Origin of the sequence: Curtobacterium flaccumfaciens (genome assembly GCF_018598405.1) — a bacterium.
Taxonomy (GTDB): Bacteria; Actinomycetota; Actinomycetes; order Actinomycetales; family Microbacteriaceae; genus Curtobacterium; species Curtobacterium aurantiacum.
Map to the genome: position 1 here is coordinate 1 of NZ_JAHEWS010000014.1, position 96,880 is coordinate 96,880.

84 protein-coding genes and 1 other RNA gene are annotated in these 96,880 nt (G+C 70.6%); 31 read left to right on the forward strand and 54 right to left on the reverse strand.

Features of this window, described 5'->3' with window-relative positions:
- Positions 1-118: 118 nt before the first annotated feature.
- Positions 119-1,084, forward strand: coding sequence for a putative endonuclease domain-containing protein (locus KK097_RS10305; RefSeq protein WP_214544648.1), 966 nt, complete (start codon positions 119-121; stop codon positions 1,082-1,084).
- Positions 1,085-1,098: 14 nt separating this feature from the next.
- Here KK097_RS10305 and KK097_RS10310 read toward each other — a convergent pair whose 3' ends face one another.
- Positions 1,099-1,731: an acyl-ACP--UDP-N-acetylglucosamine O-acyltransferase family protein gene (locus KK097_RS10310; RefSeq protein ID WP_214544650.1), complete on the reverse strand. Its 633-nt coding sequence runs from the start codon at positions 1,729-1,731 to the stop codon at positions 1,099-1,101.
- A gap of 38 nt (positions 1,732-1,769) precedes the next feature.
- Here KK097_RS10310 and KK097_RS10315 point away from each other — a divergent pair, with 38 nt between their 5' ends.
- Positions 1,770-2,642, forward strand: coding sequence for a hypothetical protein (locus KK097_RS10315; RefSeq protein WP_214544651.1), 873 nt, complete (start codon positions 1,770-1,772; stop codon positions 2,640-2,642).
- A gap of 207 nt (positions 2,643-2,849) precedes the next feature.
- Here KK097_RS10315 and KK097_RS10320 read toward each other — a convergent pair whose 3' ends face one another.
- Both KK097_RS10320 and KK097_RS10325 read right to left on the reverse strand, forming a co-directional pair.
- Positions 2,850-3,818 carry a beta-ketoacyl-ACP synthase III gene (locus KK097_RS10320; RefSeq protein ID WP_214544652.1) on the reverse strand — a complete coding sequence of 323 codons (969 nt, stop codon included), beginning with the start codon at positions 3,816-3,818 and terminating at the stop codon, positions 2,850-2,852.
- A 67-nt stretch (positions 3,819-3,885) separates the two neighbouring features.
- Positions 3,886-4,299 (reverse strand): ChaB family protein, encoded by a 414-nt coding sequence (locus KK097_RS10325; protein WP_214544653.1) that lies wholly within the window; start codon positions 4,297-4,299, stop codon positions 3,886-3,888.
- A 123-nt stretch (positions 4,300-4,422) separates the two neighbouring features.
- On the opposite strand from KK097_RS10325, the gene KK097_RS10330 reads away from it, so the two are divergent.
- Complete coding sequence (locus tag KK097_RS10330) at positions 4,423-5,394, forward strand: aldo/keto reductase (RefSeq protein ID WP_214544654.1); 972 nt, start codon at positions 4,423-4,425, stop codon at positions 5,392-5,394.
- Between the two features lie 119 nt (positions 5,395-5,513).
- Here KK097_RS10330 and KK097_RS10335 read toward each other — a convergent pair whose 3' ends face one another.
- The 15 genes from KK097_RS10335 to zapE form a co-directional block, all read right to left on the reverse strand.
- Entirely contained in the window at positions 5,514-6,170 is a 657-nt protein-coding gene (locus KK097_RS10335; RefSeq protein WP_214530510.1) for a tyrosine-protein phosphatase, read from the reverse strand.
- Between the two features lie 35 nt (positions 6,171-6,205).
- Complete coding sequence (locus tag KK097_RS10340; protein WP_214530509.1) at positions 6,206-6,355, reverse strand: hypothetical protein; 150 nt, start codon at positions 6,353-6,355, stop codon at positions 6,206-6,208.
- 139 nt (positions 6,356-6,494) lie between these two features.
- Positions 6,495-6,971, reverse strand: a complete 477-nt coding sequence (locus tag KK097_RS10345) for a hypothetical protein (RefSeq protein WP_214544655.1) — start codon at positions 6,969-6,971, stop codon at positions 6,495-6,497.
- Positions 6,938-7,333, reverse strand: a complete 396-nt coding sequence (locus KK097_RS10350; RefSeq protein WP_214530507.1) for a hypothetical protein — start codon at positions 7,331-7,333, stop codon at positions 6,938-6,940. The genes KK097_RS10345 and KK097_RS10350 overlap by 34 nt, the downstream gene beginning before the upstream one ends.
- 194 nt (positions 7,334-7,527) lie before the next feature.
- Positions 7,528-8,352 (reverse strand): hypothetical protein, encoded by an 825-nt coding sequence (locus tag KK097_RS10355; RefSeq protein ID WP_214544656.1) that lies wholly within the window; start codon positions 8,350-8,352, stop codon positions 7,528-7,530.
- Between the two features lie 283 nt (positions 8,353-8,635).
- Positions 8,636-8,983, reverse strand: coding sequence for a hypothetical protein (locus KK097_RS10360; protein WP_214530505.1), 348 nt, complete (start codon positions 8,981-8,983; stop codon positions 8,636-8,638).
- A 57-nt stretch (positions 8,984-9,040) separates the two neighbouring features.
- Positions 9,041-9,379: a hypothetical protein gene (locus KK097_RS10365; protein ID WP_176708745.1), complete on the reverse strand. Its 339-nt coding sequence runs from the start codon at positions 9,377-9,379 to the stop codon at positions 9,041-9,043.
- Positions 9,380-9,384: 5 nt separating this feature from the next.
- Entirely contained in the window at positions 9,385-10,032 is a 648-nt protein-coding gene (locus KK097_RS10370; RefSeq protein WP_214530504.1) for a hypothetical protein, read from the reverse strand.
- Between the two features lie 194 nt (positions 10,033-10,226).
- On the reverse strand, positions 10,227-10,976 hold the full coding sequence (locus KK097_RS10375) for a hypothetical protein (RefSeq protein ID WP_214544658.1): 750 nt from the start codon (positions 10,974-10,976) through the stop codon (positions 10,227-10,229).
- A 16-nt stretch (positions 10,977-10,992) separates the two neighbouring features.
- A complete protein-coding gene (locus KK097_RS10380; RefSeq protein ID WP_214544660.1) occupies positions 10,993-12,993 on the reverse strand; it encodes a hypothetical protein in 2,001 nt (666 codons plus the stop codon).
- The gene (locus KK097_RS10385; protein WP_214544661.1) at positions 12,990-13,349 is read right to left on the reverse strand and encodes a DUF6507 family protein; all 360 of its coding nucleotides are present in this window, start codon (positions 13,347-13,349) and stop codon (positions 12,990-12,992) included. Before KK097_RS10385 ends, KK097_RS10380 begins: the two co-directional genes overlap by 4 nt.
- 45 nt (positions 13,350-13,394) lie before the next feature.
- Positions 13,395-13,751 carry a hypothetical protein gene (locus KK097_RS10390; RefSeq protein ID WP_214544662.1) on the reverse strand — a complete coding sequence of 119 codons (357 nt, stop codon included), beginning with the start codon at positions 13,749-13,751 and terminating at the stop codon, positions 13,395-13,397.
- Complete coding sequence (locus tag KK097_RS18690) at positions 13,748-14,866, reverse strand: DUF6177 family protein (RefSeq protein ID WP_214530499.1); 1,119 nt, start codon at positions 14,864-14,866, stop codon at positions 13,748-13,750. The genes KK097_RS10390 and KK097_RS18690 overlap by 4 nt, the downstream gene beginning before the upstream one ends.
- Positions 14,867-14,963: 97 nt before the next feature.
- Positions 14,964-16,238: an ammonium transporter gene (locus tag KK097_RS10400; RefSeq protein ID WP_214544663.1), complete on the reverse strand. Its 1,275-nt coding sequence runs from the start codon at positions 16,236-16,238 to the stop codon at positions 14,964-14,966.
- Positions 16,239-16,447: 209 nt separating this feature from the next.
- Complete coding sequence (gene zapE, locus KK097_RS10405; protein ID WP_250893229.1) at positions 16,448-17,398, reverse strand: cell division protein ZapE; 951 nt, start codon at positions 17,396-17,398, stop codon at positions 16,448-16,450.
- A 210-nt stretch (positions 17,399-17,608) separates the two neighbouring features.
- Between zapE and KK097_RS10410 the strand changes: the two genes are divergently transcribed.
- The 6 genes from KK097_RS10410 to KK097_RS10435 all read left to right on the forward strand — a co-directional run bounded on the left by KK097_RS10410 (position 17,609) and on the right by KK097_RS10435 (position 26,206).
- Positions 17,609-18,520, forward strand: a complete 912-nt coding sequence (locus KK097_RS10410) for a sulfurtransferase (protein ID WP_214544664.1) — start codon at positions 17,609-17,611, stop codon at positions 18,518-18,520.
- Positions 18,517-18,975: a SufE family protein gene (locus tag KK097_RS10415; protein WP_027465483.1), complete on the forward strand. Its 459-nt coding sequence runs from the start codon at positions 18,517-18,519 to the stop codon at positions 18,973-18,975. The genes KK097_RS10410 and KK097_RS10415 overlap by 4 nt, the downstream gene beginning before the upstream one ends.
- A 147-nt stretch (positions 18,976-19,122) precedes the next feature.
- Positions 19,123-24,498 carry a DUF6531 domain-containing protein gene (locus KK097_RS10420; protein WP_214544665.1) on the forward strand — a complete coding sequence of 1,792 codons (5,376 nt, stop codon included), beginning with the start codon at positions 19,123-19,125 and terminating at the stop codon, positions 24,496-24,498.
- Positions 24,486-24,905 carry a DUF6188 family protein gene (locus KK097_RS10425; protein ID WP_214530495.1) on the forward strand — a complete coding sequence of 140 codons (420 nt, stop codon included), beginning with the start codon at positions 24,486-24,488 and terminating at the stop codon, positions 24,903-24,905. The genes KK097_RS10420 and KK097_RS10425 overlap by 13 nt, the downstream gene beginning before the upstream one ends.
- Before the next feature lie 150 nt (positions 24,906-25,055).
- Positions 25,056-25,718: a hypothetical protein gene (locus KK097_RS10430; RefSeq protein WP_214530494.1), complete on the forward strand. Its 663-nt coding sequence runs from the start codon at positions 25,056-25,058 to the stop codon at positions 25,716-25,718.
- Entirely contained in the window at positions 25,715-26,206 is a 492-nt protein-coding gene (locus KK097_RS10435) for a hypothetical protein (protein ID WP_214544666.1), read from the forward strand. The genes KK097_RS10430 and KK097_RS10435 overlap by 4 nt, the downstream gene beginning before the upstream one ends.
- Here the strand turns inward: KK097_RS10435 and KK097_RS10440 are convergent.
- A complete protein-coding gene (locus KK097_RS10440) occupies positions 26,203-26,544 on the reverse strand; it encodes a ribonuclease E inhibitor RraB (protein WP_214544667.1) in 342 nt (113 codons plus the stop codon). The genes KK097_RS10435 and KK097_RS10440 overlap by 4 nt on opposite strands.
- A gap of 384 nt (positions 26,545-26,928) precedes the next feature.
- Between KK097_RS10440 and KK097_RS10445 the strand changes: the two genes are divergently transcribed.
- Positions 26,929-27,300: a hypothetical protein gene (locus KK097_RS10445; RefSeq protein WP_214544668.1), complete on the forward strand. Its 372-nt coding sequence runs from the start codon at positions 26,929-26,931 to the stop codon at positions 27,298-27,300.
- A gap of 355 nt (positions 27,301-27,655) precedes the next feature.
- Here the strand turns inward: KK097_RS10445 and KK097_RS10450 are convergent, their stop codons facing one another.
- On the reverse strand, positions 27,656-28,879 hold the full coding sequence (locus tag KK097_RS10450) for an alpha/beta fold hydrolase (RefSeq protein WP_214544669.1): 1,224 nt from the start codon (positions 28,877-28,879) through the stop codon (positions 27,656-27,658).
- Between the two features lie 23 nt (positions 28,880-28,902).
- Between KK097_RS10450 and KK097_RS10455 the strand changes: the two genes are divergently transcribed.
- From KK097_RS10455 to KK097_RS10470, 4 genes are all read left to right on the forward strand, one after another.
- Positions 28,903-29,484, forward strand: coding sequence for a DUF3000 domain-containing protein (locus tag KK097_RS10455; RefSeq protein WP_017886108.1), 582 nt, complete (start codon positions 28,903-28,905; stop codon positions 29,482-29,484).
- On the forward strand, positions 29,481-30,818 hold the full coding sequence (locus KK097_RS10460) for an HRDC domain-containing protein (RefSeq protein ID WP_307858386.1): 1,338 nt from the start codon (positions 29,481-29,483) through the stop codon (positions 30,816-30,818). Before KK097_RS10455 ends, KK097_RS10460 begins: the two co-directional genes overlap by 4 nt.
- Positions 30,819-30,946: 128 nt before the next feature.
- Positions 30,947-32,164 carry a thiolase family protein gene (locus tag KK097_RS10465; protein WP_214544671.1) on the forward strand — a complete coding sequence of 406 codons (1,218 nt, stop codon included), beginning with the start codon at positions 30,947-30,949 and terminating at the stop codon, positions 32,162-32,164.
- Positions 32,165-32,166: 2 nt separating this feature from the next.
- Entirely contained in the window at positions 32,167-34,305 is a 2,139-nt protein-coding gene (locus KK097_RS10470) for a 3-hydroxyacyl-CoA dehydrogenase NAD-binding domain-containing protein (protein ID WP_214544673.1), read from the forward strand.
- Between the two features lie 117 nt (positions 34,306-34,422).
- On the opposite strand, the gene dxs is transcribed toward KK097_RS10470, so the two are convergent.
- From dxs to dut, 5 genes are all read right to left on the reverse strand, one after another.
- Complete coding sequence (gene dxs, locus KK097_RS10475) at positions 34,423-36,360, reverse strand: 1-deoxy-D-xylulose-5-phosphate synthase (protein WP_214530486.1); 1,938 nt, start codon at positions 36,358-36,360, stop codon at positions 34,423-34,425.
- Positions 36,361-36,492: 132 nt separating this feature from the next.
- Entirely contained in the window at positions 36,493-39,330 is a 2,838-nt protein-coding gene (locus KK097_RS10480; RefSeq protein ID WP_214544675.1) for an aconitate hydratase, read from the reverse strand.
- Positions 39,331-39,458: 128 nt separating this feature from the next.
- On the reverse strand, positions 39,459-40,238 hold the full coding sequence (locus KK097_RS10485) for a DUF3159 domain-containing protein (protein WP_214530484.1): 780 nt from the start codon (positions 40,236-40,238) through the stop codon (positions 39,459-39,461).
- A gap of 32 nt (positions 40,239-40,270) precedes the next feature.
- Positions 40,271-40,993, reverse strand: coding sequence for a DUF3710 domain-containing protein (locus tag KK097_RS10490; RefSeq protein ID WP_250896641.1), 723 nt, complete (start codon positions 40,991-40,993; stop codon positions 40,271-40,273).
- On the reverse strand, positions 40,990-41,481 hold the full coding sequence (dut, locus tag KK097_RS10495) for a dUTP diphosphatase (protein WP_214544677.1): 492 nt from the start codon (positions 41,479-41,481) through the stop codon (positions 40,990-40,992). Before dut ends, KK097_RS10490 begins: the two co-directional genes overlap by 4 nt.
- 63 nt (positions 41,482-41,544) lie before the next feature.
- On the opposite strand from dut, the gene KK097_RS10500 reads away from it, so the two are divergent.
- Entirely contained in the window at positions 41,545-41,976 is a 432-nt protein-coding gene (locus KK097_RS10500) for a DUF3093 domain-containing protein (protein ID WP_214530482.1), read from the forward strand.
- A 174-nt stretch (positions 41,977-42,150) separates the two neighbouring features.
- Here the strand turns inward: KK097_RS10500 and KK097_RS10505 are convergent, their stop codons facing one another.
- Positions 42,151-42,450 (reverse strand): DUF4193 domain-containing protein, encoded by a 300-nt coding sequence (locus tag KK097_RS10505; protein WP_017886098.1) that lies wholly within the window; start codon positions 42,448-42,450, stop codon positions 42,151-42,153.
- Between the two features lie 297 nt (positions 42,451-42,747).
- On the opposite strand from KK097_RS10505, the gene sepH reads away from it, so the two are divergent.
- The gene (sepH, locus tag KK097_RS10510; RefSeq protein ID WP_214544679.1) at positions 42,748-43,776 is read left to right on the forward strand and encodes a septation protein SepH; all 1,029 of its coding nucleotides are present in this window, start codon (positions 42,748-42,750) and stop codon (positions 43,774-43,776) included.
- A 34-nt stretch (positions 43,777-43,810) separates the two neighbouring features.
- Here sepH and KK097_RS10515 read toward each other — a convergent pair whose 3' ends face one another.
- Positions 43,811-44,977, reverse strand: a complete 1,167-nt coding sequence (locus KK097_RS10515; RefSeq protein ID WP_214544681.1) for an alkaline phosphatase family protein — start codon at positions 44,975-44,977, stop codon at positions 43,811-43,813.
- Between the two features lie 43 nt (positions 44,978-45,020).
- Between KK097_RS10515 and KK097_RS10520 the strand changes: the two genes are divergently transcribed.
- Positions 45,021-47,507: a DNA gyrase/topoisomerase IV subunit A gene (locus KK097_RS10520; protein WP_214530479.1), complete on the forward strand. Its 2,487-nt coding sequence runs from the start codon at positions 45,021-45,023 to the stop codon at positions 47,505-47,507.
- A 288-nt stretch (positions 47,508-47,795) separates the two neighbouring features.
- Here the strand turns inward: KK097_RS10520 and KK097_RS10525 are convergent, their stop codons facing one another.
- Positions 47,796-49,922, reverse strand: coding sequence for a DNA gyrase/topoisomerase IV subunit B (locus tag KK097_RS10525; protein WP_214530478.1), 2,127 nt, complete (start codon positions 49,920-49,922; stop codon positions 47,796-47,798).
- Between the two features lie 167 nt (positions 49,923-50,089).
- On the opposite strand from KK097_RS10525, the gene KK097_RS10530 reads away from it, so the two are divergent.
- Complete coding sequence (locus KK097_RS10530) at positions 50,090-50,314, forward strand: DUF7455 domain-containing protein (RefSeq protein WP_017886093.1); 225 nt, start codon at positions 50,090-50,092, stop codon at positions 50,312-50,314.
- 96 nt (positions 50,315-50,410) lie between these two features.
- Here the strand turns inward: KK097_RS10530 and KK097_RS10535 are convergent, their stop codons facing one another.
- The 5 genes from KK097_RS10535 to KK097_RS10555 all read right to left on the reverse strand — a co-directional run bounded on the left by KK097_RS10535 (position 50,411) and on the right by KK097_RS10555 (position 56,304).
- Positions 50,411-51,184, reverse strand: a complete 774-nt coding sequence (locus KK097_RS10535) for a type 1 glutamine amidotransferase (RefSeq protein ID WP_214544682.1) — start codon at positions 51,182-51,184, stop codon at positions 50,411-50,413.
- Positions 51,181-52,440, reverse strand: a complete 1,260-nt coding sequence (locus KK097_RS10540) for a MurT ligase domain-containing protein (RefSeq protein ID WP_214544683.1) — start codon at positions 52,438-52,440, stop codon at positions 51,181-51,183. Before KK097_RS10540 ends, KK097_RS10535 begins: the two co-directional genes overlap by 4 nt.
- A gap of 4 nt (positions 52,441-52,444) precedes the next feature.
- Positions 52,445-53,704: an RNA polymerase sigma factor gene (locus KK097_RS10545; RefSeq protein WP_027465462.1), complete on the reverse strand. Its 1,260-nt coding sequence runs from the start codon at positions 53,702-53,704 to the stop codon at positions 52,445-52,447.
- Between the two features lie 193 nt (positions 53,705-53,897).
- Entirely contained in the window at positions 53,898-55,217 is a 1,320-nt protein-coding gene (locus KK097_RS10550) for an MFS transporter (protein ID WP_214544684.1), read from the reverse strand.
- Between the two features lie 157 nt (positions 55,218-55,374).
- Complete coding sequence (locus tag KK097_RS10555) at positions 55,375-56,304, reverse strand: proteasome assembly chaperone family protein (RefSeq protein ID WP_214544685.1); 930 nt, start codon at positions 56,302-56,304, stop codon at positions 55,375-55,377.
- Positions 56,305-56,380: 76 nt separating this feature from the next.
- Between KK097_RS10555 and KK097_RS10560 the strand changes: the two genes are divergently transcribed.
- The 3 genes from KK097_RS10560 (at position 56,381) to sucB (ending at position 60,977) form a co-directional block, all read left to right on the forward strand.
- A complete protein-coding gene (locus tag KK097_RS10560; protein ID WP_214544686.1) occupies positions 56,381-57,871 on the forward strand; it encodes a leucyl aminopeptidase in 1,491 nt (496 codons plus the stop codon).
- A 153-nt stretch (positions 57,872-58,024) separates the two neighbouring features.
- Positions 58,025-59,398, forward strand: a complete 1,374-nt coding sequence (lpdA, locus tag KK097_RS10565) for a dihydrolipoyl dehydrogenase (protein ID WP_214544687.1) — start codon at positions 58,025-58,027, stop codon at positions 59,396-59,398.
- A gap of 73 nt (positions 59,399-59,471) precedes the next feature.
- On the forward strand, positions 59,472-60,977 hold the full coding sequence (gene sucB / locus KK097_RS10570; RefSeq protein ID WP_214530470.1) for a 2-oxoglutarate dehydrogenase, E2 component, dihydrolipoamide succinyltransferase: 1,506 nt from the start codon (positions 59,472-59,474) through the stop codon (positions 60,975-60,977).
- A gap of 74 nt (positions 60,978-61,051) precedes the next feature.
- On the opposite strand, the gene KK097_RS10575 is transcribed toward sucB, so the two are convergent.
- A complete protein-coding gene (locus tag KK097_RS10575; protein ID WP_214544688.1) occupies positions 61,052-61,852 on the reverse strand; it encodes a hypothetical protein in 801 nt (266 codons plus the stop codon).
- Positions 61,853-61,980: 128 nt separating this feature from the next.
- Between KK097_RS10575 and KK097_RS10580 the strand changes: the two genes are divergently transcribed.
- Positions 61,981-62,697, forward strand: a complete 717-nt coding sequence (locus KK097_RS10580; protein WP_214530468.1) for a DUF4191 domain-containing protein — start codon at positions 61,981-61,983, stop codon at positions 62,695-62,697.
- A 360-nt stretch (positions 62,698-63,057) separates the two neighbouring features.
- Here KK097_RS10580 and KK097_RS10585 read toward each other — a convergent pair whose 3' ends face one another.
- A complete protein-coding gene (locus KK097_RS10585; RefSeq protein ID WP_214530467.1) occupies positions 63,058-63,513 on the reverse strand; it encodes an RDD family protein in 456 nt (151 codons plus the stop codon).
- A 140-nt stretch (positions 63,514-63,653) separates the two neighbouring features.
- On the opposite strand from KK097_RS10585, the gene glnA (KK097_RS10590) reads away from it, so the two are divergent.
- Positions 63,654-65,078 (forward strand): type I glutamate--ammonia ligase, encoded by a 1,425-nt coding sequence (gene glnA, locus KK097_RS10590; RefSeq protein WP_017886082.1) that lies wholly within the window; start codon positions 63,654-63,656, stop codon positions 65,076-65,078.
- A 392-nt stretch (positions 65,079-65,470) separates the two neighbouring features.
- Here the strand turns inward: glnA (KK097_RS10590) and KK097_RS10595 are convergent, their stop codons facing one another.
- From KK097_RS10595 to KK097_RS10620, 6 genes are all read right to left on the reverse strand, one after another.
- Entirely contained in the window at positions 65,471-66,898 is a 1,428-nt protein-coding gene (locus tag KK097_RS10595) for a UDP-glucose dehydrogenase family protein (RefSeq protein ID WP_214530466.1), read from the reverse strand.
- Complete coding sequence (locus tag KK097_RS10600; RefSeq protein WP_214530465.1) at positions 66,895-68,457, reverse strand: glycoside hydrolase family 26 protein; 1,563 nt, start codon at positions 68,455-68,457, stop codon at positions 66,895-66,897. The genes KK097_RS10595 and KK097_RS10600 overlap by 4 nt, the downstream gene beginning before the upstream one ends.
- Positions 68,450-70,063, reverse strand: coding sequence for a glycosyltransferase family 2 protein (locus KK097_RS10605; protein ID WP_214530464.1), 1,614 nt, complete (start codon positions 70,061-70,063; stop codon positions 68,450-68,452). The genes KK097_RS10600 and KK097_RS10605 overlap by 8 nt, the downstream gene beginning before the upstream one ends.
- Positions 70,064-70,611: 548 nt before the next feature.
- Complete coding sequence (locus KK097_RS10610) at positions 70,612-73,563, reverse strand: bifunctional [glutamine synthetase] adenylyltransferase/[glutamine synthetase]-adenylyl-L-tyrosine phosphorylase (RefSeq protein WP_214544690.1); 2,952 nt, start codon at positions 73,561-73,563, stop codon at positions 70,612-70,614.
- 36 nt (positions 73,564-73,599) lie between these two features.
- On the reverse strand, positions 73,600-74,937 hold the full coding sequence (gene glnA, locus KK097_RS10615) for a type I glutamate--ammonia ligase (RefSeq protein WP_027465449.1): 1,338 nt from the start codon (positions 74,935-74,937) through the stop codon (positions 73,600-73,602).
- Positions 74,938-75,033: 96 nt separating this feature from the next.
- Positions 75,034-75,213, reverse strand: a complete 180-nt coding sequence (locus KK097_RS10620; protein ID WP_027465448.1) for an SPOR domain-containing protein — start codon at positions 75,211-75,213, stop codon at positions 75,034-75,036.
- A gap of 218 nt (positions 75,214-75,431) precedes the next feature.
- Between KK097_RS10620 and map the strand changes: the two genes are divergently transcribed.
- The 3 genes from map (at position 75,432) to rnpB (ending at position 77,638) form a co-directional block, all read left to right on the forward strand.
- Positions 75,432-76,295: a type I methionyl aminopeptidase gene (gene map, locus KK097_RS10625; protein ID WP_214544692.1), complete on the forward strand. Its 864-nt coding sequence runs from the start codon at positions 75,432-75,434 to the stop codon at positions 76,293-76,295.
- Positions 76,296-76,371: 76 nt separating this feature from the next.
- Positions 76,372-77,127, forward strand: coding sequence for a polyphosphate--glucose phosphotransferase (gene ppgK, locus KK097_RS10630; protein WP_214544694.1), 756 nt, complete (start codon positions 76,372-76,374; stop codon positions 77,125-77,127).
- A gap of 150 nt (positions 77,128-77,277) precedes the next feature.
- An RNA gene (gene rnpB, locus KK097_RS10635) (RNase P RNA component class A) lies at positions 77,278-77,638 on the forward strand.
- A gap of 405 nt (positions 77,639-78,043) precedes the next feature.
- On the opposite strand, the gene KK097_RS10640 is transcribed toward rnpB, so the two are convergent.
- The 9 genes from KK097_RS10640 to KK097_RS10680 all read right to left on the reverse strand — a co-directional run bounded on the left by KK097_RS10640 (position 78,044) and on the right by KK097_RS10680 (position 87,156).
- Positions 78,044-78,778 (reverse strand): zinc ribbon domain-containing protein, encoded by a 735-nt coding sequence (locus KK097_RS10640; RefSeq protein WP_214531685.1) that lies wholly within the window; start codon positions 78,776-78,778, stop codon positions 78,044-78,046.
- A gap of 2 nt (positions 78,779-78,780) precedes the next feature.
- Positions 78,781-79,626 carry a Nif3-like dinuclear metal center hexameric protein gene (locus KK097_RS10645; protein ID WP_214544695.1) on the reverse strand — a complete coding sequence of 282 codons (846 nt, stop codon included), beginning with the start codon at positions 79,624-79,626 and terminating at the stop codon, positions 78,781-78,783.
- A 78-nt stretch (positions 79,627-79,704) separates the two neighbouring features.
- Positions 79,705-80,742, reverse strand: a complete 1,038-nt coding sequence (locus KK097_RS10650; RefSeq protein WP_214544696.1) for a hypothetical protein — start codon at positions 80,740-80,742, stop codon at positions 79,705-79,707.
- Positions 80,743-80,849: 107 nt separating this feature from the next.
- Entirely contained in the window at positions 80,850-81,428 is a 579-nt protein-coding gene (locus KK097_RS10655; RefSeq protein ID WP_214544697.1) for an RBBP9/YdeN family alpha/beta hydrolase, read from the reverse strand.
- A gap of 46 nt (positions 81,429-81,474) precedes the next feature.
- Entirely contained in the window at positions 81,475-82,458 is a 984-nt protein-coding gene (locus tag KK097_RS10660; RefSeq protein ID WP_214544698.1) for a helix-turn-helix transcriptional regulator, read from the reverse strand.
- Positions 82,459-82,561: 103 nt separating this feature from the next.
- Positions 82,562-82,975: an ATP-binding protein gene (locus KK097_RS10665; protein WP_214544699.1), complete on the reverse strand. Its 414-nt coding sequence runs from the start codon at positions 82,973-82,975 to the stop codon at positions 82,562-82,564.
- Positions 82,975-83,310, reverse strand: a complete 336-nt coding sequence (locus tag KK097_RS10670; RefSeq protein ID WP_214531680.1) for an STAS domain-containing protein — start codon at positions 83,308-83,310, stop codon at positions 82,975-82,977. Before KK097_RS10670 ends, KK097_RS10665 begins: the two co-directional genes overlap by 1 nt.
- A 329-nt stretch (positions 83,311-83,639) precedes the next feature.
- A complete protein-coding gene (locus KK097_RS10675) occupies positions 83,640-86,294 on the reverse strand; it encodes a phosphoenolpyruvate carboxylase (RefSeq protein WP_214544700.1) in 2,655 nt (884 codons plus the stop codon).
- Between the two features lie 169 nt (positions 86,295-86,463).
- Complete coding sequence (locus KK097_RS10680; protein ID WP_214544702.1) at positions 86,464-87,156, reverse strand: biliverdin-producing heme oxygenase; 693 nt, start codon at positions 87,154-87,156, stop codon at positions 86,464-86,466.
- Between the two features lie 84 nt (positions 87,157-87,240).
- Between KK097_RS10680 and KK097_RS10685 the strand changes: the two genes are divergently transcribed.
- Together KK097_RS10685 and KK097_RS10690 are read left to right on the forward strand one after the other, a co-directional pair.
- Positions 87,241-88,086: a siderophore-interacting protein gene (locus tag KK097_RS10685; RefSeq protein WP_214544703.1), complete on the forward strand. Its 846-nt coding sequence runs from the start codon at positions 87,241-87,243 to the stop codon at positions 88,084-88,086.
- Positions 88,087-88,584: 498 nt separating this feature from the next.
- Positions 88,585-89,151 carry a GIY-YIG nuclease family protein gene (locus tag KK097_RS10690; RefSeq protein WP_214544704.1) on the forward strand — a complete coding sequence of 189 codons (567 nt, stop codon included), beginning with the start codon at positions 88,585-88,587 and terminating at the stop codon, positions 89,149-89,151.
- A gap of 49 nt (positions 89,152-89,200) precedes the next feature.
- Here the strand turns inward: KK097_RS10690 and KK097_RS10695 are convergent, their stop codons facing one another.
- From KK097_RS10695 to KK097_RS10710, 4 genes are all read right to left on the reverse strand, one after another.
- Positions 89,201-90,751, reverse strand: a complete 1,551-nt coding sequence (locus tag KK097_RS10695; RefSeq protein ID WP_214544705.1) for a GMC family oxidoreductase — start codon at positions 90,749-90,751, stop codon at positions 89,201-89,203.
- The gene (locus tag KK097_RS10700; protein ID WP_214544706.1) at positions 90,748-92,169 is read right to left on the reverse strand and encodes an alpha/beta fold hydrolase; all 1,422 of its coding nucleotides are present in this window, start codon (positions 92,167-92,169) and stop codon (positions 90,748-90,750) included. Before KK097_RS10700 ends, KK097_RS10695 begins: the two co-directional genes overlap by 4 nt.
- Positions 92,170-92,251: 82 nt before the next feature.
- A complete protein-coding gene (locus tag KK097_RS10705; protein ID WP_214544707.1) occupies positions 92,252-93,259 on the reverse strand; it encodes a putative endonuclease domain-containing protein in 1,008 nt (335 codons plus the stop codon).
- A 92-nt stretch (positions 93,260-93,351) separates the two neighbouring features.
- The gene (locus tag KK097_RS10710) at positions 93,352-93,603 is read right to left on the reverse strand and encodes a DUF4287 domain-containing protein (protein WP_214544708.1); all 252 of its coding nucleotides are present in this window, start codon (positions 93,601-93,603) and stop codon (positions 93,352-93,354) included.
- 153 nt (positions 93,604-93,756) lie between these two features.
- On the opposite strand from KK097_RS10710, the gene KK097_RS10715 reads away from it, so the two are divergent.
- From KK097_RS10715 to KK097_RS10725, 3 genes are read left to right on the forward strand one after another with little or no spacing between them, the layout of a single operon-like run.
- Positions 93,757-94,872 carry an amino acid ABC transporter permease gene (locus KK097_RS10715; RefSeq protein WP_214544709.1) on the forward strand — a complete coding sequence of 372 codons (1,116 nt, stop codon included), beginning with the start codon at positions 93,757-93,759 and terminating at the stop codon, positions 94,870-94,872.
- Entirely contained in the window at positions 94,872-95,645 is a 774-nt protein-coding gene (locus KK097_RS10720; protein ID WP_214544711.1) for an amino acid ABC transporter ATP-binding protein, read from the forward strand. The genes KK097_RS10715 and KK097_RS10720 overlap by 1 nt, the downstream gene beginning before the upstream one ends.
- Positions 95,646-95,685: 40 nt before the next feature.
- Positions 95,686-96,702 carry a transporter substrate-binding domain-containing protein gene (locus KK097_RS10725; RefSeq protein WP_214544713.1) on the forward strand — a complete coding sequence of 339 codons (1,017 nt, stop codon included), beginning with the start codon at positions 95,686-95,688 and terminating at the stop codon, positions 96,700-96,702.
- The last annotated feature ends 178 nt before the right edge of the window (positions 96,703-96,880 follow it).

A 96,880-nucleotide genomic window follows, 5' to 3' on the forward strand; every position in this document is an offset into this window, starting at 1 on the left:
TCGACATCGTCGCAAGTTGCGTCCGCCTCATCCCTCCACAGCCTGGAGGCCCGGCTCGTCATCCACAGATCGGCTCACCGTCGCCCCATGGTCGGTCCCGGCGATCGATGGTTGATCCATGGACGACCGCGCACGCACCATCCCCCTCATCCGCACGACCGGCAAGCCCAGCGCCGAACGCCGGTCCCTGCAACGCCGGGTCCGTCGGGGCGAGTTGATAGCGGTACGTCCGGGGGTCCTGGTCTCCCCGTCGTCGGTCGTCGGACTCCGGCCTGAGGACCACCTGTTGCTCCTGGTGCGCGCAACCGCGCCGATGATCCACGCGCCGAGAGCGTTCGCACGCTCGGCTGCGGCCGCCGTGCACGGGCTGCCCTTCGTCCATGCCCCTCCGACGAAGGTCGACGTGGTCGATCCGCGCCGCGAACGGGCCGACACGTCAGCACACCTCCGGCTCCACCCCGGACCGCTCGTCCGCTCGCCGACGACGGCCAGGCGGTGGGCTGGCCTGCCCGCGACCACCCCCGCGGACATCGACGGAGCGCCCGTCACGTCATTGGCACGGACCCTCGTCGACATCGCGGGTACGTCCACCCTCGAGTTCGCACTGCCGATGATCGACCAGGCGCTCCACGACCGGCATCTCCTGCCGGAGGTCCTGCTCGATGAGCTCGCCACGACGGCGCCCGCGGGCCACGACAAGGCGGGGATCGCCGTGGGGATGGGGTCGACGTTGTCGGGGTCACCGGCGGAGTCGGTGTGCCGGGTGCGCTTCCGCGAACTCGGGGTGCCTGACCCGGTGCAGCAGCACGTGTTCGCCCGGGCGGGAGCGAGCACGGCGGTCGTCGACTTCTGGTTCCCCGACCAGGGCGTCGTGGTCGAGGTCGACGGCCGCGCGAAGTACGAGGACCCGGTGCTGCTCGACGGGCGATCGACGGCGGACGTGCACTGGCGCGAGAAGCGGCGTGAGGACTTCATCCGGTCGTTCCCCGAGGTCCGTGTGGTCGTCCGGCTCTCGTGGGCCGACCTGATGCAGCCCGACCGGGTCCGCGCAGCCCTCCGGCGTGCGGGTGTGCCGTGCCGGTGACCGACGCCAGCCGGTCAGCGAGGGTGCCGCGGAGCGTCCGGGTGGTACGTCCGCTGGCGCTCGACCGTCGGCGGACCAGACGGTCCCGCACCGACGACCACCTCGCCGAGTCCCACGCGGACACCTCGCACCGGCCCCACCCCCTTGACGACGCCGCCCCGGTGGTCGGGGTCGGGCTCTCGGTGGTCCCCGCCGTCCGCCAGGTCGGCAGTTCGCAGCGAGACCGGACCGAGGACCTGCGCGCCGCGTCCGATGCGGACCGGTCCCTCGACGAGACACCCGCCGGTGAGACGTGCTCCACGGCCGATCACGACGTCGGACCCGTCCGCGATGACGGTCACGGGGCCCGGGCCGAGCTCGACGCCCGCGTCGACGTGCACGTGCGCTGCTGTGGCGACGACGGTCACCGGGCCGGGTCCGAGCAGTGCACCGGCGCCCACCGTGATGGTGCCGCCGTCGCGAGTCGCGAGCGTCGTCGACGGGTACAGCGCAGCGCCGGGGAAGACGGTCACGCCGGTGCCGAGCAGGACGGAAGCGGGGTCGAGCACGAGGACCTCTGGTGCGAGTGCGGCCACCGAGCGCATCGTCAGGAAGCCGGCTGCCAGGCGCACGTCGTCGAGGGGTCCCTGCTCCGGATCGGTGTCCACCCAGCGAGCCTCTCACGTGCCCGGCGTACGGTGAACCCATGGCCCGTGCCCCGAAGGACCAGTCGATCGTGCCCCTGCCGACCGCACCGGTCTCCCCCACCAACTCCGACCCCAGAGCACAGCAGGTCCAGCCCACCGGCTGGGCCAAGTGGCTCGATCGGGTCATCAGTGTGCAGCGTCCCGTCGTGGTCGCGCACGTCAACGCGATCCGTCGCCGCAAGCCCGACGCGACCCCCGCCGAGGTCATCCAGATCCTGGAGCGGCAGTACCTCACCGCCGTCACGACGGGTGGCGCCGCCGTCGGTGCGAGTGCGGTGATCCCCGGCGTGGGGATGGCAGCTGCGCTCGGACTCAGCGGTGCGGAGACGGTCGGGTTCCTCGAGACGACCGCGTTGTTCGCCCAGTCGGTGACCGAGGTGCACGGCATCGCGCTGGACGACCCGGAGCGGGCCCGCACGCTCGTGATGGCGATGATCCTCGGCGCGCCGGGCACGCAGCTCATCAAGCAGCTCGCCGGACAGGCCGCAGGCGGTCAGGCCCGGACGGCGTTCTGGGGCGAGATGGTGACGTCCTCGCTGCCGAAGCAGGTCGTCAACGGCATCGGCGGGCAGGTCCGCGACCAGTTCATCAAGCGTTTCGCCATCCGGCAGGGTGGTTCGGTCCTCGGTCGCGCGCTGCCCTTCGGGATCGGCGCGGCGGTCGGTGGGCTCGGCAACCACGCGCTCGGGCGGAAGGTGATCCAGGCGTCGCGCACGGGGTTCGGCATGCCGCCGGCGGAGTTCCCGATCGTGTTGACGGTCACGCCGGCGGCCGAGAAGACCCGACGCGCGCTGCCGTGGAAGCGCGGCGCGGGCAACGACCAGGACCTCTGGACCGAGCCGGGCCACGACGCCCCCCGCGCGAAGCGCTGACGCTCGGCACACAGCGCCGAACCGACGCACACAGCGCCGAACCAACGCACACAGCGCCGAACCAACGCACACAGCGCCGAACCAACGCACACAGCGCCGAACCAACGCACACAGCGCCGAACCAACGCACGCAGCGCTGGATCAACGCGTGCAGCCCTGACGACGAACGGCCCGGGCAGTCTGCCCGGGCCGTTCCTGCAGCCGCGCTTAGAAGGACCGCACCGGCGTCGTCACGACCTGCCCGGCGTGCGCGAACCCACCGCCGAAGCCGAACAACAGCGCCGGCACGCCCTCGGGCAGATCGCCACGCTCCCACGCCTTCGACAGCCCGAGCGGCACGCTGGCGGCCGAGGTGTTCCCGGACTCGACCACGTCGCGGATGACGAACTTGGACTCCCCGCCGAGCGCGGTCACGAGCGGCTCGATGATCCGCAGGTTCGCCTGGTGGAACGCGAACACCTCGATGTCGTCCATCGAGAGCCCGGCGGCCTCGACGACCTTTCGGGCGTGCCCCTCGGCCTCGGTGATGGCCCACCGGTAGATCGAGCGACCCTCCTGGTTGAAGCGCCCCGGCGACCCCTCGACACGGACGGCGTCGAGCAGGTGCGGCACGCTCCCCCACGACACCGGGCCGATCTCGGGCGTCTCGGCGACCCCGAGGACTGCGGCTCCGGCCCCGTCACCGACGAGGACGCACGTCGACCGGTCGGTCCAGTCGGCGATGCCGGAAAGCACCTCGGACCCGATGACGAGCGCGACGTCGGCCGAACCGGTGCGGATGGACTGGTCTGCGAGCCCGAGCGCGTACTCGAACCCGCTGCACGCGGTGTTGATGTCGATCGGCGCCGGGCCGTTCGTCATGCCGAGTGCGGCGGCGACCCGACCCGCCGTGTACGGCGCGCGATCCTGGTGGGTGGTGGAGGCGACGATGACGAGTCCGACGGCCGAGGGTGACACGCCGGCGTCGGCGAGGGCACGGCGTCCGGCCTCGATCGCCATCGACGTGACGGTGTCGTCGGGCCCGGCGATCCGACGCGTCTGGATCCCGGTTCGGGTGCGGATCCACTCGTCGTTCGTGTCGACCGTTGTCGAGAGCTCGTCGTTGGTCAGGACGCGTTCGGGCTGGTGGTGTCCGAACCCGAGGATCCGGCTGCCGCGAAGTGCTGGGATGTTCATCGTCGGCACGTTACCCCCTCACCCCACCGCCGCATGCCGGACGAGGAATGCACGGCACGCCACCGCGTCACTTGCGCGCCGCAGCGGTGGCGCGGTCGTTCGCCCTGCCGATCGCCTCGACCAGCTCGTCCTTGTTCATCTTCGACCGCCCGCTGACGTCGAGCCGCTTCGCGACGTCCATCAGGTGCGCCTTCGAGGCGTTGGCGTCGACGCCGCCCTGGGTCTTCCCCGAAGAACCCGAGCCCGACGAACCCGCACCCGAGCCGGCAGCGCCCGAGTCGGACGGCCCGGAGGACTCCTTCTCCTCCCAGTGGTCGCCGACCTTCTCGTACTCGTGCTTGACGGCGGCGAACGCGGTGCGGTGCGCACGCTCGCCCGGGCCGTAGGTCTCGTTCGCCGAGTCCAGGGTCTTCTCGAAGACCTCCTGCGCGTGCTCCGGTGACCGCTGCAGGGTGCTCGGGATCTCGTCCTTGGCTGGCATGACTGCTCCTCTCGATCGACACGTCCTGACTACTCGCCCGCGGCGCAACGAGCACCGAGACAGCCGGCCGACCGGTACTCCCAGGGCCTGGCACGTCCAGCGCGTCACGAGTAGACCCGTCTCATGGACTACACACACCTCGGACGGACAGGGCTGTCGGTCTCGCGCGCAGTGCTCGGCACCATGAACTTCGGACCGGAGACCAGCGAGGACGACTCGCACGCGATCATGGACCGGGCGCACGAGCTCGGCGTCAACTTCTTCGACACCGCCAACGGCTACGGGGGCTCGGTGGGCAAGGGCGCCACCGAGGAGATCATCGGCCGCTGGTTCGCCAAGGGTGGCGGTCGCCGCGAGAAGACGGTCCTCGCCACCAAGGTCTACGGCGAGATGACCGACTGGCCGAACGGCGGCAAGCTCTCGGCGTACAACATCCGCCAGTCGCTCGACGCCTCGCTGCGCCGCCTGCAGACCGATCACATCGACCTGTACCAGATGCACCACGTCGACCGGGACACCCCCTGGGACGAGATCTGGCAGGCCATGGAACTCGCGGTCGCGCAGGGCAAGGTGCTCTACGTCGGTTCGTCGAACTTCGCCGGCTGGCACATCGCCCAGGCGCAGGAAGCCGCGAAGCACCGCAACTTCCTCGGCCTCGTCAGCGAGCAGTCGATCTACAACCTCGTCGTCCGCGACGTCGAGCGCGAGGTCCTCCCCGCCGCCCGCCACTACGGCCTCGGCGTGATCCCGTGGTCCCCGCTGCAGGGCGGGCTCCTCGGCGGCGTCATCGAGAAGACCGAGAACGGCTCGCGTCGCCTCTCGGGCCGCAGCGCCGAGTACGTCGAGGCGCACCGTGACCAGCTCCAGGCCTACGAGTCCTTCGCGAAGGAGCTCGGTCACACCCCGGGCGAGCTCGCCCTCGCGTGGCTGCTGCACCAGCCCGGCGTCACCGCGCCGATCACCGGCCCGCGCACGATGGAGCAGTGGGAGTCCGCGGTCCGCGCCGTCGACATCCGCCTCGACCAGCGTGCGCTGGACCGGCTCGACGAGATCTTCCCGGGACACAAGACCTCGCCGGAGGACTACGCCTGGTGACGTCCCCGACGGAACCAGCGGGTCGCTGACGCGACCATCTGCCTGGAGGCGCGGTGCGGGTCGGACCCCCACCGCGCCTCCAGTGCGTGGTCACGTCCAGAACGCGACCAGCGTCGCGATCAGAGGCGCACGATCTCGTCGTCCTGCAGGCCGATCGCCCGCAGGTACGCATCAACCGAACCCCAGCGACGCTCGACGTGGTCGATGACCGTGGTCATGATCGCCGGAACGCACCGTTGCGCGATCGCGGGGGCCTCGGGGTCGGCGCTCGCTGCGCGTTCCCGCGCGAAGCGGTGGACGAGCCGCTCCGCACTCATGGCGTAGTCCTCGCCGATCGAGTCGATGTCCGCGCCCCAGTGCCGTGCGAGCAGCGCGCTGACGATCCCGGTGCGGTCCTTCCCGGCCGAGCAGCAGACCAGCACGTCGCCGTCGGTGGCAGCGACGGCGCGGAGTGCTTCGGCGATCCCGGTGCGGTGCCGGTCGAGCCAGTCGATGTACTGGTCCTCGAGGGCGATGGCCTCGGCTGCCGACTCCAGCCCCGACGACGGATCGAACATGGGGACACCTCGGTAGCCGGGCGACGCCGCGAGCGGATGCGGCACGGCGGCGGTCTCGTCGACCCGGCGGAGGTCGATCACCGCCGCGAGACCGGGCGGGTAGGCGTCCGGCCCCACCGGTTCGGTGTTCGCCCGGTACACGGTGCGGGGGTGGTCGGCCTGGAGGGCGGTACCGCCGACGGGGCGGAGATTGGTGAGGATGCTCGTCGTCGAGTTCACGCCTTCATCCTGCCGCGCGCGGACGCGGGAACCCGCTACGGGTGGTGGCTCACCCACGTCCAGCCACCGCCGAAGTCCGTTCGGAGCGCGCCCAGGAGTTCCGGGACGAGGTACCAACCGTTGCCCGACATGACGATCCCGAGCGGACTGACGACGATGCTCCCGGCCGTGTCGTGATCGCCCATCGGGGCAGTCTTCCCGCAGTTCCCGCAGGAGAGCGTCGGTTCGGGACCCTCGAGCCACGGGTTGAAGGCCTCCCAGAACGTGTCCTCCGGGAACGGCGTGCCACAGGAGCGACAATCGGAGTGGTCCCCGGAGCTCCTCTCAAGAGCTCACGACGTTGGCGATCTCCTGGTCCGCGAGCTGGTCGATGAGCGACAGCAGCACGACGACGTTGCGATGGAACGCTTGGTCGTTGCTGATCGCGTCTCGCGACGGGTTACCCTCGTCCGAATTCTGCTGCGCCGGGTCGTCGACCACACCAGCTGCCGCTGCATCTCGGAGTAGGCGCATCATCTGACTCACCCGTGTCGATGCGAGCAGTTCACTGTAAACCGCTTCCGTGATCACATCACGTTCCAGTACGGCATCTCGATCATCGCCGAGCAGCTGGATCGTGTCACGAACCATTTCCCGGACGATCGACCAGTTCGGGCTGCTCCCGAGCGGCTCGAGTCGGGCGTCCCACCTGTCGGAGAAGTGCAGCGGAGATGCGCCGAGACGTTCGACGAGCCATGGTGGTGTCGTAGACGCAGGCCGCGGATGCATCACCATGTCTTCTCGCAATTCCGAATTCTCCACCGGCAATGAGTCCACGAGCTGCCATCGATGTCGATCAACAGTGGCCATCGGGGCTCGTCGTCCCAGGAGAACTCGAACTGCTGAGCACCACGTGAATCGAGGCGCAGGAGCCCTGTGAACCAGGCACCCTGTTCTGGTTCGGCCATGACTTCGCGCAGTCGACTCCACGCCTCGAATTCCGCGAGGTCAGCGGGAGGGGTGTGGATGACTGCAACGCCAGTGTCGACGGCCCGCTCGATTCGCGCGGTCACGCCGAGACTGACGAAGACACTCGTCGAACGTTGCCACCCTGATCCCAGCCGGTCGAACGTGAGCATCGCGAGCGCATCCTGTTGGTCGATGACTTCAGCTGCAGAACTCAATCGGCGAGGCCTCCGGCCCTTGTTGCCGCCTCATGCGAGACGTGGCTCTCGACGCGGACTTGTTGCAGGTGCTCGACACCGTCCCGTCCCCAGTGGATCAAAATATCGACCCACGATCAGCGCGACCAACATGCTGTATCTCCCGGCTCAGGTACACCGAGGTGTTCAAATCTTCCCGCCGATGATCATGGTGTTCACCGCGCGTTGAGGAGTTCCTGCCCGGCAAGAGCTACTAGCGGAGCCATCAAGGCCTCGACATTGACCCGGAGGACCTCGTCATTGTCGAGCGCCGCGCTCGTTGACTCCGCTGCATCCGCAGTCGACCCCGGTCTGAACTCGATCAGTCCGCCCTCGGACGCCTCCCGGCAGAGGCGCAAGACCTGTCCGACGCGCGTCGAGCCGACGAGTTCGCTGGAGACGACCTCAGCAACCTGATTTGCTTCCACTGCGACGCTGGCGTCATCACTACCGGCCTGGATGGCGTCGCGTATCATGTCTCGAACGATCACCCAGTTCTCACTGTTTGCCAGCGGCGCGAGCGCTGGTTGCCACGCGTCCACGAAACGAAGCGGATTGGCTGCGAGGCGCTGGATGAGCCACTCCGGCGCGATCTCCGCATCCCGCGGGTACCGCTGCAGATCGTCGCGAAGCTGCTGGGTCTCGACGCGCTCAGACCGCACGATGTTGCCATCGAGGTCGACCTGGACCGGCCACTGCGGCTCAGTGTCCCAGTCGAAATCAAACCGATAGGCTCCCGAGCTCTCGACCTGGAGCCGCCCCGTGAACCAAGCGCCGTGGTTCGCGTCCGACATCAAGACTCGAAGATCCTTCCAAGCTTTCCACTCCGCCAGGTCGGCGGGAGGGCCAAGAGTCATCCCGCTCGCGGTGAGCACCGCCCGCTGCAGTCGCGACGAGACACCGACGTTCACGAAGACCGACGTCGCGCGCGACCAGCCGCTCGGCATGCTGTCGAAGGTCAAGATCGCAAGGCGATTTTGCAAGCCGTGCAGGTCCTCCACTGAGTTCAACCTTTCAGTCCTCCGGCTCGGGTCGACGTCTCGAAGGAGACGGGAATCTCGATGATCACTTGCTGCAGACTGTCTGCGCTTTGGCGCCGCAGCTGATCAAGAATACCGAGCGTTCCCACCCCGATCCCAGCAGGTCGAACGTGAGGATCGCAAGTGCATTCTGCTGGTCGATGACGTCAGATACAGGACTCGATCGGCGAGGCCTCTGGCCCTTGAATCGGCCCTGTGCCAAGAGCTCAATGAGTTGTCGTTACCGGTGCCTCGATGGATGTCGCTAGGCCGACGGCCGGAAAACGTGGGTTACGACTGCGCTCGCGAATTCCTCGAGGAACGCCCGTCCCCCCAATCCGGTGTGGGTCATCGGGTCGACGCTGGCGTTCAGCTTGAGGAGGAGAGCCGACACGGCTGCATCGTCCACATCGGTACTGAGTACTGATTCGATCTCCGCTCGTACACCGATGGCGGACTGCGCGGAAAATCCTTCCAGAGCATCATCGAATGCTTCAGACGCATCACGGTAGTCCATCTCCCAGGCGGGGTAGAAGATTGCAGGGAGAAGAGATGAAAGCGCGGGAAATGTTCGACGAAGTTCCACCGTACCCAGATCTTCGATCTCAGGCATGTATCACACCTCCGGAGGCGTTGGGAATGCGGTCTTGATGAAGAAGCCCGAGCAGGTTCAGTCGAAGGCCTTCGGAATCGCGCCGTTGGCGAGCTCGTCGACTCGCTGCCCCACTTCCCGCAACAACGCTCGACCTGACCCCGAACCGATGCGGTAGTTCGCGTTCATACGGCGAAGGAACGACTCCACCTCGCCGTCCTCTGCGCCATCCACACGTAACGAGACGAACTCCTTCCGCGTCTCCGCAAGCTCCTCCCCGCTGAATCCGGCGATGTAGAAGTCGATGTAGACGGCAACGGACGAGTAGTCGTCCCACCAACGCTGGTAGAGGTTCTCGAGGAAGCCCCCGAGGAGTGGGATTGTAGCTGAATAGTTCTCGTACCCGATCTCGGTCATGCCTGTCACGTCAGCCTCCGAGCTTCGTCGGGTGAGCGGTACGGACCACGAAGCCCCCCGGACTGTTCTAGTCCCACAACAACTGCATCCACATCTGCTTCTCGTCCGTGAAGACACCTTCGCTGAACCGCCGTCCGATCACTTGATCGAATTCGGCCTTTCGATCGTTCCGGTGTGGGAATCAGCCCCGCGGACGACTCGGCGCGGTGGGACCCACCGTCGACCCGGTCCGCCACCGAGTGCAACCAGTGCGACCCCGGATCCGGACGCCCCACCTCGATGTGCGGCCGCCCGACCCCGACGCCGAACCCGTCCGGCGTCGCCTTGGCGTGCTCGACGCTGACCTTCACGGTTGGGATGTTGTCCCCGAGCCGCCGGAGCGCATCCGCGAACACGCCGCGCCCCCGCGCCAGCAGGTCCGAGACCCCGGACAACGCCTTCCCCGGCAGCGCCGACAAGGCCCGACCGCCGACTCTGAAGTCGTCGACTGGATCGATGTTTGCGTTGAACCCCGAGATCAGCGAGAACACGCCCTCATCGCTGCTACCAGAATCGAGGATGTTCCGGATTTCGGATTGGATTGTGATCGCGGAAGCCTCCGAGAAGCCTTCGAGTGCGTCCCGCAGAGGGGCAGGCGCATCGTCGTAGTTCATCCCCACGACGGGTAGAACGCTGCTGGGAGCAGACCGCTCAGCGACGAGGAGGTGCGGCGGAGAGTCGCCGCATTCCAGGCGCGTGGGTCCGGGGTGATCATCGCCCGCGGCTCGCCGGCCGTTGTCCCTCGAAACACGATCTGCCGAATTGTCTGGCCTCCGCTACGCGCCGTCATGCGAGTCCACGACGGCGATCAAGAAGAGACGATGAGGCCGCCGGCATCCTCGATGACATCGGCGGTCGCCACGATGCTCGCCACTGTTGTCACCAAGTCGTCGGAGTCGTCATCGATCATGAGCCACGTGCCCCCGTCCGCGACCGTCGTCTTGGCTGCGGTCGGCAGGTCGATCGCGGACAAAACGGAACTGTGGTCTCCGCGGAAGAAGTTCGTCAGACCGATGAGGGTTGCAAATCGTTTCTGACTCCGGTTGGCGTCGCGCACCGAGACCTGCGCAAGATCGGCGTGCCAGAGTTCGACGAGTCTCCGGACGACTTCGGCCTGATGTTTTCCGAAGGAGTCCCGGAGGTCTACTGACGCTCCTGGTTCGAGCGCCCGAAGTGACACTGCAACTTCGTTCACGATGTGCCGAGTCGCCGACGCGCCGACATGCAGTCGCAAGGAGGCCCCGACACCCTCGGTCGGCATGCTCACCAACGTCACACCGTAACCGTCTTGCGGAAATGGCTGACCATCATGGTTACGCGCAACTCCTCGTTCGATGAGGAGCTCGACATCGGAGTCGGCGAGCTCGTCGACACGCGAGCCGTCCGCGTCCTGGGAGGAGGGGTCGAGGAGGGTCCAAGGGCCAGCGAATGGCGGTCCGCAGAGCGCCAACACCTTCAATGACTCTCGCAACGCCGCAATCACCCCAGTTGCGTCGAACGACCGGGTTCCCCACTGGACCCGGATCGAAGGCTGCTGTGTGGTCCAGATCGAGGTCAATTCTTTCCGTCCGTCGTCATGGCATCGACCGAATGATCACATCGACGTCGAGCCGTTGGTCGACGAGCGTGTCATCGAGGAGTTCGCCGAAGCGTCTGTCCGTCACGATGTATTCTAGTCGGCCGCCACCGACGTCCTCGATCGCTTGAAGCTGCCGGCGGATGCTCGAGACCACCTTGTCGATCTCAGCGCCGTCCTTCGCGAACAACTGCTCGGGCGTCCACTTCTTGAACGTGTACCAGAACGAGTGATCGCCCTTCGTGTCCACGAAGACGCGTTCACCGGCCTCCACTCGGAAGCCGTCCAGGGCTACCTTTCTCCCGTCGTCGGTCCGGATCACGAGTTCCGGCACAGTTCCGTCACCTGGTTGGTGGATCCCGGTGAAGTACTGCTGCTCGGCCATTCCGGCTTTGTTGCGCTTCAGCAGCTCCCACGTCGCGGTGGCGTGATCAGACTGGAGTTCCACGCGTCCGATGACCGGCTGGTCCCCCGGAGCGATCGCCGTGTGGGGGTCACGAGCAGGCGGTGCGGCTGGTTCGACGACCTGATCAGCCTGTCCACCCCTGTGTGTCCCCGACGGCTCAACGTGATCGGCCACCGAGTGCAACCAGTGCCCACCCGAACCCGGGTTCCCCACCTCGATGTGCGGCCGCCCGAGCCCCACTCCGAACCCGTCCGGCGTCGCCATGGCGTGCTCGACACTGACCTTCACGGTCGGGATCCTGTCCCCGAGCCCGCGGAGCGCATCCGCGAACCCGCCACGCCCCCGCGCCAGCAGGTCCGAGACCCCCGACAACGCCTTGCCCGGCAGGCTCGACAGCGCATCCCCGACGCGCACGATCGTGGTGCCGGCGGCCGCGACCTTCGAACCGATCGCCGCGAGCTTGCTGCCGTCGGCCCCGAGCACCGCGAGCCGCGACCCGAGCGCCGCCACCTTCGCGCCCGCGCCGATCTCGCCCGCGCCGGGGATGAACAGCGTGCCGATGTTGAACGCGGCACCACCGGCGGCGTGTGCGGGGTCGTCCCGCCAGTCCTCCGGCGACCCGACGAAGCCCTCGACGAGGGTCTTCTGCTTGTCCGTGATGTTCCGCGCGGTGTCACCGACGACATCAGGCAGGATGCCCTTCGGCAGCGCCGCGGCGATGAGGAGCGGCGGGCTGCCCAGCAACACGATCAGCCCGAGGGACTCCGCGAAGCCCTTCCAGGACTGCGCCGCCCAGTCGCCATCGCCCCACTCGCCGGTCTGCGAGTTGTACCCGATCAGTCCGCCGAGTCCCTCGACCGTGCCCTTCGCGGCGTCGTACACGCCGGAGTCGAACGATTCTTGGCACGACTGGTCACCGCGCCCGGTGCTCCCCCACGGCATCGGTTCGTTCGCCTTGACCGCAGCCGTGTAGTCGACGGCCTGCACCGGCGCCAGGCACATGTCGGTGCGCAGCCCGTTGATCGCGTTGACGCATTCCGCGGATGCGGCGGAGAGCTTCGTCTCCTGCTCGGCGACCTTGGTGAGCAGCTCGTTGTTCTCGTCGACGTACGGCGTGTACTGGTCCCACGGCAGGTGCACGTCGTCGAGCACCTCGCCGAAGTTCTGGACGAGCCCGACGATGCCCTGGTTGGCGGGGTGCTCCGGGTCCCACGGGCCGACGGTCTTGCCCTTCAGGGCCTTCTCGACGAACGTCTCGGCCTCGGCCTTCAGCTCGACGAGCCGCTTCGCGATCGGCGCGACCGCCGTCGCGTAGTCGCCGATGAAGGTCGACGCCTTCTGCAGGGTCGCGGCGAGTGCGGCGGTGTCGGTCTCGACGCCGTCCATGACCGCGAGCAGTTCGGTGGAGTCCGGCGTGGTGTAGCTGCTGCCGAGCTTCGCCCAGGCGGTCTTCACTTCGCCGCCGCGCGTCTCGACGTCGGTGGCTGACGTCGAGAACGCCGTTCCGGCGGTCTCGACCTTCGCCGCGTCGATGTTCGCGCCGGGGATCGCGTCCGGGTCGATCAGGCCGTCGGCGCGGCACTGGCTCGTCACTGGTCACCACCCAGGTCGAAGGCCGAGAAATCGCCCGTACTGGAGGCACGGATCGCGTTGGTCTGCGCCGTCGCGGCCATCTCCTCGTCACCGTGGTAGTAGGCGAGGGTCGCGGTGGCAGCGCCGGCCATACCGGCGGTGATGTGGTTGCCCACGCGGGTCAGGAGGGCCGAGTGACTCTCGATGAGCGCCGCGACGGCGCCCGCGACCGCCTGGTCGTCGCCGACCGCGGTCGTGAGCGCCGCGTGCGCGTCGGCGAGGCCGTCGAAAGCGGTCGAGAGGTTCGTCGCCGCGGTCTCGGTGTCGGTGAGCGTCGTCTGCACGCCCGCGGGCTCGATCTGCCAGCCGTTCCCCATGGCTCCCCCTGGTCGTCGTCCCGCTCGGTCAGAGCGATCGCGTGGTCACTGCACGGCTCGGGACGCAGCCGTTCCCCCGGCGGCGTCCGCGATGCTGTGCACGATCCGCTCGGCCGTCCCCCGGAACGGGGGTTGCGCGGCCGTGTGGATCTCGTTCCACCATAGCCGATCACCCGGCACCGACAAGGGTCCGGCGAGCAGCCGCTCTGCGTCGGTGACGCTGTCGAGCCGGCGGGACTGGAGGAGCGTGAGGAGCACCACCCCGTCGTCCGACACGAGCTGCAGCGCATGGCCCGCCCAGAGCTGACGGATGCCGATCGCCGGGTCGACCGCGGCCGCTCCGGTCAGCACGGCAGCGGCGTCCACGTGGTCTGCGCTGAGGATCGTCCACTCGGCGGTCATCGGTCCGCCCCGGATCCCAGCAGCTCGACGGCACGGGGGCCGAGCGCGGTGCCGAGCTCGGCCAGCCGCCGCCAGCGGGCCTCCACCTCGGCACCCCCGGTCAGATATGCCGGCGGCGAGAAGTCGAGCAGCAGCGACGGCACGCGCGGCGGCCCGACCGGCGTGGCCCCCACCGGCAAGGAACCGGCGTCGACGCCGAGGTCCCGCACGGCGGCGGCGCCCACGACCGCTCCGAGGGGGACGGGCATCCCGCGCTGCCGGGCGGCGAGGGTCGCGTCTGCGTGCCCTGCCGACCGCCACGCCGTTGCGAGCAGCACCCGCTGCCGGCGCGCGAGGTCGGCCAGGACGTCGACGACCGGACCGTCCACCGGCGGCGACTCGTTCCCGGGGACCGGCACCGTGCCTCTCCCCACCGGCACGGCCGGCCCGCCGCTGGCGCGTCGCCCCGGAACCGGCGGCGTGGGCCCTGGCCGTGGCAGTGCCAACCGTGTCTCCTCCGTGACGCCGGTGGCGGACCGCTCGATCCGGAGCTGCACCGCGGCGAACCCACCGTCGACCGGGGTGACGGCGACGAGCCGGGTCGGTCGGGGCGCGCGCCCACGGGCGAAGTCCGTGACGGCACCGACGCTCCACGCGAGCGTGGCCGGCTCGACCGTGCCCCAGGCGGTGGGCGCACTGCCGGCGAGTCCCTCGAGCAGGAGCTCAGCGGTGCGGCCGATGCCGGCCTGCTCCGTGGCGGGGTGGTGGACGGACACGATCAGCTCGACCCAGGGGACCTCGTCGGGGCCGAGCCGGGTGGTGCGCTCGGAGGCCTGCGGGGCGAGCATCGCGGTCGCGACGTCGTCGACGACCTCGGTGGAGCCGGCGGCGCGGTAGCGGTCGCCCTCGCGGACGACCCACGCGCTGCTCGTGCGCCGGAGCATCGCGAGCATCGCCGGGGTGACGCGGCTGGTGGGCGGTGTGAGCAGCACGAACGCGAGGTCGGCGGCCCGTGTCTCGAGCACGAGCCCCATCCGGGCGGAGGACAGCGACACGATCGCGGCGTCGGTCTCGGAGACGACGAAGCCGGGCCCGACCGCGTCGACGAGCGGGTGCGCGAGGGTGACGTCGTCCACGCCGGAACCCTACCGGCCGGGGGCGGTCCCGCAAACGACGACGGGCCCCGCGCTGCTGTGTGCGCGGGGCCCGTCGTCGTGCGGTGGTGGAGCGTGTCTAGCGGACGCTGACCGGGCTGTCGTCGCTCTGGTCGTAGAGGACGTAGCCCTCCTCGCCGTGGACGGCGGTGTCGATGCCGGCGACCTCGTCCTCGGTCTTGACGCGGAAGCCGATCGTCTTCTCGATCGCGAACCCGATGACCAGGGCGAGGACGAACGAGTAGGCGCCGACGGCCAGGGCCGCTGCGGCCTGCTTGCCGAGCTGCTCGAACGAGCCCGAGTAGATCAGGCCGGTGTCGTTGGCGAAGAAGCCGAGGAACAGCGTGCCGAAGATGCCGCCGACCAGGTGCACGCCGACCACGTCGAGCGAGTCGTCGAGGCCCAGGCGGTACTTCCAGTCGATGGCGAAGCAGCACACGACGCCGGCGAGGAAGCCGAGCACGAGGCCCCAGCCCGGGGTCAGGGCGGCGCAGGCCGGGGTGATCGCGACGAGGCCGCTGACGGCGCCCGATGCGGCACCGACGGACGTGGCCTTGCCGTCCTTGAGCTTCTCGATGAGCAGCCAGCCGAGGATGGCGGCGGCCGGGGCGGCGAGGGTGTTCACCCAGGCGATGGCGGCGATGCCGTCAGCGGCGCCCTCGGAACCGGCGTTGAAGCCGAACCAGCCGAACCACAGGATGGCGGCACCGAGCAGGACGAAGGGCGGGTTGTGCGGCTTGTGCGCACCCTTGGCGAAGCCGACGCGCTTGCCGAGCACGATCGCCAGGGCGAGACCCGCCGCACCGGCGTTGATGTGCACCGCGGTGCCACCGGCGAAGTCGATGACGCCCCACGTGGCGGCCCAGCCCGAGGTCAGGTTGAAGACCCACGAGGCGACGGGGAAGTAGACGACCGTGACCCAGACACCGGCGAAGATCATCCACGCGCCGAACTTGGCGCGGTCGGCGATGGCGCCCGAGATGAGCGCGACGGTGATGATCGCGAACGTCGCCTGGAACCCGACGAAGGCCATCGACGGGTACGCCGCCTGGATGTCCGACGACTTGGCCTCCTCGAAGGCCTGGCCGAGGCCGATCTGGTTCCAGTCGATGCTGAAGAACCCGACCACGCCGGAGACCGCCGTGCCGTCGCCGTGGTTGGCGAAGGCGATCGCGTAGCCGTAGAGCACCCAGAGGACGCTCACGAGCGCGATCGCGCCGAACGACATCATCATCATGGAGATGACGGACTTGGCCTTCACCAAGCCGCCGTAGAAGAAGGCCAGGCCTGGTGTCATGAACAACACCAGCGCAGCCATCACCAACACGAACGTCGTGTTGCCCTGATCAAGCATCTGCTCACCTCTCGATTGCACGAGCGGCTCTTGGACCGCCTCGGGTGTCACCGAGTCTGGCGAGGCGAGGTTTCACGAGGGAGCACGAACTGTTTCGCGGATGTAACGCGACCACGCCGTTTGTAAACGTCGTGTTTCCGTCGGCCCGATGTCCCCTGCGCAGGGGGCAGGAGACCGCCGTGGACAGATCGGTCCGCGGTCGGTACGCGTCAGGCGCGGGTGAGCGCCACGACGCGGGACGCCGCACGCAGGTACTTCTTGCGGTAGCCGCCCTCGAGCATGACGTCGGGGTACACCTGGTCGAGCGGGGTGCCCGACGCGACGATGCGCACCTGCGCGTCGTAGAGCCGGTCCACCAGGGCGACCCAGCGCAGCGCGTCGGTCTGGTCGGTGAACGCCCGGACGTCGGTGAGCCCGACGGCGTCGAGGTCCTCGACCAGGGCGACGTACTTCGACGGGTGCACGGAGCCCAGGTGGGCGACCACCGCGCCGAAGTCATCGAGCGTCACGGTGCCGGACGGCAGTGCGGCGGGCACGTCGGACACCACCTGTGCCGACTCGTCCACCGCTCGCCGCCGGTAGTCGAGGCCGTCGATCCGCATCGTGTCGAAGCGGTCCGACATCGCCTGGATCTCGCGCAGGAAGTCCTGGGCGGCGAAGCGTCCCTCGCCGAGCGCCCCGGGCGGGGTGTTCGAGGTCGCGGCGAAGCGGGTCCCGGTCTCGGTCAGTTCCTTGATGAGCCGGGTCATCACCATCGTGTCGCCCGGGTCGTCGAGCTCGAACTCGTCGATGCACACCAGCGCGGTCCCCCGCAGCAGGTCGACCGTGCCCTGGAACCCGAGCGCCCCCACGAGCGCGGTGTACTCGATGAAGGTGCCGAACGTCTTCCGCCCGGTGGCCGCGTGGTAGGCGGCCGCGAGCAGGTGGGTCTTGCCGACACCGAACCCGCCGTCCAGGTACACGCCGGACTTCGCCGCGGGCTCCGCCGACTGCTTCTTGCGCCCGAACAACCCGCGACGGGGTGCCTCGGTCGGGCCCGCCGCGACGAACGCGGCGACCGCGTCCCGCACCGACGCCTGCGAGTCGTAGTCGGGGTCCGGCCGGTACGAGTCGAACGACGCGTCCGTGAACTGGGGCGGCGGCACGAGCGCCGCAGCCATCTGCTGCGGGGTCACCCGGGGATCACGGTCGACGAGGTGAGCAGGCAATCGGGGACCCTTCCGGGAAGCATGTCGTGCGGTGTCACGTTGCGTCAGGGGCACGGTACGTCCGCGTACCGTTGCCCACAGGCGCCGACGCCCGATCCTAGTCCGGCGCCAGCAGCACGCTCCCCAGCACCACGCTCCCCCGCACCCCTGGAGGTACCCCCGATGACCGCACCGGTCGACCCGTCCGAGAAGTTCGCCGCCTACGCGCACCCGGAGCGCCTCGTGTCCACCGAGTGGCTGCAGGAGCAACTCGACGCCGGGGCCGGCGCGCCCGACCTGGTGGTCGTCGAGTCCGACGAGGACGTCCTGCTCTACGAGACGGGACACATCCCCGGTGCCGTGAAGATCGACTGGCACACCGACCTCAACGACCCGGTGCAGCGCGACTACATCGACGGCGCCGCCTTCGCCGAGCTCCTCGGTGGCAAGGGCATCGGTCGCGACACGACTGTCGTGATCTACGGCGACAAGAACAACTGGTGGGCCGCGTACGCCCTCTGGGTCTTCACGCTGTTCGGCCACGAGGACGTCCGTCTGCTGGACGGCGGTCGCGCCAAGTGGGTCGCCGAGGACCGCGCCCTGACCACCGACGAGACCCCGGTCACGCCGGTCGAGTACCCCGTCGTCGAGCGCCACGACGAGCCCGTCCGCGCCTTCAAGGACGACGTCCTCGCGCACCTCGGCAAGCCTCTGATCGACGTCCGCAGCGCCCCGGAGTACAGCGGTGAGCGCACGACCGCGCCCGACTACCCGGAAGAGGGCGCGCTGCGCGGCGGCCACGTCCCCACCGCCGTGAACATCCCCTGGGCGACGGCCGCCGCCCCCGACGGCACCTTCAAGTCGCGCGACGAGCTCGACGCCGTCTACCGCGACGGCGCCGGCATCGGGGACGCCGACGAGGTCATCGCCTACTGCCGCATCGGTGAGCGCTCGAGCCACACCTGGTTCGTCCTGCAGCACCTGCTCGGCTACGACAACGTCCGCAACTACGACGGCTCGTGGACCGAGTGGGGCAGCGCCGTCCGCGTCCCCATCGTGCAGGGATCCGAGCCGGGTACTGTTCCGAACCGATGAACGCCAGCACCGACGCACCACTCCCCGCCACCCTCGCCGAGATCCGCGACGACTTCCTCGCCCTGGGGCAGAAGGACCGCCTGCAGCTCCTGCTCGAGTTCTCGAACGAGTTGCCCGCGCTGCCCGAACGCCTGCAGGGGCACGAGGACGAGCTCGAACGCGTCGAGGAGTGCCAGTCCCCCGTCTTCATCACCGTGACGGTGGGCGAGGACGGCGACGCCCCGGACGTCGTCCGGATGCACGCCACTGCCCCGCGCGAGGCGCCGACGACGCGCGGCTTCGCCTCGATCCTGGCGCAGGGGTTGTCCGGCCTGACCGTCGAGCAGGTCCTCGCCGTCCCGACGGACTACCCGCTGACCATCGGGCTGTCCGAAGCGGTCAGCCCCCTGCGGATCCGCGGCATGGTGGGCATGCTCGGACGCGTCCAGCGGCAGGTGCAGGCGGCGGTCGCGTAGACGCGACCCACTGACGGACAGGAGGCGCGGTGCCAGCTGGCACCGCGCCTCCTGTCCGTTGCTCGTTTCGGATGAATGCGGTCCTCTGGCATTTCAGTCGCCGGCCGTGACAGGATGGGCCGGTCAGCACCATGGGGGGAATTGACGATGGCGAAGATCCACGGGAACGATCCGACCGGCTACTCGTACAGCGCGGCGGACACGCTCAAATCGGCTTCGACGGCGCTCGCGTCGTCGATCGGCGGCCAGTCCGGATCGCGGTCGTCGTCGGTGACGACCGCGAGTGCGGAGTTCCGGGGGTACTTCTCCGAGGTCTTCGCGGACAACGCCGACATCGGTGCGCGCAGCGCGACGAAGCTCGTCGAGTCGTTGCAGAGCCTGTCGGGCTTCGTGCAGGAACTCCGCGACGCCGCGAAGGACGAGGACGACCGGCGGAAGCAGGCGAAGGCGTGGGACGCCCGCAAGCGTGAACGCGAGGAGAACTTCTTCGTCGGCGCCGGACACGAGATCTCGACGTGGTTCGGCGGCGGTGACGACCCGAAGCCCCCGGAGCCGGAACCGGAGCCGCGTCTGCAGGCGGACGAGGTCAGCGTCAAGGGACGGGAGATCCCCGCGGGTGGTGGGACCAGCGGTGGGACGTCGTCGGCCGTCCCCGCAGACCTCCGCTCCTTCGAGGCGAACACCCGCACGCTCGACTCCGACCTGTCGGGTGCCGTCTCCACGTTCCGCAACGCCCTGAGCGACTACGAGGCCGAGTGCAACCCCTGCTGGGGCACCCTGAACGCCCAGTCGCTGCTGACCGCCGTCAACGACTGGCTCACCGCGAACGGGCAGGACGCCGACTGGGCGGGCACCGTCGCCGCGCAGTTCGAGGCCGCCGGTGGTGGTGCCGGGCCCGCAACGCTGTCGGACGCGGCGATCGCGGCGGCCCTGTCCGCGGCGGGCATCGACGCCGGACGTGACGACTTCACCATCGGACCGTTCTCGGCGATGGGGACGCCCCCGACGAACGGGTTCGCCGACGATCCCGTCAACACCGCCACGGGCAACTTCCTGGAGCCCGAGACCGACCTGTCGTTCGCCGGGCAGGCGGCGTCGCTCCGGCTCACCCGGATGTACAACTCGCTCGACGACCGTTCCGGGGCGTTCGGGCTCGGGTGGTCCTCGATCCTCGACACCCGGCTGGAGATCACCGACGACGCCGCGTCGGTCGTGCTCGACGACGGCCGGCAGGTCGACTTCCCGCGGCAGGGCGACGGCTGGGACCGGGCGGTCGGCGAAGACCTGTGGCTCCGGGCTGAGGATGACGCCCTCGTCGTCCACGACAACGCAGGCGGTCGCTGGGCGTTCACGCGGTCCGGACTGTGGTCGAGCTGCGGTCGCGGAGCCGGCACCACCGTGACCGTGCGGCGTGACGAGCAGGACCGCATCACGCGCCTGTCGCACGTGTTCGGACGGTTCATCGACGTCGAGTACGCGGGCGACCGCGTGGCGTCGACGACCGCCTCGGACGGACGCCGCGTGGAGTACCACTACGACGATGCTCGTCGACTCATCCGTGCGACGGACGCCGTCGGCAGTCGTCGGTACCGCTGGAACGACGGCGGGCTGATCGACCGCGTGACCGCTGCGACGGGTGTGGTCGAGTGCGAGAACACCTACGACGACCGCGGCCGCGTCGTCGAGCAGCGCACGCCGTTCGGGCGGCGCGTGCGGTTCGCGTACCTGCCGGGCCGCGTCACCTCGGTCTCCGACGTCGACGGGGACCACACGAACACGTGGATCGCCGACCGGAAGGGTCGGGTCGTCGGGATCATCGACACCGACGGGCAGCGCCAGTCGATGTCGTACGACCCGCACGGCAACCTCGTCTCGGTGACCGAGCGCGATGGTCAGGTGACCGTCCACGGGTACGACGAGCGGGGACGGCGCGTCCGGACCGTGACGCCGGAGGGCGCCGACCTGACCTTCGGGTACGACGAACAGGACCGCATGACCACGGTGGTCACCGCGAACGGCGGGGTCGTCGAGTACGAGTACGCGGGCGACGACCGGAACCCCTCCGTCGTCATCGACCCTGTCGGCGGTCGCACGCTGCTCGAGTGGCGGGACGGTCTGCTCGTGGGGACGACCGATCCGATGGGCGTCGTCGTCTCCTTCCACCACGATGCGTCCGGTGAGCTCATCGGGGTCGAGAACGCCGTCGGCGACACCGCGCAGTTGGTCCGCGACCCCGGCGGCAGGATCATCGAGGCGGTCACACCGCTCGGCAACCGGACCCGGTACCGCTACGACGCCGCCGGACTGCTCACCGCGCGTGAGGACCCGGACGGCGGGCTGTGGCGGTTCGAGCACGGCGACGGCGGTCGGGTCACGGCGACGATCGATCCGACCGGTGCCCGCACCGAGGTCACCTACGGCCAGCACGGCGAGATCGTGTCCACCACGGATCCCCTCGGTCGCGTCGTGACGAAGGACTTCGACGCCTTCGGCAACGTGTCGAGGATGACCCTGCCCGACGGTGCCGAGTGGGCGTTCGTGCACGACGCGCTCTCGCGGCTCGAAGCCGTGGTCGACCCGGCCGGCGGCACCTGGAAGCGGGAGTACGACGCGGTCGGAGCCCTCGGTGCCACGGTCGACCCGACCGGTGTCCGCACCGAGGTGCGTCGCTCGCGCGCGGACGGCGTCTCCACGGTTCGCGACGCCTTCGACGCCGTTTCCGTGACGACCGATGAGTTCGGGCGTCCGACCCGGCTCGAGCACGCGGACACGTCCGCCGAACTCACGACGTACGACGCCTGCGGCCGCCCGGTCGAGCTCGTCGACGCGGACGGAGGCCTCACCCGGATCGAACGTGACCTCGCCGGACGCGTCGTCGCCGTCACCACCCGAGCGGGCCGAACCACCCGGTACGAGTACGACGCGTGCGGTCGCCCGGTCAGCGCGATCGACCCGGCCGGCGCACGCACCACGCTGACCTACGACGCCGATTCGCGGGTCGTCGCGCGCACCCTGCCGACCGGCGAGGTCGCCCGGACCGAGTACGACCGACAGGGTCGGGTCGTCCACGCCGACGTCCCCGGAGTCGGCACCGCGCGGTACCGGTACGACCGCGTGGGTCGGGTCGTGTCGGCGCGCGACACCCGTTTCGGCCAGCGGACCTTCCGCTACGACGCCGCCGGACAACTCGTCGCCGCGGTGAACGGGCTCGGCGGCACCACCCGGTACGAGTACGACCAGCGTGGGCGCCTCGTCCGCACCGTCGATCCGCTGGGTGGGGTGACCGTCCGCACGTACACGCAGCTCGACAAGGTGGCCTCGTCCACGGATCAGCTCGGGCGCACGACGACGGCGACCTACGACGCGGCCGGGCGCCAGCGCACCCAGACGGACCCGGACGGCAGCGTCCTGCGGTGGGAGTACGACGCAGCCGGTCGGGAATCCGCGCAGTACGCCGGCGATCGGCTGATCGGCCGCATCGACCGCGATGTCCGCGCCCGCACCGTGACGATCACCGACGAGACCCGTCCGGACTCCCCCACCGCCCACGTCCTCGAGTTCAGCCGACTCGGGCAGCTCGTCCGCCGCTCAACCGGCGCGCGCGAAACGCGGTGGACCCACGATGCCGACGGGCTCCGCACCTCGGTGCAGTCTCCCGACCGGTCCACGACCCGGTACGAGCACGACGCCACCGGACGGGTCGTCCGCGTCGACCACTCGGTCTTCGGCGAGGTCCGGTACGAGCACGACGCGGCGGGGCGGCTCCTGCAGGCCCGCGCCGGCGATCAGCTGCAGACCTGGGAGTACGCGAACGGACACGTGGTCCGGCACGCGCGCATCGACGCGGACGGCACGCACGCCAGCACGATCGAACGCGACGCCGACGGGCGCATCACCCGGGTCGACGGACCCGGTGGGAGCACCACCTACGAGCACGACGATGCCGCGCAGCTGGTGGCGTCCGTCCAGGGCGCCCATCGCACGGACTGGGTCTACGACGCCGCTGGTCGTCTGGTCGAGGAACGCACGGACTCCTTCGCTCGACGGTTCCGGCACGACGCCGCCGGTCAGCTGATCCGCGTCGACGCCGCGGACGGGTCGCCCGAGGTGGAGTACGCGTACGACGGCGCCGGTCGTCGCATCCGGGCGGTCCGGCCCGGGAACGGCACGACCGGCTACGGCTGGAGCCCCCAGGGGCGCCTGACGAGCGTGACCGAGACCACCGCGGCAGGCAGCACCACGACCGACCTGCACGTCGACGCCCTCGGCGAACTCGCCGGTGTCGACGGCGTCCCGCTCGACTGGGACACCGCCGCGTTCGCACCGACGCTCCTGGCCGTCGGTGACGAGCCGGTGCTCCGCGCTCCCGGCGGCCTGATCGGGGTGGACGACCGCTGGATCGCCAGCGGTCGGCGCACCACGAGGGCAGCCGACGATGCCGACCCGTGGCAGACGCTCGTCGACCTCGGCGGCTCCGGCCTGCCGGGCGGGGTCGCCCTCGGCGCCGACGGTTCGCTGCAGGTCGCCGGCCTGGAGTGGATGGGTGCTCGCGCCTACGACTCGTCGACGCGCGGCTTCCTGTCCGTCGACCCGATCAGCGCGCCCGCCGGAGCAGCCTGGGCCGGCAACCCGTACTCGTTCGCCGGCAACGACCCACTGCACGCCATCGATCCGCTCGGTCTCGCGCCCGTCACCGACGCGGAGCTGGAGGCCTACGCGGCAGCCGAACAGGGTCCGCTCGCCCGGGCCGCTGCAGCCACCGGTGACTGGTTCGCGGACAACTGGGAGTACGTCGCCGGCGGTGCCATGGTCGTCGCGGGCGGGGTGCTCGTCGCCACCGGCGTCGGCGGTCCGGTCGGCATGATGCTCATCAGCGCCGGTGCCGACACCATCATCCAGAAGGCCACGACCGGCGAGGTGAACTGGGGCCAGGTCGCCGTCAGCGGGGCCTTCGGTGCGGTCGGCGGAGGTGCCGGTGCCCTGATCGGGAAGCACCTGCTCGGCAACGCCGCAGAGGGCGCGGTCGAGAACGTCGCCAACTACGCGGTGAGTGGCCAGCCGGTGACCCCCGGTGGCCTGCTCCGGAACGCTGCCGAGGGTGCGGCGACGTCGGCGGCCACCGGCGGCACGATGTCGAAGGTGCACCTGCCGACCGCGGTGAACAAGTTGGACGACCTCGCGCCGACCCCGCCTGTCAACGTCCTCCCATCGAGCGGGAAGACGTTCGTCGTGACGCCACAGGGGACGGCCTACGACATCCCTGCTGGTTGGGACATCGGACCGGCTCGGACCAACCGAGGGCTCGTTGCGCAAGATCCTGCTTCTGCAGCGAACCCGGGCATGCACGACGATGCCAACATGATCAGGGTGATGGATCCCACCGAACGGTATCCGAACGGCTACAGCCGTTACAGCAACGACTACGGGCAATGGCTCGATCCCCGAACGGGGAAGCCCGGCTCAAAGCCGGACAGCCATGTTCCCAGTGAGCACCAGGGAGAGTACCTCGGATGGCCGAACTGACCGCAGATGACGTTCACCTCGCACTCGTCGGCGAGACTGTCGACCTCATCTGGATCGACTTCAGGCTCACCCTCGCGTTCTCGAACCGGAGCATGGTCTCGTTCGAGACCACCTTCGCGATCAGGGATACGGATGGTGTGACGGTCTCGGTGGATCCGGAAGACAAGGATTCCCTGCTCCCCGCTCTCCATCTCCACACACAGAACGTCACGGGAGCTCGGATCGACGAAAGTGCGCTCGAAATCACATTCTCATCGGGAACGACTCTTCGAGCAGAACCGGACGACGATTACGAATCGTGGCATTACTCCGGCCCTGAGACGCCGCCGGTCAGAGCGACCGCTCTCGGAGGTGGCAACCTGTTCATCTCGATACCTGGTGACGGCACTCCGATCGAGCACGGTTGAGCTGAGCTGACGATGGCCGCGCAGCCAGATGCCTCGACCAGACGAGGTCCGGAACCGACACAACCCATCGTCGGCGGAGATCCGACGGTGACGGACGCGCCCCCGGACATCTCGGTCCACCATCTCCGAGCGGTCACCAACAGAACGACTGTGGACCTGCCAGACCGTGTCGTCGATGTCCTCGCCGCAGTGGGATCGGACGCGCAGGTGCTCGTCTCCGACGTGTCCGCACGCTCGTTCGCAGCGGTCATCCGGCGGACCTACTCGAAGCAGGAGCCGAACCTCGTACCGTTCGTCGACCCACTCGAAGCCCTCGGGGACGAGCTCGTCCTGATCTGTCAGGTCGAGCACGGCGATGAACTCGTGACGGTCGTGTTGCGCGCGACGGACCGAACGCTCGTGGCTGCCACGGCGATCGACCGCTCCGTCGGACTCGTCCACATCACCGTCCAGGAACTGTGCACGCGCCTGCGCGCATCAGACGCCCCGGGGGTGGAACTGGCGCTCGAGGTGGCATCGCAGTGTCCGGCCGAGGAACGGGTCCGCATCTTCGAACAGGGCGCCCTTTCGACGGCACGGACCTTCCTGACGAAGTACACGATGGCGGCCAAGAGTGGCTCCGACGTCCGCGGGCTCGACGAGTTCGCCCGTGTGCTCGCACCGCTCGGCGACGAGCAGCCGGGGCTCTCCACCGTGCAGGCTGACACCGCAGTCGCGATCATCGCGTTCACGCCGGGCAGGACCGACGTCCTCGCTGCCATGAGCGTGGGCGGCTTCTCGCCACAGGTCGAGACAACAGAGGAGACCGGATGACCACGACGTTGCCGAACGACCTGGGGATGGTCACCTACCGGATCCCCGCTGCTCGCATCGTGCTGCCCGATCTGGTGCAGTTCTTCTCAGAACTCGATTCACCCGAGCTCGTCTGGGTCCTCACGACCCTGTACGCCGTCACGTCCCCTGACAAGCCGGTCCAAGCGCTCCCACTCGAACGCCGCGTCGACGCGGCGGCGGAACCCGGGCTCATCCTGAGCCATGCCGAGGCGATGGAGATCGCTGACAGCATGCGGCAGCTCATCGACGGCGAGTTCCTCGGGTACCTTCCTGGCACGGACCTGACCGACGAGACGAACCTGGTCGTCCGCATCGACGCATTCGACAGCGGCGAATGGACGGTGACGGTCCGACCGCCGCTCACGACGATGAGCGATGCCTTCGACCGGGCGCACGGCCCAGCGCAGCCCGGCCGACCGGCGACCCGTCTCGAGGAGTTCGGGCGAGGCCAGCAAACGACGATCTAGATGCTCGCTTCGTAGCCGTCCCACTGCGCGCCGGAGGTCTCAGCGGTGATCCCTTCGAAGAACCGCACCGCCTCGCCGAGTCGGGTGTCGTCGACGAGCACGTTCTGCTGATCGGCGGCGACGTACCACTCCGCACCCGACGGCTTGACTGCGACGTTCCACCCGGTGGCGGCGATCCGCGCGGAGGCAGCCCTGGCGGACACTTCGTCCGGGAAGTACACGAAGTGCACCCAGTCGCGCGGCTCCGACAGGTCGCCGCCCCGCAGCACGATCTGCTGCAGCACGGGGTTCATCGGCAACGAGGGCTCGGACTCGGGGCGCTTGCGGAACGGCCACATGGGTCGAGTGTCGCAGACGGCACCACCGACAGACGGGAGGCGCGGTGCCAGCTGGCACCGCGCCTCCCGTCCGCTTTTCGGTCACGTCTACCGCGCGCTGGCCGCGCCGCGCCGCTGGACCACCTCGGTGAGCCACGCGAGGATCCGGGCGTCGTGTCTACGGCGGAGATGCTCAGGCGACCGGTGCCTCGTGGTCGCCCCCCTGGTTCTGTTGCCAACTACCGCGACGTCGCAGGACTACCGTCAGGGAAGACCGAGCCCGACTACAGCGTGAACTCGGGGCAGTTCCTGCTCGAAGGTACGTTGCGCGCCCCCTCCCGAACGGCATCGAGAAGGGCGCGATCCAGCTCGATCGCGTCAGCGGCATCAATCCGGAGTTCTGACATGCAAGAAGTCTTCTTTCTCTCGTCCATGGACAGCAAGCGGTTCTCGTCCGTCTTCCGGTGCGAAGTGGAACGACCGATCGAGCTCCCGAACGGTCACCATGCGCTGATGGTCAGCTGCGATCCGCCGCTGAACGGTCAGGAGCTCGGCCACCCGCTGGGCGTCGGGGAGCTGTTGCTCTGGAGTCGCTTCGAAGACGAAGACCTCTGGACCTTCCCCGCCTTCCCGCACTTCGTGCAGATCTGTCTCCCTGACGTCGATCTGCCTGTCCATGCCATGACTCCGAGCATCGCATGGGGCGAGATCTACAAGACCGAGGCAGACGCGCACGCCCACGAGATGAGCGCTCGCCCGCGCTCCTCGACGAAGTGATCGATCTGGACGGCAAGCTCCGGCAGACTCGCGAACCGCCCGACGAGGCAGCGGGAAGCGATCCGTGAGAGCGAGCACATGAAGACCGTGTCGTTCCGCAGGAGATCAGGCCGCCCGGCACTCAACCTCAGCCACGCCGAGGCGACGGACATCGCCGGCAGCATCTGGCAGCTCATCGACGACGAGTTCCTCGAACGGAACGATCGCCGGACCACCCGCTTCGTGAGCAGGAATGGTCGGGTGTCGGACGGCGACCCGACCATTTCTGCTCACCAAGCGACCGAACGGACGCATCGACAGACAGGAGGCGCGGTGCCAGCTGGCACCGCGCCTCCCGTCCGCCCTTCGGTCGCGTCTACCGCGCGCTGGTCGCGCCCCGCCGCTGGACCACCTCGGTCAGCCACGCGAGGATCCGGGCGTCGAACCAGTCGGCGTCGTGGTTCCAGAGCTTGGTGTGCCGGGCCGTGGTCTGGATCTCGAGCCGCACCAGGTCAGGCCGTGCGCGGGCGAGGTCGTGCGAGGCCGAGGACGGCACGAACCCGTCGTCGTCGCTGTGCAGCAGCAGGATCGGCACCGTGAGCTCGTCGGCGCGGGTGACCATGTCGAGCTCGCGCAGGTCGACGGGCCGCTGCAGCCCGGCCAACCGGTAGAGCACCGGCGTGCGGAGCAGGCGCTGTGCGACCTTGCGGACCGGACGGGGCAGGCGCAGGAGCTGGCTCTGCGACTTCAGCACCGCGTGCCAGTCGACCACCGGGGACTCGAGCACCACCCCGTCGACCAAGCCGGCGAAACGTGAACGGAGCAGGGTCTGCAGCACGACGGCACCGCCCATCGACCAGCCCATCAGCACGACGCTCTGGGCCCGGTGCGCCGTGAGCCAGCGGAGGACGGAGTCGACGTCCTCCCACTCGGTGCTGCCGAGGCCGTAGCGACCGTCGACGCTCGGCGGGGCGACGCCGTCGTTGCGCCACGAGGCGAGGACGACCGAGTACCCGGCGGCGCGGAAGACAGGGACGGCGCGGATGGTCTCGGCTCGGGTGACGCCTCGGCCGTGCACCAGGACGGCCCACGGGGCGTCCGGGTCGTCGGCGCGGACGACCCACGCGGGCGCCGGGCCGTTCGGGGTGGGGATGTCGACATCCTCGACGGGCACATCGAGTTCTCCGGGCGTCAGGTAGAACCAGCCACCCCAGCGTCCGCGACGAGCGGCGGTCGGGTCGCCGGCGTCGATCGCGATGATGCGGCGCGTGACGGTGGTGTCGGTGGTGCCGAGCACTTCGCCGACGCGCATGTGGCCGGTGCCGCCCCCGAACCAGAGCGAGTAGCGGCCCTGCAACTCGGTGTCGGCGGTGCGCTCGATCGTGACGGTCTTCCGGACCGGGTCGACGGCGTGGATCGGGACGCGTTCGTTGCGCTTGCGGTCGGGGGTGACGACGGCGCGGGCGACGGCGGCGACGAAGCCACCGATGACGGCCATCCCCACCGCGGCTGCTGCCAGACCGGCGCCGAGTGCGATGAACCCGGCCGATCGTGCGGTCTCCTGGACGACGTCCTCGGCGGGTCGCGCGGATCGGGACATGGCCCGGAGCCTAGTCTGCATGTGTGTCCGAAACCCGAGAGCCCGACGCCTTCGCGCGGCTCCGCGCGTTCGTGTCCGGCGGCAGCGGCCGTGCCGAGACCACCGTCACCGAGATCCCCTCGCCGACCCGGATCGCACCGTTCTCGATCGCCCTTGCGGCGGACGTGTCCGGCACCGCGCACGGCGTCGAGTCGGACCTGGGCACCGGCCGGTTCATCGCCCTGTACGACCCGGAAGAACCCGAGGGCTGGGGCGGCGCGTTCCGGGTCGTCTCGTTCGCGCAGGCGCCGCTCGAGCCGGAGATCGGTGTCGACGAGTTCGTCGCCGACGTGACCTGGAGCTGGCTCGTCGACGCGCTCGAGTCGCACGGTGCGACGTACGACCACGCCTCGGGCACGGCCACCAAGATCATCTCGCGCGGCTACGGCGACCTCGCTGCACAGGGCGACGGCGCCCAGCTCGAGCTCCGCGCATCGTGGACACCACGCGGCGACGACCTCACCGCACACGTCCGGGCCTGGCAGGACATCGTCGCCATGCTCGCCGGTCTGCCGCCCGCATCGGACGGCGTGACCCTGCTGGCCCCGAGGAGGCTCGCCAAGTGACCGACCCCGCTCCCCAGGCCGCCGCTGGATCGACCGGCCCGGCCGCGCCCGCAGCCACAGGTGCCGGCTCGACTGCTGCCGCTGCCGCTGCCGGCCCGACTGCTGCCGCCGCCAGCCCGGCCTTCGAGGCGTCGCACGACGCCGTCAAGGTCATCGACACCCGCGAGGACTACCTCGCGGCGGTCGCCGCGATCGCCGCCGGCCACGGCCCCGTCGCGGTCGACGCCGAACGCGCCAGCGGCTACCGGTACTCGCAGCGCGCCTACCTGATCCAGGTGTTCCGCCGCGGTGCCGGTGCGTTCCTGTTCGACCCGATCCCGATCGGCGACTTCTCCGAGCTGCAGGCGGCCATCGTCGACGAGGAGTGGCTGTTCCACGCCGCCTCGCAGGACCTGCCGTGCCTGCAGGAGGTCGGGCTCGTCCCGACCCGCATCTTCGACACCGAGCTCGGCGCCCGCATCGCCGGGTTCCCCCGTGTCGGCCTCGGCGCCGTCGTCGAGCAGCTGCTCGGCATCACGCTGGCGAAGGCGCACTCGGCCGCCGACTGGTCGACCCGTCCCCTGCCGCAGTCGTGGCTCGTCTACGCGTCGCTCGACGTCGAGCTGCTGCCCGACCTCCGCGACGCCCTCGCCGAGAAGCTCGACGAGGCGGGCAAGACCCGGATCGCCCAGGAGGAGTTCGACGCGGTCCTGCACCGCGCGCCGAAGCCCGCCCGTGCGGAGCCCTGGCGTCGACTGTCCGGCATGCACGCGCTCCGTGGTGCCCGGGCGCTGGCGATCGCCCGGTCGCTCTGGCTCGCCCGTGACGAGTACGCCCGACAGGCGGACATCGCCCCCGGGCGCACGATCCCCGACTCGGCGATCGTCGCCGCCGCGGCCGCCGCACCCGAGTCCCGCGCCGAACTCGGTGCGCTGAAGACCTTCACGGGCCGCGCCAGCCGTTCCGAGCTCGACCGCTGGTGGGCCGCCGTCGACGAAGGCCGCACCACCGAGGACCTCCCCCGTCTCCGCGGTGCCGGCGAGGCCACGCTGCCCCCGCCCCGCGCCTGGGCCGACCGCAACCCGGCTGCCGACCGCCGGTACAAGGCCGCGCGCGCAGCGGTGATGAAGCGTGCCGAGGAGCTCGACATCCCGCTCGAGAACCTGCTCACACCGGAGACGCTCCGGCTCGTGTCGTGGGCCCCGCCGTCGCCGCCGTCGACCGAGCTGGTCGGCGCCGCCCTCGCCGAGCACGACGCCCGCCCGTGGCAGGTCGAGGAACTCGCGTCGATCATCGCGTCCGCCTTTGTGGCTGCTGCACAGCGGCCCGCGGCGACGGGCGACGACGAGTCGTAGGAACTGCCCAACCGGCATGCGGCCGCCCAGGCTGGGGGCATAGCGTCGGGAGGGTCGCCGGGCGAGGCCCGGCCAGGCCGGAGCGACCTGCGTTCCGGCCCGATCGAAGAGGATCTGGGAGGCCCGGATTGCCAAAGGCATCAGACGTCGTGTTCGTGGACGGCGTTCGCACACCGTTCGGACGAGCCGGCGAGAAGGGGGTGTTCTGGAAGACCCGGTCCGACGACCTCGCGGTGCACGCGATGCGCGGACTGCTCGACCGGAACGCCTTCGACACCGCAGCCGTGGACGACGTCGCCGTCGCGGCGACCACGCAGCAGGGTGACCAGGGGCTGACGCTCGGCCGCACGGTCGGCATGCTCGCGGGTCTGCCGAAGTCGGTGCCCGGCTACGCGATCGACCGCATGTGCGCCGGTGCCATGACGAGCGTCACGACGCTCGCGGGTGCCATCGCCTTCGGCGCCGCCGACATCGCGATCGCCGGTGGCGTCGAGCACATGGGGCGTCACCCGATGGGCTTCAACGCCGACCCGAACCCGCGCTTCGTCGCGGAGCGCATGGTCTCGAGCGACGCCCTCGTCATGGGCGCCACCGCCGAGCGCCTGCACGACCGCTTCCCCGCGATCACGAAGGACCGCACGGACGCCTACGCCGTCCAGTCCCAGCAGCGCTACGCCGCCGCCTGGGCGAACGGCAAGCTCCAGCCCGACCTGATCCCGGTCGAGGTCAACAAGGGCGACGGCTGGGACGTCGTCAGCACCGACGAGCCGCCGCGGCCGGGGACCACCCTGGAGGCGCTGGCCGCGTTGAAGACGCCGTTCCGGCCCCACGGACGGGTCACCGCCGGCAACGCCGCCGGTCTGAACGACGGTGCCACCATGAGCCTGCTCGCGTCCGAGGACGGCGCGAAGCAGCACGGACTGTCGACGAAGATGCGCATGGTCTCGTTCGCCTTCGCCGGCGTCGAGCCCGAGGTCATGGGCGTCGGCCCCGTCCCCGCCACCGACAAGGCCCTGTCGAAGGCAGGCCTGTCGATCGACGACATCGGCCTGTTCGAGATCAACGAGGCGTTCGGCGTCCAGGTGCTCGCGTTCCTCGACAACTACGGCATCGCCCAGGACTCCCCGAACGTGAACGCGTGGGGCGGCGCGATCGCCGTCGGCCACCCGCTGGCGTCGAGCGGCGTCCGCCTGATGAACCAGCTCGCCGCGCAGTTCGCGGAGCGCCCGGACGTCAAGTACGGCATCACCACGATGTGCATCGGGCTCGGCCAGGGCGGCACCGTCATCTGGGAGAACCCGCACCACAGCAAGTCGGCCGAGCGTTCGGCTCGGAAGGGGGCGTGACCATGACCATCGTCGACAACGACCGACTGGCCGAACTCAGCGAGGACGAGGTCGTCACGCACTCGTTCGTCAAGCACGTCACGATGCCCTCCGGTGGCACGCTGGCGCTCATCACGCTCGACAACGGCAAGGACTACAAGCGGCCGAACACCCTCGGGCCCCGCACGCTCCGGGAGCTGGCCGGCGTGCTCGACACCCTGAAGACCGAGGCGTCCGCCGGCACGATCCAGGGCGTGGCGATCACCGGCAAGGAGTACTGCTTCGCCGCCGGGGCCGACCTGTCCCAGGCCGCCGCGGTGCCCTCGCGCGAGGCCGCGCACGACCTCGCCGCCCTCGGGCACGCCACGCTCCGCAAGTTCGCCGACCTCGGGGTGCCGTCGTTCGCGTTCGTGAACACCCTGGCGCTCGGCGGTGGGCTCGAGATCGCCCTGCACTGCACCTACCGGGCGTTCTCGTCCGCCGCGCAGGGCATCGGGCTCCCCGAGGTGTTCCTCGGCATCATCCCCGGCTGGGGCGGCGCGACGCTGCTCCCCCGCCTGATCGGGCCGGAGCGCGCGCTCCGCGTCATCGTCGAGAACCCGCTCAAGAACAACCGCCTGATGGACGGCCCGGCCGCGGTCGAGATCGGCATCGGTGACGTCCTCGTCCCGTCGGTGACGTTCCTGCCCTCCGCGGTCGCCTGGGCCGACGGCGTCATCACCGGTGCGACCAAGGTGGTGCGGAAGAACGAGCCGGGCATGCTCGAGAAGGCCGCCTGGGGCACCGTCGTCAAGGTCGCCCGCGGACAGGTCGCGTCGAAGATCGGCACCGTGCCGAAGTCGCCGTTCCGCGCGCTCGACCTCGTCGCCGCCGCCAAGTCGGGTTCGCTCGACGAACGCTTCGCCGACGAGGACGAGGCCCTCGCCGACCTCATCTCGGGTGACCAGTTCGCCGCGTCGATGTACGCGTTCGACCTCGTGCAGAAGCGTGCGAAGAAGCCCGTCGGCGCTCCCGAGGGCGTCGACGCGAAGAAGATCACGAAGGTCGGCGTCCTCGGCGCCGGGCTGATGGCGTCGCAGTTCGCGCTGCTCTTCGCCCGGCGCCTCGGGGTCCCCGTCGTCATCACCGACGTCGACCAGTCCCGCGTCGACGCCGGCGTCGAACGGATCCGCGGCGAGGTCGCGAAGCTGCTCGACAAGGGCCGGATCTCCCCCGACGACGCGAACCGCATCACCGCGCTCGTCAGCGGGTCGGTGTCCTACGACGCCTTCGCCGACGCGGACTGGGTGATCGAGGCCGTCTTCGAGGAGATGACCGTCAAACAAGAGGTCTTCCGGAAGATCGAGCAGGTCATCGCCCCGGACGCCATCCTCGCCACGAACACGTCGTCGCTCTCCGTCGACGAGATGGCGTCGGTCCTCACCAACCCGGAGCGACTCGTCGGCTTCCACTTCTTCAACCCGGTCGCGGTGATGCCGTTGCTCGAGGTGGTGCGCGCGGCGAAGACCTCGGACGAGGCCCTCGTCACCGCACTCGCCGTCGCGAAGACCCTGAAGAAGACCGCGATCATCACCGCGGACCAGCCGGGCTTCGTCGTGAACCGCGTGCTCGCACGGGTGCTCGGCGAGGCGATGCGCGGCGTCGAGGAAGGGACCTCGTTCGACACCGTCGCACAGGGTGCCGCGCCCCTCGGACTGCCGATGTCGCCGTTCGAGCTGCTGGAGCTCGTCGGCCTGCCGGTCGGCGCGCACGTGCTCGACTCGCACCACGCGGCCTGGCCGGAGCGCTTCTACCCCGGCGACGGGCTCAAGAAGATCGCCGAGCACGGGACGATCCTGACCCGCGACAAGAAGGGCAACGCGACCGGGTACGACCCCGCGGCCGTGAAGCTCGTCGCGCCGTCCAAGAAGGACGCGAAGCCGGTCGACGCCGCCGAGATGCAGCGCCGGTTCGAGGACGCCCTGGCCGACGAGCTGCACCGCATGCTCGAGGACAAGGTGGTCGAGCACGTCGAGGAGATCGACCTCGGGCTCATCCTCGGTGCGGGCTACCCGTTCCAGGCGGGTGGGATCAGCCCGTACCTCGACCGCAGTGGCGCTTCCGAGCGTGTCTTCGGCGCGACGTTCCACGCCCCGCGGATCGTCGGCCCCGCTTCCCGCTAGAGCGCAGTACGCAAAACACCGGTGTTCGCGCACCGAACACCCGCAAACCGCGGTGTGGAGCGCGAACACCGGTGTTTTGCTGACCGAACCCGACCGAAGCGGCCGAGCGCGGCGCGACTAGCGGTCCGAGGCGGCGGACTCACGGGAGCGGGCGGGCTTCGCCTGCGGCAGCTTCGTCCCGACGACCTGGTCGATGACGTCGCGGGCGATGGCCTGCGCCGTCAACCCGGCATCGGCGAGGATCTGCGACCGGGTCGCGTGGTCGATGAACGCGTCGGGCAGCCCGAGCTCGTTCACCCCGGTGTCGACCCCGGCGGCGCGCAGGTCCTGCCGCAGCCGGGTCCCGACGCCGCCGACCCGCACACCGTCCTCGATGGTGATCACGAGCCGGTGCGTCCGCGACAGCTCGATGAGCGACACCGGGATCGGCACCACCCAGCGCGGGTCCACGACGGTGACGCCGATGCCCTGCGCCTCGAGCAGCGCCGCGGCCTCGAGTGCCACCGGCACCATCGACCCGACGGCGACGAAGAGCACGTCCTCGACGTCGTCCGTGGCGGCGTGCAGCACGTCCACACCGTCGGAGAGACGACGGACCGCGGGGATGTCCGGTCCGACCTGCCCCTTCGACCACCGCAGCACGGTCGGGGCGTCGTCGACGGCGATCGCCTCGCGGAACTCCTCGCGCAGCGTCGCAGCATCGCGGGGCGCGGCGATCCGGATCCCCGGCACGACCTGCAGCAGCGCGAGGTCCCACATGCCGTGGTGCGAGGGGCCGTCCGGGCCGGTGATCCCGGCACGGTCGAGCACGAACGTCACGCCGGCCCGGTGCAGGGCGACGTCCATCAGCACCTGGTCGAACGCACGGTTCAGGAACGTCGCGTAGAGCGCCACGACCGGGTGGAGCCCGCCGTACGCCAGGCCCGCGGCGGTCGTCACGGCGTGCTGCTCGGCGATGCCGACGTCGTACACGCGGTCGGGGTGCTGCTCCTGGAACAGGTGGAGCCCGGTCGGCCGGAGCATCGCCGCCGTGATGGCGACGATCCGAGGGTCCGAGGCGCCGGCATCGGCCAGGGAAGACGCGAACACCGAGGTCCACGACGGGCCGGACGCGGCGTCGAGCGACTCCCCCGTCTCCGGGTCGATGTGCCCGACGGCGTGGAACTGGTCAGCCTGGTCGCGCAGGGCCGGCTCGAAGCCGTGGCCCTTCTCCGTGATGACGTGCACGATCACGGGAGCGCCGTACTCCTTGGCCTGCCGGAGCGCCGCTTCCATCGCCTGCTGGTCGTGCCCGTTCACCGGGCCGATGTACTTGATGTCGAGGTTCGAGTACAGCGCCTCGTTGTTGGTCAGCCGCGACAGGAAGCCGTGCAGGCCCCCGCGCATGCCCCGGTACACCGCACGACCCGGAGCACCGAACCGCGCCGCCACGGCCTGCGTGCCCTCGTACAGGGCCCGGTACTCGCGGCGTGTCCGCACGGAACTCAGGAACCGCGCCATGCCACCGATGGTCGGCGCGTACGAGCGGCCGTTGTCGTTCACGACGATGACCAGGCGCCGGTCGTTGTCGTCGGAGATGTTGTTGAGCGCCTCCCACGTCATCCCGCCGGTGAGCGCACCGTCACCGACGACCGCGACGACGGTGCGGTCGGTCTGCCCGGTCTGCCCGAACGCGCGGGAGATGCCGTCCGCCCAGGACAGCGACGACGACGCGTGCGAGGACTCGACGATGTCGTGCTCGGATTCGCTCCGCTGTGGGTAGCCGGCGATGCCGCCGCGTTCGCGCAGCTTCGAGAAGTCCTGGCGCCCGGTGACGAGCTTGTGCACGTACGACTGGTGTCCCGTGTCGAAGACGAACGGGTCCTTCGGCGAGTCGAACACGCGGTGCATCGCGAGCGTCAGCTCCACGACGCCCAGGTTCGGCCCGAGGTGCCCCCCGGTCTTCGCGACCTCGGCGACCAGGAAACGTCGGATCTCGGCGGCGAGGTCGGTCATCTGCGCGTCGGAGAGACGCTTCAGGTCGCGCGGCGACGTGATGCTGCTGAGCAGGCTCACGGGCGCTCCTTTCGTGGGGCTGTCGGCCCACTCTATTCTCGGGACCCGACAACCGACGGGAGGCCCGTGGCGGGTTCGCCACGGGCCTCCGGTCCGATCTGTAGTCGCGTCAGCGACCCGTGCGCACCTCGCTCAGACGAGCGAACGGAGCACGTACTGCAGGATGCCGCCGTTGCGGTAGTAGTCGGCTTCGCCCGGGGTGTCGATTCGGACGACCGCGTCGAACTCGATCGGCTGCTTGCCGGCGGGCGAGTGCTCGCTCGGCGTCGCGGTGACGTGCACGGTCTTCGGGGTGCGGCCCTCGTTCAGCTCGGTCAGCCCGGAGATCGAGACGACCTCGGTGCCGTCGAGGCCGAGGGACTCGACCGTCTCGCCCACCGGGAACTGCAGCGGGACGACACCCATGCCGATGAGGTTCGAGCGGTGGATCCGCTCGAAGCTCTCGGTGATGACCGCACGGACGCCGAGCAGGTTCGTGCCCTTGGCCGCCCAGTCACGCGACGAACCGGAGCCGTACTCCTTGCCACCGAAGATGACGAGCGGGATGCCCTGCTCCTGGTAGTGCTGCGAGGCGTCGTAGATGAACGACTGCTCGCCGTCCGGCGTCGTGAAGTCGCGGGTGTACCCGCCTTCGACGCCGTCGAGCAGCTGGTTGCGCAGGCGGATGTTCGCGAACGTGCCGCGGATCATGACCTCGTGGTTGCCGCGACGCGAGCCGTAGGAGTTGAAGTCCTTGCGGTCGACGCCGTGCTCGGCGAGGTACTGGCCGGCGGGGCTGTCGGCCTTGATCGAACCGGCCGGCGAGATGTGGTCGGTCGTGACCGAGTCGCCGAGCTTCGCGAGCACGCGGGCACCGGAGATGTCCGAGACCGCGTCGGGCTGCATCGTCATGCCCTCGAAGTACGGGGGCTTCCGGACGTAGGTCGACTCCTGGTCCCACTCGAAGGTGTCACCGGTCGGGGTCGGCAGGTTCTTCCAGCGGTCGTCACCCTCGAACACGGAGCCGTACTCGTGGGTGAACATCTCGGTGTCGATGGAGGTGTCGATGACCTGCTGCACCTCGGCCGCGTCGGGCCAGATGTCGGTCAGGTAGACGTCGTTGCCGTCCTGGTCCGTGCCCAGTGCGTCCTTGTCGAAGTCGAAGTGCATCGACCCGGCCAGGGCGTAGGCGATGACCAGCGGCGGCGACGCCAGGTAGTTCATCTTCACGTCGGGGTTGATGCGCCCCTCGAAGTTGCGGTTGCCGGAGAGCACCGCGGTGACGGCGAGGTCGTTGTCCTGCACGGCCTGCGAGATCTCCTCGGGCAGCGGGCCCGAGTTGCCGATGCAGGTGGTGCAGCCGTAGCCGACCGTGTAGAAGCCGAGCTGCTCGAGGTAGGTGGTGAGACCGGCCTTCTCGTAGTAGTCCGTGACGACCTTCGACCCGGGCGCGAGGGTGGTCTTCACCCAGGGCTTCGCGGTGAGGCCCTTCTGCGCGGCGTTCCGGGCGAGGATGCCGGCGGCCATCATGACCGACGGGTTCGACGTGTTGGTGCAGGACGTGATCGCGGCGATCGCGACGGCGCCGTGGTCGATCGTGAAGGGGTCACCGTCGGCGATGGCGACCGAGGTCGGCTTCGAGACGGTCCCGGGGGCGCTCGAGGCGTGCACGGGGACCTCGGAGCCGGGGGCGTCCTGCAGGTCGTCCACCGCGTGCTCGTCACCGGGGGCAGCGGCCACCGGGTCGGACGCCGGGAACGTGTCCGCGACGGCCTTGTCCTCTTCGCTGTGGTCGATGCTCGCGTAGTTGGCGAGGTCGACCTCGAACTGGCTCTTGGCGTTCGTCAGCTCGATGCGGTCCTGCGGACGCTTCGGGCCGGAGATCGACGGCACGACCGTGGACAGGTCGAGTTCCATGTACTCGGAGTAGTTCGGCTCGACCGAGGCGTCGTGCCACAGGCCCTGCGCCTTGGAGTACGCCTCCACCAGGGCGATCTGCGCCTCGTCGCGTCCGGTCAGGCGGAGGTAGTCGAGGGTGACGTCGTCGACCGGGAAGATCGCCGCCGTGGAGCCGAACTCCGGCGACATGTTGCCGATCGTGGCGCGGTTCGCGAGCGGGACGGCGCTGACGCCCTCGCCGTAGAACTCGACGAACTTGCCGACGACGCCGTGCTTGCGGAGCTCCTGGGTGATGGTGAGCACCACGTCGGTCGCGGTCACGCCGGCCGGGATCTCCCCGGAGAGCTTGAAGCCGACGACCTTCGGGATGAGCATCGAGACGGGCTGACCGAGCATCGCGGCCTCGGCCTCGATGCCGCCGACGCCCCAGCCGAGCACGCCGAGCCCGTTCACCATCGTGGTGTGCGAGTCCGTGCCGACCAGGGTGTCCGGGTACGCGTAGGTCTCGCCGTCGAAGTCACGCGTGTAGGTGACCTTCGCCAGGTACTCGATGTTGACCTGGTGGACGATGCCGGTGCCCGGCGGGACGACCTTGAAGTCCTCGAACGCGGTCTGGCCCCAGCGGAGGAACTGGTAGCGCTCACCGTTCCGCTCGTACTCGAGGTCGGTGTTGCGCTGGAGGGCGTCCGTGCTGCCGAACAGGTCGGCGATGACGGAGTGGTCGATGACCATCTCGGCCGGGGACAGCGGGTTGATCTTGTTCGGGTCGCCGCCGATGTCCGCCATGGCCTCGCGCATGGTGGCGAGGTCGACGATGCACGGCACACCCGTGAAGTCCTGCATGACGACGCGCGCCGGCGAGAACTGGATCTCGGTGTCGGGCTCCGCGTCGGGCTTCCAGGAGCCGAGCGCCCGGATCTGCCCCTCGGTGACGTTCTTGCCGTCCTCGGTGCGGAGGAGGTTCTCGAGCAGCACCTTCAGGCTGTAGGGCAACTTCTCGTGCCCGGGAACCGAGTCGATCCGGTGGATCGCGTAGTCGACACCCCCAACCGACAGTGTGTCCTTCGAGCCTAAGCTATTGACTGCAGCCACCGTGCCGCCTCCCTACTGATCGGTTTGCCCTCATCCTCGCGGGCCGTGGACCGTCCCACCAGCAAGGCAAACCTAATCCCGCGAGCACGAACGCGCCCGGCGAGAACTATCTCGATGTCGAGACAACTCTACACCGCGGGGACGTCGTCCCGTCGCACGAACACGGTGCGGACCAGCAGCCAGGTCACCCAGAGCACCGCAGCGTAGAGCGGGACACCGAGGACCAGCTTCACCGCGGCGAGGAGCTCGACCTGGGCCGTCACGTAGAGCGGGACCTCCACCGCGAGCCGGAGCGCGAACAGCCCGACCCAGATCCACGTGGCGACCGTCAGCACCCGGCGCTTCGCCGGGTCGGCCCGCCAGTCCACGTGCGAGCCGTCCTCGTTCGCCGGCAGCAGGAACCCGACGACGACGCCGATGAGCGGCCAGCGGATCGCCAGTGTGACGAGCAGCCCGACGAGCCAGACGGAGTTGATCACGATGCCGGGGATGAAGTTGCTCTCCGCCTTGCCCGTGATGAGCGCGAGGCCGGCCGAGACCGCAACACCGAGGATCCCCGCGAACGACATCGTCACCGACTGCCGTTGCACCAGGCGCAGCACCACGAAGACGAGACCGACGGCGACGGGGATCACGACGCTCGGCACGAGCTCCTTCGTGATCGCGTAGACCACCAGGAACGCCAGGCCGGGCAGCACCGACTCGGCGAGTCCGCGCACGCCGCCGACGGCACCGAGCAGGGCCCGGCCGGACGGCGCCTCGCCGGGCGCGACACGCGCGATGCCGGCGTTCTGCACGGCGTCGCGGAACTGCGCGGAGAACGACGGCGCCGCCGTCGGCTCAGCCGACGGCGTGACGGGGTCGGACCCGACCGTCTCGTGTCGTGGGGTGTCGTCGTGGTCCGGCATCGTGCCTCCAGGCGGGGTTGGTCGTCAGTCCGTCAGATCGCGGTCTGCGTCGACTTGGGCATGTGCAGCGGGATGAGGTCGCGCGGCGGCATCGGCGTCGTGCCGCGCACGACGACCACACTGCGGAACAGTTCCTCGATCTCGCTCGCGTCGTCGGGCTGCTCGGCGGCCTTGCCGGCGATGACACCGCGCAGGAACCAGCGCGGGCCGTCGACCCCGACGAAGCGGGCCGGACGGGAGCCGGCCGTACCGCCGTCGCCGTCCACGGCGACCGGGACGGACGCGCGGAGCTCGGGGCCGAACGGGCCGTCGACCTCGGTCACGACGCCACCCTGGCGCTCGATCTGCTCGGCGATCTGGGCGCGGATCTCGTGCCACAGGCCGGTGGACCGGGGCGCCGCGAACGGCTGGACCTGCAGCGTGGACTCGTCGTAGTCGAGCCCGACCGCGACGACGCGCTGCGAGCCCTCCTCGACCTCGAGGCGGAGGTGCAGGCCCTCGCGCGGGAGCACCTTCACCCCGCCCAGGTCGACGTACGGGCGGACCAGGTTCGCCTCGGTCTCGTCGTGGGGGCCGTTCTCGGCCCGGTCCTCCGGTGCGGACTTGTCCGTCGGGGCGACCGCGTCGACCTCGTCGAGGTCCGCGTCGGCGTCCGTCGCGATGTCGACCTCGGGGGACGTGTCCGCGACCTCGATGTCGTCGGCGACGGCGTCCGCCACCTCGACCTCGTCCTGCTTGCGTCGGCCGAACTTCATGCGCGCGTCCCTTCCTGAGCGTCTGCGGCGGCACCGGTCACGGCGTCGCTCCGGTCACCGTAGCCCGACGAGCCGAACCCGCCCTGTCCGCGGACGCTGTCCGGCAGCTCGTCGACACGGGTGTAGGTCACCTGCGGCACCGGCATCACGATCAGCTGTGCGATGCGGTCGCCGACGTGCACCTCGTACGGTTCCGTCTGGTCGGTGTTGAGCAGCGCGACCTTGATCTCACCGCGGTAGCCGGAGTCGACCGTGCCCGGGCTGTTCACGATCGTGATGCCGTGCTTCGCCGCCAGGCCGCTCCGCGGGACCACGAACGCGGCGTACCCCTCCGGCAGCGCGATCCGCAGCCCCGTCCCGGCCAGGCGTCGCTCGCCCGGCTGCAGCACGAAGGCCTCGGTGGAGACGAGATCGGCACCCGCGTCACCGGGGTGGGCGTGGCCGGGAGCGTGCTCCCCGGTCCAGAGGACGTCGACTGGTTCGGTCACGTGACGAGGGTAGTGCAGCCGTGACCGTTCCGTGACCTCGCTCGCTCGTGATCGAATGGACCCGTGACCCTGTACCGCGAACGACTCTGGGCCCCGCCCGCCCTCTACCTGGCGACGGCGCTCGTCATCCCCGCCACCCTGCTCGTCTTCCTCCCCATCAGCGTCCTGGCCGGCGTCCTCGTGGCGATCGGGATGGAGCTCGGGGTCCTGGTCCTCCTGTGGGCACTCGCACCCACCATCGAGGTCACCGACACGGAGTTCCGCGCGGGCAAGGCGCACCTCCCCCGCTCGCTCGTCGGCACGACCGAGGCGTTCGAGGGTGCGGCCGCCACCGAGCAGCGCGGCCCGGCGCTCGACGCCCGCGCCTGGACCCTCTTCCGCGGCTACGTCCGCGGGGTCGTCAAGGTCGAGGTGCGCGACGACGCCGACCCGACGCCCTACTGGCTGGTCAGCGTCCGGCACCCGGGCAAGGTCGTCGAGGCGCTGCGGTCCTGACGGACCACGACGGGCGGTCTGGAGGCCCGGCTCGCCCCCGCCCCGCCGCACACGACGAAGGCCCCGCATCCCTGGAGGATGCGGGGCCTTCGCTGATCGTTGCGTCGAGAGCGAAGCGGCTGTGCCCGCGAGAGCGAAGCGGCTGCGCCCGCGAGAGCGAAGCGGCTGTGCCTGCTAGAGCGAAGCGCACTCCGCGCAGACCGGTCCGAGCTTCGACTCGTGGTCGAGCTGGGAGCGGTGCTTCACGAGGAAGCACTCGACGCAGGTGAACTCATCGACCTGCGGGGGCAGCACCACGACGTCGAGGTCGACGTCGCTGAGGTCCTGCCCGGCGAGTTCGAAACTGCCGGGGTTGTCGGAATCATCGTCGACGACCCCCGACATCTTGTCGGGAACGCGCTCCTTGAGGGCCTCGATCGACTCCGAGTCGGAGTTGTCGTCGGTCTTCCGGGGGGCGTCGTAATCGGTGGCCATGCCCATCCATTTCTCGTATCGAGAGGTCGTCGCCGGGTGATCGGCGGCGACAGTTTGCACCACGCCCCGCCAGAGCGCAAACCGAGTGCTGCGGCGGGTCGTGCTGGCGGTGCAACCCGTGACCTGGACCGGACATTCCCGACACCCGTTGCCGGGGCGTCCGGGTCAAGAGATCGCCCTCCGGATGTCCGCGGCACGCCCGTGCGCCTCCGCGGAAACGGTCCGTCCTCCCTGCATACTCACGGGGTACGACAGCAGGACCGTACGCGACGCTGGGAAGGCGGAACCATGCAAGACGTGAGAGTCATCGGAGTCGAGTCCGGCGCACTCATCCTGGCGACCGACGGCGGCACCGAGTTCCGGTTGCCCGTCTCGTCGTCGCTGGCGGGTCAGGTGCGCCAGGCGAACCCGGACGCCGGTCCGCAGAAGCGGGTCTCCCCCAAGGACGTGCAGGCACGGATCCGCGGTGGCGCCGACGCCGCCGACGTGGCCGCCGCGCTCGACGTCGACGTCGAGTACGTCCGCCGCTTCGAGGGCCCGGTCCTCGCCGAGCGCGCCTTCATCCTCGACGCCTCGCACCGCGTCCCCGTCACCCCGGTCGACGACGAGTCCCCCGACACCTTCGGCCCCGCGATCTCCGCGAAGCTCGAGGCCGGCGAGGCCACCGCGATCTCGTGGGGCTCCTGGAAGCACCCGGAGAGCGGCTGGCAGGTCCGCGTCCGCTACACCGCGGGCGAGGTCGAGCACGACGCCCAGTGGCGCTTCGACCCGAAGACCTCGACCCTCGCGCCGGACAACGGTGACGCGCACCGTCTGTCGCACACCGACGACGAGGGCATCGCCCCGCGCCTGCGTGCGGTCGAGTTCGAGCAGCAGGACGACGACGGTACCCGCTTCGACTCCGGCGCCTTCCGCGTCGACGAGCCCGAGCAGCCGGCCGCCGACCCCGAGCCCTCCCAGCACGCACCCCTCCGTGCCCCGCTGCCCCGGATCGGCCAGGCCGCCGTGGAGGAACGCGCCCCCGGCAACGAGACCGCCGACCTGCTCGAAGCGCTGCGCCGTCGCCGCGGTGAGCGCGAAGCAGCGTCGTTCGGCGAACAGCGCGACGAGCCCGCCCGCGGCACCTCGATCAGTGTCGTCGACATCCCGCTGCAGGGCTTCGAGGACGGCGGCGCGAACGACACCGCGCCGCAGTCGGCCGACGCCCGTCCGGCATCGGCACCCGAGCCCGAGAGCCGCGGCGAACGCAAGAAGCGCAACCGCCGCTCGATGCCGAGCTGGGACGAGATCGTCTTCGGCACCCGTCCGGACGACGACCCCGCCTGACCTGGCGTCCGTCGGCTCGTCGGCGCCGTCGCTCCTAGTGGGCGAACGCGCCGGCGAGCCGGAGCGGCACGATCGTCTCCTCGTCGGTCATCGCGCCGTGCTGGCCGATCATGCGCTTCGGCGTCTCGTCCTCACGCAGTGCACGGTCGTCGTTGAACGCCCACGAGCCGCGCGCCACGACGAGCACGTCACCGATGCGGGGCACCACCTGGTCGGACACCTGCCCGAACCACCCGGCCTCGATCGCCTCGGCACGGCTGGCGACGGACGCCTTCTTGCCGTAGCGGGCCCGGAACGCGCCGACGAGGGCGCGCACGTCGGTGCCCGGCGCGACCGTGAGCTGGCGGCAGCGCGGGTCACCCGCGACGCCGACGACGTCGGTGAGCAGCAGCGGGTCGATGGCGATGTTCGCGTGGTCCGGCACGTCGAGCACACCGTGGTCGGCCGTCACCAGGACCCCCACGTCGTCCGAGCTGCGGGCGTCGAGCCGGGCGAGTTCCCCGTCGAGCAGCTCGAGGGCGGCCGTCCACCGATCGGACTGCCAGCCGTTCTTGTGTCCGATCGAGTCGAGCTCCGGCACGTACAGGTAGACGAGCGAGCGGCCGGTGGCGGTCTCGGCGAGTGCGGCGTCGACGCGCTCGGGGATCGTGTCCGCGGACACGTACCGGGCGCCGCCGAGCACGTTCGCGGTCATCCCGGACGAGCGGTACCGGTCCGGTCCGACGACGACGGGGTCCAGCCCGAGCTCTGCAGCCCGGGTGAACAGGGTCGAGGTCAGGAACCAGTCGGCAGGGACCTCGGTGTCCCACCCGCCCAGCAGGTTCATCACGGCGCCGGTGTCCGGGTTCCAGCCGCTGTACCCGACCACGCCGTGGGTGCCGGGCGACCGGCCGGTGGTCAGCGTGCTCAGCGCCGCCGCCGTCGTCGTCGGGAACCCGCTCCGCAGCTTCTTCGCGGTGCCGCTCCCCTTCGCGGCGGTCAGCCAGCGAGCGTGCCCGGCGCGGGCCGACAGCGCGGCGGAACCGAGGCCGTCGACCAGCACGACGATCGCGGAACGGGCGGGGCGGAGGGTGATCCGGGCCTCCAGGCCGTTGTCCCGCAACCACGCGTCGTCCGCAGCGCCGAGCGCCACGAGGCAACTCGGGAAGACGTCGGCGAGGTTCGCGACGCCGTCGGGGGCCGTCGGTACGCTTGTTCCCATTCCACGAGTCTTCCAGACGACTCTGGTTCTCCAGAAAGGTGCCATGGCACGCACGGATGTAGTCGGCCTGCCCGACGGTGAGCGCATCGAGGACGTCGACGTCTCCGAGGAGATGCAGGGCTCCTTCCTCGAGTACGCGTACTCCGTCATCTACTCACGGGCGCTGCCCGACGCCCGCGACGGCCTGAAGCCGGTGCAGCGTCGGATCCTGTACCAGATGGCCGAGATGGGGCTGCGGCCCGACCGCGGGCACGTCAAGAGCGCCCGCGTCACCGGCGAGGTGATGGGCAAGCTGCACCCGCACGGCGACGGCGCGATCTACGACGCGCTCGTCCGGATGGCCCAGCCGTTCACGATGCGCGTGCCGCTCGTCGACGGCCACGGCAACTTCGGCTCCCTCGACGACGGTCCCGCTGCCGCCCGGTACACCGAGGCACGGCTCGCCGAACCGTCGATGGCCATGACCGAGGGCCTGGGCGAGGACGTCGTCGACTTCGTCCCGAACTACGACAACCAGATCATGCAGCCGGGCGTGCTGCCGGCGGCGTTCCCGAACCTGCTCGTCAACGGCGCCTCCGGCATCGCGGTCGGCATGGCGACGAACATGGCACCGCACAACCTGGGCGAGGTCGTCGAGGCCGCGAAGCACCTGCTGATGAACCCGCAGGCCACCCTCGAAGAGCTGATGGAGTTCGTGCCGGGTCCGGACCTGCCGTCCGGCGGCACCATCGTCGGGCTGTCCGGGGTGCGCGACGCCTACGCCACCGGCCGCGGCTCGTTCCGCACCCGGGCGAAGGTGAGCGTCGAGAACCTCACCCCGCGCAAGGTCGGCCTCGTCGTCACCGAGCTGCCCTACCTGGTCGGCCCCGAGCGCGTGATCGAGAAGATCAAGGACGGCGTCCAGTCCAAGAAGCTCGTCGGCATCTCGGACGTCAACGACCTGACCGACCGCAACCACGGGCTCCGGCTCGTCATCGGCATCAAGAGCGGGTTCAACCCCACCGCCGTGCTCGAGCAGCTGTACAAGCACACCCCGCTCGAGGACGGCTTCGGCATCAACAACGTCGCACTGGTCGGCGGATCGCCCCGCACGCTCGGGCTGCGCGAACTGCTCGACGTCTACGTGCAGCATCGGCTCGACGTCGTCACCCGCCGGTCGCAGTACCGGCTGGCGCGCCGCAAGGAACGACTGCACCTGGTCGAGGGACTGCTCATCGCGATCCTCGACATCGACGAGGTCATCCAGGTCATCCGAACCTCCGACGACTCCGAGGCGGCGCGCAACCGCCTGCGCGACGTCTTCGACCTGTCCGAGGTGCAGGCCGAGTACATCCTCGAGCTGCGCCTGCGTCGCCTGACGAAGTTCTCGCGGATGGAGCTCGAGGCCGAGCGCGACCAGCTGCTCGCCGACATCGCCGCCCTCGAAGAACTGCTCGCGTCCGACGAGCGGCTCCGCGCGCAGGTCGCCCTCGAGCTGACCGAGGTGTCCGACAAGTTCGCCACGCCGCGCCGCACGCTGCTCACCGAGGCCGACGCCCCGGTGAAGGGCGGTCGCAAGGCCGCGGTCGACCCGGAGTCCCTGCAGATCGCCGACTCCCCCTGCCGTGTGCTGCTGTCGACCACCGGGCGACTCATCCGCGTCGACATCCCGACGTCGGAGCTCGGCATCGTCCGCGTGCCGAAGCGCTCGAAGCACGACGCCGTCCGCTCCGCCGTGGTGAGCACGGTGCGCGGGCAGATCGGCGCGATCACCTCGACCGGGCGGGTCCTCCGGCTCTCCCCCGTCGACGTCCCCGCCGTGCCGCCCGCCGCGGTCCGGCTCGACGCCGGCGTCCGGGTCACCGACTTCCTCGCGCTCACCAAGGGCGAGACCGTCGTGGCGATCGTCGACCTGTCCGGCGCCTCGTCGGACTCCCTCGCCATCGGGACCGCGCAGGGCGTCGTGAAGCGCGTCGTGCCCGGCGCCTGGCCCGACAAGCCGGAGTTCGTCGCCATCGGCCTGAAGCCCGGCGACCACGTCGTCGGTGCCGCCCAGGCCCCGGAGTCCGACGACCTGGTGTTCATCAGCTCGAACGCGCAGCTGCTGCGCTTCCCGGCGTCCGTCGTCCGGGCGCAGGGGCTGCCCGCCGGTGGTGTGGCCGGCATGGCCCTCGCAGACGGAGCCTCGGTGATCTGGTTCGGGTCGGTCGCACGCTCCGACGACGCCGTGGTCGCCACGGTGTCCACCACCTCGACCGCCCTGCCCGGCACCGACGCCGGCCGCGCCAAGGTGTCGGCGCTGTCGGAGTTCCCGGCGAAGGGCCGCGCCACCCAGGGTGTCCGGGCGCATGCGTTCCTGAAGGGCGAGGACGGCCTGACCGTCGGCTGGGCCGGCATCGCGCCGCCGCACGCCGTCGGCACGGACGGCGCCGCCCGCACCCTGCCCGACTGGCTGTCGAAGCGCGACGGGTCGGGTGCACCGCTCGAGGCCGTGATCGGCTCGATCGGCGGCAGCGCCGCGACGCTCGACGGCACGGCCGGCGAGGCGTAGGCCTAGGCCTAGGCGCGCGCTGGCGTCCGCCACGTTTCGCGCCTGGCGACACCTCACGCGCCTGGGGCCCCGTGAGGTGTCGCGCTGCGCGTGAGAACGCGGGGCGCACGGCCTGGAGGCGCGGGGCGGCGCCGCCACGGGCCTCCCGTCCGCCGTCACCGTGTCGCGGGCGCGGGGCGCCGTTTCGCGCTGAGCGACACCTCACGGGCGGCCGGACGCGTGGACTGTCGCTCAGCGCGTGAGCGCGCCCAGGCCGCTGCGCGGCGCGGCGCGGCGGCCGCGACGCCGCTACGCGTCGATGCGGTCGCGGTCCAGGCCCTCGCCGGCGAGGATGAACTCCTTGCGCGGCGCGACGTCGTTGCCCATGAGCAGCTCGAACACCTTGGCGGCACCCTCGGCATGGGTCACGTTTACCCGGCGCAGGGTGCGGTGTGCGCGGTCCATCGTGGTCTCCGCCAGTTGGTCCGCATCCATCTCGCCGAGGCCCTTGTACCGCTGGATGGGCTCCTGGTACTTCTTGCCCGTCTTCTCGAGCTTCTTCAGCACCGTCTGCAGCTCCTGCTCGGAGTACGTGTAGAGCGTGTCGTTCGGCTTGCCGCGGTTCACGACGACCACCCGGTGCAGCGGCGGCACCGCGGCGAAGACCCGGCCCTGCTCGATCATCGGCCGCATGTACCGGAAGAACAGCGTCAGCAGCAGCGTGCGGATGTGGGCGCCGTCGACGTCGGCGTCCGACATGATGATGATCTTGCCGTAACGGGCCTGGTCGATGTCGAACGTGCGGCCCGAGCCGGCGCCGATGACCTGGATGATCGACGCGCACTCGACGTTCGAGAGCATGTCCGACACGGACGCCTTCTGCACGTTGAGGATCTTGCCGCGGATCGGCAGCAGCGCCTGGTACTCGCTGTTCCGGGCGAGCTTCGCGGTGCCCAGGGCCGAGTCGCCCTCGACGATGAAGAGCTCCGTGCCCTCGGTCTCCTGCGAGCGGCAGTCGGCGAGCTTCGTCGGCAGCGACGAGTTCTCGAGCGCGTTCTTGCGGCGCTGGGTCTCCTTGTGCGCCCGTGCCGAGATGCGGGTCTTCATCTCCGAGACGACCTTCTCGAGCAGGGCGGCGGACTGTGCCTTCTCGGTGCGCTGCGTCGAGGTGAGGATCTCGGTGATCCGCTTCGAGACCACCTGGTCGACGATCTTCCGGACCGCCGGGGTGCCGAGGATCTCCTTCGTCTGCCCCTCGAACTGCGGCTCCGGCAGCCGGACCGTGAGCACGGCGGTCATGCCGGCGAGCACGTCGTCCTTGTCGAGCTTGTCCTGCCCGACCTTGAGCTTGCGGGCGTTCGCCTCGACCTGGGCACGGACGGCCTTGACGACCCCGGACTCGAAGCCGGCCTGGTGCGTCCCGCCCTTCGGCGTCGCGATGATGTTCACGAAGCTGCGGAACACGGTCTCGTAGCCACTGCCCCAGCGGAGCGCCAGGTCGACCTCGCACTCGCGCTCGACCGAGGTGGAGACCATGTGCCCCTTGTCGTCGAGCATCGGCACGGTCTCGGTGAAGGTGCCGGTCCCCTGCACCCGCCAGACGTCGGTGAGCGGGCTGTCGACGGCGAGGTGCTCGACGAACTCGCCGATCCCGCCCTCGTACCGGAAGCGCTCGACCACCGGGCCGGCAGCCACGGTGGTCCCCGTCGCCTCGGCCCGTGCGGCAGCGGCGTCGATGGACGCCGAGCGCTCGTCGGTGATGGTGATACCGAGCCCGGGCACGAGGAACGCGGTCTGCCGCGCGCGGGTGACCAGGTCGTCGGTGCTGAACCGGGCGTCGGCGGTGAAGATCTGGCGGTCCGCCCAGTACCGGATCCGGGAGCCGGTGACACCCTTCTTGACCTTGCCCACCACACGCAGCTCGCTGCCCGAGGTGAACGGCGCGAAGGGGGCGTCCGGGCCGATGCCCTTGCTGTCGTCGAAGATGCCGGGCTCGCCGCGGTGGAACGACATGGCGTAGGTCTTGCCGCCCCGGTCGACCTCGACGTCGAGGCGCTCCGACAGCGCGTTCACGACGGAGGCGCCGACGCCGTGCAGCCCACCGGATGCTGCGTAGGACCCCGAGCCGAACTTGCCACCGGCGTGCAGCTTGGTGAACACGACCTCGACCCCGGTCAGACCGGTCTTCGGTTCGACGTCCACCGGGATGCCACGGGCGGTGTCACGCACCTCGACCGAACCGTCGGCGTGCAGCACGACACCGATCTCGTCACCGTGCCCCGCGAGGGCTTCGTCGACCGAGTTGTCGATGATCTCCCACAGGCAGTGCATGAGGCCCCGGGAGTCCGTCGAGCCGATGTACATGCCCGGCCGCTTCCGGACCGCCTCGAGCCCTTCGAGGACGGAGAGATGGCGTGCGGAGTAGTCGGAGCTCACCGTCGGAGTTTACCGAGCGGCACCGACAGCACCGTGTGGACACTCGCACTGGGGCCAACCGATCCGCGCTGAGCGAAACAGGCCGCGACAATGCGTCGCTCCCAGGCATCACGTGTTGAAATGGTGCAACCACCCGGCACCACCTGCGATCCGTGAGGAGCACAGCAATGACCCAGACCGTGCAGGACCCCTCCATCGACGAAGTCAGCAACCACCAGCTGACCGCCGCCGACCGTTGCGACAGCTGCGGGGCGCAGGCCTACATCCGAGCCACCATGTCGAGCGGCGAGCTCTACTTCTGCGCCCACCACGGCGCCGAGTTCAAGGACAAGCTCGCGGCGACCGCCATCGAGTGGCACGACGAGAGCAGCCGACTCTACGAGTCGAAGTAGTCGCAACCGACACGAAGACGGGAGGCGCGGTGCCAGCTGGCACCGCGCCTCCCGTCGTTGCGTGGTCGCGTTCGACGTCCGCAACGAGCGACCCCGTCAGGCGATGCGCTTGAACGCCTTGTCCACGTACCGGTCGACCGTCGCGCGTGCTTCGCGGGCGTAGCGGTCGATCGTCGCCGTGCGCTCGGCGTCCGGCGCGTACTCGCGGCCCAGCCGTGCCGTCGCTGCGGCGAGGACGCCGTCGGTGAGCTGCGGGTTGAGCGGCAGGATCGGCCCCTGCGTGTGCGTCCCGAAGGAGTTCCCGACGATCGCGCCCTCGACCGGGGTACCGGCCTGGTTGCCGCCGCCGGAGACGACGTCGGCGAAGGGCGTAGCCCCCGACGCCAGCTCGATGCGGGTCGCGTGGTCCTCGAACCCGGCGAGACGCTTCGGTGCTCCGGGGAGCAGCGGGTACCGGGTCTCGAGCACGAAGTAGTTCACCCGACGCTCGGCGCCGCGGACGGCACGGGCGTCGAACACCCCGAACCCCGCGACCGGAGCACCCTCGGTCGGCACGACCTCGTTCGTCGCGAGGTCGAACCCTCCGCCCACGGCGACGACCGGCACACCGTCGTTCGCGAACGCCCGGAGCGCCCCGCCGATGCGCGTGACGTCGTCAGCCAGGGACCGCATCGCGCTGAGCGGACCGTTGCCGATCACGACGACGTCGGCCGCGGTGGGCAGCTCGTCACCCGGCGCGTACTCGAGGACCTGTGTCTCGATGTCCGCGGCGGCCGCACGGCGCACGAGGGCCGCGACGTTGCCGCGGTCGCCCGAGACGCCCATCTGCCGGGGGTAGACGTGCAGGATGGTCAGCCGGTCGGCCGTCATGCGGTCTTCTCCATGTCCGGGTGGCCGAGGGCCTTGCGGGCGATCATCATGATCTCGTAGTTGACGATGAAGTTCTTCGTCCCGCGCGTCGTCGAGCCGAGCTGCTCCATGTGCTTGATGGCTGCCTCGACGTCGGGTTCGACCCGACCGATGCGGACACCGGCGTGCTCGAGCGCGATCGCGATCTGCCAGGCCTTGTCACCGGAGACGACGTCCACGTGGTCGAGCTTCGAGAAGTCGATGTCGTAGATCCACGAGATGTCCGGCGTGCCCTCGTCGATCGCCATGAGGACCTGCTCGGGCTGGTCCGGCAGGGCGTCGAGGTTGAGCTGCAGGCTCGCGGCGTTCTTGAACATCGTGAACTCGGCGGACTCACCCGCGATGGGCAGTCGCTCGCCACGGCCGTACGCCGGCTTCATCGTGCCGAACGCCTTCGTCACGGCCTCGGCGCGGAACTGCGCTCCGAGGGCCGCACTCGCCGTCGCGGTGGCCGCAGCCGCGTCGACCGCGTAGTGCAGGCCGCGGGCGGGCAGCCGGACCGGGATCTCGGCGCCGTCGAAACGGATCGTCGCGCCGTCGCCCGTGTGGGCCACGACCTCGGCGTCGGCGGTGTGCTGGGCACGGTCACCGGCGTCGAACGAGTCGGCGTTCTGCAGGCCGTTCGGTGCCGCGGCGATGACCTCGTCGCTCGCACCGAACCGCAGGACGCGCTGCCCGGGGGCGCCGGAGTAGCCGTCGAGGAACTGGTCGTCGTGGTTCGTGATGACGTTCGCCGTCGACAGCGCGGCGGTGTCGAGCATCATCGTCGCCACGCGCTCGGTCTCGAAGAACCGGTACAGCTGGTCGACCTGCACGTTGAGCATGGTCACCGTCGAGGGCGACAGGATGCCGGCGAGCTCGACCGCGAAGGCCTCGTCGACCTCGAGGATGCCGATGTCCGCCTTGAGGCGACCGGTCAGCGAGACCTCGGACAGCAGTGCCGACGCGATGCCCTGCGGGAGGTTCGCGCCGGACGGGTTCGTGAAGACACGGAGCCCGTGGGCACGGACGATGTCGGAGATCATGTGCGTCGTCGTCGACTTGCCGTTCGAGCCGAGCACGAAGACGACGCCGTTCGGGAACTGCTTCGTCACGTGCTGCAGGAAGTCCGGCACGAGCTTCAGGACGATGAACCCCGGGTACGCGGACCCGCCGCCCCGCGCACGGGCGAGGGCGCGGAGGATCCGCCCGATCAGGATCGGGATGAAGAAGCGCACCGGCTTACTCGAGGTAGTCGCGCAGCGACTGCGACCGCGACGGGTGGCGGAGCTTCGCCATCGTCTTCGACTCGATCTGACGGATGCGCTCACGCGTCACGCCGAACGTGTCACCGATCTGGTCGAGGGTCTTCGGCTGGCCGTCACCGAGGCCGAAGCGCATGCGGATGACGCCCGCCTCGCGCTCGGACAGGGAGTCGAGCAGGCTCTCGAGCTGCTTCTGCAGCATCGTGAAGCCCACCGCGTCGGCCGGCACGACCGCCTCGGTGTCCTCGATGAGGTCACCGAACTCCGAGTCGCCGTCCTCACCCAGGGGCGTGTGCAGCGAGATCGGCTCGCGGCCGTACTTCTGCACCTCGACGACCTTCTCCGGGGTCATGTCGAGCTCGCGGGCGAGCTCTTCCGGAGTGGGCTCGCGACCGAGGTCCTGCAGCATCTGGCGCTGGACACGGGCGAGCTTGTTGATGACCTCGACCATGTGCACCGGGATGCGGATGGTGCGGGCCTGGTCGGCCATGGCGCGGGTGATGGCCTGGCGGATCCACCAGGTCGCGTAGGTCGAGAACTTGAAGCCCTTGGTGTAGTCGAACTTCTCGACCGCACGGATCAGGCCCAGGTTGCCCTCCTGGATGAGGTCCAGGAACTGCATGCCGCGACCGGTGTACCGCTTCGCGAGCGAGACGACCAGGCGGAGGTTCGCGCCGAGCAGGTGCGACTTCGCACGCTGTCCGTCACGGGCGACCCAGCGCAGTTCACGCTCGGCGGGCTTGGAGAGCCCCGTCGCGTGCTGCAGCTTGTCCTCGGCGAACAGGCCGGCCTCGATGCGCATCGCGAGCTCGACCTCCTGCTCGGCGTTGAGCAGGGCGACCTTGCCGATCTGCTTGAGGTAGTCCTTCACCGGGTCGGCGGTGGCGCCCGTGATGGTCGTCGAGTAGACCGGCGCCTCGTCGTCGTCGGTCTGCGAGATGACGAGCGCACCGGCGGCGACCGCGGCAGCGGCGTCCGGCTTGGCCGTCTTGTCGTCGGTGTCGTCGGCCTCGTCGGTCGGCTCCTCGACGGGCTCGTCGGAGGCGATCGCCTCGTCGACGGCGTCGGTCTTCTTCGCCTTGGGCGCCGCCTTCTTGGCGGGCGCCTTCTTGGCGGGGGCCTTCGTGGCGCGCTTCTTCGGCGCTGCGGTGCCCTCGGTGTCCGTGGCGTCCTCTGCCACAGCGCCCTCGGGCTCGGTGTCCTTCGTGGGATCGATCGTCGTGCTCCGGGCAGCCATGCGATCACCTCTCTCGTCGTGCCACGTTCGTGGGGTCGTGGCCTCCCTCGCCGCCCAGGTCCCGCGCCGCAGTCCCCCGCGTCGTACGAGTCCTACCGTTCAGGGCAGCACTAGGACCCATGTCAAGTCCCCCGAGTTCACCGGCGCACCGAAGTGTTCCGACAGACAGGGGTCCCGAACGGGTCCGTGAACATTATTGCACGTGCCGCTTCCGCAGGCGTGCAACGAGTGCAACCCAGAGTGGCCCGACACGTATTCCCTCTTCCGAGTGCAGCACCCGTCGGGTCCGACGACGGGCGTGCAGGAGCATCCCGACACCGAAACCGACCACCACGTACTGCACGGTGAGGGCGACCCGGAAGTTCTCCCAGGCGAACACCTCGGTGCCCGAAGCCCGCGCAGCGACGTCGAGCACGACGCCGATCAGGTACATCATCACGAAGGCGGCGAGGAACCCGCCGACGTTCACGACACCGTTCGCCGACCCGAGCGAACCGACCGGGTTGAAGGTGCGGGCGAAGTCGAACCCGATGAGCGATCCGGGTCCGCCGATCCCCATCGCGACGACCAGCAGCACGAGCAACCACGTGGGCGGGTGCCCGGGCCAGAGCAGGATCGCCGTCCAGAGCACCGCGAGCAGGACGACCACGCCGAGCACGAGGTTCGACCGACGCATCGGGAACCGTGCACACAGCAGTCCGAGCACCGGACCGGCGACGAACCCGACGGCGACGATCACCGTGAGGAACCCCGCGGCCTCGCCCGGTGAGTACCCGAGCCCGCGGAGCATCGGCACGCCCCACAGCAGGGAGAACACCGTCCCCGAGGACTGCGTGACGTAGTGCGACCAGAACCCCAGCTGCGTGCCGGGTCGTCGGAGCGCGTGGCCGAAGGTGCTGAACGCGGCACCCCACGAGTGCGGCAGCGGGATCGTGTCGGTGCGCACCGGGACGGGACCGTTCCGCACGAAGACCACGGCGAGGACGAGACCCACCGCGCTGGCAGCGGCCGCGACCCCGAAGGCCGGCGTCCAGCCGACGGTGTGCAGGAGCACCGCGAACGGGAACGCCGAGAGGATCTGGCCGATCTGCCCGAGGTTGCCCGTCCACTGCGAGATCTGCGGCAGGATCCGACCGCTGAACCACATCGGTACCAGGCGGATCACCGAGATGAAGGTCATCGCGTCACCGGCCCCGACCAGCACCCGCCCCACGATGGCCGGCCCGATCGACGGCGAGACCGCGACGACCGCCTGCCCGACGACCAGCAGCGCGGCGCCGAGGAGCACGAGCCTGCGCGGCCCCACCCGGTCGAGTGCGATCCCCACCGGGATCTGGAGACCGGCGTAGACGGCGATCTGCACCACGGCGAGGCTGGACAGCACGGCGGCGGAGACGGCGAACCGGTCCTGCGCGTCGACACCGGACACCCCGAGCGAGGACCGCTGCACGACGGCGAGGACGTACGCGAGGACCGCGACGCCCCAGATCAGGAAGGCACGACGGGAGTTCACCGGACCAGGCTACCGACGCGTCCCCGCGTCGATACGCGACGACCGTCGCCGACGCGCGTCACGCCGTGAAGGCGACCACGGGTCGGCCTGGAGGCGCGGTGCGGGCCCGCCACGGGCCTCCAGGCCGTCCTGTCGGAACGTCCGGATCCCGCGACCGCTAGTCGGTCGTGTCGCCCTGCGTGCGTCGGTCGGCCAGGAAGCGCTCGAGCTCGGCTGCGATCGCGTCGGCGGTGGGCACCTCGCCGTCGACGCCCGTGAGCGGCGACGCGACGGGGTTTCCCTCCATGTACGTGTCGTGCCGCTCCTCGAGCACGGAGACCAGCCGCTGCAGCTCGGCGTTGCCGGCGACCTGCTCGTCGACCCGGGTGAGGAACTCGCGGCCCGCTTCGCGCAGGGGGTCGGTCGGGAAGATCAGGCCCGTGGCGGCCGCGATGCCGGACAGCGCGGCGACGGCGGCGTCCGGGTACTCGGTGTCCGACAGGTAGTGGGGCACGAGCAGCACGAGCCCGGTGACCTGCTTCCCCGTCTCGCTGAGCCGGTGCTCGACCAGGTGGAGGACGTTCGCCGGGGCCTGGGTCTCGGGCTTCCAGACGCTCATCTGCTCGACGAGGTCGGCCCGGGTGCCGGAGACGGTGAGGCTGATCGGACGGGTGTGCGGGACCGGCATCGGGATGGACTGCACCCACGTGGTGTCGGCGACCTGCAGGTCGGCCGCGAGGCCGGTGACGGCACGGACGAAGCCGTTCCACTGGAAGTCCGGCTCGTAGCCCGACAGGAACAGGAACGGCTGGCCGATCTCGTCGCGGACCAGGTGCAGCGCCAGACGGGGCGGTTCGACGGCACTGATGTGGTCGTGTTCGAAGGTGATGACGGGGCGACGGGCACGCCAGTCGAGCAGCACGTCCGGGTCGAACTCCGCGACGAGCTCGGTGTCGAGGTCTTCGAGGATCGAGTTCGTCACCTGCGCGACGGCCGATCCGGCGTCGGCGAAACCGGTCAGCCCGGCGATCAGGTGCAACCCTGCTGGCACGGTCGGGGCGTCCGCATCGAACGTGTAGAGCTCCTCGGGGTGGTTCACCGTCCCCATGCTAGGCGGGGCGTCCGACGTCCCCGGTGCGCGACGACCACGCCGACAGCGAACAGGCCGTCGGTAGGGTTGGGGCATGGTCCGACCGACGCTCTCCACCACCAGTTCACCCCCCGAGACCACCACCGCCGACGTGCTCGTCGTCGGGGTCCGTCCGGGCTCGTCCGGTGAGGCCGACAGCACCGCTGTGCTCGCCCCCACCGCCCTGGGGACGGTCGACGCCCTCGCCGGACTCGACCTCGCCGCGATCGGGGTCACCGGCGCGAAGGACCAGCTCGTCCGCCTGCCCGCCACCGGCGTCGGCGCCAAGTCCGTCGCGCTGATCGGTCTCGGCTCCGCCACGGGTGCCGCTGCGATCCGTGCGGCCGCCGGCAGCGCGGTGCGCCAGCTCCCCCGGGTCGACTCGATCACGCTCGCCCTGCCCACCGACTCGGCCGAGCTCGTCGACGCCGCCCTCGAGGGCGCGGCGCTCGGCGCGTACGCCTTCACCCGGCACAAGGGCACCGGCACCAAGGCCCCGGCCCGCGGTGACCAGCGCATCGAGGTCGTCGCCCCGGCCGACGTCGCCGCCGACGCCGCCGTGCGCCCCGCGATCGTCGCCGACGCCGCGTCGCTCGTGCGCGACCTGGTGAACACCGCCGCGGGCGACCTCGGGCCGCAGGACGTCGCCGACGTCGCGACCGGGTTCGCCTCGGACCTGCCGCTCACCGTCGAGGTCCTCGACGAGCAGGCGCTCGAGGAGCAGGGGTTCGGCGGCATCCTCGGCGTCGGCCGCGGTTCGGCGCGTCCCCCGCGACTGGTCGTCGTCCGGTACGCGCCGGAGTCCGCCACGAAGCACCTCGCCCTCGTGGGCAAGGGCATCACCTTCGACACGGGCGGCCTCTCGCTCAAGCCCGCGGCGTCGATGCTCGGCATGAAGACCGACATGACCGGTGCCGCCACGGTGCTCGCCGCGACCGTCGCCGCCGCCCGCCTGGGGCTGAACGTGCGCGTGACCGCGTGGCTCGCCCTCGCCGAGAACATGCCCTCCGGCACCGCGACCCGCCCGGGCGACGTCCTGACGCTGAAGAACGGCACCACGGTCGAGGTCACGAACACCGACGCCGAGGGCCGCCTGGTGCTCGGCGACGGGATGGCCGCCGCGTCGCTCGAGCAGCCCGACGCCCTCGTCGACGTCGCCACGCTGACCGGTGCCCAGGTCGTCGCGCTCGGCGACCGCACCACCGGCCTGATGGGCAGTGACGACCTCGTCGCGAAGGTCCGTGCCGTCGCCGAGGGCGTCGCGGAGCCGATCTGGCCGATGCCGCTGCCCGAGGAGCTCGAGGCCCGGCTGTCCAGCGACGTCGCCGACATCGTCAACGCCACGGTCGGCAACCCGGCTGGCGGCATGCTGCTCGCGGGCAAGTTCCTCGAGCGCTTCGCCGGCGAGGGTGTCCCCTGGGCGCACCTCGACATCGCGGGTCCGTCGGAGAACAAGGGCGGCGGGTACGCCTGGTTGGGCAAGGGTGCGACGGGCGTGATGGTCCGGACGCTCATCGCTCTCGCAGAAGACCTCCAGTCCGAGTAGTAGGTTTGGTACCGGTGGGAACGGCGCACCGACGCGCCTCCCACCGGTACTGCACGGGACGGGACCGGAACCATGCGGTCCGACCGTCGGACGCCGCCACCGCGGTGTCCAGTGGGCCCGATCGGCCCGACACGCACGAGGGAGTTGCACCAGGTGACGGAACAGACTTACGACGTCGTGGTCCTCGGTGGCGGGAGCGGTGGGTACGCCGCAGCGCTCCGGGCCGCCGAACTCGGCATGAGCGTCGCGCTCATCGAAGGCGACAAGCTCGGAGGGACGTGCCTGCACCGCGGCTGCATCCCGACGAAGGCGCTGCTGCACGCCGCGGAGATCGCGGACGGCGCGCGTGACGCCGAGAAGTACGGCGTGCTCGCGGAGTTCGCCGGCGTCGACGTGCCCAAGGTCATCGACTACCAGCAGGGCGTCATCAACTCCAAGTACAAGGGCCTGCAGGGCCTGATCAAGGCTCGCGGCATCACCGTCGTCGAGGGCTGGGGCCGCCTGACCTCGCAGAACACCGTGCAGGTCGGCGACCAGACCGTGACCGGCAAGAACATCGTGCTCGCCACCGGCTCCTACTCGAAGTCCCTGCCGGGGCTCGAGATCGGCGGCCGCGTCATCACCTCCGAGACCGCGCTCCGCATGGACTACGTCCCGAACAAGGTCGTCATCCTGGGCGGCGGCGTCATCGGCGTCGAGTTCGCCAGCGTGTGGAAGTCCTTCGGCGCCGAGGTCACCATCGTCGAGGGCCTGCCGCACCTCGTCCCCGCCGAGGACGAGTCGATGTCGAAGCAGCTCGAGCGTGCGTTCCGCAAGCGCGGCATCGAGTTCTCGCTCGGTGTCCGGTTCCAGGGCGTCGAGCAGCACGAGAACGGCGTCGTCGTCACGCTGGAGGACGGCAAGACCTTCGACGGGGACGTCCTGCTCGTCGCCGTCGGCCGTGGCCCGGTCACGCAGAACGTCGGCTACGACGAGGTCGGCGTGGCGATGGACCGCGGGTTCGTCACCACGAACGAGCGTCTCGCCACGAACCTCCCGAACGTCTACGCCGTCGGCGACATCGTCCCCGGTCTGCAGCTCGCCCACCGCGGCTTCCAGCAGGGCATCTTCGTCGCCGAGGAGATCGCCGGCCTCAACCCGGTGGTCATCGAGGACAAGAACATCCCGAAGATCACCTACTCCGACCCCGAGGTCGCGTCGGTCGGACTCTCGCAGGCCAAGGCCGAGGAGCAGTACGGCGCCGACAAGGTGGACTCGTACGAGTACAACCTCGCCGGCAACGGCAAGAGCCACATCATCGGGACCTCCGGCTCCGTCAAGGTCGTGCGCGTCGTGGACGGCCCCGTCGTCGGCGTCAGCATGATCGGTGCCCGCGTCGGCGAGCTCATCGGTGAAGCCCAGCTCGCCGTGAACTGGGAGGCCTACCCGGAGGACATCGCTCCCCTGGTGCACGGTCACCCGACCCAGAACGAAGCCCTTGGCGAAGCCTTCCTGCACCTCGCGGGCAAGCCGCTGCACGCGCTGTGACCGGCACCGGTCCGCGCACTGTGACCATGACAACACCAACCACTGCAATCCCCCGCGAAGAGGAGTCCACCCGATGAGCGAATCCGTCAACCTCCCGGCGCTCGGCGAGAGCGTCACCGAGGGCACGGTGACCCGATGGCTGAAGAACGTCGGTGACCGGGTCGAGGTCGACGAGCCGCTGCTCGAGGTCTCGACCGACAAGGTCGACACCGAGATCCCGTCGCCGATCGCCGGCGTCGTCGAGGAGATCCTGGTGCAAGAGGACGAGACCGTCGAGGTCGGCACCGCCCTCGTGAAGATCGGCGACGGCTCCGGCTCGTCCGACGGTGGTTCGGACTCGTCCGACTCCGACGCGAATGCCGCCGCGGCCGACGCCGAGGAGCCCGAAGCCGCTCCGAGCACGGAGCAGGAGTCCGAGACCCCCGCACCCGAGCCCACCGAGCCCGAGCCGGCCCCCGCCGGACAGACGCAGCCCGCTGCGCCGCAGGCTCCGTCCGCTCCGCCCGCCGCGGCACCGGTCCCGGCCGCCGCGCCGGTCCCGCCGCCCGCCGCCGCTCCCCCGGCAGCCGTCCCGGCCCAGGCCGCTCCGGCAGCTGCACCGGCTCCGGCGTCCGCGCCGAACGCCACGGCCGCCGCCGCGGTCCCGAACCCCACGCAGGACGGCGCAGCCTCCGGCTACGTCACCCCGCTGGTGCGCAAGCTCGCCAACGAGCAGGGTGTCGACCTCTCGACCGTCACGGGTTCCGGTGTCGGGGGGCGCATCCGCAAGGAGGACGTCCTCGCCGCCGCCGCGAAGGCTCCGGCCGCCTCGGCCGCAGCAGCACCTGCCGCCGCGTCCGGCCCGTTCGTCGCCGAGGTCTCGCCGCTGCGCGGAACCCGCGAGAAGATGACCCGCCTGCGCAAGGTGGTCGCCGAGCGTGCCGTGCAGTCGATGACCTCGACCGCACAGCTCACGAGCGTCGTCGAGGTCGACGTCACGAAGGTGGCGCAGTTCCGCGACGCGCACAAGGCGGAGTTCCTCGAGAAGACCGGCTCGAAGCTCTCCTTCATGCCGTTCTTCGCCCTCGCGGCGTCCGAGGCGCTGAAGGCCCACCCGAAGATCAACTCCACGGTCGAGGGCGACGAGATCGTCTACCCGGAGACCGAGAACGTCTCCATCGCGGTGGACACCGAGCGTGGCCTGCTGACCCCGGTCATCAAGGACGCGGCCTCGCTGGACCTGGCGCAGTTCTCGAAGTCCATCGCGGACCTCGCCGAGCGCACCCGGAACAACCAGCTCAAGCCCGACGAGCTCGCCGGCGGCACGTTCACGCTGACCAACACCGGTTCGCGCGGCGCGCTGTTCGACACGCCCGTGGTGTTCCTGCCGCAGTCGGCGATCCTCGGCACCGGCATCGTCACGAAGCGTCCGGCGGTCGTGAAGGTCGACGGCCAGGAGGCCATCGCCATCCGCTCGTTCGTCTACCTGGCGCTGTCGTACGACCACCGGATCATCGACGGTGCGGACGCCTCGCGGTACCTCGTCGCGGTGAAGAACCGCCTCGAAGAGGGCAACTTCGCCCCGAACCTCGGGTACTGATCCCAGCAGCACGGCCGACGGCCCCGGTTCCCCTCGTGGGGGCCGGGGCCGTCCCCGTTGCCGGGCGTTCGACGTCAACCGCGGCTGAGCAGGGTGAGGGCGGCGACCACCGAGCCGACGGCGACGACCAGCCCCACGAGCACCCGGCGGAGCGGGAGTGTCCGGTCGGCTCCGAGCGGGACGCCGTGTTCGACGACGTCGCGGAGGCGCTCGAGCAGTCCGTCCTGCCCGTTCGGTGTCGGCGGCTCGGCGAACACGAGGTCGCTCGGCACCGGGGTCCACCGGAACGGGCGGGGCGGGGCACTCGCACGGACGACGTCGAGTGCCGCTCTGGCGCTCGGACCGTCGCCGTCGAGGGCGTCCTGCAGCGCCTCGAGCACCTGGACCTGGGTGGGGTCGGCCGAGTCGACGCGGTCCCACACCGTCCGGGCCGCCAGCACGAGGGTCCGGGTCGCGTCCGCCGGGTGGGTGATGCGCGTCGGGGTCGTCGGGGTCGTCGGGGTCGTCGCGTTGTTCGGGCGGTCGCAGAGGACGACGGCGCCGGAGTCGTCCACCAGCACGTCGTCGATGCCGGCGGTACCGAGCAGGACGGCGCCGTCGTGCGCCGCCACGAGGAGCTCGAGGAGCGGTACCGCGAGGGTCACCGCGACGCCGGTGGTGGGGGTGCCCAGTCGCTCGAGGGCCGCCACGAGTGGTGTGCCGGTCGGCCGGTCGAGGTCGACCACGAGATGCCCCGTCGGGGTCCGACCGACGGCGGCCACCGGGACGAGGTGTCGTTCGACGGCCGCGGAGCGGTCGGCGACCCACGTGAGCACATCGGTCTCATCGCCGGTGGCGATCCAGCGATCGGGGTGGTGGTCGGTGCTCGTCTCCATGGTGACCAGGGTGACGGAGGCGGGGCGGGCCTCCAGGCTGTCCTGCAGCACCTGTGGACAAGACGTGTTCGCGCACAGCCGGACGCGCGACGGTCTCCCCCGGCGCACGGAGGCCGTATCCTGTTCGCATGGCACGCAGCTCTTCCACAGACAAGAAGGCGAAGGAGCCGGGGCGTCTCAAGCAGATGTTCCAGGTCTTCCAGATGACCCGAAAGGCCGACCCGTCGTCGGTCTGGTGGTTCGCCCTCGCCTTCGTCGGCCCGGTCGTCCTCGGTGTCCTGCTGGCCCTGCTCCTGCCGGGGCAGAACTGGCTCGCGATCATCCTGTGGATCGTCGCCGGTGTGCTGCTCGGTGTGCTGCTCTTCCTGATCGTGCTGGGGCGTCTCGCCGAACGGGCCGCGTACTCGCAGATCGAAGGGCAGCCGGGTGCCGTCGGCGCTGTGCTGTCGAACTCCCTCCGTCGCCAGTGGCGCTCGAGCGAGATGCCCGTCGCGGTCCACGGCCGGTCGCAGGCGGCGGTCTACCGCGCAGTCGGCCGTCCCGGTGTCGTCCTGATCACCGAGGGCCAGCGTGGCAACCTGAACCGCCAGGTCGACGAGGAGCGCCGCAAGGTCCAGCGCATCGTCCCGAACGTCGCCGTGCACGTGCTGCACGTGGGTGACGGCACGGGCGACAGCCTCACGCTGCACAAGCTCCCCCGCGCGATGAACAAGCTGAAGAAGTCGCTCAACCGCAACGAGGTACTGGCCGTCGCGAACCGCCTCGACTCCCTGACGCAGAGCCCCGCCGCAGCGATCCCGAAGGGCATGGACCCGATGCGCGCCCGTGCCGGACGGCCGCGCTGACCCAAGCTCCACATGCACGAGAACGCCCCCGTCCAGATGGTCGGGGGCGTCTTCGTGTGTGGGTGAGGTGACGGCGGGGCGTCGATGTTCGCGACGCCCGCACCGTGCGACCTTCGCTGAACCGTGCGAGGTTCCCAGTTCGGTGCGGGACTCCGACCGCGCACGGGGCGGGGAAGCTCGGATCGGATGAGCAACCTCGCACGGTGCGAGGGCGAGCGGCGGAGGCCCTGCATGGTGCGAGGTTGCGTACTCGGTGCGAAGGGACGGAGCGCGCACGGAGTACGCAACCTCGCACCAGACGATCAACCTCGCACCGTGCCGATGCGGATGGCCAGCGCGCCGCACCCGCGGCCGACGCGATCAGCGGCGGACGAGCACCGTCCCGGCGATCCGGTCGTGCGCGCCCCGGCTGTCGCGGTCGATGATGAGCGCCGGCACGACCAGGCAGAGCAGCACCGTACGGACGATCGGCCGCCACACCCCGACGTAGCCGCCGCGCATCGGGACGACCCGCAGCCCGACGCAGATGTGCCCGAACGACCCGGACAGCAGGCAGATGAACACGATCTGCAGCACGGCGAAGATGGCGAGCTGGATCCAGGTGTGGGCGATGTCACCCGAGCCGTTCATCGGCGACCACACGCCGGTGACGTACGCGACGAGGTCGGCCAGGAGCCCGTCGATCAGCAGTGCGACGACCCGCCGACCGATGCGACCGACGCTCCGCGGCCCCTCTTCCGGCAGTCCGAGGTCCTTGCCCGGCCACCCGTCCGGGTGTTCGGAGGGCGCGGACGGACTGGGGGTGCTGCGGGCCATGGTCCCAGCGTAGGCGACGGCCCGGGCGTAACACGCCTGAAACAATCCAGTCATGTCCGGGAAACCCCGTGTCAATAGCCTCGTCGGAGGTGCCTTGACCGGTGCCTCCGACATCACCCAACCCATTGGAGATCGGCCCCATGTTCAGCGATTCCTCCGAGGTTCTGGCCTTCATCAAGGACACCGACGTCAAGTTCCTCGACATCCGCTTCACGGACCTGCCCGGTGTGCAGCAGCACTTCAACATCCCGGCATCCACCGTCGACGAGGACTTCTTCTCGGTCGGCCAGCTGTTCGACGGCTCCTCCATCCGCGGCTTCGCGTCGATCCACGAGTCCGACATGCAGCTGATCCCCGATGTCACCACGGCGTACGTCGACCAGTTCCGCGCCGAGCGCACGCTCATCATGATCTTCGACATCTACAACCCGCGGAACGGCGAGATCTACGGCCGCGACCCGCGCCAGGTGGCGAAGAAGGCCGAGAAGTACCTCGCGTCGACGGGCATCGCGGACACCGCGTTCTTCGCCCCCGAGGCCGAGTTCTACATCTTCGACGACGTCCGCTACTCGGTCACGCAGAACGAGTCCTTCTACGCGGTCGACTCGGAAGAGGGCGCGTGGAACACCGGTCGTGACGAAGAGGGCGGCAACCTCGCCAACAAGACCCCGTACAAGGGCGGCTACTTCCCGGTGTCGCCGGTCGACAAGACCGCCGACCTGCGCGACGACATCACCCTCAAGCTGATCGACGCCGGCTTCGAGCTCGAGCGCTCGCACCACGAGGTGGGCACGGGCGGCCAGCAGGAGATCAACTACAAGTTCGACACGATGGTCCACGCCGCGGACGACATCCTGAAGTTCAAGTACATCGTCAAGAACACCGCTGACCAGTGGGGCAAGGTCGCCACGTTCATGCCGAAGCCCCTGTTCGGCGACAACGGCTCGGGCATGCACACCCACCAGTCGCTCTGGTCGGACGGCAAGCCGCTCTTCTACGACGAGAACGGCTACGGCGGACTGTCGGACCTCGCCCGCTGGTACATCGGTGGCATCCTCAAGCACGCCCCGGCGCTGCTCGCCTTCACCAACCCCTCGATCAACTCGTACCACCGCCTGGTCAAGGGCTTCGAGGCCCCGGTCAACCTGGTCTACTCGGCCGGCAACCGCTCGGCGGCGATCCGCATCCCGATCACCGGCACGAACCCGAAGGCCAAGCGCATCGAGTTCCGTGCGCCCGACGCCTCCGGCAACCCGTACCTCGCCTTCGCCGCGCAGCTGATGGCGGGCCTCGACGGCATCCAGAACCGCATCGAGCCGCACGAGCCGGTCGACAAGGACCTCTACGAGCTCCCCCCGGAGGAAGCGAAGGGCATCCCCCAGGTCCCCGGCTCCCTCGACGAGGCACTCGACGCACTCGAGGCGGACCACGAGTTCCTCACGAAGGGCAACGTCTTCACCGAGGACCTCATCCAGACCTGGATCGACTACAAGCGTGAGAACGAGATCCTCCCGCTGGCCCAGCGCCCGCACCCGTTCGAGTACGAGCTGTACTTCGGCGTCTGAGTCTCTGCCAGCACGAAGGGCCCCGCACCGTCAGGTGCGGGGCCCTTCGCCGTGCCGGCCACGTTTCGGGGTGGGCGACACCTCACGGGCCGCGCCGCCCGTGAGGTGTCGCCCAGCGCGTGCCGACGCGGCCACCGTGAGCGCGGGGCGCGGAGGCGACCGCCTGGAGGCCCGGTGCCGGTCCGGCGGGCGGGTGCCGGGCCTCCAGGCGGTCGCGACGCACGTTCCTTCCCATCGCACGTGGACTGGAAAGGGGAATCGGGCGTACCTGGTCAGAACTCCCGACCAGGTACGCCCGAAACGACCAGGTACGCCTGAGACGACCACGGACCCCGGGCACACGGGAACGGGGCCCGCGCCGCCCGGCACGGACCCCGTCTCGCGAACGGTGACTAGCGGCTCGTGGCCAACGCGTCGTTCGTCCCCGCTGCGACGCTCACGGGTGCACCCGTGACCGGCGTGGGACGTCCCAGGGAACGGACGGTCCACCCCGCTTTCACCCAGTCGGAGACCGGGAGGCAGTTGCGCGCGTCGATCACGACGCGGCGCCCGACGAGGTCACCGAGGGCGACCGGGTCGGCGGTGATGATGTCGTCCCACTCGGTGAGCACGAGGACGACGTCTGCACCCTCGATCGCGTCCGTCATCGAGGCGGCGTAGCTCAGGGTGGGGAACGAGCGCTTGGCCGGCTCCATCGCCTCGGGGTCCCAGAGCGTCACCTGGGCGCCGCGGAGGTGCAGCGCGGCGGCGACGTTGAGTGCCGGGGAGTCCCGGACGTCGTCGGTGAGCGGCTTGAACGCGGCGCCGATGACGGCCACGCGACGGTTCAGCACCGATCCCCCGGCGGAGTCGATCGCCATGTCGATGACCCGCTGGCGCTGGCCCATGTTGATCTCGTCGACCTGCTGCATGAGGCCGACGACCTGGCCGGCGCCGATCTCGTTGGCGCGGTACATGAGGGCCCGGATGTCCTTCGGCAGGCAGCCGCCACCGAACCCGAGACCGGCGTTCAGGAACTTCCGGCCGATGCGGGCGTCGTGCCCGAGGGCGTCGGCGAGCGTCGTCACGTCGGCCCCGGTGATCGCGCACATCTCGGAGATCGCGTTGATGAACGAGATCTTCGTGGCGAGGAACGCGTTGGCACTCACCTTGACGAGTTCGGCGGTGGCGAGGTCGGTCGTGATCACCGGCGTGCCCTCGCTGATGGGTGCCGCGTAGACCTCGCGGATCACGGCGTCGGCGGCCTCGGAGGCACCGCCCCAGACCAGGCGGTCCGGGTGCAGGGTGTCCTCGACGGCCTTGCCCTCACGCAGGAACTCGGGGTTCCAGATGAGCTCGGCGTCGATGCCGGCGGGCGTGAACTCGCGGACGATGCCGCGGAGCCGCGCTGCCGTGCCGACCGGGACCGTCGACTTGCCGACGATCAGGCCCGGGTGGGTGAGGTTCTCGGCCACGCCCCGGGTGGCGCTCTCGACGTACGCCAGGTTCGCGGCGTGCGAGCCGGCCTTCTGCGGGGTGCCGACGCAGACGAAGTGGACGTCCGCTGCGGCGACCGCGGAGGCGATGTCCGCCGTGAAGCGGAGCTTGCCGCTCGCGACGTGCTTCGTGATGAGTTCGGGCAGCCCGGGCTCGAAGAACGGGACCTCGCCGGCGGACAGTGCGGCGAGCTTCGACGGGTCGATGTCGACACCGATGGTCTCGAAGCCCATCTCGGCCATGGCGGCCGCGTGGGTGGCACCGAGGTAGCCGGTGCCGATGACGCTGATGACGGGAGCGGGACGGGTGTCTGCCTGGTCGGGCGACTTCTTGGACGCGGTCATTGCTTGACCTCCTGCAGGTCGTAGTCGATGTCGTTGCGCTTGATGCCCTGGGCGAATGCCTGCAGGGAGTCGGCGCGGGAGTTGAGTCGCCAGTCGTTCGTGGTGCGCTTGCCGTCGACGATGGTCGTCGCCGTCTCGCTGAAGTACGCGAACCCGACGATGTCCCTGTTGGCGGGGTCCGCCAGGGCGTCGAAGAGCGAGTTGATCCACTGCGTCTTCTGCGGGTTGGCGACACTGGTGCCGGTCTCGGTCGCCCCGATCTCGTTGAGCATGATGCCCTTGCCCGGCGCGATCTGCCGGAGCTGCGCGAGCGTCGAACCGAACGTCGTGGCGAAGGTCGGCTGCTCGGTGGCGTCGCGGTAGTAGCCACTCATGCCGACCCAGTCGACGTAGTCCGCGCCCGGGTAGTACTGCCGCATGTAGTCGAGCGTCTGGTACTTCGGGTTGCCGAGCTTGTCGATGCGGCTCGGGGACCAGTCCCAGATGACGTACTGGTTCGCGCCGTTCGCCTGGAAGACGTCGTGCACGTGCTGCCACATCTTCACGTAGGAGCCGGCGGGGTTCTTCTGGGCCTCACCCTCGGACCAGTTGTACCAGGAGCCGTTCATCTCGTGGTCGAGCCGGATGACCATCGGCTGCCCGTTGGCCTTGAGCGCCTTGGCGTACTTGGTCAGGTAGGCGTCGAACGACCCGCCGGAGATGTCCTCGTTGGTGTACCCGGGGACGTACTTCTGGTCGTTGCCGGTCTGCGCCGGCACCGTCTCCCACGTCATGAGCGGGACGCGACCGTTGGCCCAGGAGCGCTGCACCGCGGTGGCGTTGAACTCCTGGTCGAAGCCCTGGAAGAACCCGGTCATGTTCGACGCGGTGCCGACCTGCCGGGAGACCTCGTCGTACTCGGCCCAGTTGAACGGGGACTGCTCGGTGTACAGCCCGTACCAGCGCGACTGCTGCCCGAGGATCTCGGCCTTCGTCGGCGTCACGACCGGGGTCGCACCCGGGTCGGTGGAGGGGCCGGGGTTCGGCTTCGACCCGGAGCCGGATCCGTTGCCCGAGCCGTTGCCCGAACCCGAGCCGCTGCCGGACCCGTTGTCCGACGAACCGGACCCGTTCCCGGAACCGGCACCGGCGCCGCCGGAGCCCGAGCCGCCGTCACCGGAACCCGATGCGTTGACGCTGGACGAGCCTCCCGAGCTCTTCGCGGCACCGAGCTGGGACTGGAGCGACGCGATCTGCGCCTTGAGCTCCGTGATCTGGTCGCCACGCGACCCGGCCTGGGCCGTGCGGGAGTCGAGCTTCCCCTCGAGCGCCCAGATGCGCTCCTGGGCGGCGTCGAGCTGCGTCTGCAACTGGGCAGCCGAGACCTTCTTGGCCTTCGGCGCCTCGACGCCGAGCGCCTGGTGCACGGCGGTGGAGACGGGGCCGGTCGGCGAGATCCAGACCGACCAGGTGATGAGCCCGAGGGCCAGCACGATGGCCGTCGTGCCGATGGCCGTCCGGCGGGCGTGCTTGCTGGACTGGGCCCACCACGCACTCGAGGAACGGATGATGTCAGACAATGAGGAACGCCTCCAGGGCGAAGATCGCGATGCCGATCACGTACGGGATCGCTGCGTACGGGTTGTAGCGACGGGCTCGGGCGGGGGCCGGCGCGGCTGCTCGCTGGGCCTCCTGCTGGGCGACCGCGGCTGCGGCCTCGCGGCGGGTGGCGAGCACGGTCGTGGTGGAGTTGGTCGCCGCGTCGGCACCGAAGAGCTCGTCGAACGCTCGGTCCACGGCCACCTGGTCGACGGTGTCGATCGGGGCCGCCGACGCCGACCCGGTCGCCCGGGCCCGTTCCGCGTCGATCGGGCTGACCGGGATCTGCGCGGTCGAGGACAGCGGCTGGGCGGCGTCCGCGGGGTCCTCCTGCATCGGCCCACCGGCGTAGGCACCGGCTCGGGTCCCCCAACCGGACGCGTGCGCCAGGCGGAAGAAGCCGATGAGCCGGATCGGCATCAGGAAGAACGTCGACACGATGATGAACATCGGCAGGCGGAAGAAGTCACTCGGCTTCTCGGAGAGGTGCCGCATCTGGCGGATCGCCATGCTCAGCACGCTCGAGATCACCATGAGCGCCGCGACGTAGACGAAGCCGGTCGAGAAGCCGTACTGGGACAGGATGCCCTGGTAGAGGTTCTCGCCCTGACCCGTGAAGGCCCGGTAGATCCAGCCGGCGATCACGCCGAAGAGCATGAACGGCAGGATGATGTCGGTGACGAAGAACACCGCCAGGATCGGGGCGTGGCCGAGCATCCACGGCAGCATCCGCAGCGTGTTGTACTGCGAGCCGCGGGCCCAGCGGAGCTGCTGCTTGAACAGCTTCTTCACCTGCAGCGGGGCGTCCGTGTAGACCAGCGACGTGTACTGGTAGACCGTCCGGTACCCCTCCTTGAGCGTGAGGTTCGTCAGGGTGCGGTCGTCGGAGACCTCGAGGAAGACGCCCATGAACTTCTCGTGCATGAACCGGTCCATCACCCGCATGAGGATGCTCCGACGGAACGCGATGGTGCGCCCGGGCAGGCAGCCGATCTGCCCGAGGACGCTCTGCGCCGGCATCGAGTACAGCGCCCGCGAGTTCTCGAGCCAGTCGGCCCAGCGGGTGATCCAGCTGCGCTCCGGCTCGAGGATGCGCTGCCGGGTGGTCACGCCACCGACGGACTCGTCGGCGAACGGCCTGAGGAGCTCCTCGAGCGCGCCGGGGGTCCAGACGGTGTCGGAGTCGACGAGCACGGTGATGTCGCCGTTCGACATCTCGGTGCCGACCTTGACGGCGTTGCGCTTGCCCGGGATGGGCGTGTGGGTCCAGCGGACGAGCGGGGCGAACTCGTCGCAGACCTCCTCCAGCGCCTCGTTGCGGGCGCCGTTGATGACGACGATGATCTCGCCTGGTCGCTGCTCGACCATGCGGCCGATGACGTCGCGGAACAGGTCGAGCGGTTCGTCCACGACCGGGACGACGACGCTGGTGGTACCGACGAAGGTGCCGGTGAAGGGGCGGTAGCGGGCGGAGATGACGACCTTGAGCAACCAGAGCAACCAGATCACCGCGGAGTACACGGCGAACAGGTAGAACTCGGGGTGCCCTTCGACCATCTGCCTGATCTGCAGAATGAAGGTGAACACTGATCCCTGCTTCAACGTTCGAGGTGGAGATTCCGCTTCATCGGGGAATCAGGGCCGGTTCGGGTGATGCAATTGATGCAGAACCTGGACGACCGCGCAACGCGACCCCCGTCCGGGGGCGTTACGGGCGCGTTACGGGGTACACACTGGTCCCCCTCTCGGCGGGTCAGAGTGGTCCCCCGTCGTGCTGACAGCACTCCTGCGGACCGATCATGCGTCGGTGGCGGCCCGGATGGGCGACAGGTGCGGTCTGGAGGCACGGGTTCCCTCAGCCGGAAAGCCCCGGTCAGCGGGTGGTCACCGGGTAGTTCGGGGGGCACCGGAAAAGGTCCCCTGGCGGTCCGGTGGGAGTCCGGTCACGGTGCGATAACAGCATGGAGGCCGCTTCGAACAGGGGTACGAACGACGTCACATCGGGGGACGCGGCGCGACGCGCAGAATTCACCTTCGATGGCTGCTCATCTCGGGCCGCTCGGAGGACGCCCGGGCGTGTCGCACCCTGTCAGCGGCCCGCCGGGGGCCCCGTCAGGCGTCGGCCAGGCGCCCCGTCAGGCCCCGTAGAACTCGCGTTCGAACACCTGACGGGCACGACGGGTGACGCCGAGGTAGTCGTCCTCGAGGCGGCTCGCGGACCCGGGCGGGTACTCCATGAGCCGCGCCACGCCCTCGAGCTGCACCCGGTCGACGGGCAGGACGTCGGTGGTCTTGCCCGACCAGAGCACGAGCGCACTGCGAGTACGCGACGCGAAGCGCCAGGCGGCCCCGAGCCGCTCGCCGTCCTCGGCGCCGACCAGTCCGGCGTCGACCGCGGCGTCGAGCGCCTCCAGCGTCGACGTGGTCCGGAGCGACGGGATCTCGAGCGCGTGCTGCAGCTGCAGGAGCTGCACGAACCACTCGACGTCGCTGAGCGATCCCCGGCCGAGCTTGAGGTGCCGGGCGGGGTCGGCGCCGCGGGGCAGCCGCTCCGACTCGACGCGGGCCTTGATGCGGCGGACCTCGCGCACCTGGTGGTCGTCGATCTGCTCCGGGTACCGGGTCCGGTCGGCGAGGTGCTCGAAGTCGCGGAGGAGCTGCGCGTCGCCCACCGCGCCGCGGGCACGGAGGAGCGCCTGCGCCTCCCACGTGAGCGACCAGCGGGCGTAGTACGCGCCGTACGACTCGAGCGTGCGCACGACGGGACCGTTCTTGCCCTCCGGGCGCAGGTCGATGTCGAGGTCGAGCGGGTGGATCGTGTCCTCGGTGAGGCGGTTGAGCTCCCGCACGATCGTCTGGGCGGTGCGGGACGCCACCTCCGGGGCGAGGTCTGGTGCGCGGTACACGTACAGCACGTCAGCGTCCGAACCGAAGCCGAGCTCACGACCGCCGTACCGACCCATCGCGATGATCCCGAACTCGAAGCCCTCCGGGGCGTCACGGCGGGCGAGCGCGAGGGCACCGGCCAACGTGGCCTCGGTGACGTCGCTCAGTGCCGGCCCGAGCCCGTCGACGTCGAGCGACCCGAGCACCGCGGCCATGCCGAGCCGCAGGGTCTCCCGCCGCCGTGCCGAACGCAGCAGCGCGGCCGATCCGTCGACGTCGTTGCCGTGCCGGGCGGTGGTCGCGGTCATCTCGGCGAGCAGGGAGTCGATCGGCCGCGGACGCAGCAACGACTCCGGCTCGTCGAGCCAGGCGACGGCCTCCGGGAAGCGCTCGAGCAGCCCGGACAGGAACGCCGACTCCGACAGCACGGTGGTGAGCGAGTGGGCGGCACCGGACGAGTCTCGGAGCATGCGGAGGAACCAGCTCGACTCCCCCAGGCCGTCACTCAACCGTCGGAAGGCCAGCAACGCACGGTCCGGAGCGGGCCCCTCGGCCATCCAGCGGAGGAGCACCGGGAGCAGGTTGCGCTGGATCGCCGCGCGCCGACTCGTGCCCTGCGTGAGCGCACGGATGTGCCGGACGGCGCCGGCGGGGTCGACGAACCCGACACCGGCGAGCCGGTCGACGACCTGGTCGTTCGTCAGGACGATCTCGTCCTCGGTGGAGGCGACGGCGGACAGCAGGGGGCGGTAGAACAGGCGCTCGTGCAGGCCGCGGACCTCGAGCTTCACGGCACGCCACCGGGCGTCGAGGGCCTGGGCCGACGCCGCGACGCCGCTCGACCGGGCGAGGACCCGCAGCTCCTCCTCGTCGGAGGGCATCAGGTGCGTCCGCTGCAGACGGCGGAGCTGGATGCGGTGCTCGAGCACGCGGAGCAGGGCGTAGTCCGGCCCGAACCGAGCGGCCTCGGCGCGCCCGACGTACCCCGCGTCGGTCAGGGCGTCCATCGCCTCCAACGTCGAGCGGACCCGCACGGACACGTCGTCACGCCCGTGGACGAGCTGCAGGAGCTGCACGGTGAACTCGACGTCGCGCAGCCCGCCCGGGCCGAGCTTGAGCTGCCGGTCGACGTCGGCGTCCGGGATGTGCTCGGTGACCCGCTCGCGCATCCGCTGCACCGACTCGACGAACCCCGGCCGCGTGGACGAGTTCCACACGAACGGCGCGACCGCCCCGGCGTAGCGCTCCCCCAGGTCGGCCGACCCGGCGATCGGACGGGCCTTGAGCAGTGCCTGGAACTCCCACCCCTTCGCCCAGCGCTCGTAGTAGGCCACGTGCGACTCGAGCGTCCGGACGAGGGCGCCGTCCTTGCCCTCCGGCCGGAGGTTCGCGTCGACCTCCCACAGCGCGGGCTCGGCGGCGAGGTCGGTGATCGCGTGCATGGCGGCGATCGCGATCCTGGTGGAGACGAGCACGGCACGGTCGGTGGACACCTCGTCGGTCGACTCGGTGACGAAGATGACGTCCACGTCGCTCACGTAGTTCAGCTCGCGGGCGCCTGCCTTGCCCATCGCGATCACCGCGAGCGGGGTGGCCGCCACCTCGGCCGCGGGGAACGGGACCTCGCGCCGGGCGATGTCGACCGCCACGTCGAGGGTGGCGCCGGCGAGGTCGGCGAGCCCGGCAGCGACCGCCGGGAAGGCCTCCGTCGGCACCGGGTGCAGCACGTCGTACAGGGCGATCTGGGCGAGGTGCCGGCGGTAGCGCACCCGCAGGCGCATCCGGGCGTCCTCACCTGTCGCGCCGTCGACGGCCTCGGTCAGCGAGGCCGTGTACCGCTCCTGCGACCACGGTGCTCCGACCGGGTCCAGCAAGAGGGCGAGCTCGGCGGGACGCCGGTGCAGGAACTCGCCGAGGCCGATCGACGCCCCGAGCAGGTGGATCAGGCGCTCGGTGGCCACGTCGTCCGTCAGGACGGGGCGGAGCTCCTCCGGCGCGCGCTCGAGCAACCGCTCGAGCATCCGCAAGGCGCCGTCCGGGTCGGCGGTGCCGCCCCAGAGCACGGCAGACCCGCCCACCGGCAGCGGCACGTCGGGTCCGAACCGGGCCTCCAGATCGACAGCCCGAGCGAGGCTCTCCGACAGCTCGGCGAACCCCAGTCGGGCCAGCTCCGAACGTGACGTCGTCGTCCGACCGGTCATGTGGAACGTGCTCCCGAGGGGTCTGGGCGCTCGGTTCTAGAGCGCGCCGAGGTTGGTGTCGAGCTCGAAGGGGGTGACCTGGTCGCGGTAGCGCTTCCACTCCTGCCGCTTGTTGAGCAGCACGAAGTTGAAGACCTGCTCGCCGAGGGTCTCGGCCACCAGCTCGGAGTCCTCCATGAGGCTCAGGGCGTGGTCGAGGCTCGCGGGCAGCTGGCTGTAGCCCAGGGCCCGGCGCTCCGAGTCGCTGAGGCTCCAGACGTTGTCCTCGGCCTCTGCGGGGAGCTCGTACTCTTCCTCGATGCCCTTGAGCCCGGCAGCGAGCAGCAGCGAGTACGCCAGGTACGGGTTCGCCGCCGAGTCGATGCCGCGGTACTCGATGCGCGAGGACTGGCCCTTGTTCGGCTTGTACAGCGGGACGCGGACCAGGGCCGAACGGTTGTTGTGGCCCCAGGTGACGAAGGACGGGGCCTCGTCGCCGCCCCAGAGTCGCTTGTACGAGTTGACGAACTGGTTCGTCACCGCGGTGATCTCCGGCGCGTGCTTGAGCACACCGGCGATGAAGTGCTTGGCGGTCTGCGACAGCTGGTACTGGCCGCCGGCCTCGTAGAAGGCGTTCTGGTCGCCCTCGAAGAGCGAGACGTGGGTGTGCATCCCCGACCCCGGCTGACCGGAGATCGGCTTCGGCATGAACGTGGCGTACACGCCCTGCTCGATCGCGACTTCCTTCACCACGGTGCGGAAGGTCATGATGTTGTCCGCCATCGTCAGTGCGTCGGCGTAGCGGAGGTCGATCTCGTTCTGCCCGGGCCCGGCTTCGTGGTGCGAGAACTCGACCGAGATGCCGAGGTCCTCGAGCATGCGGACCGAACGGCGGCGGAAGTCGTGCGCGCTGCCGCCGGGGACGTTGTCGAAGTAGCCGGCCTGGTCGACGGGCTGCGGCCCGCCGTCCTTCCACTCGCGGCTCTTCAGCAGGTAGAACTCGATCTCGGGGTGCGTGTAGAACGTGAACCCACGGTCGCTCGCCCGCGCCAGGGTGCGCTTCAGGACGTTGCGGGGGTCGGCCACGGCGGGCTGCCCGTCCGGCGTCGTGATGTCGCAGAACATCCGAGCGGTGGGGTCGATCTCGCCACGCCACGGCAGGATCTGGAAGGTCGAGGGGTCCGGGTGGGCCAGGACGTCGGCCTCGTACGAACGGGTGAGGCCCTCGATCGCGGAGCCGTCGAACCCGATGCCCTCGGCGAAAGCACCCTCGACCTCGGCCGGGGCGATCGCCACCGACTTCAGCGTCCCGATGACGTCCGTGAACCAGAGTCGGATGAACTTGATCCCGCGCTCCTCGATGGTGCGGAGCACGAAGTCCGTCTGCTTGTCCATGCACGACCTTTCCGTGTATCGGGTGGCCGCTGGCGGGCCTCGTCCCAGGCTAGTGGTCCGGCGGTGTGCGCGGGTCCGTGCGACGCGCCGCGGTGCTCAGCGGTCCTCGGCGTCCCACTTCTCGTTGTTCGCGGCGATGCGGTCGAGCGCGTGCTGCGCCTCTTCGCGCGTCGCGAACGGGCCGATGCGGTCGCGCTGCGGGGACTGCGGGCCCTGCTCGACCTGGCCGGTCTTGTCGTTGAACCACCACTGGGACTCGATGCGGTCTTCGCTCATGCCGCCCACCGTACCCACGCAACCGTCTGGAGGCCCGGTGCCGGTCCGGCGGACCGGCACCGGGCCTCCAGGCAGTCGCGCCCACCCCGTCGGGCCGCACCCCGGGGCGTTCCGCTCGGCGCGTCGGGCCGCACCCTGGGGCGGTTGCGTTCGGCGCGTCGGGCCGCACCCTGGGGCGGTTGCGCTCGGCGCGTCGCGCCGCGGCTAGAGTGGTCCGCATGCCCCGGGACGAACACGGACACCTGACCGCCGGCCGCATCTCCCCGCACCGCGCCGTCCCGAAGGACATCGAGCGTCCGGAGTACGTCGGGAAGGTCGAGCCCCACGAGCACGGTCTCGGTGACACCTACACGCCGGACGAGGTCGAGCGCATCCGGGCCGCCGGGCGCATCGCATCGCAGGCCATCGACGCCGTCGGCGAGGCCATCCGCCCCGGCGTGACCACCGACGAGCTGGACCGCATCGGGCACGAGTTCGTCGTCGCGCACGGCGCCTACCCCTCCACGCTCGGCTACCGCGGCTACCCGAAGTCGCTCTGCTCGAGCCTCAACGAGGTCATCTGCCACGGCATCCCCGACGACACCGTGCTGCAGGAGGGCGACCTCGTCAACATCGACATCACCGCCTACAAGGACGGCATGCACGGCGACACGAACCGCACGTTCGTCGTCGGTCAGGCCGCGCCCGAGGTGGCCGACCTGGTGACCCGGACCGAAGAAGCACTGCGTCGCGGCATCAAGGCCGTCGCCCCGGGCCGGCAGGTCAACGTGATCGGCCGCGCGATCGAGGCGTACGCGAAGCGCTTCGGCTACGGCGTCGTCCGCGACTACACCGGACACGGCGTCGGTCGGGCGTTCCACTCCGGCCTGATCATCCCCCACTACGACGCACCGCAGTACGACACGGTGATCGAACCCGGCATGGTGTTCACCATCGAACCCATGCTCACGCTCGGTGGCATCGAGGCCGACATCTGGTCCGACGACTGGACGGTCTCGACCCGTGACAAGTCGTGGACCGCGCAGTTCGAGCACACCCTCGTCGTCACCGAACGCGGCGCGGAGCTCCTCACCGTCTCCTGACCGGGACCGCTCCCGGACCGGGACCCTCTTCCTGACCGGGCACCTCCGGCAGGCAACCGAAAGGCACGACAACCTCATGACCTCCCTCGCAGTCGGCGTCGACATCGGTGGTACGGGCATCAAGGGCGCGATCGTCGACGTCGCGTCCGGCGCCCTGACCACGGACCGCATCAAGAAGGCCACGCCCGAGGGCGGGAAGCCCCAGGACATCACGGCGGTGGTGAAGGAGATCATCGGCGAGCTCGCACCGGCCGACGACGTCCCCGTGGGCGTCTGCTTCCCGGCGATCGTGCGGGACGGCAAGACGATGTCCGCCGCGAACGTGTCGAAGAAGTGGATCGGCTTCGAGGCCGAGGCGCTGTTCGAGAAGGAACTCGGCCGCTCCATCCACTTCGTCAACGATGCCGACGCCGCCGGGTTCGCCGAGCAGCAGTTCGGTGCGGCCAAGGGCAAGGACGGGCTGGTCATCGTGACGACGCTCGGCACCGGCATCGGCACCGCGCTCATCAACGACGGCGTGCTCATCGTCAACTCGGAGCTCGGGCACCTGGAGATCGAGGGACACGACGCCGAATCGCGCGCCTCGTTCGCCGCCAAGGAGCGCGACGACCTGTCGTGGAAGCACTGGGCGAAGCGCCTGCAGAAGTACTACTCGACGCTCGAGGCGCTGCTCTCCCCCGAGCTGTTCGTCGTCGGCGGCGGGGTCTCGAAGCAGTACGAGGAGTTCCTCCCGCTGCTCGACCTGCAGGCCGAGATCATCCCGGCGACGCTCCGCAACAACGCGGGCATCATCGGCGCCGCGACCCTGTCCGCGCGCAGCGTCTCGGCATAGCTGGTCGAATCGGGCGTACCTGGTCGGAACTTCCGACCAGGTACGCCCGTTTTCGTCAGGCACGCCCGTTCTCGCCAGGTGCGCCCGTTCTCTCCAGGCACGCCCGTTCTCGTCAGGCACCGTGGAGCCGGGTAGACTCGCACCAGCGAATGGGTCGGTGAGACGGTCGCGTCGCTCCCCCGGGAGCGCCGAGGAACGTCCGGGCTCCACAGAGCAGGGCGGTGGGTAACACCCACCCGGAGCAATCCGCGAGACAGTGCCACAGAAAGCAGACCGCCGGCGGAGACGTCGGTAAGGGTGAAACGGTGGTGTAAGAGACCACCAGGGGTCCGGGTGACCGGATCCGCTCGGTAAACCTCGCCCGGAGCAAGGTCAGACAGAGGACGCTGAGGCTGCTCGCCGAGTCCTCGGGTAGACCGCTGGAGGCCGACGGCAACGTCGGTCCGAGAGAGATGGCCGTCACCGCCGTGCAAGCGGCGGGACAGAACCCGGCGTACGGCCGGCCCATTCGCCCCCCTCCTCCGTGCCGCGTTGGCCCGCATCGGTCGGCGCGCGCGGCGCGCGCGGTCACGACTCCCCGCTCAGGTTCGCCGAGTGGTCACCAACTGTCGGCCAGCACGACCGCAGCCGACAGTTCGTGACCGCTCGACGCCACGCGCGCGACGCGTTGCGACCACCCCGCGACGGATGGGAGGCACGGTGCGGCGCCGCCACGGGCCTCCCGTCAGGCGGCGCGCGCGGTCACGACTCCCCGCTCAGGTTCGCCCAGTGGTCACCAACTGTCGGCCGGCACGACCGCGGCCGACAGTTCGTGACCGCTCGGCGCCAGGCGAGCGACGCGTTGCGACCGGCCCACGACGGACGGGAGGCGCGGTGCCAGCTGGCACCGCGCCTCCCGTCCGTCTGTGTCGCGCGCCTACAGCCCGGACTCGGCCGTCCGCACCAGGATGGCGTCGCTGTCGGGGCACAGCACGACATCGTCGGGCGCGGCCCGACGGATCGTCTGCAGGTCGGAGTTGTTGAGCGCCACGCCCGAGGCCGTCGACACGCCGCCCTGCAGCAGCGAGGCACCGAACCCGTAGCGGGCACGCTGCCGGTCGTACAGCGCGAGCAGCTCGGCCGGCACCTTGGCGGCGACGTCGGCGCGGGCCTGCTCGGCGCTCTCGCGGTCGGCGGTCAGCCGGGCGATCGCGGCGTCACGCTCGGCGACCAGGCCACCGCGGGCGGCCTCGACGTCGGCGAGCTTCGCCTCGATGTCACCGACCCGGGCGCGGAGCCCGTCGAGGTTCTCCATGATCTCGAGCTCGGCGGTCTCGAGACCACCGATGCGCCGCTGCAGCGATTCGAGCTCGCTCTGCAGCCCGGCGGCGTCCTTCGCGTTGCCGACGTTCTGCAGCATCGTGGTGTCACGTTCGACCCGGGCCTGCGCGATCGCGGTGTCGGACTCCAGCCGGGCGAGCTCACGCTCGGCGTCCTCGACCTCTCCGGTGGCGGCGACGAGCTCGCTCCGGAGCGCCGCGGCCTGCTTGCCGAGCTCGGTCAGCTGGTCGCCCTTCTGCAACGAGGTGATGCGGTGCGTGATCCGGGTGACGTCGTTGTCGAGTCGCTGGACGTCGAGGAGGATGACCTGGTCCTCGGGTGCTGCCTTCATGGTCAGGCTCCTTCTGTGGGGGTGGTGGGTTCGGCGGCCGGCAGGACGGCGAAGTCCCACGGGTCGGTGCGGAGGTCGCTCACGGTGACGCGGACCCCGGCGCGGCTGCGCAGCTGTTCCGCCGCGACGTCGAGCCAGAGCCACTCGGTGGCCCAGTGCGAGGTGTCGATGAGCGCCGGCCCGCCGCCGAGGAGCGCCTGTTCGCGGAACTCGGAGGCCGGGTGGTGGCGCAGGTCGCTCGTGATGTAGACGTCGGCGTCGAGCACGGCGGGGTGCCCGAGGAGCGAGTCACCCGCGCCCGCGCAGAGCGCCACGGTGCGGAGGGGCTGGTCGAAGTCGCCGGAGACGCGGACGCCGGTCGCCGTGGGCGGCAGCAGGTCGACGAGCTTCCGGGCGAGGGCGCCGAGGGTCGTCCCCTCCGGCAGCACGCCGACGCGACCGATCCCCGTCGCGGGGTCCGCCCCGGGGTCGAGGGGGTGCTGCTCCGTCAAACCGAGGCGGTCGGCGAGGACGGCCGAGGTGCCGGTCGTCACGACGTCGGCGTTGGTGTGCGCCGCGAGCAGGCCGCTGCCGCCGCGCACGAGGGTCGCGAGGACGCTGCCCTTGTACGTCGACTCGGCGATGGTCGTGACACCACGGAGCAGCAGCGGGTGGTGCGTCAGGAGGAGTCCGGCGCCGAGTTCGACGGCTTCACGGGCGGTGGCCGGGACCGCGTCGACGGCGAGGTGCACGTGCTCGACGGTGGCGTCCGGGTCGCCCGCGACGAGCCCGACGGCGTCCCACGACTCGGCACCGGCGGCGGGCCACAGGTCCTCGATCACGGCCTGGAGTTCGCGGAGCGTCGGCATCCCGTCAGTCTACCGAGGCGGCCGCCCCGGCAGGGGCAGCCGGTCCGCGTGGGGCGATCCGGGCCTCCAGGCAGTCCGTCAGCGGCGACCGAGCAGGCCGAGCAGACGGGCGACGAGTCGCGACCACCAGCCGGCGGGAGCGGCTTCGGCCGCTTCGGCCGCTTCGGCGGCTTCGGCGGCTTCGGCGGCTTCGGCGGCTTCGGCCGGAGCCTCGGTCAGGGTGTCCGACGTGTCGAGGACCGGCGCCGCGACGGCGTCCGGCAGGACCACCGGCGTGCTCGCGGTGACGCCCTGGTGCGCGGTGAGCGCGGCGGCGAAGGCCGCGCGGTCGATGACCGTCGGCCCGGTGGCGGGCAGGACGAGCGGGGTGGGTCGCGTGGTCGCGGACACCGGGGACACGGACGGGAGGCCCGGCACCGGTCGCACGGCTTCGTCGCGTTCCGGGGTGACGAGTTCCACGGCCGGCGCGACGGTCGTGATCGGTGCTGCGGCGGAAGCGGCTGCCGCCGCAGGTGCCTGTGCCTGTGCAGATGCCGTTGCACGCCGGGTGACGAGCGGGACGGGGGTGGTCGCGGCGCGACGGGCTGCTGCGCGGTCGCGGCGGTCCGCCTCGGCGGCGGCGTCGGCCAGCAGGTCGGCGAAGACGGTGTGGGCGAAGGCGCGGGCGGCCGTCACCTCGGGGTCGTCGGAGCCGGCGACGGTGGCTTCCCACGCGGCGAGGCGCGCGAGGTCCTCGTCGCGGCGGCGGATCTCGTCCTCGAGCAGGACGATGCGGTCGACGGTGCTGCGGCCGGTGGACGACGAGACCTCGACGGCCAGGTCCTCGATGCGGAGCGCCAGACGCTCGGGTGGCTCCGGGAACGAGGGGGCGCACACGGCGGCGTGGCGTGCACGGTCGCGACGGAAGGCGGGAGCGTCGATCGGTGCCGGTGCGGCCGCCTCGTCGGCCGGGGGCGCCACGGTGAAGCCGGGGCGCTGCACGGGCCCGGTGACGGGCGGGACGACGAGGTCCGGTACGTACGGGGCGCGGGTCGCCGGGGCGTCGCGGAGCCACTCCTCGAGCTCGCGGCCGAACGGGTCCACGAGCGGGGTGCGTGCGCCGGACTGGGTCTCCATGTCCGAAGGATAAATATCGCCGACGCCGAAACGTCGGACATCCGCGGTGTGTCGCTGCACGGCCTGCCATATCGGGCCGAACCTGAACGGCGTGTCGCGCGCATGGTTCACCGTGGCGGTCGGATGCCGTCCTCGAACGTCCGCAGCAGTGCTCGACCGGTGGGCCACGGCCCCACACCACTCGCGACGTTGACGTGTCCGAGGGCGCCGACGCGGACGCTCTGCGCGCCCATGACCTGCGCGAAGGCGAGGGCTCGATCCGCGCTGCAGTACGGGTCGTCGTCGCTCACGACCAGCCGCGTCGGGACCTGCTGCCCCGCGGGCACCGGCCGTGGCGCCGCGAAGCCGGACGCCTCGGCCGGGAACGGTCCACCGAGCGGGTCGGGCGGGGCGACGAGGAACGCCCCGGCGACACGGTCGGGCGCATCGGTGGTGCTGGCGAGCCAGTCGGCGACGGCCAGCACGCCGAGGCTGTGGGCGATGAGCACCGGGGGTCCGGGACACGCGGCAACTGCCCTCGAGATCGCGGCACGCCAGTCGTCCGGGTCGGGTTCGCTCCAGGAGGCCGGGGCGATGCGGACCGCGGCGCGCCGCTGATCGTGCTCCCGCTGCCACACGGACTGCCAGTGGTCCGGGTCCGAGTTCCAGATCCCGGGGACGATCACCCACGGTCGCTGTCTGCTCACCCGGGCAGCGTAGCGAACGGGTCGGCGAGGTGGGCGCGTCGCGGGGTCAGGGCTGCGTGACTGCGCCGCGCGGCTGCTGCAGGGTGTCGCGCGGGTACTGGCCGAAGCGCATCGCGTACGCCGCGGAGAACCGGCCGAGGTGCGCGAAGCCCCAGCGCAGCGCGACGCTCGCCACGGTGAGCTCACCCGCCGACCCCCGACGGAGCTCCTCGTGCACGCGGTCCAGCCGGATACCGCGGAGCAACGCGTTCGGCGCCGTGCCCACCTGCCGTTGGAAGGCCTGCTGCAGCCCGCGGACGCTCAGTCCGACATGCTCGGCGACGTCGGTGGTGGTCACGGGCGTGTGGGCGAAGGCGTGCATGAACTCCAGGGCCTGGCGTACCCGGCCGGTGGCACCCTGCGGCAGGGCGACGTCGGGGGCGATGGACTCGTGCGGGAACGTCTGGAGGAAGGACAGCGCGGTCTCGCGCACGGTCTCGGCGAGGGCGAGCGAGGCGAGCGGCGCCTGGCCGAGCACCACCGACGCGGCTCGCTGGACCTGCATGTTCCATGCGCGGAGGTCCTCGGGCCGCGGCAGGGCGGTGTGGTCGAAGACGAGGGGACCGGGGCGGGTGCCGTGCACCTCGGCGGCGACGCCCTCGAGGTACGCGCGGTCGAACTGCACCAGGCTCTGCCGGATGTCCTGCAGGTCGAAGACGAAGGGGCGCCTGGTGGGGAAGACCCGGGGCGTCCCGGGCGCGAAGTCGACCTCCTGGCGCCCGACGTCCACCCGTCCCCCGCCGTCGGAGGTCCACATCACGACGTACTCGTCGGGGACCTCGACCTCGCCCTGCATCCGCCCGTCGAACCGGGTGGAGCGGAAGGTCATCGCGTCGTTGCCCACCACCTGGAACCGGTACGCGAACGGGCGATCGGTCCGGGACGCCGAGAACCCGTTGCTCTCGTAGGCCTCTTCGTACAGCTGCACGGCGGCGTCGAGTCCGGAACCGGACGTCTCGAACCGGATCCGGGGATCGGGTTCGACAGTCATCGCGCAGATCGTGACACGGTGTCCGGGATGCGCAGCAATCCCCACCGCGTCATTGCGGTTTACGGCCGGTCGAGTGCGCTGCGCGGATGACCGTCCGGAGCGATCAGTGGCGGTCGCGCAGGACCGTCCACCGGTTCCGGTCGGCGACGCGCTCGTACCGCAGGTCGTCGACGACCATGCGGACGAGGGCCAGACCACGACCGCCCTCGGCGAAGTCGTCCGGCAGCTCGGCCGCGTCCGGGTCGACCGTCGCAGCGACCCCGTCGTCGGACAGCAGGGCCTGGAACCGCTCGATGCCGATCTCGAGACGGAGCTCGCACGACACGCCGTCGGCTCGGGCGCCGTGCTCGATGACGTTCGAGGTCAGCTCGACGAGGGCGAGTTCGAGGGCCATCCGGTCCTCGGCGGAGACGGAGGGGTCGTGCTGCCACACGCCCGCGAGGAAGTCGTGCACGGCCGACACGTCGTCCGGCGGGCACGCCAGTGCGAGCATGTGCTCGGCGACGGGGGCGGTCATCACCAGTCGGTCACCGCGGCGTCCCCGTCGGGGTACGTCCGCAGGATCTTGTCGATGTTCGAGAGCTTCAGGACCATCTGGACCTGCTCCGACGGTGCCGCGATGCGGAGGTCTCCGCCGGCCTGTCGGGCGGTCTTCAGGCTGCCGACCAGTGCGCCGAGGCCGGAGGAGTCCATGAACTCGACCCCGGAGAGCTCGACGACGAGCCGCGAACGCCCGTTCCCGACGATCTGCGCGACCGTTTCGCGGAACGTGGGCGCCGAGACCATGTTGAGTCGGCCGCTGCACTCCATGACGGCGGTGTCGGTCTCCGCCTCGTGTACGACGATGTCCATCTCGGTTGGTCTCCTCAGATCGGTGCGCCTTGCAAGCAGCAACCTACCGGCTCGACGCCTCGGAATGGTCACGATGTCGCCGAGTCGCCGTCACCCGGACCATGACCGACGCCGCCGCGAGCGGTCACGACACCCCGCTCACGTCCGCCGAGAGGTCACGATTGTTCGCTCGGCGGCCGCGCGTCCGACGGTTCGCGACATCTCGCCGGCGCTCACGCGGCGTGTCCCGAGATCTCGCCGGCGCTCGAGCGACCTGCGACGTGCGCGCGGACGCAACGGGAGGCCCGGTGCCAGCTGGCACCGGGCCTCCCGTCCGGCGGTTCCGGGCGTCAGCCCGTGTTCTGCAGGCCGGCGGCGATCCCGTTCACGGTGAGGAGCAGGAGCCGGTGGTCGGCGTCCGTCGGGTCGGTGCTGCCGGACGTGCGGATGGCGCGCAGCGCACGGAGCTGCAGGTGCGACAGGGCGTCGACGTAGGGACTGCGGAGCCGGACGGCACGCGCGAGGACGGGGCGGTCCTCGAGCACGTCGCTGCCACCGGAGACACGGAGCACCCAGTCGCGGGTGCGCACCATCTCGTCGAGCACCTTCGCGGCGAGGTCGTCGCGGTCGGCGAGCTCGAGGTACCGGCGGGCGATGTGCTCGTCGGTCTTCGCGAGCGACATCTCGACGTTCTTGATCATCGCGGCGAACAGCGGCCACTCGGCGTACGCGGCGCGGAGCACGTCGACGTCGCCGACGGCCTCGAGCGCGGAGCCGAGCCCGTACCAGCCGGCGAGGTTGATGCGGGCCTGCGTCCACGAGAACACCCACGGGATGGCCCGGAGGTCCTCCAGCGACTCCACCGACAGGCCACGACGGGCCGGACGGGAGCCGAGGGGCAGCAGGCCGATCTCCTCCATCGGGGTGACCCGGGCGAACCACGGCGCGAAGCCGTCGGCCTTGACCAGGTCGTAGAAAGCGACGCGCGAGACGTCGTCGAGCTGCTGGGCGAGGTCGGCGAACCGAGCGGCCGCGGCGGCGGTGCGCGCCTCGTTCGACGGCGACGAGGCGAACAGTGTCGCCGAGGCCATCTGCTCGAGGTGGCGGGCTGCGATGTCCTGGTCGCCGTACTGGGCGAAGATGACCTCGCCCTGCTCGGTGAGCTTGAGCCGGCCGTCGATCGACCCCGGCGGCTGCGCGAGGACGGCCTCGTTGGCGGGACCGCCACCGCGGCCGAGCGAACCGCCGCGGCCGTGGAACAGGGTCAGCTCGATGTCGTTGTCGCGAGCCCAGTCGGCGATGCGGGCCTGGGCGTCGTAGAGCGCCAGGTTCGCGGACACCGGGCCGACGTCCTTCGACGAGTCCGAGTAGCCGAGCATGACCTCGAGCCGACGACCGGTCGCGGCGAGGCGCCGCTGGAACGCCTCGGTGCGGACGGCCTCGTCGAGGATGTCGACGCTGGCGTGCAGGTCGGCGAAGGTCTCGAACAGCGGGATGACGTCGAGCACCGGAGCGGCCTCGGCCGACCCGAGGGCGGCGACCGCGAGTTCGTGCACGTTCGCGAGGTCCGCCGGGGACTGCGTGAAGGACACGATGTACCGGTTCGCCGCGCGGACGCCGTAACGGGACTGCAGCCCGGCGATCGTGCGGAAGACGGCGAGGACCTCTTCCGTGGTCTCGCTCAGTTCGCCACCGGCGCGGATCTCGGCGAGGGCCGTGCGGTGCACCTGCGAGTGCTGGCGGACCTCGAGCTCGGCCAGGTGGAAGCCGAAGGTCTCGACCTGCCAGATGAGGTTCTGCAGTTCGCCGTTCGCCGGCCGGATCGCACCGGCGGCGATGAGCGACGCCTGGATGACACGGAGGTCGGCCAGCAACGCCTCGGGGCCGTCGTAGGCGAGCGCGGTGCCGGTCCGGGTGGCGTCGATGCGCGCGGCGACGAACAGGAGCGCACGTCGGTGCGTCTCGTTCGGTGCGCGGACACCGATGCGCTCCGCGATGCCCGGGTCGAGCGACTCCTGCGACGCGACGAGGGCGGTCAGCCCGGCGTCGGCCGGGGTGTCGCTCGCGTCGAGGGTCAGGGCGCTGCCGATGCGGGTGGTCGCGCGGGCGAGGCCGAGCAGGATGTGCTCCGCCGCGATCTCCGCCGCCTGGCGCGTGACCTCGGCCGTGACGTGCGGGTTGCCGTCGCGGTCGCCGCCGATCCAGGTGCCGAAGCGCACGAAGGCGGGGGCGATCACCGGAGCACGGCCGGCGTCGTCGCCCTGCAGCCGGTCGTCGAGCAGGCGGTAGACCTGCGGGACGATCTCGAACAGTGTCTGGTCGAACACGCTCATGGCGGTGCGGACCTCGTCGAGCGGGGTCGGCCGGGTGGTCCGGAGGGGCGAGGTGCGCAGGAGGGTCGTGATCTCCTCGAGCAGGCGACGCTCGTTCTCGGCGCGGGCCGTGGCGTTGCGGGCACGGTCGCGCTCGTCGATGAGGTCGGTGATGCGGCGGACGCCCGTGGTGACCGCTCGCCGGCGGGCCTCGGTCGGGTGCGCCGTCAGCACCGGGTGGAACCGCAGGGTCCGGAGCCGCTCGGCGGCTTCGGCCTCGCCGACCTCGGCGACGAGCTCGGCGTAGGTGGCGGGGAACGAGTCCCCCGCCACGCCGCCGTCGTCGCCGCGCTGCCGGAGGACCCGCACGCGGTGGTGCTCCTCGGCGAGGTTGGTGAGGTGGAAGTAGGTGGTGAACGCCTGTGCCACGGCCTCGGCGCGTTCGGCCGACATGCCGGAGACGATGGCCTGGGCCCGCGCTGCGCCCTCGGCGTGGTCGCCCTCGTAGGCGTCGATCACGGCGGCGCGCAACGACTCCACGTCGTGGAGCAGTTCGTCGCCCCCGTTCTCCCGCAGCACCCGGCCGAGCAGGTTGCCGAGGTACCGCACGTCGGCGCGCAGGTCACTGTCGACCGCGCCGCTGACGTCGTCCCGCGCGCGCTCGTGGCGTGCAGATCCGTCGATCGCCGTCATGGAGTCCTTTCCGGGTCGTCCGGGAGGCTGGTCCCGGGTCCCAGCAGCGTATCGGCACCCGGGGGCGCATGACGTCGACCGTCCGGACGGACGCGGGGCACCGAGGCGGACGCGTCCAGGTGCCGGGTCAGGCCGTGACGGTGCCGGCGCGGACGGGTCCGGCACTGGGTCAGGCCGTGACGGTGGCGATCGACGCGCCGCCGGGCTCCTGACGGAACGGAGCACGCCGGGCATCGAGTCCCGCGAGCAGCCCGCGGTTCAGCTCGTAGGCCAGCTCGACCTCGGCGATGACCTGCTCCTGCTCCTCGGCCGACCAGGGCGCGGCATCCAGCTGTGCCCGGTAGGTGTGCTCGAAGTCGCCCGGGTCGGCGACCTGGTCGAAGATGTAGAAGAGGACACCGTTCGTGTCGAACCCGAACCGATCGGCCAGCACCTGGCCGATCACGTGGCCGCCGGACACGTCGCCGAGGTAGCGCGTGTAGTGGTGCGCCACGAAGCCCCCTGGCCACTCGGCCGCGACCTCGTTGAGCCGGCGCACGTACGCGGTCGTCGCGGGGAGCGGGCACACCAGCTCGGACCAGTCCGGGCCGATGAGGTACTCGAGGTCGGCGCGGATCGCCGGCATCCGGGTGAGCTGCGCGGTGACGAACGGTGCCGCCACGGGGTGGTCCGCCATGCGTTCCGCGGCCCGTTCGAGCGCGTCGTACACGAAGGCGTACTGACCGAGCAGGTCCGCGTAGTCGGCGACGTCGCAGTCACCGCCGAGCAGGTCCTGCATGAAGCCGCTCGTGGCCGAGGCACCGTGCGAGCGCCGCGTGCGACGCCGCAGCAGCTCGGAGAACGGGATGACGGTCGAGTCCATGAGGTAAGGCTAACCTTAGTGATGCGCGCGTCAAGCAGGGATCACCCAGGTGGCGCCGAACCTGCGAGAGGAAGCTCCCCCACGATGAGCTCGAAACCCAAGCGCCCCCAGCACGTCTTCGTCGTCGACCGAACCGAGCGGCTCTCGCCCCACATGGTGCGCGTGCACCTGGGCGGCTCGGCCTTCGAGGACTTCGTCGCCCAGGCCGACCCCGACCGGCTCGGTGCGACCGACAAGTACGTCAAGCTCCTGCTCGCGAAGCCGTCGCTCGGACTCGTGCCGCCCTACGACCTCGAGGCCCTGCGCGAGACCCTGCCGAAGCAGGACCGGCCCGCCCGCCGCACCTACACCGTGCGCGCGGTCGACCACACCACCCGCACCATCGCGATCGACTTCGTCGTGCACGGCGACGAGGGCCTCGCCGGTCCCTGGGCAGCGTCCGCGCAGCCGGGCGATCGACTCGCCCTGTCCGGACCCGGTGGCGGCTACGCGCCGACCACCGACCCGACGGTCACGCACGTGCTGCTCGGTGACGACAGCGCCCTGCCCGCGATCGGCGCCGCACTCGAGTCGATGCCCGACACCGCCACGGGCGTCGCCCTGGTCGAGGTGGCCGGGCCCGCAGACGAGCAGGACCTCCGGCACCCGGCCGGGGTCGACCTGCGGTGGCTGCACCGGGACGCCACCGGCGCCCAGCCGGGCACGCTCCTGCTGGAGACGGCCCGCGGGCTGCCACGCGCCTCCCGGCCGGTGCAGGTCTTCGCGCACGGCGAGCGGACCGCGATGAAGGCGATCCGTCGGCTGCTGCAGGACGACTGGGGGCTGGAGAAGCGTGAGATGTCGTTGTCGGCGTACTGGGCGCTCGGTCGTGGTGAGGACGAGTTCCAGGAGGAGAAGCGCGAGCCCGTCGGGGTGATCTTCACCGACTGACGGCGGTGTTCGGGCTGGTGGTGGTGGTGCTTGGTTCTCGCAGGTACGCCCGGTCTTGGCAGATACGCCCGGTCTTGGCAGGTACGCCCGGCCTTGGCAGGTACGCCCGGTCTTGGTAGGTACGCCCGGTCTTGGCAGGCATGCCCGGTTCTTCCCAGAGCGGGCGCGATGGCTGGTGGGAACGGGCGTACCTGGTCGGAACAACGGATCAGGTACGCCCGTTCTTGGTAGGTACGCCCGGCTCCCCCAGGCGCGCACGGTCCTGGCAGGCCTGCCCGGTTCTTCCCAGAGCGGGCGCGATGGCTGGTGGGAACGGGCGTACCTGGTCGGAACAACGGACCAGGTACGCCCGGTTCGACCAGGTACGCCCGATTCGACCAGGTACGCCCGGTTCCGCCGAGTACGCCCGGTTCCGCCAAGGACGCCCGGTACGTCAGGGGCGGCGCGAGCGACCGGGAGGCCCGGGGCACGTCGGTGGGTTGGGCTAGCGTTCGGCGCATGGTCACCTCCTCGTGCTGCGTGCCGGGTTGCGCGGGCGAGCCCGCTGATGGGCTCGCGGGCCTCCCGCTCTGCGGCGCGCACGTCGCGCTGGTCACCGAGTTCGCCACCGAGCACCCGGGAATCGAGGACGCCCTGCCCGGCCCGTGCCCGGCGTGTGGGTCGCGGATCGGTGTGCGGTACGCCTCCGGTGCGGTGTGTGCCCGGTGCGAGTGGCGCTGGGGTGACGTGCCCGACGGGGACCTCGCTCCCCCTCGGGTCGACGTCGTCTACTACCTGCGGATGCGGGACGACTTCGGCGACCGCATCAAGATCGGCACGACGATGAACCCGCGGCAGCGGCTCGCGGCGATCCCGCACCAGGACCTACTGGCCTTCGAGCGGGGCGACCGGACGCTGGAACGCCGCCGCCACGCCACCTTCGCCGCCAGCCGGTACTCGGGCACCGAGTGGTTCCGGGTGACGCCGGAGCTGCTCGCGCACGTCGAGACCGTCGCCGCCGGGGTCGACGACCCGTGGGACCTGCACGCCCGGTGGACGAGCGAGGCGCTCGCGCTGCGGGGCTGAGCTGCAACCGGGCGGTCGGGGCGTGTGCTCAGCCGGTCGGAGCGCCTGCTCAGGCGGCCTGCAGCATGCGGTCGGCGGTGCGGAGTGAGAGCGCCATGATCGTCAGGGCGGGGTTCGCGATGACCGCGCTCGGGAACACCGAGTTGTCGGCGATCCACAGGTTCGGGACGTCCCACGAGCGGCCGTCCTGGTCGACGACGGAGGTCTCGCGGTCCGTGCCCATCCGCGCCGTGCCGATCGTGTGCGCGGTGCGGTCGAGGACCCGGACGTCCGTGCCACCCGCCGCCTCGACGATGGTCGTCATGGTGCGGACAGCGTGGCGGCGGATCGCTTCCTCGTTGGAACCCGGGGTGAACGAGACCCGGGCACGCGGGACGCCGTGCTCGTCGAGCTCGTCGGTGAGCTCGAGCCGGTTGTCGTCGTAGGGCAGGCACTCGGCGTTGATGCCGACGCCGGCCGAGAACGGGTAGTCCTGCAGCGCCCGGACGAGCTCGGCACCGCGGAGTCCGCCACCCCGCACCAGCGAGGTCGCGAAGGTCTGCGGCTGCACGCCCAGGCTCTGGATGAGGTAGCCGCCCGCGAAGTCCGCGTCCGCCGGTCGGACGAAGTCCTCGGTGATGATCGACGACGGGTACCCGCGGTACGACCGCATCGACTCGTCGAACCGTGCCCACACCTGGGTGGCTCCGTGCGCGGTGAAGTTCCGGCCGACCTGCCCACTGCCGTTCCCGACGCCGGTGTGCAGCAGCAACCGCGGCGTCTCGACACCGCCCGCGGCGAGAACGAGGGACCGGCAGCGCTGACGGTGCTCGCGCCCGCCAGCGGTGTACAGGACCGCCTCGACCCGACCCGCGGCGTCCAACTCGATACCGTGCACGAAGGACTCCGGACGGATCTCAGCACCGAACGCGACGGCGGCGGGCAGGTAGGTCGTGTCCATCGACACCTTCGAGCCGTTGCGACAGCCCTGGTGGCACGACCCGCACGCGACGCAGGCCTGACGCAGTCCGTGGTGGTCCTGGTGGCGGTCCTCGGTGGTCAGGCCGACCGGGGCATCGGTCGCGATGATCCCTGCCGCTGCGGTGCCGCGCATCATCATGTCGGACGAGGCGTTCCGGGCCGGCGGACGCATCCGGTAGCGGCGGGACGGGTCCCACGGGTAGTGCTCGGGGCCGGCGACGCCGACGTCGTGCTCGACCTGCTCGATCCAGCCGGTGAGCTCGGCGTGGCTGATCGGCCAGTCCTGCCCCGCGCCGCTCTCGGTGCGGAGTCGCAGGTCGTGCTCGCTCGGTCGCGGGGTGAACGCTCCCCAGTGCAGCGTCGAGCCGCCGACACCGGTGCCGCTGTTGTTCGGGCCGAAGGCCGTGGGGGCTCCACCGCCGCTCAGCCGCTCGTCCATCCAGTTGATGTCACCGGGGGCGGCCACCTCGTCCGGCACGTGGTCGCCCGGCTCGGTGTTGCGACCGGCTTCGAGCGCGACGACCGACAGGCCACGGCGGGCCAGCGATGCGAGGAGCGGTGCTCCCCCGGCCCCGGTGCCGACCACCACCACGTCGACGACGTCGTCCGTACCGTACGTGCGTTGTCCGTCGAGTCTCATCGTGTTGCTCCGGTCGTCGGTGCGGTGTCGATCGTGGTGGCGGCGGGGACACCGGCGGGTGCGTCCTTCGGGGTCGCGGCACCGGCCCCCGTCGGGGCGTCCGGTTCCCAGGCCTCGCGCTCGCCCGCCGCGAGGAGCTGGAAGCCCTGCTTGCGGACACCGTCGCCGCCGTTCGCGTAGCCGTCGAAGTCGATGGCGGCCATCGTCGCGGGGTGTGCGAGCCAGTGCTTCACGAGGTCGACGCTGGCGTCCTCGAACCATGCGCGCAGCTGCTCGGCGTCGAGACCACCATCGGCGCGGTACCGCCCGGCGGCCACGGACTCGAGGGCCTGGTCGAGCACCCCGTCGCGGGCGGGTGCGGCGAGCACGTCGAGCGCGGCACGGTAGGCCTCGCTGTCCACCGGCAGGCCGTCCGGCCGCCAGCCGTCGCCGAGCCCCGCGGCCAGCTGCGCGTCGACCCGCAGTGCGAGGTCGACCTGGTCGGTGCCGGGCTGCGGGACGACGATCCGCGCGACGGCACGCAGGGTGTCCAACTGCGTCGGCGTCAGTGCGTGGGGTGCTGCGGCCGGGTCGTCAGGCAGGGCACGCTCGGCGAGCAGCCCTCGGGTCCGGGCGCTGACCCGCGGCGAGGCGATCACGCGGGCGTGCTCCACGGGGACGACCGGCGACCCCGTGACGCGGCGCTGCCAGAAGTCCCGGATGCGGTGCCCGACGGTCTCCGGCTGTTCCCAGGGCAGCAGGTGGGCGGCGCCGTCGACGACGTGGAGCTCGCTGTTCGGCCAGTGCGGCAGGGTCAGGCGACGCTGGGCGTCGGCATCGAGGTCGCCGTCCTCGGAACCGGCGAGCACCAGGGCGGGCACCGGGTTCGGTGCGGCGTCCGACCAGTCTTCGCGGCTGCCGCGGGACAGCCAGTCCGTCCAGGCCGCGGGGTCGGTCCGCTCGACGTCCTGCACCGCCGCACTGTGCCGCGCGGGCGCCAGGGGTGCCGCGGTGTTGGCGGCGACGAACTCCTCGGCGTCCTCGGTGCCAATCGGGCCACCGGCAGCCCACGAGAGCATCGTCCAGCGGCGGTCGTCGTCCATCGGCTCGGGAGCGAGCGGGGACGCGGCGAGGAGCACCACGGCTCGCAGCCCGAACAGGCCGTTCGCGCCGGAGATCGTGCGGTCGGCCACCACCGTGGCGACCTTGCCGCCCATCGAGTGCCCGAGGAGCATCCACTCCGTCGAGCCGCTCGCCCCGATCGCGCGCTCCACCAGGACGGCCATCTCCTCGACGGTGGTGCCGGACGACGCCGGGCTGCGACCGAAGCCGGGCAGGTCGATGCCGATCAGGTCGAGGTCGCCGAGGAGCTCAGCGCGCAGCAGCGCGAACTCCTCGGAACTCGCGCCGAGGGCGTGGAGACAGAAGACGGTGGTCACCCTGTATACCTACCCGTCGCTCGCGACCGCTCCCAGCCGGGCCGTACCCCGTCGCGCCGCGCCTGTACCCCGATCGGCGGCGTCACCGGGCGTAGGCGTCGACGAACAGCGCGCCCCGGAGCTCGCGCAGGGTGTCCGCCAGCCGCTCGACGGTCCGGCCGGAGATGCCCGAGACCTGTAGGTCGTACGGGCCGAGCGCCGGCAGCCGCCCGGTACGGATGCGGACGACCTCCCACCCCACGGCGCGGACGGCTCGGTCCTTCCTGCGGTCGGTCTCCTGCCGGGGTCCGACGTGCTCGAGTCCGTGCCGACCGGTGGAGTCGTACTCGATGGCGACGCGGAGCTCGGGCAGGATGATGTCCGGCCAGGCCTCGACGTGGTCGAAGAACGGGCGGTCGAGCCGGATGGCGGAGTGGTCGTACGTGAACGCGAACCGCTCGGACAGCATGCCCCGGAGTTCGGCTTCGACCGCCGAGGCCGTCGCCGGGGCGCAGACGCTCGTGAACGACTCACCCGACGGCAGCCGCGGGGTCTTCGAGCAGATCGTGCGGGGAGCGGACTGGGCGGCCCGACGGGGTGCACCGCCGGCCGACCCTGCCGAGCCGGCCGCGCCGGCGGACCCGGCGACGGGCCGACGAGAGCGGGCACGGCTCGACGCGACGGCTCCGGCCGGGACCCCGCGCACCGGAGCCGCGGGCAGGGTCTGTCGTCCGGCGCTCCGGACGACCCGCTGCGGCACGGGCACCGTCCGGGGCCAGTCCGAGGGCAGCACCGGCCACCGCTGGGGCTGGGCCTGCACCGCGCACTCGGGGCACCACACGGAGCGACGGCGCTCACGGCCCGGACGGGACCGCTGTTCGGACGGGGTCGCGACGAAGACGTGCCCGACGTCGCACTCCCAGGTGAGCAGGACCTCGGCCGCCGGGGGGACCTGGGTCAGGACGACGCCGTGGTTCCAGTCGGGGTGGTACTGCCGGATGAGCACCGGGTACGGCGCCCAGTCGGCGCGGAACTGTCCGACGGCGTACGGCACCGCTTCGCCGCGCGACCACTGTCGGCGGCGCCACCACGCATCGACGGGTTCGGCCACCCCACCACGCTAGGAACGACCACCGACACCCGCTGCACCACGCAGCGAGCAGCGCGAGCGACACCCGCCACGGCACCGCACCGCACGACGGCTCAGGAGGCCAGCGCGTGCTTCACGTAGGCGACCAGGGCGTTCGCATGCCCGTGCCCCAGGCCGTGCTCGGACTTGAGCCACCCGACGACCTCCATGTGCTGGTGGTCGTCGAGCCGGTCGGCGACCAGGTCGAGCCACTCCTGCACCGGGCGCCCGTACGTCGTCTCGATGCTCGGGAAGTACGACGCCGGACCCTTCACCTTGGTGCCGTCCGCCGGGGCCACCGGGGCGGTCACACGATGCGCTGTCATGGCGCAACGGTAGCGCTCCGTCGTCCGTCACGGAACGTCACGCAGACACCGTTCTGTGACGCCGCGTTGCGCCGGATGGCCGGGTGTTGCGCCGCGTGGCGGGGTGTTGCGCGAGGCGTTGTCGGCGTCGGCCGGCCCTCCTACGGTCGCGACATGACCGAGACCACCAGGGCCCCGCAGTGGGAGGCGACCAGCGTCGACGACGCGGGCCGGACGACCGGGGCGAGCCGCGCCTCCAGGCCGGAGACGGCGACCATCGACGCGGCCGGACACGCCGCACTCGACCGTTCCGTCGTGCCGTTGCGGCACCCGCTGCGGTGGATCGCCGCGGCCCTCGTGCTCGTCGTGCTGCTGAACTTCGGCGAGACGCTGTTCACGAACGAGCAGTGGGGCTGGCCGGCCGTCGGCAAGTGGCTGTTCAGTCCGGCGGTCCTGACCGGCCTGCAGCTGACGCTCACCGCCACCGCGCTGAGCGCCGTGATCAGCTTCGCCGGCGGGATCCTGGTGGCCATCGCCCGGCTGTCGCACAACCCGGTGCTGTCCGGGCTGGCGTGGGGGTACGTGTGGCTGTTCCGGTCGGTGCCGCTCATCCTGGTGCTCGTCTTCCTCTACAACCTCGGATCGCTGTACCCGACCATCGGCATCGGGATCCCCTTCGGGCCGCAGTTCGAGGTGCCGACCGCGAACCTGCTCGGCGACCTGGCGATCGGGGTCATCGGGCTGAGCCTCAGTGAGATCGCCTACGCGTCCGAGATCGTCCGCGCCGGGGTGCTCGCCGTCGACCACGGGCAGCACGAGGCCGCGCAGGCGCTCGGGCTCCCCCGTCGCCGGCAGTTCGTGCGGGTGATCATGCCGCAGGCGCTGCGGTCGATCGTCCCGGCGTTCGTGAACCAGGTCGTCGGGCTCCTCAAGGCGTCGTCGCTGCTGTTCTACGTGTCGCTGCTCGACCTGTTCGGCGTGGTGCAGAACCTGTCGAGCACGTACCCGGGCGACATCATCCTGCTGCTCGTCGTCGCCACCATCTGGTACCTCGCGCTCACCAGCGCGGTCTCGATCGTGCAGTACTACGTCGAGCGGTGGACGGCCCGCGGGTCGGTCCGTGCGCTGCCGCCGACACCGTGGCAGCGGGTGCGGAGCGCGCTGCGGGGCGGCGGGACCGGACGTGGTCCGGGACGGCCTGGAGGCGCGGGTCGCCGCACACAGGCAGCCGTCGCCGAGCGCGCGGTCGCGTCCGGGTCTGCTTCCACCGACGACGACAGGAGCATCTGATGAGCGCCGCCATCGCGATCCACGGGGCCGTCAAGGCGTTCGGGGACAGCGTCGTCATCGACGGCGTCGACCTGTCGCTGCCGTCCGGCAGCGTGACCGTCGTCCTCGGCCCCTCCGGTTCCGGCAAGTCCACGCTGCTCCGGGCGATCAACCACCTCGAACCGCTCGACCGCGGGGTCGTCACGGTCGGCGACGAGCCCATCGGCGTCCGCCTGCGCACCGGCCGCGACGGGGTGCCCCGCTGGAAGGAGCTGCCCGAGCGGCACATCCTGCGGCAGCGTGCCCGGATCGGGTTCGTGTTCCAGCACTTCAACCTGTTCCCGCACCTCACCGCGCTCGAGAACGTCGCCGAGGGGCCGATCGCCGCCGGGGTCCCCGTCGCCTCGGCCCGAGCGCGGGCACAGACCCTGCTCGAGCGGGTCGGACTCGGCGACCGCGGCGCGGCCCGCCCCCGGCAGTTGTCCGGCGGGCAGCAGCAGCGCGTCGCGATCGCCCGGGCCCTGGCGCTCGAGCCGTCGGTGGTCCTGCTCGACGAGCCGACCTCGGCGCTCGACCCGGAGCTCGTCGGCGAGGTGCTCGGGGTCATCCGGGGGTTGGCGGACACGGGCACCACGCTCGTCATCGTCACCCACGAGATCGCCTTCGCCCGCGAGGTCGCCGACCACGTCGTGTTCCTCGACCACGGGCGGGTCGTCGAGCAGGGGCCGCCGGCCCAGGTGCTCGACCACCCGCAGCACACCCGCACGAGGGACTTCCTGTCCCGCGTCCGCTGACCCCCGATCCCTGATTCCCGCACGCACCCCAAGGAGAACCATGTCCACGATCACCCCCGCCCGCTGCCGCAACAGCGCCGGCTTCCTCGTCCTCGCAGCCGGCGTCGTCGTCGCCCTCGCCGGGTGCTCCGCGGGCGCTTCCGCCGACACGAGCGGCGCGCCCGACGGCTCCGTCACCATCGGCGCCGCCTCGAACGGTGCGGCGGAGGAGACGACCCTCGAGGTCACCGAGGACACGAAGCTGCACGACGCGCTCCCCGCCGCCGTCCGGAAGTCCGGCACGCTGACGATCGGCGTGGGTGCCCTGCCCGCCGGGTTCCCGCCGCTCGCCTTCACCGGTGACGACCAGAAGACGATCACCGGCTCGGAGCCCGACCTCGGACGGCTCGTCGCCGCGAAGCTCGGGCTGCGCGCGGACGTGCAGAACGCCACGTGGGACAACCTGTTCGTCGGCATCGACAGCGGCAAGTACGACGCGGGCTTCTCGAACGTCACGGTCACTGAACAGCGCAAGGAGAAGTACGACTTCGCCTCGTACCGGCAGGACAACCTGGCGTTCCAGGTGCTGGCCTCGAGCTCGCTGCGGTTCGACGGCGACCCGTCCGTGCTCGCCGGCAAGACGCTGTCCGTCAGTTCCGGCACGAACCAGGAGAACATCCTGCTCGAGTGGCAGAAGGAGCTCCGGGCGACGGGCGAGGACTTCACGATCAAGTACTACCCGGACGGCAACGCGGTGAGGCTCGCGCTCGACTCGGGCAAGATCGACGCCTACTTCGGTCCGAACCCGACGATCGCCTACCAGAACAGGCAGAGCAAGGGCACGGCGAAGGCGACGACGACCGCGGGCACGTACTCCGGCGCCGGCTCGTCCCTGCAGGGGCTCATCGCCGCGACGACGAAGCAGGGCAGCGGGATCGCGAAGCCCGTCGCGGCGGCGATCAACGAGCTCATCGAGGACGGCACCTACGCGAAGTGGCTCGCGGCCTACAACCTGTCGAACGAGGCCGTGAAGACGTCCGAGGTGAACCCCGAGGGTCTGCCGCTCGACAACAGCTGAGCCCGCGCGCGCCCGGTTCGGCGCATCGGGTGCTGATGCCTGATGCCTGGTGCTCGTGCTTGGTGCTGATGCAGAGCGACACCGTCGAGGTCGTACGACCTCTTGGGTTCAATCGGTGGTTGCAACGCCCTGAGCGTTTGGGTGGTTGTGATGGGTCGTGCGGCGGCGTATTCGAGGG

What these genes read in the sequence shown, in the direction of transcription:
- KK097_RS10305 (WP_214544648.1), top strand. Translation starts at nt 119, where the DNA reads ATGGACGACCGCGCACGCACCATCCCCCTCATCCGCACGACCGGCAAG.
- KK097_RS10315 (WP_214544651.1), top strand. Translation starts at nt 1,770, where the DNA reads ATGGCCCGTGCCCCGAAGGACCAGTCGATCGTGCCCCTGCCGACCGCA.
- KK097_RS10320 (WP_214544652.1), bottom strand. Translation starts at nt 3,818, where the DNA reads ATGAACATCCCAGCACTTCGCGGCAGCCGGATCCTCGGGTTCGGACAC.
- KK097_RS10325 (WP_214544653.1), bottom strand. Translation starts at nt 4,299, where the DNA reads ATGCCAGCCAAGGACGAGATCCCGAGCACCCTGCAGCGGTCACCGGAG.
- KK097_RS10330 (WP_214544654.1), top strand. Translation starts at nt 4,423, where the DNA reads ATGGACTACACACACCTCGGACGGACAGGGCTGTCGGTCTCGCGCGCA.
- KK097_RS10340 (WP_214530509.1), bottom strand. Translation starts at nt 6,355, where the DNA reads ATGGGCGATCACGACACGGCCGGGAGCATCGTCGTCAGTCCGCTCGGG.
- KK097_RS10360 (WP_214530505.1), bottom strand. Translation starts at nt 8,983, where the DNA reads ATGCCTGAGATCGAAGATCTGGGTACGGTGGAACTTCGTCGAACATTT.
- KK097_RS10365 (WP_176708745.1), bottom strand. Translation starts at nt 9,379, where the DNA reads ATGACCGAGATCGGGTACGAGAACTATTCAGCTACAATCCCACTCCTC.
- KK097_RS10370 (WP_214530504.1), bottom strand. Translation starts at nt 10,032, where the DNA reads ATGAACTACGACGATGCGCCTGCCCCTCTGCGGGACGCACTCGAAGGC.
- KK097_RS10385 (WP_214544661.1), bottom strand. Translation starts at nt 13,349, where the DNA reads ATGGGGAACGGCTGGCAGATCGAGCCCGCGGGCGTGCAGACGACGCTC.
- KK097_RS10390 (WP_214544662.1), bottom strand. Translation starts at nt 13,751, where the DNA reads ATGACCGCCGAGTGGACGATCCTCAGCGCAGACCACGTGGACGCCGCT.
- KK097_RS10400 (WP_214544663.1), bottom strand. Translation starts at nt 16,238, where the DNA reads ATGCTTGATCAGGGCAACACGACGTTCGTGTTGGTGATGGCTGCGCTG.
- zapE (WP_250893229.1), bottom strand. Translation starts at nt 17,398, where the DNA reads ATGGCTGCGGCGCTCGTGCCGCCGCCCCAGTTCACGGACGCGTCGTTC.
- KK097_RS10410 (WP_214544664.1), top strand. Translation starts at nt 17,609, where the DNA reads ATGACCGCACCGGTCGACCCGTCCGAGAAGTTCGCCGCCTACGCGCAC.
- KK097_RS10415 (WP_027465483.1), top strand. Translation starts at nt 18,517, where the DNA reads ATGAACGCCAGCACCGACGCACCACTCCCCGCCACCCTCGCCGAGATC.
- KK097_RS10420 (WP_214544665.1), top strand. Translation starts at nt 19,123, where the DNA reads ATGGCGAAGATCCACGGGAACGATCCGACCGGCTACTCGTACAGCGCG.
- KK097_RS10425 (WP_214530495.1), top strand. Translation starts at nt 24,486, where the DNA reads ATGGCCGAACTGACCGCAGATGACGTTCACCTCGCACTCGTCGGCGAG.
- KK097_RS10435 (WP_214544666.1), top strand. Translation starts at nt 25,715, where the DNA reads ATGACCACGACGTTGCCGAACGACCTGGGGATGGTCACCTACCGGATC.
- KK097_RS10440 (WP_214544667.1), bottom strand. Translation starts at nt 26,544, where the DNA reads ATGTGGCCGTTCCGCAAGCGCCCCGAGTCCGAGCCCTCGTTGCCGATG.
- KK097_RS10445 (WP_214544668.1), top strand. Translation starts at nt 26,929, where the DNA reads ATGCAAGAAGTCTTCTTTCTCTCGTCCATGGACAGCAAGCGGTTCTCG.
- KK097_RS10450 (WP_214544669.1), bottom strand. Translation starts at nt 28,879, where the DNA reads ATGTCCCGATCCGCGCGACCCGCCGAGGACGTCGTCCAGGAGACCGCA.
- KK097_RS10470 (WP_214544673.1), top strand. Translation starts at nt 32,167, where the DNA reads ATGACCATCGTCGACAACGACCGACTGGCCGAACTCAGCGAGGACGAG.
- KK097_RS10485 (WP_214530484.1), bottom strand. Translation starts at nt 40,238, where the DNA reads ATGCCGGACCACGACGACACCCCACGACACGAGACGGTCGGGTCCGAC.
- KK097_RS10490 (WP_250896641.1), bottom strand. Translation starts at nt 40,993, where the DNA reads ATGAAGTTCGGCCGACGCAAGCAGGACGAGGTCGAGGTGGCGGACGCC.
- KK097_RS10505 (WP_017886098.1), bottom strand. Translation starts at nt 42,450, where the DNA reads ATGGCCACCGATTACGACGCCCCCCGGAAGACCGACGACAACTCCGAC.
- KK097_RS10515 (WP_214544681.1), bottom strand. Translation starts at nt 44,977, where the DNA reads ATGGGAACAAGCGTACCGACGGCCCCCGACGGCGTCGCGAACCTCGCC.
- KK097_RS10520 (WP_214530479.1), top strand. Translation starts at nt 45,021, where the DNA reads ATGGCACGCACGGATGTAGTCGGCCTGCCCGACGGTGAGCGCATCGAG.
- KK097_RS10530 (WP_017886093.1), top strand. Translation starts at nt 50,090, where the DNA reads ATGACCCAGACCGTGCAGGACCCCTCCATCGACGAAGTCAGCAACCAC.
- KK097_RS10535 (WP_214544682.1), bottom strand. Translation starts at nt 51,184, where the DNA reads ATGACGGCCGACCGGCTGACCATCCTGCACGTCTACCCCCGGCAGATG.
- KK097_RS10545 (WP_027465462.1), bottom strand. Translation starts at nt 53,704, where the DNA reads ATGGCTGCCCGGAGCACGACGATCGATCCCACGAAGGACACCGAGCCC.
- KK097_RS10555 (WP_214544685.1), bottom strand. Translation starts at nt 56,304, where the DNA reads ATGGGGACGGTGAACCACCCCGAGGAGCTCTACACGTTCGATGCGGAC.
- KK097_RS10560 (WP_214544686.1), top strand. Translation starts at nt 56,381, where the DNA reads ATGGTCCGACCGACGCTCTCCACCACCAGTTCACCCCCCGAGACCACC.
- sucB (WP_214530470.1), top strand. Translation starts at nt 59,472, where the DNA reads ATGAGCGAATCCGTCAACCTCCCGGCGCTCGGCGAGAGCGTCACCGAG.
- KK097_RS10575 (WP_214544688.1), bottom strand. Translation starts at nt 61,852, where the DNA reads ATGGAGACGAGCACCGACCACCACCCCGATCGCTGGATCGCCACCGGC.
- KK097_RS10580 (WP_214530468.1), top strand. Translation starts at nt 61,981, where the DNA reads ATGGCACGCAGCTCTTCCACAGACAAGAAGGCGAAGGAGCCGGGGCGT.
- KK097_RS10585 (WP_214530467.1), bottom strand. Translation starts at nt 63,513, where the DNA reads ATGGCCCGCAGCACCCCCAGTCCGTCCGCGCCCTCCGAACACCCGGAC.
- glnA (WP_017886082.1), top strand. Translation starts at nt 63,654, where the DNA reads ATGTTCAGCGATTCCTCCGAGGTTCTGGCCTTCATCAAGGACACCGAC.
- KK097_RS10595 (WP_214530466.1), bottom strand. Translation starts at nt 66,898, where the DNA reads ATGACCGCGTCCAAGAAGTCGCCCGACCAGGCAGACACCCGTCCCGCT.
- KK097_RS10610 (WP_214544690.1), bottom strand. Translation starts at nt 73,563, where the DNA reads ATGACCGGTCGGACGACGACGTCACGTTCGGAGCTGGCCCGACTGGGG.
- glnA (WP_027465449.1), bottom strand. Translation starts at nt 74,937, where the DNA reads ATGGACAAGCAGACGGACTTCGTGCTCCGCACCATCGAGGAGCGCGGG.
- KK097_RS10620 (WP_027465448.1), bottom strand. Translation starts at nt 75,213, where the DNA reads ATGAGCGAAGACCGCATCGAGTCCCAGTGGTGGTTCAACGACAAGACC.
- map (WP_214544692.1), top strand. Translation starts at nt 75,432, where the DNA reads ATGCCCCGGGACGAACACGGACACCTGACCGCCGGCCGCATCTCCCCG.
- ppgK (WP_214544694.1), top strand. Translation starts at nt 76,372, where the DNA reads ATGACCTCCCTCGCAGTCGGCGTCGACATCGGTGGTACGGGCATCAAG.
- KK097_RS10640 (WP_214531685.1), bottom strand. Translation starts at nt 78,778, where the DNA reads ATGAAGGCAGCACCCGAGGACCAGGTCATCCTCCTCGACGTCCAGCGA.
- KK097_RS10645 (WP_214544695.1), bottom strand. Translation starts at nt 79,626, where the DNA reads ATGCCGACGCTCCGCGAACTCCAGGCCGTGATCGAGGACCTGTGGCCC.
- KK097_RS10650 (WP_214544696.1), bottom strand. Translation starts at nt 80,742, where the DNA reads ATGGAGACCCAGTCCGGCGCACGCACCCCGCTCGTGGACCCGTTCGGC.
- KK097_RS10660 (WP_214544698.1), bottom strand. Translation starts at nt 82,458, where the DNA reads ATGACTGTCGAACCCGATCCCCGGATCCGGTTCGAGACGTCCGGTTCC.
- KK097_RS10665 (WP_214544699.1), bottom strand. Translation starts at nt 82,975, where the DNA reads ATGACCGCCCCCGTCGCCGAGCACATGCTCGCACTGGCGTGCCCGCCG.
- KK097_RS10670 (WP_214531680.1), bottom strand. Translation starts at nt 83,310, where the DNA reads ATGGACATCGTCGTACACGAGGCGGAGACCGACACCGCCGTCATGGAG.
- KK097_RS10675 (WP_214544700.1), bottom strand. Translation starts at nt 86,294, where the DNA reads ATGACGGCGATCGACGGATCTGCACGCCACGAGCGCGCGCGGGACGAC.
- KK097_RS10680 (WP_214544702.1), bottom strand. Translation starts at nt 87,156, where the DNA reads ATGGACTCGACCGTCATCCCGTTCTCCGAGCTGCTGCGGCGTCGCACG.
- KK097_RS10685 (WP_214544703.1), top strand. Translation starts at nt 87,241, where the DNA reads ATGAGCTCGAAACCCAAGCGCCCCCAGCACGTCTTCGTCGTCGACCGA.
- KK097_RS10690 (WP_214544704.1), top strand. Translation starts at nt 88,585, where the DNA reads ATGGTCACCTCCTCGTGCTGCGTGCCGGGTTGCGCGGGCGAGCCCGCT.
- KK097_RS10695 (WP_214544705.1), bottom strand. Translation starts at nt 90,751, where the DNA reads ATGAGACTCGACGGACAACGCACGTACGGTACGGACGACGTCGTCGAC.
- KK097_RS10710 (WP_214544708.1), bottom strand. Translation starts at nt 93,603, where the DNA reads ATGACAGCGCATCGTGTGACCGCCCCGGTGGCCCCGGCGGACGGCACC.
- KK097_RS10715 (WP_214544709.1), top strand. Translation starts at nt 93,757, where the DNA reads ATGACCGAGACCACCAGGGCCCCGCAGTGGGAGGCGACCAGCGTCGAC.
- KK097_RS10720 (WP_214544711.1), top strand. Translation starts at nt 94,872, where the DNA reads ATGAGCGCCGCCATCGCGATCCACGGGGCCGTCAAGGCGTTCGGGGAC.
- KK097_RS10725 (WP_214544713.1), top strand. Translation starts at nt 95,686, where the DNA reads ATGTCCACGATCACCCCCGCCCGCTGCCGCAACAGCGCCGGCTTCCTC.